Raw genomic sequence first — 115,343 nt, 5'->3', positions numbered from 1 at the left:
CGTGGGCGTCGCCACCACCGTGCCGAGCACCATGCCGGCCGCGAACACCGTCATCCCGGCCGCCATCACCCGCAGCCGGCCGAAGCGCTCGGCGAGCCTCGCCACCGGGTAGGCGGCCACGATGAAGGCCACTCCGCTCGGCAGGGTCAGCCCGCCCGCTTCGCCGCGGGACATCTCGAGCACTTCCATGCCGTACGACGTGATGAGCGCCCGCGAGGCGGCCCACGCGCCGCCGAAGAGCAGGATGGACACGATGAGCAGCAACCGGCTGCGGTCGGTGTCCCGCACGATGTCGAGCACGGTGTCCCGCACCCGTCCGGCGGGCGCGGCCGTGCCCTGCTGCGCGCGGTCCTCGCCGAGTGCGGTCCGGTAGGCGGGCGAGCGGCTGTCGCGCACCTTCCACGCCAGCACGGCCAAGGACGCCACCATCAGGACCGCCGGGATCGCGAACGACAGCTCCGGGTGCTCGTCGATCAGGAAGATGCTGATCACGGCCGCGACCATCACCGTCAGACTCGAGGCGATCTTGACGACCGCGTTGGCGCGGCTTCGCCGCTCGGGCGGGACGAAGTCCGGCAGCAGGGATTCGGCGATCGGCTTGAAGGAGTTCGCGACCAGTGCGTAGCCGAACATCACCAGGACCAGCAGCGGCAACGAGGCCGCGACGTGCGGGATGACGAGGAACAGCAGCGCCGCCACGGGCATGCCGACGAGGAGGAACGGCATCCGCCGGCCCCACGAGGTGCGCGTGCGGTCCGACCGGTTGCCCATCCACGGCTGGATGAAGATGCCGAGCACGTTGTCCATGCCCATCAGCAGACCGACCAGCGCGGCACTGGTGATGTGCTCGCGGAGCAACGGCGGAACCTGCGAGTCGTAGAGGTTCCACGTCGACTCCTGCGCGAAGACCGCCAGGGCCACGAAGAACGTGATCCGGCCCGTTCGGGCGCGCTGTGTGCTCGACGTCGTCGTCATGACCGCCAACGTACTTTTGCTATAGCAAGAACGTCAAGTGTTGCTTGTTGGCGTTGCCATGGCAGATAGAGTGACGGCGTGGCAAGTGAGACGTTGAAGGGCCTGACGGCCGACACGCTGGCCGACCGCGCGTACCGGGCCATCCGCGACGCGGTCACGACCGGCGAGCTGCGGCCGGGCCAGAAGGTCACCGAACGCGGGCTCGCCGAGCGGCTGTCGGTGAGCCCGACCCCGGTGCGGGAGGCCATCCGGCGCCTCGAACAAGACGGTCTCCTCGAACGGACCGGACCGCGGACGGTCCAGGTGGCGGCCGTCGGCGACGCCGCGATCCAGGACCTCGCCGAGGTGGAGGTGGCACTTCGCGGGATGGTCGCCCGCTTCGCCGCGCGCCACGCGTCCCCGGCCCAGCTGGACCACCTCGACGCCGTCCTCGACGAAGCCGACGACCTGCTGATCGTCATCAAGCAACGGCAGCAGGCCGGGCAGGACGTGGCCCGGCACCTGGACCGGCTGCTCGACGCCATGCAGCGCTTCAACGAGGTCGTCGAGGCGTGCGCCCGCAACCCGGTTCTCGTGCGCCTGCTCGGCCAGACGCGGGTGTTCTCCTGGCCGGAACGGCGGGCCCGGCTGATCGAACGCATCGCCGAGAACGACAAGTTCGGCCTGGACCGGTACGGGAGCCACCGTGCGCTCGTCCGCGCGTTGCGGGTGGGTGACTCGGCAGCGGCCGAGGCCCTCGTCATCGAGGACGCTCGTGGCGGGCTGGGAGATCTGCTCGCCGCGCCCATGACGCCCGCTGCCGTCGCCTCGTCCTGAGTTACCGCCCGATGTCGACGATCAGGGTCAGATCCCGGTCGACCCGGATCCGGCACTCCGGTCCGAACCCGCACGAGGACTCGCGTTCCTCGAACACCGCCGGACCGGCGATCTCCGTTCCCGGTCGCAGCCGGTACCGGTCCCAAACCGTGGCCTCGAGCCGGCCGTGACCGGCGAACCAGACGTCGCGGACCCCGCGCCGGGGATCGCCCGCGACGGGCTCGCACCCCAGCGGGATGTCGTGGCCGGGCAGCTGCGCCGACAGCCGCCAATCGACGACCTCCGCGGGTCCGTCGAGGGACCGCCCGAACGTCGCGCGGTAAGTCTCCGCGAAGGCGTCCTGGAGGCGGCCGATGTCCGCCGGCCCGAGGTCCCCCTCGGGGAGCTCGACTTCGATCTCGAACCCCTGGCCCAGGTACCGCAGGTCGGCCGAGCGCCGCATTCGCACCTCGTCCGTGGCGCCCGGAGCCAGTACCTCGGTGGCGCGGGCCGCCATCTCGGCGTAGAGGGCGGCGACGCGCTCCCAGTCGACCTCGGTCAGCGCCGAAGGCAGGCTGCGCGCCAGGTCCACCGTGGCGGGGGCGACCAGGAATCCGTAGGCGGACATGACGCCGGCGCGCATCGGCACGACGATCCGCCGGATCTTCAGCTGCTTCGCCAGGCCGTAGGCGTGCACGGGACCCGCGCCGCCGAACGCCACGAGCGCGAAGCCGGCGGGATCCCGGCCCTGCTCCGACAGGTGCATCCGGGCCGCGGCCGCCATGCCCGCCGTGGCCACCTCGACGACGCCCGCGGCGGCGCCGACCGTGTCCAGGCCGAGCGGCTCGGCCACCTCCCGGTCCAGCGCCTTGTGGACCTCCGCCGTCCGCAGCCGCATTTCCCCGCCGAGGAAGGCGGCCGGGTCGAGGTGGCCGAGCACGAGATCCGCGTCCGTGACGGTCGGCCGCTCCCCGCCCCGGCCGTAGGCCACCGGCCCCGGGACCGACCCGGCGCTGCGCGGGCCGACCTTGAGCAACCCCAGCGGGTCCGGGGCGGCGATCGACCCGCCGCCGGAGCCGATCTCGATCATGTCGACGACCGTCAACCGCACCGGCAGCCCCGAGCCCGGCTTGAACTTGTCGACGCGGCCCGCCTCGAAGTCGTGCCGGCGCCGGGCGCCGCCCCCGCTCACGATCGCGATCTTGGCCGTGGTGCCGCCCATGTCGGACGAAAGGACGTCCGCCTCGCCCAGCCGTCGGGCCACGGCGGCCGCGGCGATCGTGCCCGCGGCCGGGCCGGATTCGAGCAGCCGGAAGGGAAACTCCTTCGCGTCGGCCAAGGTCGTGACCCCGCCGCCGGAGAGCATGACGCGCAGGGGCGCGTCGACGCCCATGGCGACCAGGTCGTTGCTCAGGCGGTCGAGGTAGCGCGTCATCAGCGGCTGCACGTAGGCGTTGAGGCAGGCCGTGCTCGCCCGCTCGTACTCGCCGATGACCGGAGCGACCGCGTTGGAGAGGGTGACCGGCAGCCGGGGGTGGGCCCGCGCGAGCAGCTGCCGCACCCGCCGTTCGTGCCGGTCGTCGCGGTGGGCGTGCAGCAGGGCCACCGCCACCGCTTCGACGCCTTGCTCCACGAGGTGTCCCGCCTGCGCCAGCACATCGTCTTCGTCCAGCGGCGCCAGCTCGGTGCCGTCGGCGGCGAGGCGGCCCCGCACGCCACGGCACAGGTGCCGGGGAACCAGCGGGCGGGCCGGCCGGGCGAGCAGGTCGGTGGTGTCGAACCGGATCTCGCGGGCCATCTCCAGGACGTCGCGGAAACCGTGGGTGGCGAGCAGCCCCACGACGGCGCCGGTGCGCTCGAGCAGCGTGTTGGTCACCAGGGTCGTGCCGTGGACGACGCCGGCGACGTCCCCGGCCGGCGTGCCGGTCTCCGCCAGCAGCCGGGCGATGCCCGCGGTGATGGCCTCGTTCGGGGCGTGCGGGGTGGTGGGCAGCTTGCCGGGCCAGGTCAGGCCGCGGGCCGGGTCGTGGAGCAGCAGGTCGGTGAACGTGCCGCCGACGTCCACGCCGATCCGGACGGTGCGGCTCATCGGACGTACCCGCCGAGTTCGTCGGCCCGGACCAGCTCCGGCTCACGGTCCTCCGGCGCGCCGAACCCGCCCCCGCCGGGGAACGAGATGACGACGGACGCGCCGGGAGCCAGCTCGGAAACCGACTTCAGCGGCACGGTCTCCCCGGTGTCCAGCACCGCCCGCGCCGTGGCCCCCGGCTCCCCGCCGGCGAGGCCCGCGGCCGGATGCCGTTCGCGGTCGCCGAGGACCACCAGCTGGACCGGGCGGCGGGTCGGATTGTGCACCTCGACGTCCTGGCCCAGACCGCCGCGGCGCCGCCCGCGACCGCCGGAGCCCGGCCGGAGTTCCTTGCGCACGAACCGCAGCGGGGACGCGACCTCGAAGGCCTCGATGCTGCCGCTGCCGGAATTGGTGGGGAAAGCGGTCGTGGACAAGCCGTCCTTCTCCTGGGAAGCGCCCATTCCGGCGTTGGCGAAGAGCATCTGCGCGAAGGGGCGGCCCGAGTCGTCGACGCCGGCGAACCGGACGCGCAGCGCGGGTGCTCCCCCGCTGTCGGCGATGACCCGGCCGGGCAGCACCGGCGCGAGCGCCCGGTAGATCGCGCACGACAGCAGGTGCCCGGTCAGGTGCCGCGCGACGACGGGCGCGGGGAACACGGGGTGGACGATCGTGCCCTCCGGCGCCGTCACGCCGATCGCCCGGTAGGAACCCCAGTTCGTCCGCGTGGCCGGATCGAGCAGGATCTTCACCGGGTACACCGAGTAGGCGCGCGTGTAGTTCAGGGTGGAGTTGGTCGGGAACGGCACCTGGGCCGAGCTGCCGCCGTAGTCGATCCCGATCCGGTCACCGCGCACGGTGACCGCGCACTCGATGTGGGTCGGGTGTCCCTCGACGCCGTCGGCGTCGAGGCCCGCCCGGTACACGCCGTCCGGCAGTTCCCGGACGGCGGCCCGCATGGCGGCGTCGGTCACCGCGTGCACCTCGGCGGCGAACTCCTCGAAGTCCGGCTCGCCGAAGTCGTCGAGGAACTCCTGCGCGCGCCGCCGGCACACCGCGTGCGCGGCGGCCTGCGCCTCCAGGTCACCCCACAACGGGCCGGGCAGGCGGACGTTGGCCAGCAGGAGATCCTTGACCCCCGGCTCGACCCGGCCGGCCCGGTACAGCCGCAGCGGCGGGATCAGGACGCCTTCCGAGATCAGGTCGGTGGCGCCGAGCGCCGGGGTGCCGCCGATGTCGGGCGAGTGCGCGGCCGTCCCGGCGTAGGCGACGAGCGCGCCCCGGTGGAAGACCGGGGTGATCATGGCGATGTCGGGCAGGTGCCCGGTGGCGATCCACGGGTCGTTGGTGATCACGCAGTCGCCGTCCTGCCAGTCCCCGGCCGGGAACCGCTCGAGGACCAGCGCCGTCAGCGAGCTCATCAGGGCCGCGAACCCGGGGATGCCGGCCCGCGACTCCGCCATGGTGCGCCCCCGCCGGTCCATCAGGACGACGGTGTAGTCGTTGGACTCGCGGATGATGGCCGAGAACGCCGTGCGCAGCATGGTCGACGCGGCCTCGTCGGTCGCGGCCGCGAGCCGGTCCCACCGGACCTCCAGGCCGACCGGGTCGAACGCGGGCGTCATGACGCCACCGCCTTCCGGTGCGCGATCTCGTCGGCGATCGCCTTGCCCAGGCCTTCGGTCGTGCCGGAGCCGCCGAGGTCGGGGGTGAGCACGTCCGGTGGCCCGCCGAGCACGCTTTCGATCGCGGCCAGCATCGCCGCGGCCGCGGCGGTCTCCCCCAGGTGGTCGAGCATCATCGCGCCGCTCCAAATCTGCCCGACAGGGTTGGCGATCCCGCGCCCGGCGATGTCGGGGGCCGAGCCGTGGACCGGCTCGAACAGGCTCGGCCAGGTCCGGTCCGGGTTGATGTTGGCGCTCGGGGCGATCCCGATCGTGCCGGCGCAGGCCGGGCCGAGGTCGGAGAGGATGTCCCCGAACAGGTTGCTGGCGACCACGACGTCGTACTGCCCGGGCCGCAGGACGAACTTGGCCGTGAGGATGTCGATGTGGTCCTTGTCCGCGACGACGTCCGGGTACTGCGCCGCCATCACCGCCGCGCGTTCGTCCCAGTACGGCATGGAGATGGCGATGCCGTTGCTCTTGGTCGCCCACGTCAGGTGCTTGCGGGGGCGGGCGGCGGCGAGCTCGAAGGCGTAGCGCAGCACCCGGTCGACTCCGGTCCGGGTCATCACGGTCTCCTGCAGCACCGTTTCGCGGTCGGTGCCTTCGAAGATCCGGCCGCCGATGCTCGAGTACTCGCCCTCGGTGTTCTCGCGGACGACGTAGAAGTCGATGTCCCCGGGCTCGTGGTCGCGCAGCGGGCTGCGGACCCCGCGCAGCAGCCGCACCGGCCGCAGGTTGACGTACTGGTCGAAGCCGCGGCGGAACTGCAGGAGGCTGCCCCACAGCGAAACGTGGTCGGGGACCACCTCGGGCCGGCCGACCGCGCCGAAGAAGAGCGCGTCGAAGCCACCGAGCACGTCCTTCCAGTCCGGCGGCAGCATCTCGCCGTGCCGCAACCAGTAGTCGGCGCAGGCGAATCCGTAGTGGACGGTCTCGAGCTCGAACCCGTGGGCGTCGGCGGCGGCCTGCAGGCATCTCAGCCCTTCCGGGACGACCTCGCGGCCGATGCCGTCGCCGGGGATGACGGCGATGCGGTGACGCTGGGACACGGGACACTCCTGTCGATCCGGTGGGCACGCGCCTCCACCCTGATCGGCCGTGCACGCCACGACAAGAGCGGCCCGGGCAACCTATCCTTTCGCTCATGGAAAGAGACGATCCGCGATGACCACCTCGATCGACGATCTCCGCTTCTTCCACGTGGTCGCTTCCAGCGAGACGCTGACGGCCGCCGCGCGCGAGCTGCAGTGCTCGCTCCCGGTCGTCAGCAAGCGCCTCAGTGCGCTCGAACGCCGGCTCGACGCACGCCTCGTGCACCGCGGCACACGCCGGCTCGTGCTGACCTCCGAGGGGGAACTGTTCGCCGCGCGCCTGGAGAAGATCCTCGACCAGGTGCGCGAACTCGAGGACCTCGTCACGCACCGCTCCGGCGATCTGCGGGGGTCCATCGTCGTCCAGGCCACCCTCGGGCTCGGCCGCGCGCACGTCGCCCCGCTGCTCGGCGAGTTCGGCGCCCGGCATCCCGAGCTGACCGTCCGGCTCCGCACGTCCGCGCTCCCCCTGCGTCCGCACCGACACGAGTTCGACCTGGCCGTCCACGTGGGAACGCCACCGGACTCCTCGCTGCGGATGCGCCGGCTGGCGAAGAACCGCCGGGTGCCGTGCGCCGCGCCGTCCTATGTGGAGCAACGCGGGATGCCCGAGCGGATCGAGGACCTGGCCGGCCACGACTGCATCGTGCTCCGCGAGAACGAGGGCGACTTCGCCTTGTGGCGCTTCGGAGACGCCCGCAACCCGCGTCAGGTGCGGGTGCGCGGCCGCCTGTCGAGCAACGACGGGGACGTCGTGACCGGCTGGGCGCTGCAGGGCCACGGAGTGATCATGCGCTCGGAGTGGCAGATCCGGTCCCACCTGGAAAGCGGTGCCCTGGTGCGCGTTCTGCCCGACGTGCCGACCCCGCCCGCCGACATCTACGCCCTCCGGTCCGACGACGTCCACGTGCCCCGCCGGATCGGCGAGCTGATCAAGTACCTGGCCGCGCGGTTGCCGGACCGCATCGCCGGCTCCGCGTACGGGAGCCCGGCCACGAGTGCCTCCCGTTCGATGCCCATCGACTTCGCCGGCACCGCGCCGTAGCCGGCCGGGTCCTCCCACAGCGAAGTGCGCACCGGGCCGGGTGAGACGGTGTTGACCCGCACCCCGCGGGGGCCGAACTCCTCGGCGACGGCCTTGCCGAACCGCCGCGGCGCAGCAAGCTGGGCAGCGTGGACCGGGTGGCGCGGACCGCGGCGCGGCGACCACCCGCATTCCTTCCCCGGCCAGTGCGGATCCCCGGCCGCTGGCAAAGCCGCTGACCGCCGGCTCTCACTCCTCTTCGCCGGCCGCCGACAGGAACGCCGCGAGGTCGTCGGTGAACCGCAGGAGCAGGTCGTAGAAGGTCTGGCGGTCCTTCGGCGCCCATCCGGACAACGCCTCGCCGAACCAGCCGAGCAGCGTGGTGACGTACCGGTCGGCTATTTCGGCGCCGTCGGGTGTCAGCTCGACCAGCCGGGCGCGCCGGTCGTCGGGATCGGCCAGGCCGCGCACGAGCCGCCGCCGTTCGAGCACGTGCAGGTGCCGCGTGACGTGCGGCCCGGCGACCTGCATCCGGTCCGCGATCTCCCCGACGCGCATCGCCTTCCCGGTCATGTGCAGGGCGAGGATGATCGACAGCCCGGGCCGGTCGAGGTCGGCCCCGATTCGCTTCATCGCCCGCTCCCCCAGGCCACTGCGGTTCATCAGGTTGCCCAGCTGCAGGATCCGGGGCAGCACGGAACGCAGCTCGGTCACGTCGCCGGGTTCTGTGTCGGCCATCACACCTCTTAGATAGCTAACTTAGGTATATAGTCGGTCAGGCCGGGGGTTCGGCACGGACATTGTCGCACCTCAAAGATGGATACCTAACTTAGCTATAGGAGAGACTCATGGCTCCCACGTCCCCGCGTTCGGTTCTCATTTCGGGAGCGAGCATCGCCGGTCCCGCCCTGGCTTTTTGGCTCCACCAGGCCGGCTTCGCGGTCACCGTCGTGGAGAAGGCGCCCGGACTCCGGGCCGGCGGCTACCCCATCGACGTCCGCGGCACGGCCCTGGACGCCGTCCGGCGGATGGGCCTCCTCCCCCGCTTGCAGGACCAGCACATCTCCACGCAGCGGTTGACCTTCCTCGACGCCGACGGCCGCGAAGTGGCGTCGCTGCACCCGAACGCGGTCATCGGCGGCGTCGACGGCGACGACCTCGAAGTCCGCCGGGGCGACTTGATCCACACGCTCTACGACCGGGTGCGCGACGACGTCGACTTCCGGTTCGGCGACACCGTGGACACCCTCACCCACCACGCCGACGGAGTCGACGTCACCTTCCGGAGCGGCCGCCAGGACGCCTACGACCTGGTGATCGGGGCCGACGGCCTGCACTCCCACACCCGCGGGCTGGTCTTCGGCGACGAGGCGCGGTTCCACCACTACCTCGGCTACAGCTTCGCCGGGTTCACCATGCCCAACGACTTCGGGCTCTCCCGCGAAGGGATCGCGTGGAGCACCCCCGGCAAGGGCGCGGCGCTGTATGCGGTCCTCGACAGCAAGGAGGTCCACGGCTTCCTGGTCTTCGCCCGGCCGGAGGCCCCGATCGAGGCGTTCCGGGACCCCGAGGCCCAACGCGACCTGATCGCCCGCACTTTCGACGGCGACGGCTGGGAAATCCCGCGCATGGTCGCGGCGATGCGCGAAGCCGACGACCTGTTCTTCGACGTGATCAGCCAGATCCACCTGCCCCGCTGGTCGGCCGGCCGCGTGGCGCTGGTCGGCGACGCCGCCCACGCACCGTCCTTCCTGACCGGCCAAGGCACCAGCCTCGCCCTCGTGGGCGCGTACGTGCTCGGCCACGCCCTGGCCACCATCCCGGACCACACGGCGGCCTTCGCCGCCTACGAGAACCGGTTGCGGACCTTCGTCGAACGCAACCAGGCCCTGGTGACCGAAGGCCAGGCGACGCTCTTCCCCACGACGGCGGAAGCGCTCGAACAACGCAACGCCGCCCTCCGGCAGCTCACCGCGGCTCCGCCGCGCGCGCCACGGCCCGAGCACTCGGCGCTCACGCTGCCGGACTTCCCCGTGCGGGTGAGGTGAGAAGGGGCGGCCGAGGTGAGCCGTCCGTCACGGTGTCCGTCCACAACGGACGGTTCCGGCGGCGGGCGCACGGGGTTCGGCGCTACCGCAGCTGGTCGCGGCGGCGGGTCAGGTAAGCGGTCTCGGCGGTGTTGCCGGCCAGTTCGATGGCTTTGCCGTACGCCGCGCGCGACTCCTCGCTGCGGCCCAGCCGGCGCAGCAGGTCGGCTCGGACGGCGTGGTAGGCGTGGTAACCGGCCAACCTGTGCTCGAGGCGGTCGACGGCGGCCAGTGCCACCTCCGGGCCGTCGAGCTCGGCGACCGCGATGGCCCGGTTGAGGGCGACGACCGGCGACGGGTCGAGGCGGACGAGCTGGTCGTAGAGGGCGAGGATCTGCGACCAGTCGGTGTCGCGCACGTCGCGGGCGGAGGTGTGCACGGCGTTGATCGCCGCGAGGATCTGGTAGCGGCCCGGCGCCACCCCGGCGGCGGCCGCGGCGAGGCGCTCACGCACCAGCCGGTGCCCCTCGGCGATCAGCGCCACGTCCCAGGCCCCGCGATCCTGCTCGTCGAGCGCGACCAGTTCGCCGGCCGAGACGCGGGCGGGGCGGCGGGCCTCGATGAGGAGCATCAGCGCCAGCAACCCGGCCACCTCGCCGTCGTCCGGCAGGAGAGCGTGGATCAGGCGGGTCAGCCGGATCGCCTCGGCGGTCAGGTCGTGCCGCACGGGATCGGTGCCGGGCCCGGTCGCCAGGTAGCCCTCGTTGAACACGAGGAACAGCACGGCCAGTACGCCGGAGACGCGGGCCGGGAGGTCCTCGGCGGACGGCAGCCGGTACGGGATGCGCGCCGCCTTGATCTTGGCCTTCGCGCGGGTGATCCGCTGCCCCATGGCGCTCTCGGCCACCAGGAAGGCGCGGGCGATCTCCGGCATCGTCAGCCCGCCGACCATGCGCAACGTCAGCGCCACGCGGGTCTCCATCGCCAGCGCCGGGTGACAGCAGGTGAAGACCAGCCGGAGCCGGTCGTCGTCGATGGCGCCGAGCGGCTCGGGCGGGTCGTCGTGGAACACCATCCGAGCCTCCTTGTGCTTGTCGTCGCGCTTGTTTTCCCGGCGGATCCGGTCGATGGCCTTGCGCTGGGCGGTGGTGGTCAGCCAGGCGCCGGGATTGGGCGGCACACCGTCGGCCGGCCACCGCTCGACGGCGGTCGCGAACGCCTCGGCGGCCGCCTCCTCGGCGACGTCGAGGTCACCGAACCGCCTGGTCAGTGCGGCCACCACCCGGGCCCACTCGTCGTGGTGGGCGCGGGTGACCGCCTCGTCGACGTCACTCACCGGAACGGCCGCACCTCGATCTTCCGATCGCAGGCTTTCGAAGCCTCGGTGGCGAGCTTGAGCGCCACATCCAGATCGGGGGCCTCCCACACCCAGAAGCCGGCGAGGTATTCCTTCGACTCCACGAACGGCCCGTCGCTGAACACCACCTGCTCGCCCCGGTTGTCGACGACCGTGGCCGCGTCGGTGTCCGCGAGCCCGCCCGCGAAGACCCAGTAGCCCTCGGCGATCAACCGTTCGTTGAACGCGCTGATGGCCGGCTGCCGATCCGTGCGGCCGGGATTGCTCTTGTCGTCGATGACGGAAACCAGGTACTGCATGGGAAGATCATCTCCTCTGGGGTTCAAGGGTCGGCGCGAGCGCCGGACCGACCGGGATCACGGGTGATGGTCGTCAGCCTCATGATCACGGTGCCCTTTCCTCGACGCCACCCCCGCACGGGGCGCCTTCACCCCTGCTACGAACACCGCCACCCCGATCCGACATGCCTCCCGGATTTTTCGAGAACTTTTCCGGCGTCGGGCACCATGGGTGCATGGCTGATGACCAGTCCGAAGTGACGTCTCCGGCAGCCCCGGGCAAGGTGCTCACGAACCGCATGATCGCGTGGTGCGCGGCGGCCCTGGTGCTGGTGGCCGCCGGGCTCGGGTGGCCGTTGCTCGCGGTGTACGGCCTCGGCCTGGAGGCGATCCGCACCGTCGGCACGATCGTGCTCGGCGCGGGTGGGGCGGTCGGGCTGCTGCTGGCCGCGCGCCGGCAGCAGACCGCCGAACAGGACCTGGTCGAGAAGCGCCGCGACCTCGCGCACAAGGAGCACGTCCAGCGGCACACCGAGGCCGTTGCCGCCGACAACCTGGCCCACCAGCAGCGCATCGCGGCCACGACCGAAGCCGACGCCGCGGAGCGGAGGATCACCGAGCTCTACGCGAAGTCCGTCGAACAGCTCGGTTCGGACAAGGCGCCGGTCCGATTGGGCGGGCTGTACGCGCTCGAGCGGCTCGCGCAGAACACGCGATCGCAGCGACCCACCGTCGTCAACGTGCTGTGCGCCTACCTGCGGATGCCGTTCGAACCGGCCACCGAAGGCGACCCGCCGAAGCCGTCCCCCGATCAGGTGCAGGAACAGCACGTCCGGATCACCGCACAGCGCATCCTCGCCCAGCACCTGGCTCCGGGCACGGACTCGCGCTCCGACGCCGACACGTTCTGGCCGGACATCGACCTGGACCTCGTGGGTGCCACGCTCATCGACTTCCGGTTCGCGCGCTGCCGGGTCCGGTCCGCCCGCTTCACCGGCGCGACCTTCGACGGCGACGCCGACCTCGGCGCAACGGTGTTCCTCGACCGCGCCGAGTTCGACCGCGCGACGTTCACCGGCAGCGCCCGGTTCAGCGACGCGATCTTCGCCGAGGGCGCCCGGTTTCGCACCGCACAGTTCCTGTCCGCGGCGCGGTTCCGAGGCACGACCTTCGGCGGAGACGCCCGGTTCACGCGAACACGCTTCCACGACCACGTCTGGTTCGGCAACGCCGTCTTCCGCGCCGACGCCGGGTTCACGGACACGCATTTCGAGCAGGAAGTCCGGTTCGACGACGCCGTCTTCGCCGGAACCACCACCTTCCACGCCGCCGCGTTCGCCCGGCCGGCCCACCGGCTGCGCAAGACGTTCAGAGGCGTCCGCGTCCGGGCGGCGAGCCTTTCCCATTGGCCACTGGGCTGGACGGCGTCGGCCACCACGGACGAGCCGTGGCCGGATTCCGGAGGCAGCTGGCACAAGCTGGAACCGGCAGACACGGCCCAGGCGCCGGTCACCTGATACGTCCACGCCCTGCAGAGCCGCTGACGACCGGCCTACCCGCCGTCGCTGACCGCGGCCAGCCGTTCCTGGACGCGGGCGTGGCGGAACTGGTAGACGCCGCCGGCCTGGCGCAGGACGCCGCGGCGGTGGGCGTCGTCGAGGAAGTGCATCAGGCGCCAGGGCAGGCGGCCCGTTGCGGCCAGCCACACGTGGTGGACGAAGTAGTTGCCCCACGCCCGCGTCACCAGGACCGTCACGCCGATGCCCACGCCGAAACACGCGCCGGCCACGAACGGCAGCACCGGGCTCGTGGCCGCCGGGAACACCTGGCCGCCCGCGATCGCGCCCGCCAGGCCGTAGCACGCCGCCGCGGTGCCGCGGGCCATGAAGAACCCGAACGATGCGCCCGCCAGCCCGGCGGCGATGGCCAGCGCCACGTCGAACCGGCCGCCCAGCACCGGCAGGAACCGCGTCTGCGCGGTGAACGCGAACGCCATCCCGTCGAACAGCCCCAGCGACACCATGAACGAGACGGACAGCGCGATCGCCCCGGTCCGCTCGTTGCGCAGGATCGTCTGCGGGCTCGACACGCGGCTGGCGTCGACCGGTTTCGCCAGCCACACGTGCACCGCGAACACCAGGCCGAACACCAGCGCCAGGAAGACGACCAGGCCGGTGGCCAGCGACCAGCCCAGGCCGAGCAGGACGCCCACGCCCGCGCCGATCGCGAAGCGGCCGGCGAACTTCCGGGTGGCGCCGGCGAAGCGCAGCTCGGTGCGCAGCGGCTCCGGCGCCCGCCCGAAGCGGTGGGTCAGGTAGCCGGCGCCACCGAACGACAGGCCGTAGACCGCCGCCAGCGCCGGACCGTCGTCGACCCAGCCGGTGACGACGAAGCACAGCGCGATCAGCACGCCGATCAGGGCCGCGCGGGTCCCGGCGGGCACCGCCCGGTACAGCTGCCACCAGGCCAGGTCCCGGCTGCGGGCCCGTTCGAGGTGCCGGGCCAGGAAGCCCAGCCAGCGCGTCGCCTGGGCCGCGGTGTACCGCCCGGACGGGCTGGTCTTCGGGTTCCGCCCCGGCGGCTGCGGCACCTGCGCGTAGGCGTGGGGGACGAACGAGTCGAGCAGCTGCCCCTCGATGGCCCCGGCGTCTTCGGCGTCGAGCAGCTCCGCGGGATCGGCGTGGGGACGGCCGTAGACGATCCGCGCCAGGTCGACCATCAACGGCGTCCGCAGCACCCGGCCCAGCGGTGCGTCCGGATCCCGGCGCAGCCGGTCGGCCACGGGGAGCCAGCGGTCCTGGCCGGCGCCCTCCCGCGCGGACAGGTACGTGACCGCCTCCTGCCGGGCGACGGGCTCCAGCCGCACCACGGTCGCGGCTCTCAACACCGGGCCGGATTCGCGGGTGACCTGCTCGTACTCGACGGAACGGCAGGTCAGCACGAGTGAGCGGCCCACGGCCATGGTCTGGTCCAGTGCGTCCAGCGCCGCGGCGCGCAGGTCGGCCGGCATCTCGTCGAGGCCGTCGAGGACCGGGACGACGTGGCCGCCGAGGACGAGCCGGGTGGGCGCGTCGGTCCCGTACTCCCGGGCGTTGAGCAGGGCCGGGTGGTTGTCGGCGAGCCGGCTCGCCAGCCACCGGTCGAGGTGCTCCCGCCGCGGATCCCACGACGCCAGGGACAGCAGGACCGGGACCGGGGTGTCCGGCGCCCGGGTGCGCAGCAGCTCCAGCGTCAGCATCAGGGCGAGCACCGACTTGCCGGAGCCGGGATCGCCGAGCACCACCAGCTGCGGCACGGGCAGCGCGGCGAACGTCTCCGCGATGTCGTCGAGGTCGCCGCGCAGCGCGGGCTTTCCCGGGCCCGCGACCGCCGACCAGCGCAGCATGATCGGCTGCGGCCGGTGCAGCGAACGCAGCTCGGCTTCGGCGCGCCACTGCCACGTGACGGCTTCGGCCAGCTCGGTGACCGCACGGTCGAACCGGTGGCGTGGCGGCGCTTCCGGCGTCGGCTCGGGGGCGATGGCGGCCGGGGCACCGGGCGTGGCGTCGGTGAGGATCTGCTCGTGGAGCCGCCGCAGGTCGGGGTTCGGATCGACGCCGAGCTCGTCGGCCAGCCGCCGGCGCAGGCCGTGGAACAACGTCGAGGCCTCGGCGTAGCGGCCTTCCTTCGCCAGAGCACGCATCAGGAGCAGGTGGGACAGCTCGCGCATCGGGTGCTCGCCGCAGAACTCGGTCAGCTCGCGGACGACCTCAGCCGTTTCGCCGAGCCGCAGCCGCCATTCGGCGCAGAGTTCCACGGCGTCGGCGCGCTGTTCGTCGAGCAGCGCGGCGCGACCGGCCAGCGTCGTCGTCCGCAGCCCGTCGAGCGCCGGGCCACGCCACAGCGCGAGCGCCTTGCGGATCTCTTCGACGGCGTCGACGAGCTTCGCCCGGCCGGCGAGTCCTCGTGCGGCCGCGACGTGGCGGCGGAACCGGAGGGAGTCGAGGTCGTCGGCGTCGGTCTGCAGGCGGTACCCGGGCCCGTCGGTGACGATCGCCCCGCCGGCTTCGCCGAGCCGGCCCCGCAGGGCGGAAACACAGTTCCGCACCTGCTTCACCGCCGTGGCCGGCGGCTCGTCCTCCCAGAGCGCGTCGATCATGCGCTCCACCGGGACGACCGAGTTGGGATTGAGCAGCAGGGCGGCGAGCGCGCGCTGCTGACGCGGGCTCGCCAGGGTGACCCGGCTTCCGTACGCCTGCACTTCCAGCGTCCCGAGAATCCGGAACCTCATCGCATCCCCCTCGTTTTCCGGCCGACGCCCGCGTCCGGGTCCGAAACGCGCAGGTGAAGCGGCAGATGCCGGCGCGAGGACGAAACGAGGACGGCGTCCGGAACCCTAGGGGCACGGCGAAAGAGGGGGAATGCCGGGGCGACCCGGTGGCGGGCGCGTCGTTGGGGGTCGCGCCCTCCACCGGGGGCGCGAACGTCCGCGTCACGGTGGCGGGAACGCCGTGGGTGCCGGCTCGTAGCCGAGCCGGTCGATCGCCGCGGTGATGTCCAGGGAGCGTTCCATCGCGAACTGGCTGATGACGTACCGGTTCAGCCGTCCCCCGGGAAACACTCTCGCGAGCGGGGACAGCAGGCCGGCCGGCAGGTACGCCGGTCGTGCGGGCACTCCCGCCGAGGCCAGCAGGCCGCGCACGGCCCAGTCGATCGTCACCGGAGCGCTGTCGGCGATGTTGAACACGCCCGAGGGCACGGTTTCGGCGGCCGCGGCGAGCAGGCAGGCGCGCGCCAGGCTGCCCACCTCGGTCATGCTGACCAGTACCGTGCCGTTGCCGGGGACCAGCAACCGGTTCCCGCGCACGTTCTCCAGCAACCGCGGCAGCAGAGTCGTGTCGCCGGTGCCGTAGACGGCGTGGGGCCGCAGGACGATCGCCTCGCGGGCGACGGCCCGCACGAGCTGTTCGGCCGCGGCCTTGGCCGCGGCGTAGACGTTGAGGTAGCGGCTCACCGGAGCTTCGTGCTCCTTCGCCCGCACAGTCGGCCGGTACGGGTCGTACACGCTGGCGCTGCTGACGTGGACGATGCGGCAGCCGGGGAACGACGCCAGCACGTGGTGGGTACCGAGGAGGTTGGTCCGCCACACTTCGCGGGCCACCCCGGTGTCGGTCGCGGACGCCGCGCAGTGCACCACCGCGTCGACGTCGGGGGGTTCGGCGAGCTTGCCCGCCGCGATGTCCCACGACCGGTACCGCGCACCGCCGATGTGCTCCGGGTCCGCCGCCGCACGCCTGCCGAAAGCCGTCACCGGCCAGCCCGCCGCCGCGGCGGCCCGGCAGACCGCGCCGCCGACGAAACCGGTCGCGCCGGTCACCGCCAGTCTCATGGCCGGCCCGCGGCGATCAGCTCACGCAGCCGCCGCCGGTCGAGCTTGCGGGACCGGCCCGAGCGCGGCAGTTCCGGCAGGACGACGATGTGGTCGGGCACGGCCTCGGCGTCGATGAGCTCGGGCAGCTGCCGGCGCAGCCGCCGGACGAGGCGGGCCGGGTCCACGTCGTCGCTGTCGGCCACGACCGCGAGCACCACGGTCTCGTCCTCGGTCACCGGGTCGGGCGTGCCGACCATCGCCGCTTCCCGGACTCCCTCCAGCAACGCGATCGACGGCTCGTACAGGCCGGGATAGATGTTGTACGTGCCCCTGATGAACATGTCCTTCTTACGGCCCGTCATGACGATCCGGCCGTCGTCGTCCAGCGTGGCCAGGTCGCCGGTGGCCAGCTCGGTCAGCCGTGGCGCACCGAGGTAGCCGAGGCAGGCGTTGGGCGCGGACACCAGCAGTTCGCCGTCCTCGGCGATCCGGGCGGTCACCCCGGACGACGGTGTCCCGAGCAGATCACCCGGGAGCCCCCGCTCGATGTGCGCCAGCTTGTCCTCCGCGCGGGCGACGGCGAGCGGGATCGCCTCGGTCATCGCGTAGATCGAGAGCACTTCCCCGCCCGGTACCGCGGCCAGCGCCTGCCGCAGCACGGCGGGTGCCGCGGGCGCGGACCCCATCACCAGGTGGCGGACGTGCCCGGGCCACTTCGGGAGGACGCGGAACACCTCGGCCAGGTGCACCGGCACCCCGTAGGCGTGGGTCACCCGCCGGGCCGCGAGGTCGTGGGCGAAGCGCTCGGGCGGCGCGGACGGTTTCGGCAGGGACAGCCGGGCGCCGCCCAGCAACGCGGGCAGCCCGGCCATGATGCCGTCGGCGTGCATCACGTCACCGGGCGCGAACGGCAGGTGCTCGCCGAGCATCGTCACCGCCGAGGTCAGCGACCGCAGCGTGTGCACGACACCCTTCGGCTGTTCCGTGGTGCCCGAGGTGAACACGATGAGCGCGGGCGCGTCCCAGTCCGGTTCGGGCGCCGGACCCGGCGCCCGGGCCGGCAATTTCCGCAGCGGCCGGGCCGAGCGCGGCACCCCCGGCAGCCGGCGTCCGATGTGGACGTGCCGGATGCCGCGATCGGCGATCGCCTGCCGCAGGTCCGGCACCGGCCAGCCCCGGCGCCGGCAGAAGCCGCGGACCGGCCCCACCACGCTCGCCGTGTAGAACAGCGACTCCGCGATCAGCCAGCGCGGCCGGTAGGCCCGCAGCCGCGCCGACACCAGTGCCGGCCCGACGGCCGTGTCCGCCGAGATGAGCACCGCACCGGCCTGCAGCGCACCCAGGAACAGGCCGATCGCCTCGGCCGAATTGCGGACGGCGAACAGGACGCCGTCACCGGGCTCCAGTCCCTCGGCGCGCAGCCCGGTGCTCACCGCGAGCGCGAGGCGGCGCAGGTCGCCGAAGGTCGTCGTGGTGCCGTCCGGATCGATGACGGCCACTTCGCCGGGCCGCTTGCCGGCTTCGCTCAGGAATCGGGTCACGAAATCGTTCATGCGCTGCTGACCTCCAGTCGCCGGTAAGCGGGGAAGAGCACTCCGGGTGCGGCGCGGCGAGCGGTGATCCGCAGCGGAGCGCCGTCGAACAGGGTGCCGAGGATGGCGTGGATCTCGGCCATGGCGAGCGGATAACCGAGGCAGAAGTGCGGCCCCGCCCCGAACCACAGCCGCCGCAGCTCCGGCGGGTGCGCGCGGCCGAGATCGAACCGGCCGTGCGCCTTGGCGCAGTTGAGAGTCGACAAGACGACCCGGTCCCCGGCGCGTACCTCGACCCCGCCGATCCGCCCGGGCCGGACCGCGTTGCGCAGGATGATCGGCGCGGGGGTGATCAGCCGGGCCGTCTCGTTGATCGCGGCCTCCACCGGCTGCGGGTCACCGCTCCGGTGGGCCGCGGCGACACCGGCGAGCTCGCCGTGGTCGTGGAGCACCGCGACCATCCGGGGCAGCAGGCTGGTGATCGTCTCGGTGCCGGCGATCAGGAACGCCGACGCGAGCCCCCGCGCCTCGGCTTCGGCCAGCCCGAACGCCCGCATCCGGCCGACGGCGGTGTTCTCGTCCCCCTTCTCCCAGGCGAGCGAAGTCGTGGTGCCGATTTCCGCGACGATGGCGCGTGCCCTGGCGATCTGCTGGGCGTTCAGGCTGAGCTTGCCCAGTTTCACCAGGCCGATGATCGCCGTGGCCTGCCCGGTCATCCGCAGGTAGGCCGCCTCCCGCTCCGCCGTGGACCCCGTGACGGTGAAGCCGACCAGCGCGCTGGTCACCGCCCCGGCCACGATCTTGGTCGTGTGCACGACATCCACCGGCCGGCCCCGGCTCAACGTCTCGGCCACCCGGGCCAGTGGCTCGGTGCACACCGCGTCGATCAGCTGGCGGACGTAGGCGGGCGTGAAGAATTCGGCGAGCTTGCGCCGCATCGCCCGGTGGTCGGGGCCGTCCATGTTGACCAGCATCGAAGGGCCGAAGACCGGCGTCCACAGGTCCGCCTCGGTGCCGCCACCGCTGCGGAAGGTCTCGGTGTCGGTCAGCACTTCCCGGGCCACCGCCGCCTCGTTCACGATGACGCCCAGTCCGGGCACCCGCACCACGGGACCCAGCCGGCCGAGGACGCGGATGACCGGGTACGCCAGCGGGTGCGCCGCCAGTTGCAGCCGCAGCTCGTGCGCGCTCGCCCTCATCGCACGTCCACCGTCTCGCCCTGGTAGCCGTGGCTGGTGTACCAGGCGAAGGTGTTGCGGATACCCCAGGCCTTGGTCCGCCGCTGCGACCAGTACACGACCATGTCCCGGCGCCGCCCGTAGGCCCGGGTCACGCACCGGACGCGGTTCACCAGCGTGCGGTCTTCGTGGTCCTCCTCGATGGACGAGCGGGGATAACCACCGCACCGCTCGTACAGGCGCGCGGTGATGGCGGTGTTCCCGCCCGCGCACAACAGGTACGGCCCGAGGTACTCCGGTCCCCGGTTGGCGCGGCGGAACCGCGCGAAGAACCCGCCGAACGCCACCAGGAACGCCAGCACGGCCCGCTCCGGCCGGGACACGGCGAAGTCGTCGGTGCGCGCCTTGAACCGGCCCCCGACCAGTTCCAGCCCGGACGCGAACCCCCGCATGACGGCTTCCGTCCACTGTGGTGCGACGAGGCAGTCCGCGTCGGTCCGGGCCACGTGGGTGGCGCCGCACTCGATGGCCCGGCGCACGCCGGTGTCGCAGGCGGCTCCGGTGCCCTTCTGCGGTTCGCTGATCACCCGGACGTCCATCCCGGGATGCGCCGCGGCGAACGCGCGGACCACGTCGGCCGTCGCGTCCGTGCTCGCGTTGTCCACCACCAGCACGGTGAAGTCGGGGTAGCGCTGGCCGGCGAGCGAGCGCAGCGGCCCCTCGATCCACTTTTCCTCGTTGTACGCGGGGATGACGACCCACAGCTGTGACAACCGGGGCTTCGCCCCGGGCCGGGGGCTTCGCCACCCGGACCCCCGAAAAGCGCGCTGTGACAACCGGGACTTCGCCCCGGGCCGGGGGCTTCGCCACCCGGACCCCCGAAAAGCGCGCTGTGACAACCGGGACTTCCCCCCGGACCGGGTGCTCATGACGGCAGCTCCGCGAACAGCACGCCGATGCTGATCCCGCCGGCCAGCCCGATGAACGCGACCTTGTCGCCCGGGCCGCACCGGCCCGACTCCAGCGCCAGGCTCAGCTGCAGCGGCAGGCTGCACGAGGCGACGTTGCCGTGGTCGGCGATCGTCACGACGAGTTTGTCTTCCGGGACACCGCTGCCCTCGAGGAAGACCCGCAGGTGCGGCAGGCCGACCTGGTGCACGCAGAAGACCGCGAAATCGTCCCGGCTCAGCCCGGTGCGCGCCAGTGCGGCGTCCAGCTGCGGCCGGACCCCGCGCATCACGGACTCCATCAAGGTGCGGCCCTCGCCGCGCATGAAGCCGTCGGCGACCGGATCACGGGAGTTCGCGCCGCCGTGTCCCGGGATCGAGCTGACGTTCCAGCGGGACGAATCCGCGGAGAAGTCCCGGTGGAAGATACCCGGGCCCGCCGACGCTTCCAGCAGCATCGCGGCCCCGGCGTCGGACAGGGTGTAGCCGGCGAGGGAGTCCACGAACTGCGCGCGGTCCGCGACCGACCACCGGACCACCCGGGAGCCGGTTTCGCCCGTGCAGACCAGGATGCGGCGGTACTGCCCGCCGCGGATGAGCGCCTCCGCGACCTGCATCCCGTTGAGGAAGCTGTTGCAGGCGTTCTTGACGTCGAACACCGGGCAGGACGCGCCGAGCTTGGCGGCCACGACGTGCGCCGTGGCCGGCTCGATCAGGTCCTGCGAGGCGGACGCGAACACGATCAGGTCCACCTCCTCCACGCCCCATCCCTTTTCGGACAGCAGTTTCGCGGCCGCGGCCACGGCGAGGTCGGAGGCCAGCTCGCCGGCGGCGGCGCGGTGCCGCGTCCTGATCCCGCTGAGCTTGCCGATGGCGCCCGGCCGGGGCGTGAAGCCGGGGCTCCGGCGGGCGATGCGTTCCTCGATCTCCCGGTCGGCGACCAGGGTCGGAGGCAGATGGGCGGATACCCCGCCGATCGCCACGTTCATGACAGCGTCCTTTCGCTTGTCTCAGCCATTCGTGAACGCCAAGGTGACGTTGTGCCCGCCGAAACCGAACGAGTTGCTGATCGCCGCGGTGAGCGTGACCCGGCGCGGTTCGCCGGCCACGACGTCGAGGCCGATCCGGTCGTCGAGCGTGTCGAGGTTGGCCGTGGGCGGCACCAGACCGTCCCGGACCGACAGCACGGTCGCGATCGCCTCGACCGCGCCGGATCCCCCGAGCAGGTGGCCCAGCGCCCCCTTCGGCGCGGTGACCACCGGGCCGTCGCCGAGGACGCGCCGGATCGTGACGCTCTCGGTCAGGTCGCCCAGCGGCGTGGACGTCGCGTGCGCGTTCACGTGGCCGATGTCCTCGGCACCGAGCCCCGCGCGGCGCAGGGCGGTGGTGATGGCGGTGCTCTGCCCGACACCGTCCGGGTCCGGCGCGGTGATGTGGTGGGCGTCGTTGCTCATGCCCACGCCGGCGAGCGTGCCGTACGCCTTCACACCCCGCGCCGCGGCGAAGCCCGCCCGCTCCAGCACGAGGATGCCGGCCCCCTCCCCCAGCACGAAGCCGTCCCGGCCCGCGTCGAACGGGCGGGACGCCGTCTCGGGGCTGGCGTTGCGGGTGCTCATCGACCGCGCCCGCGTGAACCCCGCCATGATGGCGGGCGTGATGCAGGCGTCCGTACCGCCGGCGACCACGACGTCGGCCTCCCCCGCCATGATCATCCGCCAGGCCCACGCGATCGCCTCGGCCCCGGACGCGCAGGCCGACATCGGGGCGTGCACCCCGGCCCGCGCCCGCAGCGCGAGGCCGACCAGCGCGGCCGGCCCGTTGGGCATGACCATCGGGATCAATTGCGGCGACACCGCGCGCAAACCCCCCTCCCGCAGGGCGTCGTGCTGGGCGACCAGCGTCGTCGCGCCCCCGATCCCGGTGCCGATCACCACGCCGCACCGGAGGGGGTCCACCGTGTCGCCGGTCAGGCTCGCGTCCCGGCAGGCCTGCCGGGACGCGACCACGGCCAGCTGTTCGGCCCGGTCCATGCGCTTGAGCTCGACGTGGTCCAGGTCCCGGTCGGGCTCGACGGCCAGCCGCGCGGCGATGCGCACCGGGAACTGGTACTCCCGCGTCCATTCGGTGTCCAGCGCCGACGCTCCGCCGCGGCCGGCGAGCAACCCCTCCCAGGTGGCCGGCACGTCACCGCCCAGCGGCGTGGTCGCGCCGACGCCGGTGACCACGACCTCGATGTCGTTGCGCGGCAGGCCGTTCACGCCACGGCGCGCAGGTAGTCGGCGACGTCGCCGAAGGTGTGCAGCCGGTGGAGGCCGTCCTCGGGGATCGTCAGGCCGTAGCTGTTTTCGATCTCGTCGGTCAGCTCGACCATGGCCAGCGAGTCGATGTCCAGTTCGTCGCGCAGCGACAGGCCGGTCAACGGGCGTCCGGCGGACCGGGCCAGCGGATCGGTCCCGGACACCTTCTCGATCAGCTGGGCCAGGGTGCGCTCGACGTCGTCTGAGGTGGTCACAGTTGCCTCTCGGGTGGATTGAGTGGAGCTACCGGGCCGGAGGGCCACACCGAGGAGGTTGGCGACGGGCGCTGACCGACAGCTGACGGGTGGCCGTGCGCGCGGCCCGTTCCCGGGCCGGCTGTGCGCCGCGCACAACCGGTTCGCGGCAACTGCCCAGCCGGCCGAAGCGCTATCGTCGGCGGATGCCGGGGCCACCGCACGCCAGGACGGTCATCCGCGAGGTGGCCGCCGCCGTCCTCGCCGAGCTGCCGGCCTTCGCCGACCGGCTGGTCGAGCGGGCTGCCGTCGAGGAGAAGACGTTCTACGCGCGCGATGACTGGATGGCGCCCGCGGACATGCGGCAGTCGTTCATGGACAACGCCCGCAGCGCGCTGCTCCTGATGAGCGGCGAGCACGAAGCGCGGGACTGGATGGCGGCCCCGCTGGCCACCGGCCGCCGCCGCGCCGAACAGGGCGTCCCCCTGGAGGCGGTGCTGCACCTGTTCCGGTTGGGCACCGAGCTGCTGTGGGACATGCTGCTGACCGCGGCCCGCCGCCGGTCACCGGACGAGCTGGACGAGTTCGTCGACGGCGTGATGGTGCTGTGGCAGGCGACCGATCGCGTCTCGATGGCGATGGTCGAGGGGTACCGGTCCCGGGAGATCCAGCTGCAGACGCGGGCGAACCGGCGCCGGGAACGGCTGCTCGGGGTGCTCGTCGAGGGCCGTGGCGTCGACCCCGCCGTGGCGGCGGACGCCGAGGCCGGCCTGGGGTTGCCCCTGCACGGCCGGTACGTCGTGGTCCTGGTCGTCTGCGACCTGGCGGCCGAGGACATGGCCCCGGTACCCGAACTGGCGGCGGTGGGGGTGCGCGTGGCCGTGGCGCCGTACCGGGACCGCGTCGTCTGGCTGCTGGAGCTGGGCGGCGTCACCCCGGGCCGGCTGGCCGCCCTGCTCACGCCCCACCTGCACCACCGCGCGGGTATGTCCGGCGAGGTCGCCGGGCTGGCCGAGATCGGGATCGCCTACCGGCTGGCCGAACTCGCGCTGCAGACCCAGCCGGCGGAGGTGCCGGGGCTGGCCGTGCTCGACGACCGGTTGCCCGAGGCACTGGTGGCCGCCAGCCCGCGGCTGGCCCAGCGGCTGGCGGCCAAGGCTTTGGGCCGCGTCCTGGAATTGGAAGACGAAGAACGTCAAGTGCTCCTGGAGACGCTGCGGGCGTGGTTCCGCGCGGGCCGCTCCGCCGCCCGCGCGGGCGAACTGCTGTACTGCCACCGGAACACGGTCCTCAACCGGCTGCGCAAGCTGGAGCAGCTCACCGGCGCCTCCCTGGAAGACGACCGGCACCAGCTGTGCTGCCGCCTGGCCCTGATGGCGCCCCGGGAAAATCCGTGAATGCCACCTTGAGGGACGCTGAATCCCTCCAGGTGGCATGCACGGATTTCGGCTAGCTGCAACTGACGCTGGGCCAGTTCCAGTTCCCGTTGGCCATGATGGTGACACCGAAGTTGTTGCCACTGCCGTTGGGTGTCCCGACCATCACCTGGCTGCTGGGCCAGGTGGCGTTGACGTTCCAGGTCGAACTGATCTTCGCCGGGCTGGGCACGTTCATCGTGACCGTCCACGAGGAGGAGCCGCTGACCGAAACGTTGAGGTTGTACCGGTCACCCCAGGACTGCCCGGCCGAAAGCGTTGCGCTGCAACTGCCCCCGCCCGGCGTCGTGGGCGTGGTGGTGGGGGTCGTCGGGGTCGTCGGGGTCGTGGGCCCCGTCGGGGTGGTCGTCGGGGTCGTGGTCGTGCCCCCGGCGTTGAGGGCGTTCAGCACCGAGGTGTAGGCGGCCTTCTTGTTGCCGTTGCCGTCGAACAGGAGCGGACTCTCGCCGGACCGCCACGAGTCGCTGTCCCGCACGCCCCACACGGTGATGCCGACGCAGCGCGCGACGTTCATGCACGCCTGGGTCAGCGCCGAGTACTGCGCAGTGTTCGAGTTCGTGACGTCGACCTCGGTGAGCGCCACGTCGACGCCGAGCGCCGCGAAGCTGGAGAGCGTGGTCTGGAAGTTGCCGGGGACCGAGCTGCCGCCGGTGAAGTGGGCCTGCAGGCCCACGCAGTCGATCGGCACACCGCGGGACTTGAAGTCCTGGATCATGCGGTACACGCCTTGGGTCTTGCCGTAGCTCCAGTTGTCGATGTTGTAGTCGTTGTAGCAGAGTTTCACCGACGGGTCGGCCGCGCGGGCGGTCCGGAACGCGACCTCGATCCAGTCGTTGCCCGTGCTCTGCAGGTTCGACGAACGACGGCTGCCGTCTTCGTTGAAGGCCTCGTTGACCACGTCCCAGTAGGCGAGTTTTCCTTGGTAGTGGGCCATCACCTTCTGGATGTGGTTGATCATCGCGTTGCGGAGGTTGCTGCCGCTCATGTTCTGCATCCAGCCCGGTTGCTGGGCGTGCCAGGCGAGCGTGTGACCCCGGACCCGCGAGCCGTGACTGACCGCCCAGTTGTAGATCTGGTCGCCCGCCGAGAAGTTGAACTGGTTCTGGTTGGGCTCGGTGGCGTCGGGCTTCATCTCGTTTTCGGCGGTCACCATGTTGAACTCGCGCGCCGCGATGGTGGTGTACGCCGAATTGCCGAGTCTGCTCCCCGCGATCGCCGTGCCGAAGTACCGGCCGGACTGCGCGGCCGCGGCGCCCAGCGTGCCGGCCGCGGCATCGGCGCCGGGCGCCGTCACGAGGACGGCCGCCGCCGCGGCCACGGTGGTCACTCCGGCCAGTACGCGACTGGCCGGTGACCGCCACCAGCGTCTGCGGCGCGGGTCCGACGAAGTTCCTGCCATCCGTGCTCTCCTTCGGGCTGCACGCCCAGAAAACGCCGAGTCGTCGGCACCTGGACGAATCGATGAGATTTCCGCTACTGCCAGCAGGAGAGCACGCCGCCGGATCGCCACGCAAAAAGTTTCGATCGACTTTCGGAGAATCCGGCCACGGAGCACCGGATTCCGCGCGGTGTCCGCCGGTGGAGCGCGCAGGCCGCAGCCGGGCCGGCCGAGGACGTCACTCGGCCGGCCCGGCCCGGCGTGCCGGTCAGCCGTTGCGCACGATCCGCCACCGGGTGGCGGCGGCGCCGTTGTCGGGGCCCTGCACGGCGAACGCACCGGTGGCGGTCGAGCCGTTCTCGATGGTCAGCAGCTTGCCGCTGTTGACGTTGCGGATCTTCGCCGTCCCGTCCCCCTGGTCGACGACGGTCCACCGGTGGTCGGCCGTGCCGTTGTCCGCCCACTGGAGGACCTGGGCGTTGTCCGCGGTCGCCATGTCACGGACGCCGAGCACCTTGCCGCTGTTGGCGTTGCGGAACCGGACGGCGGTCCCGTCGGTGACGATTTCCCAGTTGTGGTCCGCGGTACCGCTGTCCGACCACTGCAGCGCGCGGCCGCCGTCGGCGGTGGACATGTTCTCGACGCCCAGCACCAGCCCGCTGCCCACGTTGACCAGCCGGGACGTCGTCCCGCCGGAGCCGCCGCCGGTGTTCCAGTAGACCGTGTAGTTGAAGCCCTGCGCGTCGTAGAAGGGCACCAGGTTGACCGTGGAACCGTTGGCCTTGGCGCTGAAGGCGAGCGCGCTGCTGCTGGTCCGCGTGATCGAACTCTGGTCGAGGGCCGGGAGCGCGCTCAGGGAGCTGGTGCCGTAGTTGCCGGCCAGGACGACCGGGCCGTAGGTGATCGCCGCGACGTTCGCGTTGTCGTTGGCCGGCCGCAGGACCGGTTTCATGGGCAGCCGGACGGTGACCGCGTCGCCCGCGGCCCAGGACCGGGTCAGGGTGGCGTAACCGCCGGGGGTGGCGGTCACGTTCTGCGCGACGCCGTTGACGCTGATGGTCGCCCCGGCCGCCCAGCTCGGAATGCGGATGCGCATGGCCCAGGTCCCGCTCGCGTTCCCGGTGACCGTCAGCGTGGTCGTGTCACTCGCCGGGTACGACGTGGTCTGGGTGACGGTGATGCCGCGCTGGGTCCAGGTGAGCACCGAGGGCAGGAAGAGGTTCACGATCAGCGTGGTGCCGGCGGAGAAGTAGATCGAGTCCGCCAGTTTCGTCTGGGTTTCCAGCCCGCTGCCCTGGCAGCACCAGAACGAGTCGTAGTCGGTGCTCCACGTGCCGCCGCCCCAGGCGGGGCCGACGCCGCGGCGGCCGCCCGGGTTGAGCGAATTGAAGTACGTGATGTGCCCGTGGGCGTCGGCCGGGTTCTGCTGGCCGATCATCTGGTTGAGCAGCGCCCGCTCGTAGTACTCGGCCAGGTCGGCACGGTCCGGGTACAGCGCGAACAGTTCCCTGGTCAGCTTGAGCATGTTGTAGGTGTTGCAGCTCTCGCACGTGTCCTGGTTGAGGTACGCGGCGATGGCGTTGGGCGCGCGGAAGTGCTCGGCCTGGCTGTTGCCGCCGATGGCGTAGGTGTGCGCGCCGACGGTGATGTTCCACGCGTTGGTGGCGATGTCCCGGTAGCGGGTGGTGCCCGTGGCCTTGTACTCGCGCGCGGCGCCGATCCACTTGGGCACCTGGGTGTTGGCGTGCAAGCCGTTGAGCTGGTCCCGGTTCGCCGCCAGCGGGTCGAACACGGCGGCGTGGTCGAACCGCTGCGCGACGGTCAGCCACCGCGCGTCGCCGGTGTACTGGTAGAGGTCGGTCAGCACCGCGTTCATGCCGCCGAACTCGGTGCCCAGCACCGACTGCATCTGGCTGTAGCTCAGTCTTCCGGTGCGCCGATCGACCCACGCCGCCAGGTTCAGCAGCACGTCACGGGCCTGTGTGCTGTCGGCGTAACGCCACACGTCGAGCAGGCCGGCCATCGTCTTGTGGACGCAGTAGTACGGCACGTTGCCGTTCGTCAGGCGCCCGGCCTCGAGGGCGTCGAAGTCCGACTCGGGGAAGCCGGACAGGTACCCGGCCGTGAACCCGGCGGCGCCGTTGTTGGCCTGGCACTTGGCCAGTTCGGCGACCATGGCGGTGGCCTTGTCCCGGCAGGTGGTGTCGCCGGCGACGGCCCACAGCTGCGCCCAGGCCGTCAGGAAGTGCCCCTGCACGTGGCTGCGGAACGGGAAGCTGGGCGCGTCCCAGCCGCCGTTGGTGGCCGCGCCGTTGGTGGAGAGCCGGTGGTTGGCCCGGAAGTTGTACAGCAGCCGGTTGACGTCGACGAACCGGAGGTAGTTCTGCGTCCGGTTCTGGTTGTCCAGCCACCGGCTCGCGGTCAGCCGCACCTGGCCGAGCTCGAACGGGAACGCGGACACCCCGGCGTCCGAGCGGACCGGGGCGGTGGCCGCCTGGGCGGGCGCCGCGCCGAGGGCGGGTCCGGCGGCCGAGGCGAGGGCGGTGGCTCCGACGGCTTGCAGCAGTCGCCGCCGGGTGAAAGACGAGTTCACCGGGTTCTCCGTTCGTCGCTGAGAGGAGGACGCGGTGGCACGTTAGCGCTAACATTGCCGGCTGTCACGGCCCCGACGTCGGTCCGTCGGTCGCTCAGGTGCGTGAACAGCGCGGAATGCGGGCAACCGCGGCCTCGAACCGGGTGAAAATTACCCGGTGCGGTCCGATCCCAGCCCGAACCAGCGTCCCGGCCGGACGTCTACCGACGTGACCACTTCACCCGGACGGACCAGCGGGTTGTCCGGCCTGACCAGCCGGCCGCCGAGCACGGGCGAGGCGCCCCCGGAGGACCGGCGCGGGCCGTGGCGGCGGTGGCTGTACGCCCTCGCCGTGGTCGCCTTGCTCGCCGAGATGGCGGTCGCGATGCTCACGACGGCCGTGCAGCAGACCCCGACCATCGACGAGCCCGTCTACGTGGGCACGGCGGTCTTCTCCCTGGAGCAGCACAGCCTGCGGTACAACGCCGAGCACCCCCCGCTCGGCAAGCTGATCATCGCGGCCGGGCCGGCCTTCGCCGACGTGCGCCTCGACCCCGGTTTCGCCGGCGACCAGACGCAACTCGGCAGGCACGTGCTCTACGAGTCGGGCCACGACCCGGGCCTCCTGCTGCTGCTCGCCCGGCTGCCGGTGATCGTGCTGACGCTCCTGTTCGGGCTGGTCGTCTTCGCGTTCGCCCGCGAACTGGCCGGCCCGGCCGGCGGAGTGGTGGCACTGGCCCTGTACGCGTTCTCCCCCGACGTCATCGCGCACGGGTCGCTGGCGACCCTCGACGTGCCGGTGGCCGGGTTCCTGGTGACGTCGGCCTGGCTGCTGTGGCGGGCCCGGCGCCGCCCCGCCCGCCACCTCCCCCTCGCGGGACTCGCCCTGGGCGCGGCCGTGGCCACGAAGATGAGCGCCCTGGCCGCGGTCCCCGTGCTGCTGCTCCTGGTCGTGCTGTCCGTGCAGCGGGCCCGCCGCACTCCCGGCGATGGCCCGCGACGGACGGCCCGGCACCTCGGGCTCGGCGTGGCGGCGGCCCTCGGCGTGGCGCTGATCGCGGTCGCCGTGGTGTGGGCCTGCTACCTCGCCGTGGATCCCCGGCTGCGCTGGACGACGCCGCCGGGGCTGCCGGCCGGCCACGGCTTGCGCGCGCTCGCCGGCCGGCTGCCGCTGCCCCGGCCGTACCGCGACGGGCTGCGCCTCCAGTTCGGCCTGGAGGACCAGGTGTGGACCACGTTCCTGTTCGGCAGGCTCCACGTCGGGTCGCTGTGGTACTACCTCCCGGCCGCGCTGCTGGTGAAGACGCCGCTGGGCCTGCTGGCGCTGGGGGTGGCCGGCGCCGTCGTGCTGGTGGCGGTGCCCCGCCTGCGCCCGGCGGCACCGTACGTGCTCGTCCCCCCGGCCGTGCTGCTGGCCGCGGCGATGACCGGCAGCCGCGACCTCGGCGTCCGGTACGCGGTCTTCGTGCCGATGTTCCTGGCGATCGCGGCGGCCGGGGCGGTCGCCGTACGCCGGCGGTGGGCGCACGGCGCCGTGGCGGCCCTGGTCGTCTTCGCCGCGATCAGCTCCCTGCGGACGTTCCCGTACTACCTGCCGTACTCCAACGAGGCGTTCGGCGGCCCGGCGCAGACCCACCTGCGCCTGCACGACTCGAACGTCGACTGGGGCCAGGACCTGGGCCGGCTGGCCGACCGCCTGAGGGAGCGCTACCCGGGTGAGCGGATCTGGCTGGTCTACAAGGGCAGCGGAGTGCCGTCCCGCTACGGCATCGACGCCGCCGACCCGCTCGCCGTACCCCCGGCCGACGTGCACGGGCTGCTCGTCGTATCGGATTCCGCCCTCGCCAAGGCGGACGACCACCTGGCGGCGCTCGTCCGCGGCAGCACCCCGATCGACGAGGTCGGCCACTCCGTCACGATCTTCCGCCGTCCGTGATCCGGCGGGCGCTGCACCGGCCCGGTCGCTGAAAGTTTCACCGGCTGCCGGGCTCCGAACAGCGGCGACGCCGGACCCGCCGCCGGCGGCTTGCCAGAACCGGATCGGCTGCGAACGATTGGTGCCGGACCGGGCTGCGGACCGGCGGTCCACGGCCGCCGGCGCGCCGGCGGCCGGCAACGGCCGGAGCAACCAGCCCCTCGCCCCTCTCTGTGACGGAGATCCGATGTCCTTGCGCTCCCCCGGCCGGCGACGGGCACGGCTCACCGCCGCTTCCCTGGTCGCCGCGTCGATGACCGCGGCCACGCTCGTGCCGTCCGCGTGGGCGGCCGCCCCGGCTCAGCCGGGCGCGGTGCCCGTCTACCGCGACACCCACTACAGCTTCGCCGAGCGGGCCGCCGATCTCGTGGCCCGCATGACGCTGCCCGAGAAAGTGCTGCAACTGCGCACCAACAGCGCGCCGGCCATTCCGCGGCTCGGCGTGCAGCAGTACACGTACTGGAGCGAGGGGCAGCACGGGCTCAACACGCTGGGCGCGAACACCGACGACGGCACGGCCACCGGCGGCGTGCACGCCACGAGCTTCCCGACCAACCTGGCCGCCACGATGTCGTGGGACCCGGACCTGATCCACCAGGAGACCACGGCGATCTCCGACGAGGCCCGCGGCATGCTGGACAAGTCGCTGTGGGGCGTCACGCAGAACAACATCGGCCCGGACAAGAACAACTACGGCTCCCTGACCTACTGGGCGCCGACGGTGAACCTGGACCGCGATCCGCGGTGGGGCCGCACCGACGAGGGGTTCGGCGAGGACCCGTACCTGGTCGCGAAGATGGCCGGGGCGTTCGTGAACGGCTACCAGGGGCAGACCCCGGCCGGCCGGCCGATGACGCCCTACCTCAAGGTCGCGGCCACGGCCAAGCACTACGCGCTCAACGACGTGGAGAACGACCGGCACGCGGACTCCTCGGACACCACCGAGGCCAACCTCCGTGACTACTACACCAAGCAGTTCCGGCACCTGATCCAGGACGCGCACGTGTCCGGCCTGATGACGTCGTACAACGCGATCAACGGCACGCCGGCGCCCGCCGACACCTACACGGCGAACGCACTGGCCCAGCGCACCTACGGCTTCGACGGCTACACCACGTCCGACTGCGGCGCGGTCGGCGACGTCTACGCGCCGGGCAGCCACAACTGGGCGCCGCCGGGCTGGACCACGGCCACCGCCGGCGCGGCGACGCAGTGGACGAACACCGCGACCGGCCAACGGGTTTCCGGGGCCGCCGGCGGCCAGGCGTACGCGCTGCGCGCGGGCACCCAGCTCAACTGCACCGGCTCGGAAGCCACCGTGGCCAACATCCAGGAGGCCATCAAGGCCGGGGTGCTGTCCGAGGGCGTGCTCGACAACGCACTGGTGCACGTGTTCACCACGCGCATGCAGACCGGCGAGTTCGACCCGCCGGACCGGGTGGCCTACACGAAGATCACCAAGGACGCGATCCAGAGCGCCGCGCACCAGGCGCTGGCCGAGAAGGTCGCCGCGAATTCGCTGGTGCTGCTGAAGAACGACCCGGTGTCCGGCACCGGTGCGCCGCTGCTGCCCGCCGATCCGGCGAAGCTCGGCACCGTGGTCGTCGTCGGCGACCTCGCGGGCAAGGTCACCCTCGGCGGCTACTCCGGCGAACCCGCGCTCCAGGTGAACGCGGTGCAGGGCATCACGTCCGCGGTCAAGGCGGCCAATCCGGGCGCCACGGTCACGTTCGACGCGTGCGGCACCTCCACCGGGACGACCACGGCGGCGAGCTGCTCGGCCGAAACCCTGAGCGCCCTCAAGACGGCCGATCTGGTCGTGGTGTTCGCCGGGACCGACACCAACGTGGCCACCGAGGGCCGGGACCGCACGAGCATCGCCATGCCGGGCAACTACGACTCGCTGATCGACCAGGTCAAGGCGGTCGGCAACCCCCGCACCGCGCTGGCCGTCCAGGCGGCGGGCGCCGTTTCCCTCGGCCACGCCAAGGAGGGTTTCCCGGGCATCGTGTACAGCGCGTACAACGGGGAGAGCCAGGGCACCGCGCTGGCCGACGTGCTGTTCGGCAAGCAGAACCCCAGCGGGCACCTGAACTTCACCTGGTACGCCGACGACACGCAGTTGCCCGACATGAAGAACTACGGCCTGACGCCGTCCCAGACCGGGGGCATCGGCCGCACCTACCAGTACTTCACCGGCACGCCGGCTTATCCGTTCGGCTACGGCCTTTCCTACACCCGGTTCGCCTACTCGCACGTCCACGCCGACACCCGGGCCGTCGACGCCAACGGGCAGGTGACCGTGCACGTGGACGTGACCAACACCGGCAGCACGCCCGGCGCCACCGTCGCCCAGCTGTACGCCGCCACGGCGTTCGGCGTGCCCGGCGTCGAACTGCCGCGCCGGCGCTTGGCCGGCTTCAAGAAAACGGACGTGCTGGCCCCCGGCCGGACCCAGCACGTGGCCATCCCGGTCCGGATCAGCGAGCTGGCGCTCTGGGACCAGGGCAAGCGCCGCGAAGTGGTGTACAACGGCGCTTACCGGTTCGGCGTGGGCGCCGACGCCGGCCACCTCGCCGGCACCGCCACGGTGGCCGTCACGGGAACCCTCAAGCCGAAGACGCGGTACGTGACCGTGCAGCCCGATCAGGTGGTGTTCGCGCCGGGCCAGAGCCTCGACCTGACCGGCAAGAACCCGTGGATCGCCGATGACACCGCCCAGGCCGCCGAGCACGTGCCCGCCGACCACATCGTCGAGGCGGTGCACGACGACCAGTCGTTCGTCGACCTCGCGCGGGCCCGGATCGGTTACCGCAGCAGCGATCCGCGCGTGGCCCAGGTGAGCAGGACCGGCAAGGTGACCATGGTGGCGCCCGGCGTCGCGACGATCAGCGTCACGGTCGACGGGGTCACCGGCACCACGCCGGTGGTGGTCGAGCAGCCGTTCACCCTGAGCGCACCGGCGCAGGTGAAGGCGGGCACGACCTACACCGTCACCACCACGCTGCCGAACCCGGCCGGCGCCCGGCCGTTGCGCGACGTGGCCCTGACGCTCAGCGTGCCCACGGGCTGGACCGCGAAGGCCACTTCGCCGTCCACCTTCCCCGTCGTGGCCGCCGGGCAGACCGTCAGCACCACCTGGGAGGTCGGCGTGCCGGCCTCGGCTCAACCCGGCAAGTTCGACGTATCGGCGCAGGCCACGTTCACCTCCGTCAACGGGCGGGGCACCTCGGTGGACGCGACCACCGTGCTGCTGCCGCACCCGCCGTACCCGTCGTTGCCCGCGGCGTACAACAACGTGGGCATCAGCGACGACGCCACCCCCGGCGCCGGCAACTTCGACGGCGGCAACGCCAGCTTCTCCGCACAGGCACTGGCCGCCGCGACGCCCAGCCTCACGCCGGGAGCGACCTTCACCCACGACGGGTTGACGTTCACCTGGCCGGACGCCCAGCCCGGGAGCCCGGACAACGTGGTCGCCGGGGGCGTGGCCGGCGGGCAGACCATCGCGCTCTCCGGCTCCGGTCACACCCTCGGCCTGATCGGCGCCGGCGACTACGGCAGCCCGAGCGGAACCGCGACGGTGACCTACACCGACGGCACCACCGAGTCCCACTCCGTCAGCTTCGCGGACTGGTGGGCCAATGCGGCGACCGGCGGCGACATCCTCACCACGCTCCCGTACCTCAACAACAGCAGCGGACGGCTGAACCAGCCGGTGAGCCTGTACTACGCCCCGATCCCGCTCCAGCCGGGCAAAACCGTGCAGTACCTGACGCTGCCGGACGTCAGCGACGGGGCGAACATGGGCACGGCGGCGATGCACATCTTCACCGTCGCCATCGGCTGAGGCGCGGGGTCAGCGGCCGCAGCCGAAACTCGCGGCGCTGTCCGGATCACCGGCGTGGTACCGGGGCCACGCCGGATATTCGCAGAGCGGCCGGGTGCGGTGGTGGGTCAGGTCGGTCACGACCTGGCCCACCGGCGGCCGTCCCGTGTCCACCCAGCGCTCCAGCGCCGAAAGGGAGTCCCAGCCGGCCGCGAACGCCGGGGTGCCGAAGTTGGCGTGGTTCGCCCCGGGCACGACGTAGTACCGCAGGAACGCCTCGGTGGCCCGGGGGCCTGCCACGGCACGCACCCGCTCGTAGTAGTCGCTCGTCGAGTACGGGGAAACCAGTTCGTCCGCGGCGCCGTGGAGCAGGATCAGCTTCCCGCCGGCCCGGGCGAACGGGCGCAGGTCCGCGTCGTTGCGGTCCTGGACCGTGGACAGGGCACTGATCCGGCCGAGCCACGGGCCGGGGTGGCGCGGGTCGACGTCCAGGGCGTCGTGCCGCGGATCCCGGGTCAGGAAGTACTTGACCCACTGGTCCCAGTACTGCATGCCGTAGCCGCTCGTCACCGGCATCGGGTCGGCCGGCGCGGTGGTGCCGAACCCGAGGAACGGGGTCCGCAGGTCCGCCCCCGAAAGGAACGGGAAACCCGGGTAGCCGGTTTCGCCGCCGGCGATCCGGTACGGCCACTCGAACGGGGAAGACATCGCGATCACGGCGCCGATCTGCGCATCCGACAGGCAGGCCGGACCGGTATCGGCCCCTCCCGGGCAGCGGAGCACCCGCGGATCGAAGCGGCAGCCGCCCGGGTTCGAGACGACCTTGTCCTCGACCCCGTCCCGACCGTCACACGCGCTGACGACGCTGTCGTAAAGGAGCGTCTGCTTCGCGGGCCCGGGAAAAGCGCCCGGGCGCGACAGGACTTGCGCCAGGTAGCCCAAATCGAGGATCTCGGCGAGGTTGTTCCAAGCCGGGTAGGCGGAAATCACGCCGTCGAACGCGGCCGGCCACCGCTGGGCGACGACGAGTGCCTCGCGGCCGCCGGTCGAGCCGCCCGCGAAGAACACTTCGGCGGGCTGCATCCCGTAGGCGTGCCGGATGACGAACAGGCTCGCGTCCCGGGTCTTCTTGAGCGCGTCACCGGCGGCGAAGTTCGTCAGAGCCTCGTCGTTCACGCCGAACGACCCGTCCAGCGACGGCGGGGACGCCGGGTTCTGCCGGTGGCCGGAGTCGCTCGCGAACGTCGCGTACCCCCGGGCCAGCGGCACCGGCCGGTCGGCGGGGCCGAACGGCACGTTCGCCGTCAGGTCGGGGATGGTGCCGTCGTACCCGCCGCCGCCGAACATCATCGCCCGGTGGTTCCAGGCGCGGGGCAGCGCGACGCGCAGCTTGATGGCGGGCGCGGCCGGGTCGACGGGGAAGAGGTCGGCGTCGGCCTGGCAGTACTCGCCACCGCCGGGACCGGACACGACCGAAGCCGACGTCACGCGGCCCCCGGTGGTCGGCAGGCTCATCACCGACGCGGGGATCCGCAGGCCGGCCAGCCCGGCGCAACCCGGGGTCGCCGCGGCGGCGGGTCCGGGCACGCTCGCCGCCAGCACCAAGGCCGCCGACACGGCGAGCCGACGTGTTCTCCTCATACCGGCCTCTTCTCCTGATTTCGCGGGACGCTCAGGCGGTGGAGGTGCGCACCCGGGACGGCGTCCGGATCGGCCCGGACTCCGGCGGGGTTCGTCTCGGGCAGGAACCACGCGCTGACGAAGGTGATCAGCCCCATCACCGCGATGTAGGCGGCCACCGGCAGGGTGCTCCCGGTCTTCGCGATCAACGCGGTCATCAGGAACGGCGTGCCCCCGCTGACGATGATCGCGGACAGCTGGTAGGCCAGCGACGCGCCCGAGTAGCGGACGGCGGGGGCGAAGAGCTCGCCGAGGAAGCTCGCGATCGGGCCGTAGGTGAGGCACTGGAACGCGAAACCCACCGTCACCGCAACGAAGATCAGCGGCAGCGAAGCGGTGTCGACGAGCCCGAAGTACGGGAACGCCCAGAGGGCGACCCCCAGGCCGCCGATCAGGATCAGCGGACGGCGGCCCACCTTGTCCGAGAGGTACCCGGACCAGGGGATGGCCACGAGCATCGCCACGGAACTGATCAGCACGACCGCGAGCAGCCCGTCGCGCTGGAGCTTGAGCGTGCCCGTGCCGTAGCTCAGCAGCCCGGAAATGCTGACGTAGAACAGGCTGTTGGTGGCGGACAGCAGCCCGCAGCCGAGCAGGATGGTTCCCCACTTGCTGCGCAGGACCTGCGCGAGCGGCGCCCGGACGACCGGGCCGTCGTGGTGCGCCACCTCTTCTTGCAGGCGCCGGAACTCCGGGGTGTCCTCCACCTTGGCCTGGATGTAGAGCACCACCCCGAACATCACGACGCTGAGCAGGAACGGGATGCGCCAGCCCCAGCTCAGGAACGCGGCGTCCGGCATCAGGCCGCTGGCCGCCACGAAGATCAGGTTGGACAGGACCACGGCCACGGGCACGCTGGTCTGCCCGAAGGTCCCGGCGAACCCGCGTCGCTTGGGACTGGCCGACTCGGTCAGCAGCAGGACGATGCCGCCCCACTGCCCGCCGGCCGCGAGGCCCTGGACGAAGCGCAGGATGACCAGCAGCGTCGGGGCCAGTGCCCCGACGGACGCCGCGCCGGGCAGGCAGCCGATCAGGAAGGTCGCGGCGCCCATCAGCGCCAGGCAGGCGACGACCACCGGTTTGCGCCCGTACTTGTCCCCGAGGTGCCCGGCGAGCACCCCGCCGATCGGCCGCGCCACGAAACCGGCCCAGAACGTGCTGAAGGCCAGGAGCGTCCCGGTCAGCGCCGAGGCGTGCGGGAAGAACACCTTGGGGAACACCAGCGCGGCCGCGGTGCCGTAGAGGAAGAAGTCGTACCACTCGATCGAGCTGCCGACGAGCCCCGCCGCGAGCAGCTTGCGGAAGGCCCGGCGCCGGGTCGTGGACAACCCGGCGCCGGACTGCCCTTCGGGTGGGGTGAGCGGGATGGCCATGGATGCCGCCTTCGTCGAGGAGCTCAGGCACGTGATGGCGGTGATGTTAAGGCGCCGTTACGCTGCTTTCTGAGGTGTGGACCACCCACTCCTCCCGCCGGGACAGTGGGTCTTTCGCCCACCCGATGCCGAGGAGGACGGCGCTGTGACCAGTGAGGCGGAGCCGCGCCGGCGGCGTGAACTCGCGTCGTTGTACGCGACCGTCAAGTCGCTCACCGCCCTGGGCGAGCTCGATCAGGTCCTGCAGTCGATCGTCCACCACGCCCACGACCTGATCGGCACGGACTTCACCTACCTCTCGCTGGTCGGCGCGGACGGCAGGCTGTCGGCCCGCGCGTCGGAGGGCACGATCTCCGCCGAGTTCCTCGCGGCCGCCATCCCGGCCACGGTGGGGCTCGGGGGCAAGGTGCTGGCCTCCAAGAGCCCGCACTGGGTGCGCGACTACGCCACCTCGACGCTCATCCAGCACGATCCGAACTTCGACCGGCTGGTCGTCACCGAGGAACTGGTCGCGCTGCTCGGTGTCCCGCTGGTCATCCGCGGCGAAGCGGTGGGCGCCCTGTTCGCCGCAGACCGCGCCGAACGGTCCTTCCAGGCCGAGGAGATCGCGCTGCTGAACGCGTTCGCCGACCACGCCGCGGTCGCCCTCGACAACGCCCGTCTCTACGAGGCGAGCCGGACCGCCTTGCGGGAGCTGCGGGTCGCGTACCGGAAGATCGAGCGGGCGCAGGCGATCCACGAAGCTCTGACCGGCGTCGTGCTGGGCGGCGGAACCCCGGGCGACGTCGCGCAGCACCTCGCCGATCAGCTGGGCGGCAGCGTCACGCTCCTCGACCGGACCGGCGCCGGTCCGGTGCACCGGGATTCGGCGGCGAACCCGTGCCGCGGTCCACTCGGGACGGACCTGGCCGAGGCGGTCGAGGACGCCCGCCGCACGGGCCGCTGCACGACCTCCTCCGGCGCCGTCGGAACGGACCACAGCGTGGCGGCCGTCCAGGCGGGCGACAGCTACCTCGGCGCGCTGGTGTGGAGCCGGCCGGCGGGCGCCGGCGACGACACGGACCTGCGGACCCTCGAGCGCGCCACCCACATCCTCGGGTTGCTCATCCTCAAGGAACGGGCCGTGGCCGAGGCCGGCGAGCGGCTGAGCGGAGAGCTGCTGACCGAGCTCATGGTCGGCAGTCCCGGGATCGGCCCGGCCCAGCGCGCCCGCACCCGCGCGCGCAACATCGACGCCGACCGCCTGGAGCTGGTCGTGGTCGCGGACTCCCCCGCCGTGGCGCCGGCCGATCTGGCGCGTCACCTGCACGACATCGCCCGGGAGCGCGCCGGGCTGGCCGGCGAACACCTGGGCCGGGCCACGATGATCCTGCCCAGCACCGACGACGAGCGGACCGTCGCGAAGGTCCACACCGGACTGCGGCGCACGCTGGGCGGTCCCGTCATCGTCGTCGGGGAACGGGCGAGCGGCCACGACTGGGCACGGGCCCACGCCCTGGCCGGTCGCTGCGGCGCCGTCATGCGGGCGCTCGGGCACACCGACGCGGGCGCCACCACGCGCCGGTATGCCCTGTACGCCATGGTCTTCGACCCCGAGCGGGCCGGCGAGCTCGACCGGTTCCTCGCCGGCTCGATCGGCTCGCTCCTCGAGTACGACCGGCGGCGGGGCACCGATCTCGTCGGCACCCTGAGCGCCTACTACGTCCACCGCGCCAACGTCGCGGCGACCGCCCGCGCGTTGCACCTGCACGTCAACACGCTGCTCAAGCGGCTGGACCGGGTCGGCACCGTCCTCGGGTTCGACTGGCGCCACGAGAACGACCTGGAACTGCAGCTCGGGCTCCGGCTGCACCAGCTCCGGGCGGTCGCCACCGGCCCGTCCTGAGCCGGCGCTTCCCGAGACGGTTCAGGCGATCCGCACCGAGTCGCGCAAGGCGCTCTTCGAGATCTTGCCGGTGCCCGTCTTGGGCAGGGTGGGCACGAAGACGATTTCGTCGGGCAGCCACCACTTCGCGACCATCGGCGTGATGTGCGCCAAGAGCTCGCCGGCCGTGGTGACGCTGCCCTCGCGCAGCACGACGTACGCCACGGGGCGTTCCATCCACCGCGGGTCCGGGCGGGCGATCACCGCGGCTTCCGCGACGCCGGGGTGCGAAGCGATGGCACCCTCGAGCTCGACCGAAGAGATCCACTCGCCGCCGGATTTGATCAGGTCCTTCATCCGGTCCACCAGCCGCAGGTAGCCGTCGGCGTCGATGGTGGCCAGGTCGCCGGTGCGCAGCCAGCCGTCGCCGGTGAAGCTGCTGTCGGCGCCCACCCGGAAGTAGCCACCCGCCACCCAGGGGCCGGCGACCTGCAGCTCGCCGACGGCGTCGCCGTCGCGGGGCAGCTCCCGGCCGGTCTCGACGTCGACGATCCGCACGTTCACCAGCGGCAGGGGCTGGCCCTGCGCGGCCCGCACGGCCACCTGTTCGGCCGCGGCGGCGTCCCGGTGCTGGGTGCGCGTGCCGCCGATGGCCCCGACGGGGCTGACCTCGGTCATGCCCCAGGAATGCGTGATGGGCACGCCGATCGCGGCGCGGTAGGTCTCCGACAGCGCCGGGGGGACGGCCGATCCGCCGCCGAGCAGGAACCGCGTGGCGCTCAGGTCGTGCGCCCGCAGCCCGGGCGCCATGCTCGTCCAGACCGTGGGCACGGCGCCGGCGACGGTGACCCGTTCGGCCGCCATCAGCCGCAGCAGGTGGTCCGGGTCCGCGGACGGGCCGGGCAGGACCAAGGAGGCGCCCGCCATCATCGCGCCGTAGGGAAGGCCCCAGGCGTTGGCGTGGAACATGGGCACGATCGGCAGCACCACATCGCTTTCGCAGAGGCCGACCAGCCCCGCGGCCAGGGTTCCCAGGCAGTGCAGGACCGTCGACCGGTGGCTGTAGAGCACGCCTTTGGGCGGTCCGGTCGTCCCCGAGGTGTAGCACAGCCCGGAGGCGAGGTGCTCGTCCGCGAGGGCGAAGGTGTCCTCGAACGAGCCCGTGAAGGGCGCGGCCCCCGCCACCAGCTCGTCGTAGTCCAGGACGCGGGGGTCCGCCGGGATCGCCGCGTCGCTGCCGTCGGGCAGCACCACCCAGTGCCGGACCCGCGGGAGGCGGGCGGCGCTCGGCCAGATCCGCGGCAGCAGCCCGCGATCGACGAACACCACGTCGTCCTCGGCGTGGCCGACGATGTACTCGAGGTGCTCCGCCGGCAGCCGGATGTTGATCGGGTGCAGCACCCGTTTGGTGGCCGGCAACCCCAGGTAGAGCTCGAGGTGGCGCCGGTGGTTGCTCGCGAAGGTCGCCACCCGGGCCCCGGCCGGGACGCCGAGGTCGTCCAGTGCGGTGGCGAGGCGCCGGGTCCCGCGGGCCACCTCGGCGTAGGTCAGCCGTTCGGCGCCCGCCGTGACGACGTCCTTGTGCGCGTAGAGCCGCTCGGCCCGCTCCAGGATGTGCGCGATGGTGAGCGGCCGTGGCTGCATCAGCCCGTCCATGGCGTCTCTTTCGGTCGGCAGCGGTCTTCTCGCCGCGAACTTTAAGAGCGGTCATGGCCGGAAGAGAGGTCAGAACCGCCCACTCCTCCACCCGCGCCGGTGGCGATCATCTCCACGTCGCAGGGCCGTCAGCTCGTCCGGAGCCCGCCGTCGGCGGTGTAGCGGACGACGACCGGATCGGCCAGCTCGCCGGCGAACCCGCCGTCTCGCCCGGAGACGAAGCCGATGAGGTTCCACCGGTCTGCGGCGTCGCGGACCAGGCGGGGCGCGTACCGCGGGAAGCCGGGGACGGGCCGGGCGAGGGACACGTCCCACGGGCCGGTCACCGCCGGGCCGGGCACCACCCACACCGACTCCCGCGGCGCCCGGACGCCGAGGTTGCTGCTGAACAGCAGCAGCGGCTGCCCGTCGACGACGGCGACCTGCGGAACTTCGAGGTGCCCGAAACCGCCGGGCCGGGTGAGCGGTGGTCCGACCGCCCAGCTCAGCAGGTCGGCCGAGCGGGCGTGGCCGAGGACTCCCCGGTTCAGCGGGTCGCCGTCCTTCGCGTGGGCGGTGACGAGCATGTGCCAGCCGTCGGGGGCCTGGAACACCCACGGGTCACGCCAGGCTTCGCCGGCCCAATCGGTGCGATCGCCGTGCGCGTACCAGGTGGGATCGGGCTCGACCAGCGGCTTCGCCCCGAAGCGGTGCCACGTGTACAGGTCGTCCGAGATCGCGAGGCCGATCCGCTGCACCGCGTGGCCGCCGTCGCCGCGAACGCCCGTGTAGAACAGGTACCAGCGCCCGTCCGCGCCCCGGACGACGGAACCGGTCCAGGTCGCGAGGTCGTCCCACGCCGGCGCGTCGGCGGGCACGAGAGCGTCGGCGACGAGCTGCCAGTTGCGCAGATCGGCCGAGACGGCGTGGCCGATCGACGCGCGCCGGTGACGCCGCTCGGGGTCGAGCAACGCCCGCGAGGCGCGCAGGAAGAAGACGTGGTGCCGGCCGTCGTCGTCCGTCGTGTACCAGCTGTCCCACACCCAGTGATCGGGCAGGCGCAACATCGTGGGCCTCCGGGGGTGGGTTCAGCACCGCGGCCGGGCGACCGAGGACCGGGTGCGCAGCGGCATCGGGATGCGGTGGACCGGTTTGCCGCCGGGGGTTCCGCTGTGCTCGCCGTTGATTTCGGCGAAGAGCGCGTCGACCGCCCGGCGCCCGAGCTCGTAGTGCGGCAGGGCCACCGTGGTGAGCTTGGGCCGGATCCACGAAGCGAGTGGGTGATCGTCGAAGGAGACCACCGAGACGTCGTCCGGAACGCTCAGCGAGGCGTCGTCCAAGGCCTGGTAGGCACCGAACGCGAGCCGGTCGTTGAGGCAGATGAGCGCGCGCGGGCGGGCCCGGGCGAGCAGGTTCCGCGTCGCGGCGAACCCCTCTTCGGGCTGCCAGTCGGCGCACAGGGTGCCACCCGCGAGTTCGACTCCGGCAGCGGTGCAGACCTCGCGGATGCCGACGAGCCGTTCCACCGCGGCGACGCTGTCCCGCGGCACGTTCCGCACACCCGGGCCGGCGCCGATCACGTGGATGCCCTCGCGGTGCCCCGCTTCCAGCAGCACCCGTGCGGCCGCACGACCGGCCTCGGTCTCGTCCGGCACCACCACCGGCAGCGGCGAAGGCGTCTTCGGCACGGCGTTGAGGAGCACCGCGGACGTCGCCAGCAGGGTCTCCGGGACCGAGATCCGCCGCGTGTACATCGACGCGAAGATGATCCCGTCGACCTGGCGGTCGTGCATGCCTTGCAGCAACGCGTGTTCGAGCTTGCTGTCCCCTTCGGACTCACCGATGAACAGGAGCACACCACGGTCGCGGGCCGCTTCGATCGCCCCTTTGATCATGTCGCCGGCCAGCCGGGTGGTGGCGACCGTGTCGGAGACGAAGCCGATGGTGAGCGTGCGCCCGGTCCGCAGCCCGGCGGAGACGATGTTCGGCCGGTACCCCATCTCCTGCGCGGCCGCCTTGATGCGTTCCTGGACCGCACCGGAAATCCGCAGCTCCGAGCCCCGTCCCGACAACACCAGGGACGCGGTACTGCGCGAGACCCCCGCCGCCGCGGCGACATCGGCCAGCGTGACCCGTCGTGGGCTCACCGTCGCACCCCCCGCCTTCCCGCGGCGCCCACCTTGACACCGGCTTGTCCGATGCCGAGACTATCCAATGCTAACGCGGTTTAGCAAGGATGGTTCAGCAAGGACAGAGCCCTGCTCGACCGGCGAATCCACCCGCGACGGAGGAGACGACGTTGTCCCGTCGAACACGCACCAGCCGTCCCATCGGCCCGCTCCTGACCCTCACGCTGGCCGGCGCACTGGCCGTGGCCTGCTCGGGGCCGGGCGGCGACGCCGGGCCCGGGAGCACCACGGCCGCGGCCGTCACCTCGGCGCCGACCTGCGGAAGTGCGCCGGTGACCCTCCGCGGCTACTTCGAAACCGGCTTTCCGATGGCCAAGGCCCTCACCGACGAGTTCACGAAGCAGCACCCGAACGTCAAGTGGGACGTCCGCGAGGACCAGTTCGCGGTGATCACCCAGAACGCTCCCCGGGTCCTCGCCGACGACCCGCCGGACCTGATGCGCCTCCCGCAGCTGTCCGAACTGGTCAAGGACGGGCTCCTGAAGAACCTCGACGGGTACGCGCGGTGGTTCGGCTGGGACAAGTGGCCACCCGGTCAGCTCGCGCAGCTGCGCATGGGCCCCGGCGGACGGCCGCGCGGCGAAGGCTCCCTCTACGCGATGGGCCTGAACTTCAGCATGACGGGCGTCTTCTACAACAAGCAGCTCGCCGCCCGGATCGGGATGACGACGCCGCCGGCCACGCTCGCGCAGCTCGACGAGGCGATGGCGAAGGCGAAGAGCGCCGGCATCCAGCCGATCCAGCAGTTCAACGGCGGCGCCACCGGCGGGCTGGCGTTCCCGTTGCAGGACCTCATGGCCTCGGTCGGCAGTCCCGCCCCGATCAACGACTGGATCTACCAGAAGCCCGGCGCCACGATCGACACACCGGCCAACCGCGAGGCCGCGCAGCACCTGGACCGGTGGATCGAGGCCGGCTACTTCGCGCCGGACGTCAACGCCGTCGACTACGCGCAGATGGTGAGCCGGTTCGTCGCCGGCCAAGGACTGTTCAGCTTCAACGGCGACTGGGAATCGGCCAACCTCGACAAGCAGATGGCGGGCAACGCCGGCTTCTTCCCGATGCCGCCGGCGCAGGCGGGCGCCAAGCCCGCGGCCATGTCGGCGCCCCTCACGGTCGGCATCAGCGCCAAGGCGGCGCACGCCGACTGCGCGGCGGTCTTCCTCGACTGGGTGGCCACCGACCCGAAGGCGCGGGAAGTCGCCGTCCGGACCGGCGGCTCCCACCCGATGGGGCCCGCGGCCGCGCCGCTGCCGCCGGTGGCAGCGGGCACGGTGACCGCGGGCACGCTGGAGGCGGCCACCCAGGTCGACAAGGGCGGGACCGCGATGGACTTCATCGCCAACGCCACCGGGGCGATCTACGCCAAGAGCTGGACCCCGCAGCTGCAGAAGCTGGTCTCGGGCGAGCAGACACCGGCCGGGCTGCTCGAGTCGGTGCAACGCGACTACACCGACCAGGTCGGGAGCTAGCGCCGATGACCAGGCCGAGCGACCTCCTCGCGAGACCGTCCACTGTGCCCGGTGCGCCGGCCGCGCGCCGTCGCCGGACCCGCCGCGCCGGCTGGACCCTCTGGCTCTTCGTGACCCCGGCGCTGCTCTTCTACGCCGTGTTCGTGCTGCGCCCGATCGTGCTCACCGTCCAGTACTCGTTCTACGACTGGAACGGCATCGGCGCGTCCCGGTGGGTCGGCTTCGGCAACTACGCCGAGGTGTTCACCGATCCGGAGCTGTCCCGGTCGATCCTCAACGCGTTCGAGCTGGTCCTGTTCTTCAGCGGGATACCGGTGCTGCTCGGGCTGGTGATCGCCGCGACGATCCGCCGCATCGCGACGAGCCGTCTCGCGCTCGTCGCCCGGACCGTGCTGTTCCTGCCGCAGGTCATCCCCCTCGTCGCGGCCGGCATCGCGTGGACGTGGCTGCTGTCCGCCACCGGGGTGGTCAACCAGCTGCTCTCGGCGGCCGGCTTCGGCCCCGCGTCGAAGGCCTGGCTCGGCGACTCGGCAACCGCCCTGCCCGCGGTGGGCGTGATCGGCGCCTGGGTCCTGCTCGGCCTGTGCATCCTGTTGTTCCTGTCCGGGATGAGCAAGATCGACCCGGCCCTGTACGAGGCCGCCCGCATCGACGGGGCCGGGGCGGTGCGCGAGTTCTTCTCGATCACGGTCCCGAGCCTGCGCCAGGAAACCGGGGTTTGCGTGACCGTGACGATGATCGCCGCCCTCGCGAGCTTCGACATCGTGTACGTCTCGACGCAGGGTGGCCCGGGCAACGCCACGATGGTGCCGGGACTGCAGATTTACTACCTCGCGTTCTCGCAGCGCGAGGTGGGCCTGGCTTCGGCGCTCGCGGTCGTGCTCATGGCCCTGGTCCTCCTCCTCGTCCTGCCGATCCAACGCGTTTCGCGAGAGGAAGAATCGTGACCGGTACCGGCCGGGCGAGCTCGACCGGACGGGTCCTGCTCGTGCTCCTGATGGCGGCCACCCTGCTGCCGTTCGTCAGCCTCTTCGTCACCGCACTGCACCCGGCAGGCACCTATCCGTCCGGTGTGGACTGGCCGGCCGATCCGCAGTGGGGCAACTTCGCCCGGGCGTTCGAAGTGGCGCGGCTGGGCGAGTTCCTGAAGTCGAGCGTGCTCATCGTGCTCGGCGTCGTCCCCGTCTCGCTGCTGATCGCCACGATGGCCGGGTTCGCCACGGGGCACCTGCGCATGCCCGGCGGGCGGGCGGTGTTCCTGCTCTTCGTCCTCGGCCTGACCTTGCCGTTCGAAGGGATCATCACGCCGCTGTACTTCCAGGTGCGGGACCTGGGCCTGCTCAACACCAGGTGGGCGCTCATCCTGCCGTTGATCGGCCTGTACATGCCGTTTTCGGTGTACTGGATGCGCGCCCACTTCGCGACCATGCCGCACGAGCTGTCCGAAAGCGCGCGGGTGGACGGGGTCACCACCTGGCAGCTGTTCTGGCGCATCCACGTCCCGTTGGCGAAGCCCGCCCTCTCGTCGCTGGCGATCCTGCTCTTCCTGTGGACCTGGAACCAGTTCCTGCTCGCGATCGTGCTGGTGGACGACCCCCTGCAGCGCACGATGGCCGGCGCGCTGGGCGCGTTCCAGGGGCAGTGGGGTACCGACATCCCGCTGTTGTGCGCGGGGTCGCTGCTGATCCTGACCCCGACCCTGGTCGTCTTCCTCGTCTTCCAGCGCCGGTTCGTGACCGCGTTGCTGCAGGGCTCCCTGAAAGGCTGAGAGCGAACCTGGGGCCGCGCGGGCCGCGCGCAACGGCGGTTCCGGCGACGATTTCGGCAATCCCGGACAACCGCGGCGCACGATTCCGCTTTGAGCGGATTCCGCCCCGTTGTCAACGTTGACGGCCCATCTTGTCCGGACAATTCTTTGTCATAGCGGGGTATTGCGCGGGGCAGTAGTATCTGGCGCGGGCACCGCGGGAACGGCCGGCACCACCCGGCGAAGACTCCCGATTCGAGCGTGCCACAAGGGAGAACCACCGAACTCGTTGCGAACACGAGCACGTCCGGAACACGAGGGAAAGGGACGGAATGCGTAAGACCACCAAGTCGCTCGCCGTGCTGGCCGCCGCTGTCGCGCTTCCTCTGACGAGCGGCACCGCCTGGGCCGACATTCCTTTCGACCAGCCGATCAATGGGCGCGCCACCTACTACAACGACGCCGGTTACGGCGCCTGCGGCACGCAGATCAACGCCGCCACCCAGCTGCTCGCCGCGGCCCCGGCCGCGTACTGGACCACGGCCAACCCGAACAACGACCCGCTGTGCCGGGGCGTGTCCGTCCGGGTTTCGTACAACGGCCGGACCATCACCGTGCCCGTCGTCGACAAGTGCCCGAGCTGCGACAGCGGGCACATCGACCTGTCCGCACCGGCGTTCGCCCAGCTGGCGGATCCCGGCCTGGGCAACATCCCGGTGACCTGGACGTTCGTGCGCTCGTGACCCTCGTGCCGGCCCTCCGGCGGCCCGGCCGGAGGGCCGGCACCCACCTCGGCGAACACCGGAGCAAGTGGTATGAACCAGTTCAGGAAGATGGTCATCCTCGTGGCCGTCGCCGTGGCCGCCCTCGGCGGCCTGGCCGCCCCGGCGGCCGCGGCCGGCCCCAAGAAAGGCGTCAGTGCGGCCGCCTTTTCCGGCGTGACGACCGCGCTGAGCGATGTCGGCGCCCGGTGGTTCTACACCTGGGCGGCGGACCCCCAGGGCATCACCGCACCGGCCGGGACGGAGTTCGTCCCGATGATCTGGGGCCGTGACTCCGTCACCGCGGATCGGTTGCAGCAGGCGAAGGCGGCCGGCCGCACCCTGCTCGCGTTCAACGAACCGGACCTGGCCGGCCAGGCGAACATGTCCGTCGAGACGGCGCTGGACCTGTGGCCGCAGCTGCAAGCGACGGGCCTGCGGCTGGGCGCACCGGCGGTGGCGTACGGCGGCGACACCGCGGGCGGCTGGCTCGACCGGTTCATGAGCGGCGCGGCGGCACGCGGCTACCGCGTCGACTTCATCCCGCTGCACTGGTACGGCGGAGACTTCTCGACCGCCGCGACCGGGCAGCTGCAGTCCTACCTGCAGGCGGTGTACAACCGTTACCACCTGCCGATCTGGGTCACCGAATACGCGCTGACCGACTTCTCCGGCCCCACTCCGCGGTACCCGTCCGCGGCCGAGCAGGCCGACTTCGTCAGCCGGTCCACGGCGATGCTGAACGGCCTGTCGTTCGTCGAGCGTTACGCCTGGTTCTCGCTGTCGACGTCGACCACCCCGACCGGGCTCTACACGGGGACCACCCCGAACGCGAGCGGCTCCGCCTACCGGGCCGCCGGCTGACCCATCCCCCACCGACGAACGGAGGTCGAACCCATGCTTTCCCGGATTTTCCCACGGCTTTTCGCCGTCGCCGCAACCCTGGTGGTGGCGTTGAGCGTGAGCTCACCGGCGGCTCCGGCCGCCGCGGCGGGCAACCACACCGTCACGTTCGTGAACCACTCCGGCCAGACCCTCTGGCTGGGCAGCACCGTGAACGCCGACGGGTCGGTCAACTTCGCGAGCCTGCCGACGCTGGCGGACGGGCAGTCGGCGACCGTGACGGTCCCGGAGACGTCGGCGCCGGGCCACTGGCGGGGCAAGTTCTTCGCGCGCCAGGGGTGCACGGGCACGTCCGGCCAGGACTTCCACTGCGTGGTCGGCGACTGCGGCGTCCACGCCGACCACTGCACGACCGGGGAACAGCCCGCCAGCCTGGCCGAGTTCAACTTCGACACCGCCGACGGCCTCGCCCCGTGGTACGACGTCAGCTACGTCAACGCGTTTTCGCTGCCGATCACGATCGAGCCGGTCAACGCGGCCGTGCCGCCGGGCTCGGCTTCGTGCGGCACGGCGGGCTGCCCGGAGAACCTGCTGTCCTACTGCCCGGGCGAAGACCGCCGGTACTCCCCGAGCGGCGCGCTGATCAACTGCGTCAACCCGAACCGCGACGCCCCCACGAGCTACAGCGACGCGATCAAGTCCCACTGCCCGAAGGCGTACGCCTGGTCCAAGCAGGACACCGAGCCGGGCAACCAGACGATGTACCAGTGCGCCTCGTGCAGCGGCTTCACGATCACCTTCCACGGCCGTTCCTGACGGCCCCGCGGGGGCTGCGCCGACGCGGCGCAGCCCCCGCAGCGCGCCGTACGCTGCCGCCCCGGACAGCGGATCGTGGCTTTTCGGGCAGCCGGGGCCAAGCGCCCTGAAACCGGTGGTCGCCGGACTCGGCCGGCGTCCACCGAGAGGCGGCCCGGAACCGGCGCCGCCCACCGGACCTCGGTCACGGCCGTGGTCGCCGGGCCCGTCCGCCGTTCTCCGAGGGCGGCTGCTCAGTCCCCCACCGTCGCAGCACCGGGGGCGATGGCGCTTCGCACGCACTCCCGCAGCAGCTCCCGGCGCCGGTCGTGCACTTCGGCGGGTTCCGCCGCCGTGGCGGCGTAGACGTTGCTGACCGGCGACCACGCCATGGACATCGCGATCACCATCGCCATCAGGTCGAAGGGGTCACCCGCGCGGACCAGCCCGGCGGCCTGCGCTTCGGCGATGGTGCGCAGCTTGGGGTGGTCCATCCGGTCGGCGTCGTCCACCAGGTGCCCGGCCGGCCGGCGCTCGAGGCGGGTCCACGTGGCTAGCCGGATGAGGTCCGGCCGGCGCAGGTACTCGTCGTAGAGGCGGACCGCCCAGCCGGCGAGGTCGGTGCCGTCGATCGGCACCACGTTCATGATCCGCTCGAGCGAGGCGAGGAAGATCGCGTCGAACAGCCCGTCCTTGCTGCCGAAGTACCCGTACAGCTGAGCCCGGTTGGTCCGGGCCGCCTCGACGATGCGCTCCACGCGAGCGCCGGCGATGCCGTGCCGGGCGAACTCTTCGGTCGCCGCGTCCACGATGCGTTGTTTCGTGGCGGCTCCGCGGGAGGTCAGCAGCTTGTCGGCCATGCGCGTCAGCCTACAACAGAACAGTCGGTTTGCTTCCGGCGGCCGAACGCGCTAGCGTCGGCAAACAAACCGACTGTTCTGTTTCTTGGGAGCTCCGATGCGGACCACCTCCGGCTGGCTGGCCGGCGAGAACGACCCGACCCTCCGGCGCGCCACCCTGACCCGGCGCGACCTGCGCGAGGACGACATCGCCGTCCGCGTGGACTTCTGCGGGGTCTGCCACACCGACCTGCACTCCCTGCGCGGTCACCGGGACACCTCGCTGGTGCCGGGCCACGAATTCACCGGCGTGGTCACCGAAACGGGCCCCGCGGTGACCCGGTTCGCCGTCGGCGAGCCGGTCGCGGTCGGCAACATCGTCGACTCCTGCGGGAAGTGCGCGATGTGCCGCCGCGGCCAGGAGAACTTCTGCGCCGAGTTCCCGACGCTCACCTACGGCGGCACGGACCGCCACGACGGCTCCCCCACACTGGGCGCGTTCTCCCGCGAGTACGTCGTCCGGGAGGAGTTCGCCTACCGGCTCCCGGCGGGCCTCGACCCCGCCGCCGCGGCACCGTTGCTGTGCGCGGGCATCACGGTCTGGGAGCCGTTGCGCGCGCTCGGCGCCGGGCCGGGCACCCGGGTGGCGGTGATCGGGCTCGGCGGCCTCGGCCACCTGGCGGTCAAGCTTTCGGTCGCCCTCGGCGCCGAGACGACGGTCATCAGCCGTTCGGCCGAGAAGGCCGGCGACGCGGCCCGCCTCGGGGCGCGCGAGCTGCTGCTATCGACGGATCCGCAGCAAATGGCCGCCGCCCGGGATCGGTTCGACGTCGTCATCGACACCGTCGCCGTGCCCCACGACCTCGGCCCGTACCTGCGGGTGGTCGCCCTGGACGGCACCCTCAGCCAGGTGGGTCACCTCGGCTCGATCACGCTGGAAGCGATGGACCTGCTGGTGGGCCGCAAGAAACTGACCTCGGCGGGCAGCGGCGGCCGGACCGGGACCGCCGCCATGCTCGACTTCTGCGCCCGCACCGGCGTCACCGCCGACGTCGAAGTCGTCCCGTCGGCCCGGGTGAACGAGGTCCTGGACCGCCTGTCCCGCAACGATGTCCGCTACCGCTTCGTCCTCGACCTGGCCGACCTGGACTGACTGCCGACCGCTGCCGAACGGACCTGGCCTGCCTCACCGCGTTCGGGCGGCGAGGCAGGCCAGGCCAGGCCCTCTCCCTCAGTGTGCCCGCCGGACCCTCGGCGGACGCGGCCGGACGGTGGTCAACACGCGGAGCCGGTCTGCGTGAGCAGGCCGAGCCGCCACGGCAGGCTGTTGTAGTCACCGCCCGAATCGGGGTCACGGCCCTGGTAGAGGTACCGGATGTGGCACGGGTCGATGGTCAGCGTCTGGTCGGTTCCGGCGCGGACCATCTCGCCGTGGCTGATGTCCTTCGTCCACTGGCCGCCCGGGAACGTGACGTTGGCCGCGCCGGCGAACGGGGCGCTTTCGGTGTCGGCGAGCGGCGTCCAGGGCCCGGCGACGCTGCTCGACGTCCAGGACCGGAAGTACCGTCCCTGGGCGCCGATCGCCTCCACCATCAGCAGGTACTGGTCCGCACCGGCCACCTTGTACACATTGGACGCTTCGAACAACGCGTACTTGTCCGCGTCCTGGGCGGCGATGACCGGGTCGCTCATGCCGTTCGGGAAGTTCGCGACCGGCGTCTGCGACCGGTACAGGTGCCCGTTGTCGTCCGAGGAGAACAGGTGGCAGTTCGCGGCGTCGCAGATCACCCACATGTCGACCCAGTAGCCGCTGCCGATGTTCTGCTGGATGATCGCCGGCATCGACGGGTAGAAGTGCTTCGGGGCGCTCCAGCCGCTGGGGTTGCCGATGTCCGGGTTGGTGGAATAGGCGGCGTTCCCGTCCTGGTACACCAGGTACCACAGGTTCTGCGGCGCGAAGTAGAACACCTCCGGTGCCGCGCGGTAGCCGGTGCCGATCCCCGACTGGTCCAGGTAGTAGTGGGTGGCCGAGCCGGCCTGGGCCCAGTCCGGGAAACTCAGGTACACCATGTTGTACCCGGCCGCGTTCGCCACGCTGGCGAACACGTGGTACTTGCCGCCGGCGTAGACCACCGACGGGTCCTTGATGCCGGCGATGTCGTGCGTCGCGTCCGGCTTCGGGGCGATCAGCGCGCCGCTCGAACTCCACGAGTAGCGGGCCGGCAGGGTGCCGCCGCCCGGAGCGGACGGTCCGGTCCACCGCTGGTTGGCTCCACCGTTGCAGGTCCAGATGATCACCTTGGTGCCGTTGGCCGTCGCGGCGCCGTTCACGTCGAGACACAGTCCCGACTGGCCGTTGGTGACCGTGCCGCTGCCGGTGAACGTCCACTTCTGCCCGGCCCCGCCGGTGCAGTCCGCGATGACCGCCGCCGTGCCCGCGGCGGTCCCGCCGCCCGCGGTGCCCAGGCACCGCTTCCCCGCACCGGAGTAGACGCTCAGCTCCCCCGCGCTGCCGCGGGTCCACTGCTGGTTCGCCCCGCTGTGGCAGTCCCAGATCTGCACTTGGGTGCCGGCCGTGCCCGCCGAACCGGGGACGTCGAGGCACCGGTTCGACGCCGTGGCGCGCACCGGGCCGGTGCTCCCGCCGGGATCCGGGTCACCGCCGTTGAGCACGTCGAGGACGGCGGTGTAGGCCTGCTTCTTGCCGTAGTTGCCGTCGAACAGCAGCGGGGTGTCGCCCGAACGCCACGAGTACTTGTCCGTGACACCCCACACGGTGATGCCCGTGCAGCGGGACACCGCCATGCACGCCTGCGTGACCTGCCGGTACACGTTCGCCTGACCGGACCCCGAGCCGCCGATGTCCAGCTCGGTGATCTGCACGTCGACGCCGAGGTCGGCGAAGCGCTGCAGGTTCGCCTGGTAACTGCCGAGGTTGGAGTTCGAGCTGAGGTGGCTCTGGAAGCCCACGCAGTCGATCGGCACGCCCCGGCTCTTGAAGTCCCGGACCATGTTGTAGATCCCGGTGCTCTTCGCGTTGATGCCGTCGGTGTTGTAGTCGTTGTAGCAGAGCTTGGCGTTCGGGTCGGCCGCGCGGGCCGCGCGGAAGGCGTCCTCGAGGTAGCCGTCACCGAGCTTCTGCTGGAAGGTCGCCTGCCGCCGGGTGCCGTTCTCCTCGAACGCCTCGTTGACCACGTCCCACGCGATGACCTGACCCTTCCAGTGGCCGGCCACCTGGCTGATGTGGTTCAGCATCGCCGAGCGCAGGTTGTTCGCGTCCAGCCCGCCGACCCACGGGGCCAGCTGCTGGTACCACACCAGCGTGTGCCCGCGGATCTTCATCCCCTTGCTTCTGGCCTGGCTGACGATCTGGTCCGCGGGCCCGAAGTTGAACTGGTTGCGGTTCGGCTCGACCGTGGCCCACTTCATCTCGTTTTCCGGCGTGACGCCGTTGAACTCCGAAGTCCACGTGTTGACGTAGGCCGCCTCGCCGAGGTGGCTCGTCGAGATCGCGGCGCCGAAGTACCGCCCGGTCTGCGCCGCCGCGGCGCCGAGCGTGCTCGCCGCCCCGGCGACGCCGGGCGACAGCACCAGAGCGGCCGCCGACAGGCCCGCGGTGGCCAGGACGGTGACGGCTTTCCGGAGGCGACGGCGTGGGGGTGAGCCGGTGATCATGGGAGTCCTCGTTTCGTCGGGGGAAGGGGTCAGCCCAGCGTCCACTGCTGGTTGCCGCCGCCGTTGCAGGTCCACAGCTCGACCGGGGCGCCGTCGGCCGTGGAGGCGCCGGTCACGTCCAGGCAGAGTCCGGATTGGACACCGGTGACCGTGCCGTCGGAGTTGACGGTCCACTGCTGGTTGCCCTGGCCGTTGCAGGGCCAGGTCACCACCTTCGTGCCCGCGCTGGTGCCCTGGCCGGACGCGTCCAGGCACATCGTCGCCCCGCCGAGCGTGGCCGTCAGCCGGCCGTCCGACGTGCGCGTCCAGGTCTGGTTCGCCTGGCCGCTGCAGCCGGCTATCTGCAGCTGCGTCCCCTGCGTGGAATTCGGTGCGGCCAGGCACTTGCCCGCGCCGACCGCGTGCAGCGGGCCGGTGCCGGTGTTGCTGCCGCCGGTGCCGTACCCGGCCGCGACGACGTTGGCCTGGACGGCGTTCTCGGTGGCGTCCGAGGGATAGCCCGACGTCATGACCCCTTCGTAGAAGGTGCCGGCGGATCCGATGCTGTTGTCCCCGCCGGTGCCGAGGATGATGGCGCCTTCCTTGCGCATCGGGTTGTAGCCCGCGACGTTCGGGCGCACGCCGTCGTAGAAGGTGGACACGCCGCCGGACTGGGCGTTGCCGCCGCGGATGGCCCACCGGTTCGGGCCGCCCTTGATGATCGCCGTCAGGTACCGGTGGCTGATGCTCGGGTCGTTGGCGTTGTAGCGCTGGTTGACCCCGGAGAACAGGCCGTTTTCGAGGTCGGCCATGATCCACGGGCCGTTTCCGGTGCCGTAGCCCCAGACCTTGATGTTGCCGAAGTAGATGGCTTCCATCGTGCCGTTGCCGTTGTCGCGGCTGTTGCGCTCGGCGTTGCCGTAGTCGAAGCAGCAGCCACCGTTGTAGTGCGTCCCGTCGAAGATCGCGTACATGCCCTCCGGCTGGTCACCGTTCGCGACGCCGTTGGTGTTGTTGTTGCGGTAACCGGTGCCCGGCGCCACGAACACGCCGTACGCCTTCTGGCCGCCGACGGTGGTCGGGGCCGCCGTCGCGCTGGCCAGGTTGTCGTACCCGCCGGGTGCCGGGCCGGGGAAGCCGCCCGGCGGCGCCTGGGTCAGGTGGTTGCCGCGGCCGGACTGGTCGTAGATGACGGTGATGAGGCACGTGGTGCCGGCGCAGAACGAATCCTGGGCCGCGGCGTTCGCGACGCCGCCGGCGCTCAGGACCCCGATGTCCCGCGTCGTGTTGTCCGACGCGCGCCGCACTTGGTAGAGCGAGCCGTTGTACGCGCCGGACAACGCCCGGGTGGTCGAGTGCGCGGCGACGCACGGCGTGCCGCCCGCCGCGTAGATGTCACACGGCCCCTCGGTGGCCGCCTGCGACGTCGTCGCCGTGCCGGTCAGCGCGCCCGCGGCGATCACCACGGCCGGCCACACCCTTTTCCAGCGTGCCTTCATCGACGAACTCCTTCGTCCGCTCCGGACGCGGCTAGCTCCGTGTCCACTTCTGGGCGTTGCCGCCGGTACAGGTCTGCAGGGTGACCGGCGTGCTGTTCGCGGTGCCGTTCCCGCTCGGAGTGAGACACAGTCCCGATTGGACAGCGGTGATCGTGCCGTCGGCGGCGGCGTTCCACTGCTGGTTGGTGCCGCCCGTGCAGTCCCAGATGATCGCCCGGGTCCCCGACGTCGTCCCGGCGCCCTCGGCGTCGAGGCACTTGCTGCCGTACACCTGGATCTGCTTGCCGGAGGTGAGGGTCCACTGCTGGTTCGTGCCGCCGTTGCAGTCCCACAACGTCACCTGGGTGCCGTTGGTCTGCGACACGTTCGGGACGTCGAGGCAGCGGCCGGCTCCTGTGTTGCGCAGCACGGAGGTCGACCCGCCACCCGAACCGGCGACGGAGAGGTTGTCGAACTGCGCGGTCTCCCCCACGCTCGTGCCGATTCCGACCTGGCCGGCCGGGAAGGTGCCGTCGGTGACCGTGCCGAGCACCGTGCCGTCGACGGCGGCGGTGATGGTGTTGCCGGAGAAGCCCAGTGACAGCTTGTGCCAGCTGCCGGTGCCGAGCGCGGTCGTCGTGCCGGTGCGCAGGGTCGTGTTCTGCTGGCTGGTGTTGTTGCGCCGGATCGACCAGGCGCCGTTGTCGCTCACCCGCAGGTAATACGCGTTCAGCGCGCCCTGGTTGCCCGTGTCCTGCGAGCCGGCCCGGCCGAGCAGCTCGACGTACCCGGGCTTCTCCAGCAGCACGTCCGTGCTGAGCGTGTAGTTGCTCCAGGCCACGTTGCCCAGCAGCGCGTAGGGGTCGACGAACTTCTTCCAGGGGATCGTCTTCTGCGTCGCGGATTGGCGGACGCAGGTGCCCGCGCGGCCGGCACCACAGGCGGCGGTCTCGAAGGCGCCCTCCATGTCCATCAGGTACTTGGCTTCCTTGCCCTTCGCGTACCCGTCGAAGTCGTCGCTGTAGGGCAGGTTCAGCGAGCCCTGCGGCGGGCTGGCCGCCGTGCCCTTGCCCTGCCCGGTGGTGGTCGTGATGGTGTAGAGGTAGCCGGGCTGGGCGGTCAGGGAGAAGGCCCCGCCGGACGGGGTGATGTCGGTGCTGTGGACGAAGTGGTCGGCCGCGTTGTTCGAGTTGAGGTTGGTCGCCCACACGTGCACCTGGCCGGTGGACAGCCCGCCGGCGACGTTCAGGTTGAGCGTCTGGGCCGACGTGGCGTCCATCGTCTCGATGACCGTGCTGTAGTCGGTGTTGTTCGGCGACTTGAGCGAGACGTAGCTGCCGTTGGTGCGGTTCCCGCCCAGGTAGCCGCTGGAGGCGTCGAGGTACTTCCAGCCGGGTGCGGTGAACTGCGTCGTGTGCGCCAGCGCCCACGCGTCCTTGCCGACCGAGTAGTAGCCGGACCAGGGCTGGTTGGCGAGGATCAGCCCCACGGTCGGCCACGGGATGTTCGGCGTGACGGCGGCGATCAGGTCCCAGTTGAGGTAGGCGGTCATCTTGCCGTCGAGGTAGACGCGGTTGATCCCGCGGGCCAGCGGCTTGGCGCCGTCGTTGTAGTCCTGGGAGCCGTTTTCGCTGGACCACAACGTCTTCCCGGTGTTGGTGACGTTGGCCGGCACGCTGCAGGAGGTCTGCGCGCTGAGGTAGCCGCAGGTGTAGTGGGCACTCAGCACGTCGGTCGCGTTGCGGTAGGCCGTGTTGGTCGAGATCGCGCTCGCGGGGCCCCAGTCGCCCGGCCACGAGTCACCGGAGATGACTTTGACGGCGTTGTACCCGTTGGCGTTGAGCGCGTTGCGAAGGGTGACGGTCCAGTCGGCGCTCCACTGCTTCTCGTTCTGGACGCTCGTGAGGTAGTCGATGGTCAGCCCGTGCTGCTTGGCGCACCCCAGCCAGGACAGGTAGTAGTCCGTCAGGTCGTTGGAGAAGAAGGTGCCGTTGCCGATCCAGCCCGGTGCTCCCCAGGGCAGGCCCACGAGCTTGATGCCGGGGTTGCGCGCCTTCGCCTGTTCCATGAGCCACCACTCGTACCCGCGGTTGCAGTCCAGATCGCCGCGGAAGTGGGCGTGGCTGGGCTCCGCGCCGCTGGTGGAGTTGGTGTCCCCGCCCATTTCCACCTTGAGGATCTGCAGGGCGGCCCCGTACCCGGGCTTGAACAGGTAGTCGAGGATCTGGCCGCGCTGCGGCTCCGGGTAGTCGATCAGCAGGCGGCTGTTGCCACCGCCGCCGCTGACCGCGCCGACGCCGTCGAACGTGCGGCCGCCCGAACTCCCGTTGATCGTGATCGAGGTGGCGGCCTGGGCCGGCGCCGCGGCGACGGCGCTGCCGGCCACGGCCAAGACGACCGTGGTGACCACCGCTGCCGCGGTTCTCACCTTCCGGAGCAGGATCGCGGGCATGGTTTGTCCTCACTTCCGACGAACTGCGGCGCCCACCGAAACTTTCGGGACTGGGCCGGGGAAGAATTCGATCAATCAGCGAACGGGAAATGCACCGGCCCACCCGGGGAGGCACGCAGAACACCGCACATGAGGACCCCATCTTCGTCGATGGCGAACACGCTGGAGCGTTAACGCTAACAGGCACATCGGCCGCCGAACAACCGCCGAACCCCAGCGCCGTCCCCACCTTCCGGAACCTCACGTCCACCGGCCCGAGAGCCCGAAATAACCGCAGGTCACGCGCTTGACGCCCACCTCGGCCACCCACCGGCTCCCCGCTTCGCGCCCATGTAATTTTCTTGTGGAGGGACGAGAACAACGCACGAGCCCCTTTCCCGACCCCGCCTTCCCCGGCTACAGTCCCGCATTACTGGGAGCGCTCCCAGGCCGACGTACCTGCGCCACCCAGCCGTTCGAAGGAGAAGCTGCATGCGAAGCAGGACAGTGGCAGCCGGAGCGCTCGCCGCGTTGACCGTGACCGGCGTCGTCGCCGCGACCACATGGGCCGGCGCGCAGGCCGCCGGCTCGGCGTACTACACCGACCCGGGCACCAACGCGGCCAAGTGGGTTTCGGCGAACCCGGGCGATTCGCGCACCGCGGTCATCCGCGACCGCATCGCCGCGGTACCGCAGGCGAGGTGGTTCACCACCACGAACACGTCCACGGTGCGCGGCGAGGTGGACGCCTACGTCGGGGCGGCGGCCGCCGCGGGGAAGATCCCGATCATGGTCGTCTACGACATCCCCAACCGCGACTGCGGCGGCGCGAGCGGCGGCGGTGCGCCGTCACACGACGCTTACCGGGCCTGGGTCGACCAGGTGGCGGCCGGCCTGGCGGGCCGGCCCGCGGCCATCGTGCTCGAGCCCGACGTGCTCGCGCTCATGACGAACTGCCAGAGCAGCGACCAGCAGCGCCAGACCTCGGCGTCGATCGCGTACGCGGGCAAACGGCTCAAGGCCGGCTCGGCCCAGGCCAAGGTGTACTTCGACATCGGGCATTCCGCCTGGCTTTCCCCCGGCGAGGCCGCGGCGCGGCTGCGGGCCGCCGACGTCTCGAACAGCGCCGACGGCATCTCCACCAACGTGTCCAACTACCGCGCGACCTCCGACGAAGTCGCCTACGACAAGGCGATCCTCGGCCAGCTCGGTGACTCGCGGCTGAAAGCGGTGATCGACACGAGCCGCAACGGCAACGGGCCGCTGGGCAGCGAGTGGTGCGACCCCGCCGGGCGCGCGATCGGCACGCCGAGCACCAACCAGACCGGCGACGGCCAGATCGACGCGTTCCTGTGGATCAAGCCGCCGGGCGAGGCGGACGGCTGCATCGCCACGGCCGGCCAGTTCGTCCCCCAGCGGGCCTACGACCTCGCCGTCGCGGCCGGTCCGGTCCAGACCACGACGCCCACCACGCCGACCACCCCGACGACGCCCACCACGCCCACCACGCCCACTTCCCCGACCACCACGACCCCGCAGCCCTCCGGCGGCTGCAAGGTCACCCACCGGGTGGTCAGCACCTGGCCGACCGGGTACACCGCCGAGATCGTCATCGAAAACCGCGGTGCGGCCATCGACCGCTGGTCGCTCTCGTTCTCGGCGCCCGGCGTGACCGTCACCCAGGGCTGGAGCGGAACCTGGACCGACACCGGCGACCTCGTCAAGGTCGACAGCATGTCGTGGAACGGCAGCCTGGCCACGGGCGCAACCGCCGCGATCGGCTACAGCGCGAACTACACCGGCAGCACGCCGCCTTTCCTGCAACCGGCCCTGAACGGAACCTACTGCTCCTGAGACCGGCGTCGGGCGAAGGCCTCTTCGGAAGGAATTCTTCCGGAGAGGCCGGTGTCCGGGATCACCCGCGGCAGGCGACGACAGCCCCTGGCCAAATCGGCCGCGGTGGGCCAGGATCGCCCGCGTGTCCGATATCAGAGGATTTACCGTCACCGTCCGGATCGGGCTGACCTGCTACGCGGTGGTGCACCTGCTCCTGGCCTGGCTGGCCGCGCAGGTGGCGCTCGGTGACTACGAGCGGACCGACAAGGCGGGTGCGCTGCAGCTCGTCGCCGACGGCGGTGGGGTGTGGGTCCTGTGGCTGATCGTCGCGGGTACCGGGGTGCTGGCGTTGTGGCAGCTCGCCGAAGCGATCGCCGGCCACCGGCACGCTCCGGCGCGGCGGCGGTGGGTGCGCCGGACCGTCAGTGGGATCGAGGTCGTCCTGTACGGCCTGGTCGCCTACAGCGCGGCCAAGACCGCGGCGGGCGGCTCCGGCAAAGCGGGTTCGATCGTCGCCGCCGCGCTGGGCGAGCCCTGGGGCGCCGGGGCCGTGGTGTTCGCGGGCGGCGTCGTGATCGCCGTCTCGGCGTTCCTCGCCTACCGGGGCGTCGGGCGGAAGTTCGTCCACGACCTCGACTTCGGCGGCGCTTCCCCGGGCGTCCGGTCGCTGACCGAACGGCTGGGGCAGGTCGGCTGGTGCGCGGTGGCGCTGGCCTACGGCACCGTGGGCACGATGTTCGTGCTGGCCGCGCTCCGGTACGACCCGGGCAAAGCCGCCGGCCTGGACCCCGCGCTGAAGACGCTGGCCGTGCAGCCCTACGGACCGTTCCTCCTGCTGGCGCTCGCGGCCGGCCTCGCGGTCTTCGGGGTGTTCGCACTCCTCGAGGCCCGGTTCCGCCGCGTCTGAGCCGGGTGCGGGGGTCCACCCACTCGGGGGGACGCACGTTTCGCGTGCCCGGCGGCGGATACCCGGGCGACCCGGTGCCGACCGCACCGGACACCCGCGCGAAAGGTGCCGGCCATGGACGAAACCACGCAGCCGCTGAGTCCCGATCAGCCGATCTCGCCCGGCACCCCGGAGGTCCCGGACCTCGACGTCGACCCCGGGCAGTTCCTCGACGAGGACGCCCGGCGCCCCGGCGCCGCACCGGACGAAGAGCCCCCGGACTGACGCACCCGCGCCCGGCCGGCGGGGTTTGTCCCCGCCGGTACCGGGTAGGCCGCGACCGACGAATAGCACGCCGTTGCAGCACGGCGTCGCCGGGCAGACGCCCCGCCGCGGCCGGCCCTGACCGGGTCGCCGCGGCCGAGGGGAAGCGCTTTCCGGTGACCACGGTGACCGGTCCCGGCACCCGGCCACCACCGGCTCACGGCAGAATCCGGCCCGGGTCGGTCCACCGCGCGAGCAACACGGTCGCGTCGTCCTGAAAGCGCCCGTCCTGGTGCTCGGACACTGCCTGGATGAGCCGGCGGACGGTTTCCGGGGGCGGGTACCCGGCCGCGGCTTCCCGCTCGAGGAAATCCGCGAGCCTGCCTTCACCGAAGAACTCCCCCTCGGCGTCCCGGGCTTCGGTGATGCCGTCGGAGTACAGCACCAGCCAGTCTTCGGGCTGCAGCCGTTCCTCGCCGACGGCGAACTCGCGGCCGGGGCCGAGCCCGAGCGGCATCCGCCGGCCGCCGGGCAGGGGCTTGGCCACGTGCCCGGCGCGCATGATCCGCGGTGGCGGGTGCCCGGCGTTGATGTAGCGGAGGCGCCCGGTCGGCAGATCGACTTCGGCCAGGACGGCGGTGACGTAGGCGTGGTCGCCGAATGCGCTGCCGAGCGTCTCGTCGATGAGCCGGGCTTGTTCGTACAGGCCGCCCCCGGCGTGGCGGGCGGCCCGGTAGGCCGCGACGGCGGTCGCGGCGAGCAGGCCGCTGCGCAGGTCATGCCCGACCGCGTCGAGGATCAGCAGGCGAGCGGTGTCTTCGGACAGCGAGTAGTCGAAGGCGTCCCCGGCCACCGCGTGCCGCGGTTCGACGACGCCGCTGACGACGAAGCCGTCCACGCCGGCGGTCAGCGGCGGCAGGATCGACCAGATCAGCTCCCCGGCGACCGTCCGCGTCCGCCGGTGGCGCACGAGATCGATGCCGTCGCCGTAGTGCGTCATCAGCACCACCAGGTGCCCGATCAGCAACGCCGCCCAGCGGCACTGGGTACGCAGGCCGGGGTCGTACAGGTCGGCCGCCGACGCCACCTCGACCTCCAGCACCCCGAGCCGTTCCGCGCCGTCGAGCAGGGGCACCCACAACCGCGGCGGGGCGGTCTCCGCGGGCAGGATTTCGAGCCGCCGGAACGCCCGGCCGGCCAACGTCGTGTCCACGTCGAGCGGGCCGGCCCCGGGCTCGGCCCCCGGCGACGGCACCGGCCACAGGGAGCGTTGCTCGTAGTCGGCGAGGTGGATGGTCAGCCGGATGCCCAGTGCGTCACCCGCGGCCGCGACCAGTGCGGGCAGCCGCTCGGGCGGCGCCAGTTCCGCGCCCTCCAGCAGCGTCGTCAACGCGGTCAGCGGCGCACCGCGTGGCGCCACGTCCCGGATCTCCCGGCTGTAGGACGCGCGCCGGTGCCGGCTCAGCTCGTCCAGGCGTTCGTTCACCACGTGCGCCACGACGTCCCGGTCGAATCCGGGCAGCTGCAGCACGCCGTGCAGGTAGGCCTCCACCTCGAACACCCCGAGGCTGCCGCCCAGCGCGAAGTACCGCAGCCACAGCTCCTCCACGGTCAGTTCGGTACGGGCGAACGCCGAGGCGACCGCCTGCTGCTGATGCCGGGCGTCCTGGTCGCTCATGTCACCGCCGGGGCCGCAGGATCGTCCGCGCCAGGTCCTCGGCGGTCTCCAGCATGGGCTGCCGGCGCTGTTCCGCGGTCTTGGCCAGCTGCAGGAAGGCCGTCCGCTCGTCGACGTGCCCCTGCGCCATGAGGATGCCCTTGGCGACGTTGACCGCGTCCCGCCCCCGCATCGACGACTGGAGCCGGGTACTCACCCGGCGCGCGTCGGTGTAGGACTTCGTGTTCGCCACCAGCACCGCGGCCTGCGTGGCGAACATGCTCAGCAGGGACTCTTCCCGTGGGCCGTAGACGCCCGGCCGGGCCCCGTAGACCTTCATGGCGCCGAAAGCCGAGTCGCCGGCCACCAGCGGCGCGCTCAGCACCGCCCGCAGGCCCAGCTCGTGCGCGCGCCGGGACCAGTGTGGCCACCGGGTGTCGCGGGCGAGGTCGTCCACCCGCACGACCGTCCGGTCCGCCCACGCCACCAGGCAGGGCCCGGAGCCCGTCTCGTACTGGATCCGGTCCGCCCGTTCGACCAGCTCGTCCGTCGCGGCGGTGGTGACCCGCGCCCCGTCCGGATCGAAGACGCTGAGGCCGGCTCCGGCGGTTTCCGGGAACGTCTCCTGGGCCAGCTTGGTCACCAGCCGAAGCACCGAACCCACGGTCTCCTCCGACAGCAGGAGGCCGCACATCCGGGCGAACACGCCCGCCAGTTCGTCGGACAGCGGAAGTTCGGGGTTCACGCGGCTCACCTCCCACCGGATCGTGTGCGGCGAGTACCCGCCGCCACGGTGGCTAACCGGTGCGGTCGGCGGCGGTGAGCAGGCCGTGCCGGCGGACCGCGGACGCCGACAGCGTCTTGTAGCCGTGGTCCTCGAACACCACGGTCAGCTTGTCGTCGTCCGCCGACATCACCGTTCCGCGGCCCCACTCCGCGTGCTCGACCGCGCTGTTGACGGGGAAGGCGCCGTTGCCCGCCGGCTGGGCTTCGGCGGTGCCGGCGGTGCAGGTGTCGCAGTTGCCGCACGGCTGCGGGAGCTGCTCCCCGAAGTAGCCGAGCAGGAACCGGCGACGGCACCCGGTGGTCTCGGCGTAGCCCCGCATCATCTCGATCCGGGAGCGGATCAGCCGCTGGTGGGCTTCGGCGGCCTCGACACCCTGCTCGACGGCCTGTCCCGGGTCGAGGCCGGGCTCCCGGTATTCGAGCCGGCCGTCGGTGGTGACACCGACCGCTCCGGTCTCTTCGAGCAGGTTGACCGCCCGGGTGCGCTGGGCGGCGGAGACGTTCACCTCCTGGCCCAGCTCGGCCGGCTTCAGGGGCTCGTCGTGCTCGCCGAGGGTGGTGGCCACCTCCGCCAGCGCCTGCTCGGGTGCTTTGGCCGCGGTGAGGAACTTCTGCAGGCCCAGGTCTTGCGGCCGGTAGTACAGGATGATCTCCGCCGGCTCGCCGTCGCGGCCGGCCCGGCCGATCTGCTGGTAGTAGGTGTCGAGCGACTCCGGCGCCGACGCGTGCAGCACGAACCGGAGATCGGCCTTGTCGATCCCCATGCCGAACGCCGAAGTGGCCACCACCACGTCGAGGTCGCCGCGCAGGAACTCCTCGTGCACCCGTTCGCGGTCGGCCGCCTTCATCCCGGCGTGGTAGGGCGCTGCGCGGACGCCGATCGCCGCGAGTTCGCCCGCGTAGGCCTCGGCGTCCTTGCGGCTGGTGACGTACACGAGCCCGGGCCGGGTGGCGGGATCCGCGGTCAGCGCCCGCGTCCGCGTGACGACCGCCTGCCGCTTGTCGGCATCGGTGGTCAGCGGATCGACCCCGAGCCGCAGGTTGGGCCGGTCGAAGCTCGCGAGCACCTCCCGGTGGTCGCGCAGGCCCAGCCGGGCCACGATGTCGGCGCGCACGGGCAGCGCGGCGGTCGCCGTCAGGGCGATCACCCGCGGGTGCCCGAGCCGCTCGATCACCGGCGCGAGCCGCAGGTAGTCCGGGCGGAAGTCGTGCCCCCACGCCGAGACGCAGTGCGCCTCGTCCACGACGAACAGCGAAACGCCGAGCTCGGCGACGGCGTCGAGCAGTTCGTCGCCGGCCAGCTGCTCCGGCGAAAGGAACAGGTACTCCGCGCTCCCCCGCCGCAACGCGTCCCACGTGTGGTCACGCTCGGCGGCGCGCTGCGTGGAGTTGAGCGCGACGGCCTCCGGGGCCCGGCTGTCGCCGATGCGCTCGATCTGGTCGTTCTGCAGGGCGATCAGCGGCGACACCACCAGCGTCGGGCCGTCCAGCAGCAACGCGGGGACCTGGTAGATGGCCGACTTGCCGGCCCCGGTGGGCAGCACGGCGAGCACGTCGTGCCCGGCCATCACCTGCTCCATCGCCTCGAGCTGCTCGGCGGACAGCTCCGCCCAGCCGAACTTCTCCGTCGCGATCCGCTGCAGCTCGTCGCGGCTTCCTGTGGCTGCCATCCGCCCGAAGTACCCACGTCCGGCCGACAGAAACAACGCCGGAAATCCGTGAGCGACGCAGCTCACGTCCGCCGGCCCCGGCGACGGGGAACACCGCACCGCGCCGTGCGTTGTAAGGGGTGTCGGTACGGCGGAGTCCCCCGGGCCTCACCCCTTCGGCCTTCCCGGAACACCGGTTCACCCCGGAGCCGGGTCGCGCCACTCGCCGAGAGGCGGCCCCCGTACCGGCCTCAAGCCACCGCTTCCGCTCGCAGGTCTCCCCCAGCCTTCGCCGAGCGGAAGCGGTTCTCAGCTACGACGCCGCGGCCGGGACCGGACCGCGCACTGTCCATTGTGGAAGCAGCGATCAGGCAACCGGCGAGGCGGTCATGCGGGCAGTGGTACGCCGGCCGGCGTGGTGGGGATGGTTTTCGGGCCCGACGGCATGTCGGCGCTCCCGTCCCGGCTGCCGGGAAAACGGCCGGACTGGGGCCGAGGGACACACGACGGCCCGCGCCGGAGACGGCCTGTCTCAGGCGAACGGGACGTGCCCCAGCCGGTAGCCAACGCTGTGCACGGTCGTGACCACTTCGCGTCCCAGCTTCTGGCGCAGGTGGTACACGTAGGTGTCCACAATGGACTTCGCCTGGCGGTCCGGGAAGATCAGCGCGTGCAGGCGGGCCCGGGAGACCACCCGGCCCGGTTCGGCGCCCAGCACGGCGATCACGGCGCACTCCCGCCCGGTCAGGCTGACCCGGGTGCCGTCCTCGTGGATCACCACGCGCCGGGCCACGTCGACCCGGGCCGCGCCCAGGTGGACCGTTCCGGTGCGGTACGGGCTCCTGCGGTGCAACGCCCGCAAGCGGGCGAGCAGCTCTTCGGCGTCGGTCGAGCTGTCCACGCAGTCGTCCGCGCCGGCCTGCAGGCACCCCACCCGATCGCGCACCTGCCCGCCCGCGATCAGCATGATCACCGGCGTGAGCACGCGCGCCCTGCGCATCCTCCGCATCAGGTCCAGACCACGGCCGGACTGCAGCTGCCCGTCGAGGACGATGACGTCGAACTCCCTCGACAGGGCGCGATCCAGGCCGCTCCGGGCGTCGGCGGACCGGCCGACCACGCAGTCGCCGCCGCTGAGCGTGGCGTCGAGCCGGGCCGCGACCTGCGGATCGCCGGTGATCAGGAGGACCCGGATCACCGTGCCCGGTAGCCGCTGTTCGAGCACGGGTGCGGGGCCGGCACGTCCACCCATGGGATCTCCTCCTCCGCTGTGCCGCACCTGCCGCGAGCGGGTGCCCATTGGAGCGCCGCCGAAAGCGGGCGGCTGCCCCGTGCTCCTCGTCGGCGGCGGTGCACCACAGGACGTCGTTGTACTTTCAACTACTAGCACAGTCCGGAAAATTTCCATACCACCTCATGGCCGGACCATTCCGGACACAACGCCGCTCACCCGGCGGCCGCGGCCGGTTCCACCGCCGTTCGCAGCAACGCCGGCAGCCGGGCGGCCACCGAAGCGAGCGGCGAGTCCGGCAGCCAGAGCAGGCGCGTCCGGCGCCACAGCCCGGCATCCCCCAGCCGCACCAGGGCCACCCCGGCACCGACCGGCTCCTGGGGCGCGAGGACCGCCACCGCGCGCCCCAGCCGGATCAGCGCCTCGGTGCTCGCCCGGTCGACCCCGCGGTGGCGCAGGCGCGGGCTGAACCCGGCCCGGGAACTGGCTTCCTGCAAGCTCCGCCACTCGTCCTCGGACTGCTCGGCCGGCACCGCCCAGACCTCCCCCGCCAGGTCGGCGAGGGCGACCGAGCGCCGGCGCGCCAACCGGTGCTCTTCGGACACCGCGACGAACAGCGGCTCGCGTCCCAGATCGTGGTCGAGGAAGCCGCCCAGCCGGGGCCGCGGCCGGTGCGCGTGCTCGGTCAGCACGACGACGTCGAGCCGGCCTTCTTCGGCCGCCGTCAGCAGTTCCTCGGCGTCACCGCCCACCGAAACCTCGTGGTCGCACCCCGGCAGCAGCTCGGCCAGCGCCACGGTGATCCGCGGCAGGTGCCGGTTGTCGGTGGCGCCCACCCGCACCGTCGTGCCCGGGGCGACCCCGCGGCCGAGCACCCGGGCGCTGGAGACGAGTTCGTCGAAGCGCGCCAGCAGATCCCGGGCCTCGGCGACGAACTGGGTGCCGAGCGGGGTCGGCACGACACCTTCCGCGCGGCGCTCGAACAGCTCGGCCCCCAGGTCCTGCTCGATGCGTTTCAGCTGCGCGGTCACCCCCGGCTGGGCGACCCCGATGGCCATCGCGGCCCGCCGGATGCCACCCGCGTCGGCGACCGCGACCACGAGTGCGAGGTGGCGCAGGGTCAGCTCCATCGCCGTCCGATCCGGTGCAGGCCCGCCGCGACGGCAGCGCACCCGCCGAGGGAGACCACGGTCGCCCACCCGGCCGTGACGTGCATGGCGTGCACGTACGCGGCGTCGGCCGCCGCGATCAGCTCCGGGCGGTCCAGCGCCGCCGCGGCCGCCCGGGCGCCTTCGGCCGAGCCACGCGCCTGCGCGGCGGCCGGTCCCGGCAGCCCGGCCAGCGCGGGCGCGACCGACGTCCGGTAAGCCAGGGTCAGCACGGTACCGAGCACGGCGACGCCGATCGTGCTGCCCAGCGGCCGGGTGACGGTGGCCAGCGCCGCACCGGCGCCGGCCCGCTCGTCCGGCAGCCCGCCGACCAGTCCCGAGGTCAGCGGGGCGAAGGCCAGTCCCGTACCGAAACCCTGGACGAACAACACGGTGACGACCGCTGCGATCGGCGTGTGCTCGTCGAAGAACAGGTAGGCGGCGTACGTCAGCGACGCGGCCACCAAGCCGGCCAGAACGGTGCTGCGCGTGCCGAACCGGTCCACCGCGGGCGAACACACGCGGTTGCCGGTCACGATGCCCACGGCCGCCGCGAACATGACGAACCCGGCTTCACCGGGGGTCAGGCCGTGCACGCCTTGGAGGAAGAACGCGCAGTAGAACAGCTGCCCGGCGAGCCCGGCGAAACTCAGCAGCAGGCCGAGGATGCCGCCGCCGAAACCGTGCTTGCGCAGCAGGCGCACGTCGAACGCGGGATGCCGGGCCCGGAGCTGGTGCACGACGAACGCGGTGAGCAGGACCGCCCCCGCGGCCAGCGCGAGCAGCGCGGCCGGCGTGACTTCGCGGGCACATTGGACGATTCCGCCCACCAGGGCCGCGAGCCCCAGCCCGGACAGCGCCGCGCCGGGGAGGTCGAGCGGCCGGAGCCGGCCGGGCACCGGCAGCCGGGGCAGGAACAGGCCGAGGAGCACGAGACCGGCGACGAGCGGGGTGTTCACCAGGAAGACGGCCGGCCAGGCGAAGCGGACCAGCAGCAGCCCGCCGAGCACCGGCCCCACCGCGACGGCCACCCCGGCCGCGGACGACCACAGCGCCACGGCCCGCGCGCGCCGTCCCGGCGGGAGCCCGGCGGTGACGAGGGTCAGCGTCGCGGGGGCGATCAGCCCGCCACCCGCGCCCATCACCGCGCGGGCCGCGATCAGCGCGGCTCCACTCGGGGAAAGGGCGGCCGCCACCGACGCGGTGCCGAGCAGGCAAAGGCCCGGCAGCAGCACCCGGGAGGCACCGAACCGGTCGGCCAGCGCGCCCCCGGTGAGCGTCACCGCGGCGAAGACCAGCGGGTACGCGCTGACCGCCCAGGCCAGCTCCCCGGTGCCGGCCCCGATCCCGCGGACCGGGTCGGCCAGCACGTCGATCGCGACGTTCATGATCGTGTTGTCGAGCAGGACCAGCGTGTGGGCGACCAGGGCGACGGCCAGCATCAGCCGTCCCCGCGCGACCCGGGTCGCCTCGCCGGGAAGGGCGGCGGAGCCGGTCACGGCATGCGCTCCCGGCCGAGGGCGAACTGCAGGGCGTACCGGGCCACCCGGCCGCCGAGGTGCTCGGCCGTCGCGAGGTCCGATTCGTGCATGGCGGCCGGCTTTTCGTCCAGGTTGGACTGCGCGGCCGCGCCGAGGTGGAACCCCAGCCGGTTGAGGTCGCCGGGCCCGCCCTTGGTGGAGTTCCAGCCCGGGCGCAGGCCGAGGCCGACCCACAGCATCCCGTGCTGCGCGGCCAGCGTGGCGAAATAGGACAAAGTGCTCGATTTGTCGCCGGCCTTGGCCCCCGAGTTCGTGAATCCGGCGGCCAGTTTGCCGGTCCACCGCGCGGTGAACCAGCGCCGGCTGCTGGCTTCGGCGAAAACGTGGAACGCCGCCGACGCCGTGCCCATGTAGGTCGGGGCGCCGAAGACGATCGCGTCGGCGTCGTCGAGGCGGAACCAGTCCTCGGCGGCGATCCGGCCGACGTCGATCGGGTCCGCCAGCACCCCTTCGACCGCCTTGACCCCGGCTTCCACCGCCTCGGCCAGCCGCGCGGTGTGCCCGCGGCCGCCGTGGTAGGCGACCGCCACACGGACCTCGGAAGTCACCGTTGCTCCTCTCGCCGGTCCGCCGAACATCGCACTGAAACCTGAGAAACCGATCAAGAACCGGGCGAACACACCTGGCGATATTCTCAAAAAGCGATAACTGCCGAGTTATCACCGGTTGGTATTTGATTTCCGAAGATCGCCCCGCGCAGACTTCCGTTGTGTACGAGCAGATCCCGGCCGCACCGCGGAAGGTGGCCCGATGACCGTCGACGGCAAGGCCCTGCGGATGCGCAGGCTTTCCCGCACCGGGGACGGGAAGCACTTGTTCGTCCCCCTCGACCACAGCGTCTCCGACGGCCCGGTGAGCGACCGGTCCGGCTGGGACGGCCTGGTTCGCGCGATCGCCGGCTGCGGCGCGGACGCCTTGGTGCTGCACAAGGGCCGGGCCCGCACCCTCGAGCCCGCCACGCTGGGCGACTGCGGGCTCGTCGTGCACCTGTCCGCCAGCACCGCACACGCCGCGGACACCGACGCGAAGGTCCTCGTCGGCGACGTGGACGACGCGCTGCGGCTCGGCGCGGACGCGGTGAGCGTGCACGTCAACGTCGGCTCCGCCACCGAAAGCCGGCAGCTGGCCGACCTCGGCCTGGTCGCCGGGGCCTGCCAGCGGTGGGGCATCCCGCTGCTGGCGATGATCTACCCCCGGGGGCCGCGCATTTCCGACCCGCGGGACGTCACGCTGCTGTCCCACGCGGTGAACATCGCCGCGGACCTCGGGGCCGACCTGGTGAAGACGGCGGTGCCCGCCGACCCGGCGCGGATGGCCGAGGTCGTCGAAAGCTGCCCGATCCCGGTGCTGTGCGCCGGCGGCCCACCCGACGCCCGCGACCCGGTGCCGGCCGCGGCGGCCCTGATGGCCGCCGGGTGCGCCGGGCTCGCGGTCGGCCGCCGGATCTTCACCGCGGAGAACCCCGCCGTCACCGTCGCCCGGCTCGCCGCGGTGGTCCACGCGGCCGATCCCGGTCCGCTGTCCGAGTCCCTCGCCCCCCTCACGACAGGTGTCGCATGAAACACGCATGGATCGACGTCCGGGCCGTGCCGGCCGCCCAGCTCGAAGCCGTGGTCGACGCGGCCGTCCACGCCAAGGCCCAGGCGGTCGTCTCCGCCGACGCGGAGCTGCTCGCCAAGCTGCCGCCGACGGTCACCGGGGTGCTCGTCGGCGAGGGCGACGCGCCGGTTCGCGTGACCGCGGTCGACGACGAAGACGCCCTCGCCGACCTGGTCCGCACCGACGGCGACCGGGCCGGCTGGGTGCACGTGCGCGACGACCGCACCCTGCAGCTGGCCTGTGCCGCCGCGATCGAGCTGCCGTACGCCATCGTCGAGTTCGCCGACCCCACCAAGATTCCGCTGGAGATCGTGCTGGCCGCGGCGGACAAGGCACCCGGGCAGCTGATCACGGTGTGCGCCGACCTCGAAGAGGCGGCCATCGTGGTCGACGTCCTGGAACGCGGGTCCGAGGGCGTGCTGCTCGCCCCGCACACCGCCGACGACGTGTTCGCGCTGACCCGCCTGCTGTCGGGGACGAGCCCGCGGCTGGAGCTGAGCACGCTCACCGTGGACCGCATCGAGCACCACGGCCTCGGCGACCGCGTCTGCGTCGACACCTGCACGCACTTCCGGGAGGACGAAGGCATCCTGGTCGGCTCGTACTCGACCGGGTTCATCTTGTGCTGCAGCGAAACCCACCCGCTGCCGTACATGCCGACGCGGCCGTTCCGGGTCAACGCCGGCGCGCTGCACTCCTACGTGCTCGGCCCCGGCAACCGCACCAGCTACCTGTCCGAGCTCGGCTCCGGCAGCACCGTGCTCGCCGTCGACTCCGACGGGCGCACCCGCCGCGTGGTCGTCGGCCGGGCGAAGCTGGAGTCCCGCCCGCTGCTGACCATCACCGCGCATTCGGGCGACGGCGTCGTCGTCAGCCTCACCGTGCAGGACGACTGGCACGTCCGGGTGCTCGGTCCGGGCGCGAAGGTCCGCAACGTCACCGAGCTGCAGAACGGGGACGAGCTGCTCGGCTACCTCGCCACCGATCAGCGGCACGTCGGCATCCCGATCGGCGAATTCTGCCGGGAGTCCTGATGGCGGGCGCCATGGCGGAGCTCGTCACGCGGCTGTTCGACGCCCACCCCGGCACGGGTCCCTACCTCGCCCACGGCGACGACGTCCGGACCCGCGGCGACGTCCGCGCGCAGGTCGTGGCCGAGGCGGCGGTGTTCGCCGGCGCCGGGGTCACCGAAGGCAGCACGGTACTGCTGCAGGTGCCGCCGAGCTACACGCAGGTGCAGGCGATGCTGGCCCTGTGGTCGCTCGGTGCCCAGGTGATGCTGGTGGACCACCGGTTCAAGCCCGCCGAGGTCGAGGCGGTCAAGCAGGTCGGCCGGCCGCAGTTCACCGTGCGCGGCGGGCCGTCCGGCGCCACGCCGGCCTTCGCGCGGGAGTACGAACTGCTCACCGCCCGGATCGCCGGCGGTGTCCCCGCCTCGACCGGGCACCGGCTGGTGCAGTTCAGCTCCGGTTCCACCGGCGTGCCCAAGATGATCGGCCGGACGCCGGCGTCGCTCGCCGCCGAAATCGACCGGTTCGCCCGCGTCGAGGGCATGCCCGGACCCGGCGACCGGGTGCTGCTGCTCAGCTCGACGGCGCACAGCTTCGGCCTGATCGCCGGGCTGTTCCACAGCCTGGCGCGGAACGTGACCGCGGTGTTCGCGAGCAGGCTGACCGCCGCCGAGCTCCTCGCGACCGCCGCGCGGTACGACGTGCACGCCGTCTTCGGCACCCCGTTCCACTACGCGCTGCTGGCCACGGCGAAGGAGATCCCGCCGCTGCCGTCGCTGAAGGCGGCGGTCAGCGGCGGCGAGATCATGGATCCGGCGGTGGCGGCGGAGTTCACCCGCCGGTTCGGGATCGGCGTCGGCGAGTCCTACGGCACCACCGAAACCGGCGTGCTCGCCATGGACGTCAGCGGGCGGCTGCGGCCGTCGGTCGGCCGCGCCGCCCCCGGGGTGGTGCTGCGGATCGAAGCCGGCGAGGTCGAGGTCCGGCTCGACGAAGGTTCGCCGTACCTCGCCGGGGGTGGCGACCGGTACGCCGACGGCTGGCTGCGCGTGCGCGACCGGGCCGAGCTCGACGCCGACGGTCGCCTGCACCTGCGCGGGCGCGGCGATTCACTGGTGGTGATCGGCGGGCTGAAGGTCGACCTCGGCGAGGTCGAGACCGCGCTGCGCGCCCACGCCGGCGTCACCGAGGCGGTGGCCGTGCACAGCGGGACCATCGCGGCCTACGTCGTCGGCGACACCACCCCCGCCGACCTGCTGGCGTGGTGCCGCGAGCGGCTCGCCGACTACAAGATCCCGCGGGAGATCCGCGTGCTTCCCCGGCTTCCCCGCACCCCCAACGGAAAGCTCGTCCGCCGGCACGACGTGCTGCGCGCGGCGGCCGTGCCCGCCTGACCCCGCGAGCCGAAACGAAAGGCGCACACCCATGCAGACCACGCTGGAATCCGAGATCCGCGAGTTCGTGCTCAAGACCATCGTCGAGGATCTCGGGCAGCCGCTGGATACCGGCTCCGTCGAGGACAGCGCGACCCTCGGCGCGGCGGGGCTGGACCTCGACTCGCTCAGCCTCATCGAGCTGACGATGCGCATCGAGCGCCGGTTCTCCGTCCAGTACCCCGAGGACAGCATCGAGCCGGTCGGCGCGATGAGCCTCGGCGAACTGGTGGCCGACACGGTGGCCCGGGGCGCGAAGGCATGACCACCGCCCCCGGCGGGCCGGTCTCGGCGGCCCAGGTGCGGGACCTGCTGGCGGATCCGCAGATCTTCCCGTACCTCGCCGACGACGACACCGAGTTCGTGTTCGACTCCCTCGGCCTGGTCTGGTTCCTGCACCTGCTCGAACTCCGCCGCGGGGTGCTCGCCCAGGCGGACGACGAGTGCTTCGCCGGGCCCACGTCCGCGCGGCGCATCGCGGCGTACCTGACGGAAGTGGCGGTGCGATGACCGACGTGGTGGTGACCGGGTACGGCGTGCGGACCGCGTTCGGCGACGGAGCCGACGCGCTGCGCTCGGGGGTGTTCGCCGGGCGGGCGGCGTTCGGCCCGATCGAGCGGTTCGGCACCGCGGGCCTGCGGACGTCGGTCGCCGCGTGCGCTCCCGGCCCGGACACCCCGCCGCTGCGGGCCGCGCTGACCGCGGTGGCCGACGCGGCGGTGGCGATGGCCGGGCTGCCCCCGGGGCGCGACACCGCGGTGCTGGCCGGCGCGGCCGGTGACTTCACCGCCGTGACCGCGTTCTGGGCTTCCGGGGACACCTCGCGGATCGAGGACACGGTGGCGAGCGGGTTCGCCGACGCCCTGGCCGCGCGGCTGGGCGCCCGCGGGCCCCGGACGACGTTCACGACCGCTTGCGTGGCCTCGGCGAGCGCGCTCGTCCACGGCTGCCGCCTGATCGCCGCCGGCGTCGCCGACAGCGCCGTCTGCGTCGGCGGCTACCTCGTCGAGCCCGAGAACCAGGCCAAGTTCGACTCGGGACGCGCGCTCGCCCGCGACGGCGTGCTCCGGCCCTTCAGCGCGGGGCGGTCCGGGCTGCTGCTCGGGGACGGCGTGGCGGCGGTGGTGCTCGAATCGGGAACGGCCGCCGCGCGGCGAGGCGCCCAGGTGCTGGCGCGGGTGCCGGGCTGGGGCACGGCATCGGACGCCCACCACATCGCCCGCCCGCACCCGCGAGCGCGCGGCCTCGTGCGCGCGGCGCGGGCGGCGCTGCGGCGCAGCGGCTCCGTGGACTACGTCAACGCGCACGGCACCGGCACCCTGTTCAACGACAGCGCGGAAACCGCGGGCCTGCACGAGCTGTTCGGCGCGGCCGCACCCGACGTCCCGGTCAGCTCGACCAAGAGCACCACCGGGCACCTGCTCGAAGGGGCCGGTGCGGTGGAGTTCGTCGTCACCTTGCTGGCGCTGCTCGACCGGACGGTGCCGCCGACCGCCGGCTTCACCGGCCGGGACCCGGACTGCGACCTGGACTACGTGCCGAACGAGCCGCGGTCCGCGCCCCTGCGCCGGGCGCTGACCGTGAACGCGGCGTTCGGCGGGACCAACACCGCACTCGTGCTGGAGCGCCCGTGAACGTCCTCGCCGCGGCGATCGGCGACCCCGCGACGGCTCCCCCGGTCGCCGGGTTCATCGAGTCCCCGTTCAACCCGCTGGTGCACCAGGTCGCCACGGAACTGCTGAGCCGGTCCACAGTGGACGGATCGCGCACCGGCGTGGTGCTCGCCAGCGAACTCGGCGACAGTGTCACCACGGACCTCGCCAGCCGGCTGCTGACCGAGGGCGCGCCCGCCAACGCGCTGCTGTTCATGCAGGCCACGGCGAACGCGATCCTCGGGCGGATCGCCATCGAGCACGGCCTGACCGGGCCGCTGCTGTCGATCTCGCCGAGCGCCCACCCCGGCTCCGGCCCGCTCGACCTCGCCGCCCTGCTGCTCGACGACGACCTCGACCGGGTCCTCGTCCTGGGCGTCGAACTCACCGGCACGCCGCGGACCGACGCCGTGCACCGCGCACGGGGGACCGAGCCGCCGGCGGCCGCCCTCGCGGCCGGGCTGCTCGTCGGCCCCGGCTCCACGCTCCCCCAGCCCTATCCCGCCGGCGTCGCCGGGCTCCTGGCGCTGGCCCGCTCCGCCACCACGACCACGCCCGCCGGGCGCGACGAAGGAGAACGACGGTGATCACGAAGGCCGAACGCGCGCAGATCTTCGCCGACCCCACGCTCGGCGCGGGGAACGTCCTGCACCGGGTGCTGGCGTACGGCCACCCGCGTGACGACGAGGCGATCCGGACCGACGGCACGTGGCTCGCCCCGGACGGCACGCACCCGGCGGTCCTGTCCCTCGGCGAGCTGGACGACGTGGTCCGCACCTACGCGTCGTGGTACCACGCCCGCGGCGTCGGGCCACGCGACCCGGTGGCCATCCAGACCTTCTCCAGCACCGAGTTCGCCGTGAACTTCCTGGCGCTGACCTCGCTCGGCGCGATCCCGTCGTTCGTCAACGGCAACCTGCGGCCGGAGATCGCCCGCGAGTACGTGCGCCGCCAGGGCGCGGTCGGCGTGCTCACCGGCGAAGCGCACCGCGAAGTGTTCGCCGGCCACCTCGGCGAGCTCTCGCTCGGCTTCGGCGTCACCGCGGCGGACGTGCGCGCGACCGGCTCGCTGCCGGCGGTGTTCCCGTACGCCCACGACCGCACCGACCCGATCATCATTTCGCACTCCTCCGGCACGACGGGCATGCCGAAGGCCGTGCCGCACACGCACGAAACGCTGCTGTACGCCCAGCTGCACCGCCTGAAGCTGTCGACCGGGACGTCGATGGGCCGGTTGCTGGTCGCGCTGCCCGGCTCGCACAACGCCGCGATCTCGGTGCTGCTGTTCGGCCTGCTGCTGCGTTCGCCGGTCTACCTGCAGTCCAGCCAGCGCGGCGCGGACGTGCTCGACGCGGCCGAGGAGTTCAAGCCCACGACCATCTTCGGGTTCGCGGGCACCTACGGCGAGATGGCCGCGCACGACCTGTCGAAGCGCGACCTGTCCTCTGTGGAGGGGTGGTACAACACCGGCGACGCCGCCCACGAGGCGCACGTGCGCGCGCTGATCGCCCAGGGCAGTCACGAGTGGATCGGCCACGACTTCAAGCGCGTCCGCGTCCCGGGCTCGGTGTTCACCGACGGGCTCGGCTCGTCCGAGACCGGCTACTCGATCTTCCACAACGGACACCGGCCGGGCAGCACCTCCTACGGCCGCTGCATCGGCAAGCCGATGAGCTTCGCCGAAGCCGCCGTGCTGTCCGAGGACGGAAAGCCGTTGCCACCCGGGGAGATCGGCAGGCTCGGCGTGAAGTCACCGACGCTGACCCCGGGTTACTGGAACGACTCGCTGACGTTCCACCGGCTGCGGCTCGGCGGCTACTGGCTCACCGGCGACCTGTCCACGCAGGACGAGGACGGCAACTTCTACCACCTCGACCGCGCGCCGGACGCGATCCGCACCGCGGCGGGGCTCGTGCTCAGCACCCGGACCGAGGAGCTGCTGCTGCGGGAGCTGCCGGAGCTCACCGACTGCACGGTGGTGGCCGTCGCCCCCGACGGCGTCCGCGCCGACTGGGACGGCGACGGCGTCGCGGAGGCGTACGTGCTGCTGCAGACCACCGACCCGCGATCCGAGGACGAGTGGACCCGGGTCGTCAACGCGGCGCTCACGGCGGCCGGGTTCCCGGCGCTGACCCGGGCGCTGGTGATGGACGCGAGCGAGGTCACCAAGGGCGCCACGGGCAAGGTGCTCAAGCGTGAGCTGCGGGAGCGCTTCCGCGCGAAGCTCATCGCCGGGGAGCGCGCATGACGAGCGCTCCGGAAGCCCCGAACCTGCGGGCGATGGACGCCTACCGGGCGTGGTGGCTGCACGACGCCCGCTGGTACCAGGGTGTCGCGAGCCGGTTCGGCCAGGAGGTGGCGAACGAGATCAACGCCGAGGCGCTGCGGTTCGTCGCGGAGAACATCGGGCGGAAGGTGGCCAAACGCACCCGGGAGGCCGATCCCGGCATCAAGGGGTTGTGCGAGCGGTACGAGGCGTGCGCGGAGGCGATGTTCCCGTCGGAGCTGCGCGACGGCGGCGTCGATGTGGTCGAAGACGACCTGCTGGAACTGACCATGCGGCGGAACTTCGCGGTGACGATGGTGCGGATGGCGGGCTCCCTGGACGGCTACGAGTGCCCGTGCACCGACATCCACGCGGGCTGGTCGGCCGGGCTCGGCGTCGAGCTGACCGAAAACCGCGCGGTCGGCTGCCTGCGCCACGGCGACCCGGCGTGCCGGCTGCTGATGCGCGTCCGCGGGGTCCCGGAAGAGGCGGGCTGACGTGCGGATCCTGGTCGCCGGCGCCACCGGCGTGCTGGGCCGGGCCCTCCTGCCGCTACTGGCCGGGCGCGGCCACCACGTGACGGCGCTGGTCCGTTCCCCCGGCTCCGGCTCCGGCCTCGGGGACGTCGTGGTCGCGGACGCCTTGGACCGCGACGGCGTGGTGGCCGCGGTCCGCGCCGCGGCCCCGGACGTGGTGGTGCACCAGCTGTCGGCCCTGCGCTCGCCGTCGGCGTTCGAGGAGACGGCGCGGCTGCGCATGGAAGGCACGGAACACCTCCTGGCCGCGGCCCACGCGGCGGGCGTGCGCCGGTTCGTGGCGCAGAGCATCGCGTTCGCGACGGCGCCGGAGGGCCCGGCGGTGCTCGACGAGGACGCGCGGCTGTACTCGGACGCCCCGGACGAAGGGTGGGCGCGCACGGTCCGTGCGGTCGCGACGCTGGAGGAGCTGACCCTCGGCGCGGGCGGGATCGTGCTGCGCTGCGGCACGCTCTCCGGTCCGGGCACGCAGTACGCCCCGGACGGCGCGGTCGGCGGAGCGCTGGCGAAGGGCCGGTTCCGCCTGCCCGACGCGGCGACGGGCCGCACGTCGTTCGTCCACGCGGCCGACGCCGCGCACGCCACGGTCCTCGCGGTGGAGTCCGAGGTGACCGGCCGGTTCAACATCACCGGCGACGAACCGGTGACGGCCGCGGAGTGGGTCCCCCGCCTGGCCCGGCTGCTGGGCGGCCCGCCACCGCGCACGATCCCCCAGGACCTGGCGCGGCGCCTGCTCGGCTGGTTCCCGTCGTACCAGCTGACCGCCCTGCGCGGCGCGTCGAACGAACGCGCTCGCCAGGTCCTGGGCTGGAAACCGCACTACGCGCGGTGGGACACCGGAATGGCCCGCCCCTGACCCCGGTTCAGCGCTCGGTCGAGCGCACCGCTTCGCGGATCACGTCCGCGACGGCCTTCGGGTGCGACAGCATCACCAGGTGCGAGGAGTCCAGCTCGACCTGCTTCATGCCCGCCCGCTGGTAGCCGAACCGCTCGACCTCGGGGTTGATCGTGTGGTCCGATGTGGACACCACGCCCCAGGCGGGCTTCGTCTTCCACGCGGCGGCCGGGGCGGGCTCCGCGAACGCCGCCGCCGCCAGCGGCCGCTGGGAGACAGCGAGGACCTTCGCCAGGTCCGGGTCGACGTCGTGGGCGAAGATCGCCGGGAACTTCGCCACGTCGACCGACACGTCGGTGCCCGGCTCGCCACCCTCGACCGGGAACGAGGTCGTCACCAGGGCCGCGGCGAGGTCGGAGTCCGGGAACCGGCCTTGCAGCTCACCGAGGCTTTCGCCTTCTTCGAGGGCGTAGCCGGCGAGGTACACCAGTGCCCGCACGTTGTCTTCGGCACCGGCGACGGTGATCACCGCGCCGCCGTAGGAGTGGCCGACCAGGACGACCGGGCCGTCGATCTGCCGGACGACCGAGGCGATGTAGGCGGCGTCGCCGGAGAGCGACCGGTTCGGCACCGCCGGCGCGAGGACCGGGATGCCGTCGGCGAGCAGTTCGGGGACGACCCGCGCGAAGCTGGAGGCGTCGGCGAAGGCGCCGTGGACGAGTACGACCGTGGGCGTGGACATCAAGGTTCTCCTCGGTTGATCAGGGGTGCAGGGCGTCGTGCAGGAACTCGCCTGCCTGACGGGTGGCCGCCCGGGCCGCGTGGGTGTCGCGCAGGGCGTCGAGCATCACGAAGTCGTGGATGATGCCCTGGTAGCGCACGGCCGTGGTCGGGACGCCGGCGGCGCGCAGCTTGGCGGCGTAGGCCTCGCCTTCGTCGCGCAGCACGTCGGCCTCGCCGACGATGACCAGCGCCGGCGGCAGCCCGGCCAGCTGCTCGAGCGACGCGCGCAGCGGCGACGCGGTGATCTCGGCGCGCTGGGCCGGATCGGTCGTGTACTGGTCCCAGAACCAGTGCATGCCTTCGCGCGAAAGGAAGTAGCCCTCGGCGAACTGCTCGTAGGACGGCGTGTCGAAGCCGGCGTCGGTGACCGGGTAGAACAGCAGCTGCGCCGCCAGGGCCGGACCGCCCCGCTGCTTGGCCATGAGCGTGATGGCGGCGGTCATGTTGCCGCCCACCGAATCCCCCGCGACGGCGATGCGGCCCGGGTCGATGCCGTGCTCGGCACCGGCCGCGGCGATCCACTCCAGCGTGGCGTAGATCTCCTCGATCGCCGTCGGGTACCGGGCTTCCGGGGACAGGCTGTAGTTCGGGAACACCACGGCCGCGTCGGCGCGGACGGCGAGTTCGCGGATCAGCCGGTCGTGGGTGTGCGCGTTGCCGAAGACCCAGCCGGCGCCGTGGGTGTACAGCACCGCGGGCAGGGGCGCGGCCGCGCCCTTCGGGCGGACGATCCGCACGGAGACTTCTCCGCCCGGGCCGCCGGGGATCGTGAGGTCGGTGACGTCGGCGTCGGGACGGGCGACGCCGTCGCCGGCCTGGACGGCGTCGACGGTCTTGCGTCCTTCGGCGGGGCCGAGGTCGTAGAGGAACGGGGGCTTGCTCGTCGCGTCCGCGAACTCCTGGGCGGCGGTTTCGAGCACGGGGTTTTCCGGCATGGCGCCCACCCTGGTGCACCGGCCCGCCCGGGGGCATCGGTCGGTCGACGCAACCTTCGCCGGGGCGCCCGGACCAGTCGACCGACCGATGCCTGCGCGGCCGCGGCCGCGCGATGCTCGCCTCCGGTCACCGCGAAGGGAGTTTCATGATCACCTCCGCCGAGGCGTCGACCTGGGCACCGCTGCGCCGGGGCGCGTTCCGGGCGTTGTGGATCGCCTCCTTCGTGAGCAACGTCGGCTCGTGGATGCAGACCGTCGGCGCGCAGTGGCTGCTGGTGGACGAACACGGCAGCCCGCTGGTGATCTCGCTCGTGCAGAGCGCCTCGAGCCTGCCGGTCCTGCTGCTGACCCTCCCGGCCGGGGTGGTGGCCGAGTTCGCCGACCGCCGCCGGCTGCTCGTCGGCACCCAGGCGTTCCAGGTCGTCGTCGGCGCCACCCTCGCCGGGGTCACCGTCACCGGGAAGACCACGCCCGTGCTGCTGCTGGTGTTCACCTTCCTGCTCGGCTGCGGGTCGGCCGCCCAGCTGCCGGCGTACCAGGCGTTCGTCCCCGACCTCGTCCCGCGCGCCGAACTGGCCCAGGCCGCCGCGCTGAGCTCGGTGGGGGTCAACCTGGCCCGGGCCGTCGGCCCCGCGATCGCGGGCCTGCTGGTCACCCGGCTCGGGGTCGGCGGCCTGTTCGCCCTCAACGCCGCGACGTTCGTGGTGTTCGCCCTGGCGCTGCTGCGCTCGCCGTCCCCGCCGCGGGCGCCCGCCGCCCGGGAGGCGTTCCTGGCCGGGATCGAAGCGGGCGGGCGGTACGTCCGGCACGCGCCGGTGGTCCGGCGCATCCTCGTCCGGCTGGTGGTGTTCGCCGTGCCCGCCAACGTGCTGTGGGCCCTGCTGGCGCCACTGGCGCACGACCGGCTGGGCCTGGGGTCCACCGGCTACGGCCTGCTGCTCGGCGCGGCCGGGATCGGCTCGGTGGGCGGGGCGCTCGTGCTGCCGCGGCTGCGACGGCGGTTCAGCGCGTCGTGGCTGGTCGCCGGGGCGGGCCTGGTGTTCGGCGTGGCCATGCTCGTCCTCGGCACCGTCCGCTCCCCCGCGCTCGTCCTGGCCGTGCTCGTGGCGGCCGGGGTGGCGTGGATCGCGGTGATCGCCGGGATGAACGCCGCCACGCAGGCGTTCCTGCCCGGCTGGGTCCGCGCCCGGGCGCTGTCGATCTACCAGCTGGTGCTGTTCACCTCCTTCGCCGGGAGCGCGGCGCTGTGGGGCGTGGTGTCGAGCGCGATCGGGCTCGCCACCACGTTCGTCATCGCCGGTGTCCTGCTGCTCGCCGGGGCCGTGACCGTGCCCCGCCGGCCGGTGCTCGACGTCGCCACCAGCGGCCGGGAGACCGTGACCTACTGGCCCGATCCGGGCGTCACCCCGGCTCCCGACGTCGAGACCGCGCCCGTGCTGGTGTCCCTGCGCTACCGGGTGGGGCCCGGGCAGCAGGCCGGTTTCTCGGCCGCGATGGCGGACCTGCGCAACACGCGGCTGCGCACCGGCGGCACCGGCTGGGCGCTCTACCGCGACGCCCGCGACGAAGCCGTCCACGTCGAGCAGTACACCGTCGCGTCCTGGGACGAGCACCGGCGCCAGCACGAAGAACGGCTCACCGGGCTCGACCAGCGGGTCCAGGACCGCGTAGAGCAGTACACCGACGGCGCCGCCCAGGTGGCGCACTTGTTCCGCCTGCACCCCACCAAGAAGGCTCCAGGAGTGAACCCATGACCCGTACCGCCGCCGACGACCTCGTCGCCGTCCTGGTCCGAGCCGGCGTCCGCCGGATCTACGGCCTGGTCGGCGACAGCCTCAACGCCTTCAGCGACGCCGTCCGGCGCAGTGGCGGTGCCGCCGCCGGCGGCATCGACTGGGTGCACGTCCACAACGAAGAGGCCGCCGCGTTCGCCGCGTCCGCCGAGGCGCAGCTCACCGGGCAGCTCGCCGTCTGCGCGGGCAGCTGCGGACCCGGCAACACCCACCTGCTGCAGGGGGTGATGGACGCGCACCGCTCCGGCGCGCCGGTCCTCGTCCTCGCCTCGCACATTGCGTCCCGGCAGATCGGCAGCGGCTACTTCCAGGAAACCGACCCCAAGGCGCTGTTCACCCAGACCGCGCACTACTGCGAGGCCGTGCACCGGCCCGACCAGCTCGTGCGCGTGTCCCGGCTGGCGATCCAGAACGCGGTCGGCAAGCGCGGGGCCGCGGTCCTGGTGCTGCCGGGTGACGTCCTCGCCGACCACAGCGCCGGCGGCGTGGCGGGCGACCTGGTCCGCGGCCGTCCGCTCCCCGCGCCCGCCCCCGAGGACGTCCGCGAACTCGCCGGGCACATCGCGGCTGCGCGCAAGATCGCGATCTTCGCCGGGATCGGCTGTGCCGACGCCCGCGAGGAGGTGCTCGCCCTGGCCGAACGGCTGCGGGCGCCGATCGGGCACACGCTGCGCGGCAAGGACGTGCTCCAGCACGGCAACCCGTACGACGTCGGCATGACCGGCCTGCTCGGCTACGGCGCCTGCTACCGCGCGCTCCACGACGCGGACCTGGTGCTCATGCTCGGCACCGACTTCCCCTACGACGACTTCCTCCCGGGCGCCCGCACCGTGCAGATCGACATCGACCCGGCTCGCCTCGGCCGCCGGACGCCGCTGGTGCAGGGCATCGCCGCCGACGTCGGCGCCACCCTGCGCGCCCTGCTGCCCTTGCTGGATCGGCGCGGTGATCACGATTTCCTGCACGACATGCTGCGCCACCACGAACGGGCGCTCGCGCACTCGATCGAGACCTACACCCGCGACCACGGGCAGCGCAGCCCGATCCACCCCGAGTACCTCGCGCGCGTCCTCGACGAGGCCGCCGACGACGACGCGGTCTTCACCGTCGACACCGGCATGTGCTGCACCTGGGTGGCCCGCTACCTGACCCCGACCGGGCGGCGCCGAATCCTCGGCTCGTTCGTGCACGGCTCCATGGCCAACGCCCTGCCGATGGCGATCGGCGCGCAGATCGCCGCTCCCGGACGGCAGGTCGTCTCGCTGTCCGGCGACGGCGGCCTGGCGATGCTGCTGGGCGAGCTGCTCACCGTGAAGACCCACCGGCTGCCGGTCAAGGTCGTGGTGTTCAACAACTCCAGCCTCGGCATGGTCCGGCTGGAGATGATGGTCGCCGGCGATCCGCCCTTCGAAACCGACCACGACGAGGTCGACTACGCCGCCCTCGCCGCCGCGGCCGGGTTCCGCACCCGCCGCGTCACCGAGCCGGCCGGCCTGCGCGCCGCGGTGGCGGACCTGCTCGCCCACGACGGCCCGGCGCTGCTCGACGTCGTCACCACGCCCGACGCCCTGGAGGTGCCGTCCCACGTCACCGTCGAAGAGGCCCGTGGCTTCGCCCTCTCACTGGGGAAAGCCGTGCTGAGCGGCGGGATCGGCCAGGTCTACGAGCTCGCCCGGCAGAACCTGCGCAACATCCCGCGCTGAACCCCGGGCACTGTGCGCGGTCAGCCGTCGAGGAGGTCGCGGAGCTGGTGCCGGCCGCTGATGCCGAGCTTGGGGTAGGCGTTGTGCAGGTGCGAGCCGACCGTGCGGGGCGAGAGGAACAGCTGCTCGGCGATCTCGCGGTTGCGCAGCCCGCGCGCCGCGAGCCGGACGATCTCCCGCTGCTGCGAAGTCAGGGCCTCCAGCGGATCCGCTTCGACCGGGCCGGCGATCGCCGCTCCGCTGGCCCGCAATTCGCCCCGGGCGAAGTCGGCGAGTCCGGTGGCTCCGAGCCGGGTGAAGGTTTCCAGCGCCGCGGTGAACAGCGGCCGCGCGTCGAGCGGACGGCGTCTCCGGCGCAGCCAGCGGGCGTAGTCGAGCCGGGCCTGGGCCCGCTCGAGCGGCCACTGCTCACCGGCCGGGTCGATGACCGCCAGCCGGTAGCCGCGCTCGACGTCGGCGGCCCGGCCCGCCGTCGCCTCGGCGACCAGGGCGTCGGCGTGGTGCAGCAGCAACCGCATCCGGACGCTCGGGTGCTCGCCCTGGCCGGCCCGCACCGCGGCGACCACCTCGGCGGCGTCCGCGCCCTGACCGGTGAGCTTCGCGGCGAACGCGAGGTCGGCGACCGAACGGCTGGAAAGGAAGGCGTCGTGCGGGGTGCCGTCCACGGCGAAGAGCTCGCGCAGGTGCCGGTAGGCGGCCTGCGCGTCGCCGGCGTTGAGCGCCGCCAGCCCGGCCGCGCGGCGCAGGCGGGTGTGCGTGCAGAGGTTTTCGGTGAGGTCGATCGACGTCCAGGCCGCGTCCAGGGCCGGGCGGTCCGCCGCCGGCTGTCCCCGCAGGGCGGTCAGTTCCGCGCCCAGCGCTTCCGCGTCGACGGCCACGTACCGCAGGTGGTGCACGGCCGCGCTCGCCCGCAGTTCCTCGATCAGGACGCCGGCCTCCGCCCAGCGTCCGGTGGCGATCAGGGCCGAGGCGAACGCCGGGCCGCACATCACGACCATGCCGTGCGCTCTCCGTGCCCCGAGCATGGTGAACACCTGGCGGAACGTCGTCACGCACCCGTCCGACTCGTCGGCGAACCACGACACGGAACCGAGGCACAGCAGGCGAACCAGCTCGGCCGGGCCATCCAGGGGCCGGTGCACGGCCGCGTCCGCCCGGCGGGACAACGCCACGGCCTGCCCGGCGGGGTCGCTCTGCACGAGGATGTTCTCGCGGATCGCGGGCCGCGCGGCGTCGGGCAGGAGCCCGTCCGGGCCGCGGTCGTCCCCGAGGCCCGGCCGCGCCAGCTGCTCGGAGACGGCCGCGCGGTGCCGCGGCAGGCCGGACTGCACGGCGACGGCGCCGAGCACCGACGTCAGGGCGAGCGCGGTGCCGGCGTCGCCGGGCCGGTGGTCCCGCAACGCGGCGTGCAGCAGGTCGAAGGCCTCGCGCTGGTGCCCCGACAGCGAAAGCGCGTGCCCGGCGCCGGCCGCGGCGATGCCGAGCAGGTCGGGATCGTCGGTCAGCCGGACGATCCGGTCGTGGAGTTCCCGGATCCAGACGGGATCACCGAAGTTGTCCGCCTCGTGGATGGCCCGCACGTAGCGGCGAGCCCGGTCTCGCGGATCGGGGGTGCATTCGGCGGCGCGCTCCCACGCACGGGCGGCGGCGTAGCCGGCACCGCGTTGCCGTGCGAGCTCCGCGGCCTTCTCCAGCTCCGTCGCGATCGACTCGTCCGGCATGACCGCGGCCTCGGCGAGGTGCCACGCCCGCCGCTCGGGATCACCGTGCAGCACGGCGGCCAGGTCGCGGTGGGCGCGGGCGCGCACCTCGGCCGGCGCGGACTCGTAGGCCGCGGCCCGCACCAGCGGGTGCCGGAACGCCACGCCCTCGGCCGTGACCGTGAGCAGCCCGGCCCGCTCCGCCGGCGTCCACGCCGACAGGTCGTCGCTCCCGGCGGCCGCCATCGTCGTGGCCAGGTCGGTGCCGTCGGCCGCCGCCGCGTAGACCACCAGCCGCCGGGTGGCTTCGGGCAGTTCGCCGAGCCGCCCGGCGTACATGGCCGCCAGGCGCCGATCACCGCGCAACGGACGGCCGGGCAGGACCGAGGTACCGCCGCGCGCGGCGGCCCGGCCCAGTTCGAGCAACGCCAGCGGGCTGCCGCCCGCCTGCTGCAGCACCTCGAGCCGGGCCCGCCCGGTCGGCGCCGTGGGCAGGCTGTCGACGAGCCGGGCCGCGGCGGCGTCGGACAGCGGCTCCAGCGCCAGCACCGGCACGGCCGCGTCCACCCGGGCCGGCCGGATCGGCCCCAGCCCCGCCAGCACCACGGCCAGCCGTTCCGTGGTGAGCCGGCGCAGGACAAACGTCAGCACGTCGCAGGAGTCACCGTCGATCAGGTGCACGTCGTCGACGAGCAGCACGACCGGCCGGTCCGCCGCGAGCGCGCCGAACAACGTCAGCACCGCGATCCGTAACGCGGCGGGATCCGGGAGGGCCGAGGCCGGCGCGATCCCCAGCGCGACGTCCACCGCCTCCCGCCAGCGCGGCGCCAGCTGCGCCACGTCCGGCAGGACCGGGCGGAGCAGCTGGTGCAGGCCGGAGAAGGACTGGTCGGCTTCGGCGACGCACCCCTGTGCCGTCAGCAGCCGGAAACCGGCCGCCGCCGCGCGGCTCGCGGCCGCGTCCAGCAGGGCGGTCTTCCCCGCGCCGGTGTCGCCGAGCAACAGCAGCGCCCGCGGGCCGGTGGGCGCGTGATCGACGACGCCGAGGACCTCCGCGAGTTCGCGGCCCCGGCCGATCAGCTCCACGGGTGTCCTCCGAACTCGGCGCGGGTGCCTGTCACGCCGACTCTAGTCGAGCCGATTCGCGGCCCCGGCGAGGTGGACGGCGGCCGGCGCCGATGTCCTACGATCACGAAAGAGGTGAGGCGATGGGACCCGGCCCGCACGACGACGACGTCACGGCGGGGTACGCGCGCGCCGTCCTCGATCCCGTGGTGGAACGCTACGTCCGGGCGTCGGCGGCCCCGCCCCACCTGCAGCAGCTCGGCCCGGACGACGGCCGGCTCGCCCTGCTGGAGGCCCAGGACGACACGACCGGCGACGAGCGGGTCCACGCCGAGTTCGCGATCGCGCCGATCACGGCCCGCGGCCCGGTCGGCTTCTGGCTCTTCCGGCCCGCCGGCCTGACCGGACCGCTGCCGGTGGTCCTCTACCTGCACGGCGGGCGCTGGATGCTGGGCGAGGCCCGCACCCACGGCCGGCTCGTCCGGGAACTCGTCACCCTCGCGGGCGCGGCCTTCGTCGTGCCCGAGTACACCCGGACCCCGGAGGCGCGCTACCCCGTGGCGCTCGAGGAGAGCTACGCCCTGCTGAACTGGATCGACGGCCACGCCGGCGACCTGCACCTCGACCCGGCCCGGCTGGCCGTGGCCGGCGACTGCGCCGGGGCCACGCTCGCCACCACGCTGACCATGCTCGTCAAGCACCGCGGCGGACCCCGGATCCGGGCGCAGCTGCTGTACTACCCGCTGACCGACCCGAGCTGCACCAGCGAGTCCCACCGCCGGTTCGCCACCGGCTACCTGCTCAGCAGCGGGCAGACCCGCTGGTACTGGCACGAATACGCCGACCGGCCCGGCGATCTCGACGAGCCCACCGCCGCGCCCCTGCGCGCCACCCCCGGCGACCTGGCCGGGCTCCCCCCGGCCCTGGTGATCACCGCCGAGGCGGACGTCGTCCGCGACGAAGCCGAAGAGTACGCCCGCCTCCTCAGGAAGGCCGGGGTGCCGGTCACCGCCACCCGCTACCTGGGCACGACGCACGACTTCGTCTCGCTCCGGGCCCTCCGCGACATCCCGGCGGCCCGGACGGCCGTCCGGCAGGGCGGCACCTTCCTCCGCGACGCGCTCCGGGGACTCCCTGCCCGCTGAGCCCCGCCGGCCGGCACGACGACGTGAGCGCGCCGCGGCGGTGAGGCCTCCTCGCGGGCGCCGAACTGATCGAACCGGCCACTCCGGGGCCGCGGTGCTCGCCTCCGTGCAGCGATCACCGCGGTCCCGGCCGAATCCGCGGGACCCCGCGAGCTCAAAGCGACCGCAGCGCCTACCGGAACCGGCGCGGGTTGAACGGGGCCAGCATCGGGTGCGGGGTGCCCGTGGTGATCTCGTGCGCCAGCAGTTCGCCCGCGATCAGGGCGAGGGTGGCGCCGCTGTGGGTGAAGCCGAGGAAAAGGCCGCCGACCTCGTCGGCCCGGCCGAGCACGGGGTCGCCGTCGCCGGGGATCGGCTTCGGGCCGATCGCGTACCGGTCCGCCACCAGACGGGGGTGGCCCGCCAGCAGCTTCGACGCCTCCTCCAGCAGCTCCGTCACGATCTCGGCGGGGACGTCGAAGCCGCCGCCGGCGGGCCGGATGCTCGCGGTCGTCCAGTCCGAGTCGACGGCGAGGCCGCCGTGCGGCGTGGGCCGGAGGGAGGCCCGCGGCGTGTTGAGGACCGCGCGCAGCGGCGTGTCGACCGGTGCGGTCGTCACCAGCAGGGAGATCGGGGTGGCGTCCGGGATCGCGACACCCAGCCGGGACGCCATCGCCGGCACGGCCGGCCCGGTCGCCAGGACCACCGCCTCGGCGGGGTGCCGTTCGCCGGCGGCGGTGCGGACCCCGGCCACCGCGTCGCCCGCGGTCACGACCTCGGCGGGGCCGGCGTGGGTCACCAGCCGCCCGCCGTGCTCGACGAGGTCCTTGAGCAGGAACTGGGCGAGGCTGGGCAGGTCCACCCAGCCCTCGCCCGGGTTCCAGACGGCCCCGGTGGGCGGGACCGCGGCCGGATCGACACCGGGCACGGTGGCGGCCACCCGGCCGGGGTCGAGCAGGTGGCTGTCGTAGCCGAGGGCGAGTTCGTGCTCGTGCTGACGGCGCAAGCCGTCGGCGTCCCCGAGGGCCGACCAGGCGAGGCCGCCGTCGAAGCGCAGCCAGTCCACGCCCGCCTGCCGGGCCGCCAGCGTGCGGTAGCGATCGATCCCGGCGAGCCGCAGCCGGTGGTATTCCTCGCTCCGCAGGCCGGCGGAGTTGAGCCACGACAGCGACCGCCCGGAGGCGTTGCTCGTCGGCTCTCCCTCGGTGATCAAGGTGACTTCGGCGCCCGCCACGGCGAGGTGGCGGGCGGTGGAGATGCCGATGATGCCGCCGCCGACGACGACAACGGGCGCGGGGGTACTGCTCATCGGAGGATGGGTTCCTTTCGTGAGGCCGAGAAGGGTGCGAGTACTCAGAGGACTTCGGAGAGGAACCGCTGCAGCCGCGGGCTGCGCGGGTGCTCGAACAGCTCCTCGGGCCGGCCCCGCTCGACGAGCTCGCCTTCGTCCATGAAGACCACCTGGTCGGCGACCCGGCGGGCGAAGCCCATCTCGTGGGTGACCACGACCATGGTCATGCCCCGCTCCCCCAGCCCGGCCATCAGCGTGAGCACGCCCTTGACCAGTTCGGGGTCCAGGGCGCTGGTGGCCTCGTCGAACAGCATGACCTCCGGCTCCATGGCCAGCGCCCGGGCGATGGCGACCCGCTGCTGCTGGCCGCCGGAGAGGTCCCGGGGCCGGTGGCCGGCCCGGTCGGCGAGCCCGACTTCGGCCAGGCTGCGGGCCGCGCGTTCCCGCGCCGCCGCTCGGGACAGGCCCTTGACCTTCCACAGCGCCAGCGCCACGTTGTCCAGCGCGGTGTGGTCGGGGAAGAGGTTGAAGTGCTGGAACACCATGCCGATCCGCTGCCGCAGCTGCTCCGGCGCCATGCCGGACGTCGCCTCGCCCGCCAGCAGCACCCGGCCGCTCTTGGGCTCGTGCAGCCGGTTGATGCCGCGCAGCAGCGTCGACTTGCCCGATCCGGACGGGCCGATGACGCAGGTGGTGCTGCCCGGCGCGACCGCGAAACTGATGTCCCGCACCACGTCGAAGCTGCCGTAGGCCATCGACAGGCCGGCCAGTTCCAGGCTCGAGCCCCGGAACGTCGCCGCCGCACCGGCGGCCGGTTCGGACACGGTCCGGTTCATGCCTTGCTCCCGGGGATGAGGATGCTGTGGTCGAGCTCGTCGAGCTCCTTCAAGCCGCTGACGGGGCCGGCCGCGCGCCGGCCGGTGCGGAACCGGTGGTCGAAGTGGTTGACCACGTGCGTCAGCGGCACGGTGATCACCAGGTAGAACAGGCCCGCCAGGACGAGCGGGGACAGGTTGCCGGAGAGGATCGCGGAGTCCTGGCCGACGCGGAACAGCTCCCGCTCACTCGACAGGAGGCCGAGGAAGTAGACCAGGCTGGAGTCCTTGATGATCGCGATGAACTGGTTGACCAGTGCCGGCAGCACCCGCCGCACCCCCTGCGGGACGACGACCAGGCGCATGGCCCTGGCGTAGCTCATCCCGAGCGCCCGGCAGGCTTCGAGCTGCCCGCGGTCGACGCTCTGGATGCCGGCCCGGAAGATCTCGCCGATGTAGGCGCCGGCGATCAGGCTCAGCGCGATGATGCCCAGCGGGTAGGGCGACGGGCCGAACACCGACTGGCTCAGCCGGGCGAATCCCTGCCCGATCAGCAGGATCGTCAGGATCGCCGGCAGACCGCGGAACAGGTCGGTGTAGACCCGGGCCGGGATCCGCAGCCACGGCGAGGCGGAAATGCCCATGACGGCGACGAACATGCCGAGCACGAGGCCGATCGCGGTCGCGGCGACCGAAATGATCAGGGTGTTGGTCAGGCCGACCGTCAGCATCTGCGGCAGGACTTCGGCCATGGCCGAGAAGTCGAAGAAGGTGCGGCCCAAGTCGTTCAGCCAGTCCATGGAAGCTCCTTTCGGCGTCCGGCCGGGATCAGTTGGCGGCCGGGACGCCGGTGTGGTCGCCGCCCGGCAGGTACTGCTTCGGCATCGGGGAGCCGGGGAACCACTTCTCGTACAGCTTCTTCCAGGTGCCGTCCTCCATCGCGGCGATCAGCGCCTTGTCCAGCGCGCTCTTCAGGGCGGTGTTGCCCTTCTTCAGCGCGAACCCGGCCGGGGCGTCGAAGGAGGGGATGTCGGCCGCGCTGACCAGCCCGAACTGCGTGACGTAGGACTTGGCGGCCTCGTAGTCGAGGAAGTGGGCGTCGACGGATCCGCGGGTGAGGGCGGAGACGGCGGCGTTGTTGTCGGGGAAGCGGACGAGGTCGGTCTTCGGGAAGTTCTTCACCGCGTACGCCTCCTGCAGTGAGCCTTGGACGACGCCCAGCCTGCGGCCGGCCAGCGCGTCGGCGGAGGTGACGCCGGAGTTCTTGGTCGTGATCACGGTGAGGTAGCCGGCCAGGTACCCGGTGCTGAAGTCGACCGTCTTCTTGCGCGCTTCGGTGATGCCGATCGCGGCGACGCCGGCGTCGAACCGGCCGTTGGCCACGCCCGGCAGGATGGCGGAGAAGTCCTGGCCGGTGAACACGACGTCGGTGACGTTCACCCGCTTCGCGACGTCGCGGAAGAGTTCGACGTCGAACCCGGTGAACTGACCGTCGGAGGCGGTGAAGGTGTACGGCTTGGCGTCGCCGAGGCTGGCCACTCGCAACTGTCCCGGCGTGATCAGGCCGTAGGGGTTGCCGGCGGTGTTGCCCTGGGCGCCGCTGCCGCACGCGACCAGTCCCAGCACGGCGGTGAAGGCCGTCAACACGGCCAAGAGCGTTCTGCGAGGAGTAGGAGACACGGGCCCGTCCTTGGGTCGGATCGTATTGAGACCGGTCTCAATCACCGGTGTAGTCTCGTTGAGACCGGTCTCAATGGGATTTTCGGAGACTAGGTCGTCGTCGCCCGGTCGTCAAGCGTCGCCGGCCGAGGTCCCGATGCCGGTGCCGCCGGCGTCGAGGCAGAATGCAGCGAGGAGGGCACTTGACGAAGCCAGCGCAGCACCGGGACCACACGGTGGCCGACGTCGCCCGCGAGGCCGGGGTGTCCAAGGCGCAGGCCGCCCGCGCGCTCGGGGCGTACGGCGCCGTGAGCGACGCCGTCCGGTCGCGGGTCCTGGCCGCGGCCGCCCGGTTGAACTACCGGCCGAACCTGCCCGCCCGCGCCCTGAACACCGGCCGGTCCCAGAGCGTCGGCGTGGTCGTCGGCGACATCGAGAACCCCTACTTCTCGCTGGCCACCCGCGGCATCTCCGACGCCGTCGAGCGGTCCGGGCTCGGCCTGGTCCTGGCCAACACCGGCGAACGGGTCGCGGCCGAGCGGCGAGCGGTCGAAATGCTGATGGACCAACGGGTCGACGGCTTGATCGTCGCCCCCGCGTCGACGACCGACGCGGCCCACCTGCAGGCCGTGGTCGACGCCGGGCGCCCGCTCGTGCTGCTCGACCGCGCCGTGCCCGGGCTCGCCGTCGACGCCGCCTGCGCCGACATCGCCCCGGCCACCGGGAACGCGGCCGACCGGCTGCTGTCGATGGGACACCGCCGCATCGGCTACATCACCACCGGGCACGGCAGCGGCACCGACCCGGACGGCCCCGACCCGCTGCCGTCACCGGTGGCGGCCCGCGTGGCCGGGCTCGTCGACGGCTTCACCGCGCGCGGCCTGACCTGGGACCGCTCGCTGCTGCGCTCCGGACTGCACGGGGAGGGCGAGATCCGGAAGGCCGTCGCCGACCTCCTCGGCGACCCGGACCCGGCGACGGCCCTGATCGCCTCCGACAGCCTGATCGGCCTGGCCGTCGTCGGCGCGCTGCAGGAGCAGGGCCTGCGGATCCCGGAGGACGTCTCGATCCTGATGTACGACGACCAGCCGTGGGCCCGCCTGGTCACCCCGCCGATCACCGTGGTGGCCCAGCCGACCTACGACATCGGCCACGCGGCCGGTGCACGGCTGGCGGCCCTGGTCGACGGCGCGACGAAGACGACACCCCTCGTTCCCCTGCCCGCCACGCTCGTCGAACGCGGCTCGATCGGGCCGGTGCCCGCCCGCGCTGCCGGAGGCCGCAAGCGCGGCTGAAGCGGTTTCGCTCGTGGCCCCCGTTCGCCCCGGGCTGCCGCGCCGGGCACCGGCGCTTACCGGCAGAAGGCCAGCAAGTCGGCCACGCGCGCGTCGCGGGTGCCCAAGGGGGCCAGGTGGAAGCGGTGCTCGATGGTGGCCATGATCGACGTGGTGTCGTGGGAGGTGTGGTCCACGCCGAACGGACGACGGAGCTGCGGCGAGATCAGCAGGGCCGGGATGCGGGTGCCGGGTCCCCACCGGTCAGCGACGGCGTGCCGGCCGGCCGGCGGGGCCACGTGGTCCCACTGGCCGCCGAACTCGTCGTAGGTGACCACGATCAGCGTGTGCTCGGCGTCCGGGCCGCTCTGCACGGCCTTGATCAGCTCGACGAGGTGGCGGCTGCCGGCGTCCTCGCTGGCGTAGCCGGGGTGCTCGTTCTCCTCGCCGACCGGCTTGACGAAGCTCACCGGCTTGAGGTGGCCCGCCTTGGCGGCGCCGAGGAACTCGGTCTCGTCACGCAGGTGGGCCGCGCGGGCCGCGGTGCCGGGCGCCAGGCTGGCGTAGTAGTTGAACGGCTGGTGGTGGTACTGGAACGTGGCGTCGGGGCAGTTCGGGTAGACCGCGCCGGCCGCGGTGCGCGGGCTGGTGCAGGTGCCCGGGGTGGTGCCGTTGGTCCAGCCGGGGCCGCCGACGTTGCCCTCGGCGTTGTCCCAGCCGCCGGAGTACCAGGCCCAGTCCACCTTCGCGGCCGACAGGCGGTCACCGATGGTCGGCGTGGTCTGCGGCGGCAGCCGCCGGGACACCGGGGTGCCCGGCTGGTAGGGCTGGTACGGCGGCTGGACGGTGTTGATCGCGTAGTCACCGCACACCGTCCCGGCCGGCGGCGCCCCCACGGCCGCGGGGACGACACAGCTGCCGTCGGCGCTGGCGGCCTGGGTCAGCGCCCGATCGGCCGTGCCGGGGGTCGCGGGGTGCAGCGGGGTGCCCGCGGGGAAGCCGTCCGGCCCCACGATCGAGTGCAGGTCGTCGGCGCCGCCGTCGCGCACCGCCCCGGGCCAGGTCGGCGTGTTCGGGGTGACCAGCCACTGGTGGTTGAGGAACGAGCCGCCGAACGCGCCCTGGAAGAAGTGGTCGGCGACCACGTAGTCCGGCGCGTGCCGGCTGTGCAGGTATTCGTAGATCGGCAGGCCACGGGTGTCGTAGTGCCCCATGGCCAGCCCGGCCGCGTCGCTCCCGGCGACGTAGCGGTCCATCGCACCGCCGTGGATCTGGTACTGCTCGTTGTAGAAGCGGTGGACCAGGTCCCGGGTGCAGCCGCCGGGCAGCCCCTGTCCCTTGGGCACGCCGTTGGGCGCGACGACGCCGGGAGCCGGGCACGTGGTGTCGGCTGGCCGGATGTAGCGGTCGATCTCGAAGGGCCGGTTGGTGAACGCCGACGTGACCGGCGTCGTCCCGATCGTGCCGGTGCACGTGCCCGGCAGCGGCGGTGACGTGAGGTTGACGTCGGTCTGCGGCAGGCACGGCAACGCACTGCCGTCCGGCGCCACCTGGGTCTGCGGTCGCGACCGCTGGAGGCCGTCGACACCTTCCCAGCCGCCGAACAGGTTGTCGAAGCTGTGGTTCTCTTCGTAGATCACCACGATGTGGTCGATCCCCCGGCCGCCGTGGCCACCGCGGTCGGGTCGCGCACCGGCCGTGACCGAGCTCGCGAGCAGAGCCGGCAACGCCGCCGCGACGACGGCGCCTCGCAGAACCATCCTGGACCCCATACCGCACCTCCGAGGGTTGACCGCCCAGCAGCCTCGTCCGGAACGGCCCGACTTGCAAGGGCGGGCGCGCAGCCACCGGCCGCCGGCGACCGCACCGCGATCGCCGGGCCCTCCGCCCGGAGCAGGCCATCCGGGTGATTCGGCCGGTCGGCCCTCAACTGCCGCGTCGCCACGGACGTGGCACCCGTGGCGGATCCGGAACAGCCGGAACCGACGGCCGAGGGAGAGAATCATGAGAGTCGATCGACGTACGGGCCGGGCCGCAGCCGTGGCCGGCGTTGCCGCAGCCATGGCCGTGGGACTGGCAGTGCCGGCGGCAGCGAGCACGGCCGGGACCACCGTGCTCGAGTTCGCCTGCAACTCGGGGCACACGTTGTGCAATCTCACCTACGGCGCCGGCCGGACCGTCGACTACATCGTGGCGCAGCGCAGCGCGTCACTGGGATCGGTCGGGTTCTTCGAGGCCTTCGGCCCCAGCGGCGTCATCAAGACGGGCCCCACCAACACCGCGCGCGAGACCACCCTCGAAGTGCACCGCACCTACGCGAACGGGTCCCTGATCTGCCTGCGCTTCTGGCGGTACGACCGGCCGGGGGTCTTCACCCAGGTGGGCGGGAACGTCTGCACCTCGGTGCCCATCGGCTGACCCGGCACCCCGGCCGGCCCCGCCGTCTCCGGCGGGGCCGCGTCCGGGTGGCCGCCCGATCGTCCTCAATGGACAAACGAACGGCAGGCCGCCACCGGATCGGCGGGCGCTCCCGGCGTCGTGCCTTTGCGCAGCCGCCGGAGACCAGCCGCCGGAGACCGGCCGCCGGCCGCTTAGCCGGGCCGCGGCTTGGGTAATCCTCCCGGCATGGGTGCATGGGGCAAGCGGCTCGTCGCATTGGCGGTGGCGGTGGTGGTGCTGGTCGCCGCGGTACTCGTCGCATCGGCGGTACACGTGTTGCCCCAGTTGCGCAATCCGTTCGCCCAGCAGACCGAGGAACGCTCCGGTCCGGTGCTGCTGCAGTCGATCGTCGAGCTCTCGCGCTACGAGGCCGCCAGCGGTTCGTTCCAGGTGGTCGTCGACATCAAGACCAGTTCGGCGCTGCCCAGTTTCCTCGTGGGCAGCGACACCCTGTTCATCGGAGTCGGCACGGACAACGCGTTCGTGGACTTCTCGCGCCTGAAGGGCAACGCGATCCAGGTCTCCGACGACCGCCTGTCCGCCACGATCACGGTGGGACACGCACAATTGGAGCCGGCGACCCTGGACGTGCACGAGTCCCACGTGTACGCGCGGCAGCAGGGCCTGTTCACCCGGATCAACGAGTTCCTCAGCGGAAACCCGAATTCCCAGCAAGCGCTGTACGAGCTCGCCCAGAAGCAGATCCAGGCCGCGGCCGCGAAGAGTTCACTGGTGCTCGACGCGGAGCGGAACACCAGGACGATGCTGGTCGGCCTGCTGCAGTCACTCGGCTTCAAGAACGTCACGGTGAACTACGCCGACAACGCCGAGGGCTGACCGATCAGGCGGCCATCGTCGCCGTGAGGTCCCGAGGGCACCGCTGATCATCGACGGGTGACATTTCCCGGTCAAAACCGGGACGAAGGTGTGACACCGCGTCAGCGCGCCGATCCCCCGCTCCTTTCGTACCTGACGCAGCGCGTTCGGGTCGGGCATAATGCAGACTGCGTTGGTGATCGGGACACGGAGGCTGGTCGGCATGCAGACGTTCGAAACCGGGCTGCTCGACCTGACGGCGATTCCGCTCGGCGAGCTGCGGGTTCTTCGCGCACCCGACCTGGACTCCGCGATCGCCGGGGAACGCCATCGTGCGGAACAGCCGGACGAGGATGCGGTTCAGGTCCAGGCCAACGTGGGAAACGGCTTCGGAATTCCGGCTTAGCAGGAGAGCCGCCCTCGGGCGGACTACGAGGGGATCCGGAGGATGCACGAAGAGCTGGCCCGTCATCGAGTGCCGCGGTCGCTTCTCGAAGAATTCCACACCGGCCCCGTTTCGGAGCGGGCGATCGCGGTGCTCCGCGCCGGTCAGCTCAGCCGCCGCAAGCTGCAGTTGCGGACGCTGCTCGACCTCGTCGAGGGCGCCGCAGCCGAAGAGATCGCGCGTGCGTGGCAGGTGCTTTCCGCCGCGGAACGGCGGAATCCCGTAGTCACCGACGAACTGCTGCTGCACCCTTCCGTCGGCGTCTGGCTGACGAGGACGTTGCGGAAAGTCTCCGGAGGGCTGGCCGACAGCACGCCGTTCTGGGCCGAACTGGGGTATTTCTCGTCTGTCGCCGCCGCGGCCGCCATCCGCACGGGCACACCGTGCACCTTGACCGTCCCGGTGGTCCACGGCGTGACCACGCTGCCCACGGTCGGGCAGCTCCGGCTCCCGACCGCCTTCCCGATCGGCACGGCGGAGCTGCGGGCCGGTCCCCGTCGCGCGGTTCTGCGGTCCGGGAACCCCGCCGTCTCGGTGGATTTCACCGCCCGGTCGGCCACGTCCGGATTCACCCCGGCCCGGCGGATCGTGGCCGGCCCGCCGCCGTGGACCCTCACCGTCGAAGTGGACGACCACGGGCCCTACCGGGAGTTCTCCGCACCGGTTCCGCCGCGTCTGCTGGACTCCGTCGAGCAGGCCGAATGGGCGAAGCTGCTGGGTGAAGCGTTCGACATCCTGGCCACCCGCCACCCCGCCTACGCCGCGGAAATCAGCCTCGGCGTGACCACTTTGGTTCCGCTCGACGCGGGCGCCCCCGTCTCCGGTGCATCGGCATCTTCGGCGTTCGGCGCCGTCGCCGCTTGTCCCAAGGCCTCGGCCACCGAACTCGCCGAAGTGCTCGTCCACGAGTTGCAGCATTCGAAGCTGAACGCGCTCTTCGACCTGGTGAGCTTCCACGACCGCGACATCCCGCAACGCTGGTTCTACGCACCGTGGCGCGACGATCCCCGCCCCGTTCCCGGGATCCTGCACGGGATTTTCGCCTTTTGCTCCGCCGTCGAATTCTGGCGGTACCAGCGCCGCCACGGCTCGGCGGAGGAAGGCCGGTTGGCCGACTTCCACTACGCCCTTCGCCATCGCCAGGTGCGCCAAGCCATCGACGTGTTGTCGCCGGGGGCGGGGCTCAACGACCTCGGCCGCGAGTTCGTCGATTCGGTGGACCGCCGGCTCGCCGCGGCCGGGTCGGACGAGGTGCCCGGCGACATCGCCGAGGTGGTCACCAAGCTCACCGTCGAACACCGTGCGTCCTGGCTGCTCCACCACGTCCGGCCGGACACCGCAGCGGTCACCGCCCTCGCCGATGCCTGGCTCACCGGAACGGCACCCGGCGCGCCGACGGACGTCCCCGGTTCGATCGTCCCTTGCTGCCGCTCCGTGCGGCCCGCGGCGCGCGTCGGGCTCCTCCAGGCGGGGCTCTCCGGGCAGCCGGGCAGCCGGGCGAACCCCACCCGTCAACCGGCCGACGACCTCGCCTACGCCTGCGGTGACACCGAAACCGCTGTCGCCGGCTACCGGGCCAGGATCGTCACGAACCCGCAGGACGACCAAGCCTGGCTGGGCCTCGGGCTGGCCATGGCAACGCGGCCCGGGCACGAGGACAACGTGCTCGTGCGCGCGCCGCACGTCGCCCTCGCGGTGCGCGATCGGATCCTGGCACAGCGACGAACGGCGGTGCCGGCCACCGAATTCGCCGAATGGCTGGGGGCCGCCGTGCGGGTTCCCACGGGCATCTCGTGAGAGGCGCCCGCGGGGCCTCGGTCACAGCTGCATCGTGTCGGTGTCGCAGTTGGCCCGTTCGGACTTGACCGCCGAGGCGATCGCCGGGTGGTCGTCACCCAGAGCCTTGCGCAACCCCTCCACGGTCACCGCGTGCAGCCGGTTCGCCTCCTCCCCTTCGCCCAGCGCCTTCAGGTCCAGCGAAAGGTTCAGTGCAACAGCCAGGGTGGCGGGGTGGTCCTTGCCCAGCGTCCGGCCGGACCGCTCCAGCGTTTCCAGGTCCAGTTCGCGCGCTGCCTCGACCTCGCCCCGCGCGGCCAGGTCGCTCGCGAGGTTGGCGGCGCTGACCATGGTGAAGGGGTGGTCGCCGCCGAAGACGGACTTCAAAGCGTCAGTGGTGTTCCGGTCGAGTTCACAAGCGCGCTCGACGTCCCCGATCAGGCGCAGGGTGATGCCGAGGGTGATCGCCGAAACCAGCGTGAACGGGTGCTGCGGGCCGTAGCTTTCGACGAACACCCGGTAGCTCGATTCGCAGATCCTCCGGGATTCGGCCAGGTCGCCGAGGTGCCGCAGGTCGGCAGCCAGGCAGGTCTCCGAAGTGATCGTGTCGAGGTGCTGATCGCCGTGCCTGCGGCGGTACCGCTCGACGCACTCCACCGAGAGCTCGTACGCACCGTCGTGCAACCCGGCCTTTCTGCGCGCCACGGCGAGGTTCCGCATGGCACCGATCGTGCGCGGGTGGTCGGCGCCGACCACTTCGCGCTGCCGCTCCAGCGTCTCCTCCTGCAACCGGCAGGCCTCCACGTAGAGCCCGCATTCCCGCAGGTCCATCGCCAGGGCGTTCAAGGTGAGGAAGGTGTCGATGTGCTCCTCGCCGAGCACGATCTTCTTGCGCCGCCAAATGTCCTCGTCGAGGTCGCGCGCCCGGAAGAAGAGGCCGTTGAGCCGGAGGCTCCCGGCGAGGTTGTTGCCCGCCGCCAGCGTCGCCGGGTCGTCTTCGCCGAGCACGCGCCGCGACCGTTCGAAGATGTCCTCACCCATCTCCAGTTCGCGGTCGAACCGGCCCTCCAACCGCATGTCCTGCCGGACCGTGTTCGCGACGTTCAGGAAGAGCTCGTTCTCCTCGCCCATCGTTTCACGGACCTGCTCGAAGGTCCGGGCGTTGAGTTCGCGGGCCTCGGCGGCGAGCCCCAGCCGGGACAGGGAGACGCCCTGCAGCCGGGCCATCGACAGGGTGTCGGGATCCGTCTCCCCGAAGTTCGCCCGCCACTCCGCGAGCGCCTGCGACGAGGTTTCCCGCGCACCGCGGTAATCACCGCTGCTGATGAGGTACCGCACCAGGTTGATCACCAGGCCGCGGACCCAAGCGTCGGACCGGCACTCGATCACCCGCGACACCATCGCGTGCGGGAGGAGCTCCGCGTACCGCGACCAGTTCAGGGAGTTCTCCGGCTCGCCCGGATCACCGTGGGCGAGCAGGATGTGCACCGCGTGCCTCATCAGGTCGCGATCGGCCTCGGGCAGCTGGTTCTTCAGCACCGACTGCACGAGCCGGTGCAGCTGCAGGGTGTTGCTCCGGTGGTCGAGCCGGGCGAGGCTGTACCGGCTGATTTCCCGGATGGCCCGGTTGAGCCGGATCGGCTCGCTGAGCGCCTTGGCCAGTTCTTCCGGCACCGGCGCTGCCCGCACCCCCGTGAACAGGCCCCGGGCGATCGGTTCCGGCCCGAAGAACGCGCAGACCTGAAGCAGCTGCAACGCGGCCGGGTGCGCGGTCCGCAACCGGCTGAGCGGGACGTTCCACGCCGCCGCGACCGAACGCTGGTAGTCGGCGGAGACGTCGTCCTCCATCAGCTCCGCGAGGTTCTGGTCCAGCAGTTCGAGGTACTCGCTCACCGGCATGCCGGTTTGTGCCCGCCAGGCCGCTGCCTGCTCGATCGCCAGCGGCAGGTCACCCAAAGCCTCGGCGAGTTCGTCGGCTTCTTCCTCCGTCACACCGCCACCGGCACGGCGGAGCAGTTCTTTGCTTTCTTCGCGGGTGAACAGATCGACTTCGACGGTGCGCGCGACGCCGGACCACTGTGAATTGCGCGAGGTGACGACAATGTGCCCCGACTCAGTGGAAATGGCGGGGAAGAACCGGCTGACTATATCCGGGCGGTCCGCATTGTCGAAGATGAGCAGCCATCTGCTGAACGGCTCACCTTTGCGTAGCGCCTCGAGCACAGCGGGCACGGCCGCGTCCGCGGTACTCGGCACTTGCAGGCCGAGTCGTTTGGAGAGCTCGACCATACTGCTGGAGATCTGCGTGTCGTGTTCGGACGGTATCCACCAGATCACGTCGTATTCGGAAGCGTGCCGGTAAATATATTCCACCACGGTTTGTGACTTGCCGACACCGCCCATTCCGTGCAAAGCTTCCGGCAGCACCGCGGTCGCGCCGCCGGCCTGGACCAGTCTCGACCGCAACCGTTCGAGCAACTCGGTCCGGCCGACGAAGTCCGGGTTGCGCAACGGAACCGAACCCCAGATCTGCGGGCGGCCCGGCAGCCGCTCCGTGTGCACGACCGGAAGTCGGGAACCAGGCGAGGTCACGGCGTCATCTCCTCCGGGCGGAACGAGCGTGTCCGCGGGCTCTCCGGGCGAGACCGGGACGGAAGTGGCGTTCAAGTCGTTGTCCTTGACTTCCTGAATGGATTCAGATGTACTGTTGTTCACGACCTTATCGGATCGCCCGTTCGCGTCGGCAACGGGACCAGTCGACCGTGGGCGCAGAACGGCGTCGAGCTTTTTCGCCCGACGCAGATATCGGCCGGACAGCGCCTTGAAAACCACTTCTTGAACTCGGATATACGGCAGATTTTCCGCCGATGCGTCGAGCCGAACGGTCGTATCCGGATTGTCGACAGCTTCCTGGTAGTTGCGCAGGGCCGCGATCTTTTCCCCCGCATATCGTCCCAGAACGCGCGCGACGCGCACGGTGACGTCCCTTCTTTCACTCGAAAGAAGCTCTGCACGGACGCCTTCGCGGAATTCGAACGTCACCGCGGCCGGATCGGCGGGCGAGCCGACGGCGGGTACCCGGTGGAGCAGCCCGCCGAGAAGCACCTCGGCGAGCGCCGGCAACCCGGATCCCGGCAGGAGCACGCGTTGCACCAGCCGCATCGTCGGCAGGTTGAGCGGTGCGGCCGCCAGCAGACCCGCGAGCTGGAACGCTTGTGCCGACGCGTAAGTCCGGAACTTCAGCACGCGGCTGCGCGGGTTTCGGTCGTCGTCCGGCACGTCGACGGGGGCTTCTCCGGCCGACTGGTCACCGTGGTCCCGCCGGGCGAGGATGGCCGTGGTTTCGACCGGCCGGGCGTTCGCCACCAGGTCCGCCCAGCCTGTCATCCAATCGGGTGACAATTCGAGGACGGGCACCACGACCGCGCCTTCGGCGGGTTCTTCGGCCCAGCCACCGTGCGGGGTGCGGGAATGCGCCTTGAGCGCCCGGTTGGGTGCCCCGGGAACCGGGGCCGACAAGCGCAGCCGGACCGGGGAAAGACCGCCCCAGGTCCAGAGCCGCTGGGGCAGCATGTTCAGGACCGCGACCGGCATGTCCCGCCAGTCGGCCAGCATCTGCTGCGCGGCACCGTTGCGCCAGGCCACGGCGACCGCGTCGGTGAGCACCAGCACCAGACGCCGTCCCGCCGGGTCGACCAGGTCGCGCGGCCGGTATTCGTTCCCGCTGTGGCCTTCCGGACGGAGCCTGAGTTCTCCGGTCGGCTGCGAGCAGTCGACGAGGTGCGTCCGGACATCGCGGAAGGCACCCAGACGCCGCGTGAGTTCCCGGAACTCTTCGACCGTCGGTTGCCAGAGTTCCATCGACGTGGCCGTGTCCACGACCAGGGTGAGGTCGAAGCGACGCCACTGGTCTGGCTTCCACACAGGCAGCCACAAGCCGTCCTCGGCGGCCCGCACCGCGGTGGCCTCTTCGTCCAAGACTTCCTTCCACGGCGACGGCACGCTTCGCGCCAACGGACGCAGGGCCCGCGCTATTTCCCGGGCTTCGGCCAAAGCCGGCAGCGTCGGCCAGAGTAGCGGCGCGGCTTCCCGGCCCTCATCCAGGAAGGGGTCCACCGCGCGAACGGTGCGGCTCGTGACCGGCCCCCAGTCCTGCCGGGCCGCCGCGGTCTCGGCTTTCCGCTGCTGCCGGCCGTGCTCGTCGGCCTCACTGTCGTCCACCGTGGGAAAGCCACGGTCCGGTGGCGGCGTCGGTGTCGGCGGTGGCGGTGGCGGAGAAACCGCCGCGGGACGCGGCGACAGCGTCGCTGCGGCTTCGCCGGGTGGACTCAGGCGGAAGGCGAGGTACAGGACGTCACGGACCTCACGCCAGGTCAGGTCCACGGTCCGCAGGGGCGGCGGCCCGACCGGGGACAGGCGCTCCCCTTCTCGCCGGAGCCCGGTCATTCGGACTCCGTGGATTGCAGCGGCTGCCAGACGGCGGCGAGCAGATCCTTCCATTCGTCATCGGTCCGGTACGCTCCCGACGTGGCGAGCTCCGCGGCGAGGTGCACGGCGTTGAGCAGCTGGTCCGTGGCGAGGCCACCGGCCCGTTCGCTGCGCTCCACGAAGTTTTCGATCAGGAGCCGGATGTCCACGCCCTCGGTTTCCCCCAGCTGCGCGGCCACCATGAGCCCCAGCTGCTCGACCGTGGGACGCCGCATTTCCAGCCGCAGGCACCGGCGCAGGAAGGCAGGCGGGAATTCGCGTTCGCCATTGCTGGTGATGATGACAATGGGAAACGCCCGCGCTCGGACCCGGCCATCCCGCACCACCGCTGTTCCGCCACGATCGGCAGTCAGCACGGTGGCCTCGGGTTGCCGCTTCGCCAGCCGCACGAGTTCCGGAATTTCGTACTCTCCGTCTTCGAAGACGTTCAGCAGGTCGTTCGGCAGATCGATATCCGATTTGTCGAATTCGTCGATCAACAGCACCCGCGGCTTTTCGAAGGGCAGCAACGCCGTTCCGAGCGGCCCCAGCCGGATGTAGTCGCCGATGTCCGCCTGCTCGGGCAATTGTGCGCCGGCGGCCTGCACGCGTCCGATGGCGTCGTAGTGGTAGATCGCTTCTTTGAGCACCGAGCGACTGGTGACCGGCCACGTCAGCACCGGTCCCAGCCCCAGTTCGGCCGCGATCAGGTAGGCCAGGCTCGATTTCCCCGTTCCCGGCTGGCCGGTGACCAACAACGGGCGGCCGAGGTGCAGGGCCGCGTTGACCATGAGCACCTCGTTCGGGTGCGGCACGCGGGGCTGGCGCCGCAGGCGGCCGATTCGCCGGTCCCGCTCGGCGCTGTCATCGGCCGGACGTTCGACGACCCCCGCTCCGTCGAACTGCCGCCAGGGCGGCGGGGTGGGCAACACCTCGACCGGCGTTTCCGCGACCAGTCCGGTGCCGTGGTACACCCGCCAGTCCCCGGGCCCGCTCGCTTGCTCCACTCCGGTCATGCGGTCGGCACCGCCTCGGGCGCGCAGGGTTGCTCCGGTACCACGAGCCGCTCGGGGTCGTCCCAGATGACGGCGAGCTGGTTGCCGACGTGGCTCCCGCCGGGGTCTTCCGCGAATGCGGACAGGCGGACCAGGCGAAGCCGCTCCAGGAGGTGGCGGGGCTGGTCGTCAGCGTGCAGTAATTCCTTCACGGTGCGGGAAAACTCCTCGGATTCGCAGTTCTCTCGGTGCCAGACGATCACGGGGAAGCCGGCGCGCAGGCCGACCTCGATTTCGTCGCCGGTGGCGGCCTGCCGGCGCGGCGGAGCACTGAGCACGAAAGCCACGAGCGTCGGAGCCGCTTCGAACCTCGACGTGAGCTCGCGCAGGTTCCACCCGCCTTCGCGCGGCCCCCAGAACCCGGATTCCAGCACGATCGGACCACCGGCGCCGGCTTGCGCCTTGAGTTCCCGCCACCGCACGTACCAGGCCCGGTGCCACTTCCTGGCCTTCATCCGTTCGAGGCTGCGGACACCCAGTGGAAAATGACAACCGAGCGGCTCCGGCAACGCCGTGTCCGTTTCCCACTGCCACTGGTCGACGTCCAGGTGGAGCAATTCTCTCGACAGGATGAAGTCCAACCGGATGTCGGGATCGTAGCGGGCCCAATCACCTTCGACGCGCTCCGCGATGACGGCCACGTGGCGCTTCACCTCGTCGAGGAGCCCGATGTAGTCCTTGCCCCGTTCGGGGAACCAACCGCCCGAAAGGTCCAATTGCCGCCAGTGCGAGAGCCGGTAGCGGTCACCACTCGGTCCCTCCGGCTGCAGCAGGAAAACCAGGTAAGCCTCCGAACGCGGCTTGGGCGGCGACGGGAACCGGCGCGCCGGCAGTACCTGACTGCGGAACGCCCGCAGCTCGGCGGTGAGGTTCATCCGGTCTGTCTTGTTCTCGACCCACGCCCTCAATTCGGCGGCGAGGTCGAATCGGACCCTCGTCGCGAGGTGCTCGAGGAAGATGAGGCTTTTGGGCATGCCGTCCGCGCCGGCGTTCAGGGTCTCCAGCAGGAGGAACACGTCTTCGAGCGTGGCTTCGGGCCGCAACGGCGGCGCCGTGACCCCGGCGACCTGGCCGTAGATCTCGGGAATGTCGGGAACGACGACTCCGGAGAGGAGGATGAACAACTGGCGCCGCTCGGGTTCGGACCAGGTTTCCAGCGTCGTCATGTCCGTGATGATCTGGCGGACGGTCGCGATCGCCACCGTTCCCGGTTCGAATTTTTCCAGCACCTCCAGCAAGGTGATCAGGCCGTCCGGGCGCTGACGGCACGCTTCGACGATCGCGTACAGGTGCAGGGCGGTCTGCGGATACTCCGAAACAGGCAGCGGGTATCCGAGCTCATCGGCCACGATCTGCAGCACCAGCCGGCGGCCGTTGAGATCGACCAGGCAGGAAACCCGCTGAAGGGCTTGGACCAGCGGCCACAGCACACCCCCACCGGGTGCGTCCTCCGCCATCGCAAGCCCTCCACTCGCCCCGGGACCGGGCGTCCATGGTAGCCAGAGTCGTTGACAAATCGCTGTCATCGCGCAATCCGCTACCGGCATTAGACCCAATGGCGGAAGCGTGTCCCGCAGGCAAGACAGGCGCAACAACCGGCCCGGAGGGGTGATTCCCGCTGGTCGAACCGCAGCGCGCCGACTTTGCCGGCTCCTGTCGCGCCGGGAACGCCGGAACACGAACGCGTTCCCCGCCGGTCAGCTGAACAGCGACAGGTCGACGGAGCCGGCCAGCGCCCGGTACCCCGCGTCGCTGCCGTGCAGGTGGTCGCCGGAGTGGAAGCCGTCTCTGATTCGGCTCGGGTGGGCCGGATTGCGCCAGACGGCGTCGAAGTCCAGCACCGCGTCGAAGGCGCCGCCGGTGCGGATCCAGTCGTTGACCACCCGGCGTGCCTTCTCGCTCTCCGGGGTGTACAGCTGCGCGCCCTCGTAAGGCGCGATCGTCGTGGCGTAGACCCGCACGCCGCGGTCGCGCGCCCGGGCGGCCAGCCGGCGGTAGCCGTCGATCACGTCGTCCGTCGTCACCGGGGCGCCGGGGAACATCTTCAGGAAATCGGCGAGCGAACCGTCGTCGCGGGGGGCGGACGAAATGGCGATGTCGTTGCCGCCCATGGAAAGCACCACGCAGCCGAGGCCGGGCGTCGCCAGCACGTCACGGTCGAAGCGGGCCGACGCGGCCGGACCGATGCCGTCGTGGAGCAGCCGGTTGCCGCTGATGCCCTGGTTGACGACGTAGCCGGCGGCTCCGAGCCGCTCGGCCAGCAGCTCCGGCCAGCTGTGGTGGGTGTCCGGCGTCGAACCGGCGCCGTCGGTGCGGGAATCACCGAGCACGACGATCGTCTCGGCCGGGGCCTCGGGGAGCACCTCGACGGCGGAGAGCAGCGCCCGCACCGGCAAGACCCCGGCACCCTCCGGCAGAGCGGGGGCGGCCACGGCGTCGCCCGGGATCGTCCAGCCGGTGTCCAGGGCCGGGTCGTGGCACGTGCAGGTTTCCACGCGCTCCGGCAGGTAGAGGCTGATGGACAGCTCGGCGAGCGCGGCCAGGGACAGGTCGACCGGATCACTGAGCACCGGCGCGCCGGCCGGAACGGTGACGGCCGGCGCGCCGGAGAAGGTCAGCACGCGCTCGCTGCCCGCCTGCACCGCGCCGCCGGGCGCCGCGAGGCCCACCCGCGCCGGGCCGAGGGTGACGGGCGCGGTCCCGAACTCGTTGGTGAAGCGGATGCGCACCCGGTGCCCGCCGCCGCTGATGCGCACCACCTGGCGCAGCGTCACGTCGGCCAGCGGCGGGTGGTCGTCGAGCGAGCCGAGCCCGTCGTGGGCCGCCTGGGGCGAGGCACCCCAGGTGCGGACCCAGCCGCCGGCGTTGTTCGTGTCGGTCATCGTGGCCTCCGGTGTCGGTGGTGGACGAGCGAAGGCTGCGGCAGGCCGCTCACACGGGACGCACACGGCGCTGACACCGCCGCCCTGGTTCGAGGTCGCGCGGGCGAGCGCGCGAAGATCGGGGAATGGACGGGCGTGCACGGCTTCGCATCACGCTGCTCGGCCCGTTCCGGGTTTCGAGTGGTGACGCCGTCCTGCCCGTGCCGGGCGCGCGGTTGCAGGGCCTGCTCGTCCGGCTGGCGCTCGCCGGGGGCCGCGCGGTCGAGCCGGACGTGCTGGTGGACGCCGTGTGGGGCGAGGAGCCGCCGTCCGGACCCGCCTCCGCCCTGCAGACCCTCGTCTCCCGGCTGCGCCGCGCCCTGGTGCCGGCCGGTGACGTGGTCTCGCAGGGCACGGGCGGCTACCGGCTGGCGGTGGACGCCGCCGACGTCGACGCGCTGCGCTTCGAGCAGCTCACCGCGGCCGGCCGGGAAGAGCTGCGGGCCGGCGACCCGGAACCCGCGAGTGCCGCGCTCGCCGAGGCCGTGGCGCTGTGGGGAGGCCGGGCCGGCGCCGAGCCCGCGGTCATCGCCGCGGTCGCCCCCACGGTCGCGACCCGGTTGGCGCAGTTGTCGGTCGAGGCGGTCGCCGATCTTGCGGGCGCCGAGTCGGCGCTGGGGCACGCCGAGACGGCCGCGGCCCGGCTGACCGGGCTGCTGGCCGAGCACCCGGTCCACGAGCGGGCCGCCGCGCTGCTGATGGACGCGCTCGCCACGCAAGGGCGGCAGGCCGAGGCGCTGGGCGTCTACGAGCGGGTCCGCCGGACGCTGGCCGAGGTGCTCGGCGCCGACCCGGGCACCGCCCTGCGGGAACGCCACCTGCGCCTGCTCCGCCCCGCCCGGCCACCCGCGACGGATCCGCACGCGGCCGCCGGACCCGAGCGGATCCGGCCGTCCGCCCTGCCCGCGTCGCTGACCAGCTTCATCGGCCGCGACGACGACCTCGCCCGCATCGGCGCCCTGCTCACCACCGGCCGCCTGGTCACCGTCCTCGGCCCCGGCGGCGCCGGGAAAACCCGGCTCGCACTGGAGGCCGCGCGCCACCACCGCGGCGAATACCGCGACGGCGCCTGGCTCGTCGACCTCGCACCCGTCACCGAACCGGCGAAGATCGTCCCGGCCGTGCTCGCCGCCATCGGGCTGCGGGGCGGCGCGATGCTCGACGCCCGCAGGCGAGCCGAGGGTGACGAGCGGGACGTTCTCGTCGGCGAGCTCGGCGGCCGGGAGAGCTTGCTGCTGCTCGACAACTGCGAGCACCTGATCGAGGCCGTGGCCCACCTGGTCGCGATGCTGCTCCCCCGCTGCCCCGGGTTGCGGGTGCTCGCCACCAGCCGCGAACCCCTCGCGGTGGACGGCGAGGCACTCGTGCCGCTGGGCCCGCTCGCGCTGCCCGCGCCGGACGCCGGCGTCGAACAGGCCCGCGAGGTGGCCTCGGTGCGCCTGTTCACCGAGCGGGCCGCCGCCGTGCGCCCCGGTTTCGCCGTCGACGACACCACGCTGCCCGACATCGTGCGCGTGGTGCACGGTCTGGACGGCCTGCCGCTGGCCCTGGAACTGGCCGCCGCCCGGTTGCGGACGCTGGCCCTGCCCGACCTGGCCGGCGGGCTCGCCGACCGGTTCCGGCTCCTCACCACCGGCAGCCGCACCGCCCCGGCCCGGCACCGCACCCTGCGCGCGGTCATCGCCTGGAGCTGGGAGCTGCTCGACGAACACGAGCGGACCGTCGCGGAACGGATCGCCGTCCTGCCGGGCGGTGTCACCCCCGCCTCGGCCGCGGCCGTCTGCGCCGGCACGACCGTGCCCCCCGACGGGATTCCCGAACTGCTCGCCGCCCTCGTCGACCGGTCGCTGCTGCAGCTGGCGCCCGGAACCGGCCGCTACCGCATGCTCGAAACGATCCGCGAGTACGGCATCGACCGCCTGACCGGCACCGGCGACCTCGACGTGGCCCGCGACCTGGCCGCCGCCCACTTCACCGAGCTGATGACCCGCCAGGACCCCCGGCTGCGCGGCCCGCACCAGCTGAGCGCCATGCAGGTCATCACGGCCGAGTACGACAACACCCTCGCCGCCCTGCGCCACCGGTGCGCCACCCATGACTCGTCCGCCGCGATCACCTTGGCCTTGGCCCTGGCCTGGTACTGGCAGATGCTCGGCCGCCACTCCGACGCCGGTTACTGGCTGGGCGAGGCCCTGGCGGTGCCCGGCGGCCGGCCGACCCCCGAACGCGACTGCGCCCGGGCCGTCCGCCTGCTCAGCCGCGCGGACATCCTGTCCGGGCTCACCGCCGGGGAAGCGGCGGACGACCGGGCGGAGATGCGTGCGCTGGCCGATCGGCTGCTCGCGCATCCGCGGCTGCCGAACCACTACCGTGCCTTCGGCCCGGTCCTGCTCCTCCTGCTGGAGGAGGAATCCGCGTCGGCGTTGTTCCGGCGCCTGGCCGAGGGCGACGACGGGTGGCTGGCCGGGCTGGCCCACATGTTCCAGGCCGAGATCGCCGAGAACGCGGGGGTGCCGGCCCGGGTGCGCGTCCACGTGGAGGCGGCCTTGGCCTGCTTCCGGCGGGCCGGCGACCGGTGGGGCCAGGCGGCGACCCTGCCGATGCGCGCCCAGCTGCGTCGCTACGACGACCTCGACGGCGCGCTCGCCGACCTGCGCGAGGCCGGGACGCTGGCGGCCGAGTTCGGCTCGCTCAGCCTCGGCGACCGGCTCTACACCGACCTGCGCTGGATCGACCTGCACCTGCGGCGCGACGACACCGGCCGGGCCATGGCGATGATCGGCGCCGCCCGCGAGCGGGTGCTGCGCTCGTCCTCGGCGGAGCTGCTGGTCGTGATCGACGCGCAGGAGGCCGCCTTGCGGGTACGGCTCGGCGACCTGGACCGGGCCGGCGCCCTGCTCGACGACGCCGAACGCGGTCTGCTCGGCGACACCGCGTTCCCCGCCGACCACGCGCGGACGCTGGCCGGCAGCGCCCGGGCCGCGTTCTGCCTGGCCCGGGACGACCGGCCGGGCGCGGACAAGGCGTTGCGCGGGGCGTACGCGGCCGCGCTGGCCACCCGCGACCTGCCGATCCTGTCGCTGGTGACGGTGCAGACGTCCGCGCTCGCCGAAGCGCTCGGGCGGCCGCGCGAGTCGGCCGTGCTGCTCGGGGCCGCCGCCCGGCTGCGGGGTGCGCACGACCACACCGATCCCCTGATCCGCGAGCTCACCCGCCGGGGCCGGGCCGCGCTGGGCGCGGAAGAGTTCGCCGCGGCGTACGCGAACGGCTGGGAACCGGACGCGAAGACCGCCGTGACCGCAGCCGACCCGGCCCGGCTCGCGGAGCCCTTCGGCGAAAGCTGACGCGTCGGCGGCGTGCGCGCCGTGTGCGGCTCGTGTGAGCGGCGGCGGTCAGTCTCGGCGTACCTCAAGGACGTCCGTCGAGAAGGAGTTTCGCCGTGGACGACGTAGTGATCGTGGGAGCCGGCCCGGTCGGCCTGTTCCTCGCCTGCGAGCTCGGCCTCGCGGGCTGCTCGGTGCTGGTGCTGGAACGGGAGCCGCAGCTGCGTTCGCCGTGGCGGAGCTTCCCGCTCGGCATGCGGGGCCTGTCCGGCGGATCGGTCGAGGCGTTCTACCGCCGCGGGATGCTGCCACCGCTGCTGACCGCGTCGGGCGTGGACGAATTGCCCGGCGCCGACGAGCCGGCACCCCCGCGGTCGGTCGGCCACTTCGCCGGTACGCCCCTCGACCCGGCCGACGTCGACCTCTCCCGTTTCCCCTTCCGGCTTCCCGGCCCGGCGATGGACGGCATCATGACCAGCCTCGACGCGGTGCAGACGGTGCTGGCCGAGCGGGCCGGCGAGCTCGGCGCCGAGATCCGGCGCGGCGTCGCCGTCACGGCCATCGCCCAGGACGGCGAAACCGTCGTCGTCCGGGCCGGCGAGCACCGGTACCCGGCCCGCTGGGTCGTCGGCTGCGATGGCGGACGCAGTACGGTGCGCCGGCTCGCGGGCTTCGCCTTCGCCGGCACCGAGCCGCAGTTCACCGGCTACCTCGCGCTGGCCACGCTCGCCGATCCCGGGAAGCTGCGCCGGGGCTTCACCCTGACCCCGGCGGGCATGTACGTCACGATGTCCGAGCCGGGTCACCTCGGCGTGCTGGACTTCGACGGCGGCGCGTACGACCGGTCCCGGCCGGTGACCCGCGAACACCTCCAGGCGGTGCTGCGCCGCGTCTCCGGCACCGACGCGACGCTCGACGAGGTGCACTTCGCCTCCAGCTTCACCGACCGGGCGATGCAGACGACCACCTACCGCCGCGGCCGCGTCCTGCTCGCCGGCGACGCCGCGCACATCCATTCGCCGCTGGGCGGGCAGGGCCTCAACCTCGGCATCGGCGACGCCGTGAACCTCGGCTGGAAGCTCGCGGCGACGGTGTGCGGGCACGCGCCGGAAGGCCTGCTCGACACCTACACCGCCGAACGCCACCCGGTCGGTGCGCGGGTGCTCGGCTGGTCGCGCGCCCAAGTGGCGATCATGCGGCCGGATCCGCACTCGCGGGCGATCCAGGCCGTGGTGCGCGACCTGCTGACGACCCGCGACGGCACCACGTACGTCTTCGAGCGCACCTCGGGGACGTCGATCCGCTACGAACTCGGCGGCGAGCAGCCACTGACCGGCCACAACGCGCCGGACTTCGCCCTGGCCGACGGCACCCGCCTCGGCGACCTGATGCGGGACGGCCGCGGCGTCGCCCTCGACTTCAGCGCCGACGGACGCCTGCGCGACGTGGCCCTGCGCCACGCCGGCCGGATCCGGTACGCGGCCGGCCCGGCGCGCGACGACCTCGGCTTCGGCGCCGTCCTGGTCCGGCCGGACGGCATCGTCGCCTGGACCGGCGCTCGCTCCCCGGACCGCGGCTCGTTCGAACACGCCGTCACCCGGTGGTTCCGCGCCCCTGTCCCGGTGGAGGCCGACCACGGGACGGCCGCCGGTGGGCGGCGGCGGGGCTAGTGCACGTGCGACTGCCAGTCGGCGGGGACCCGGCCCTCCGGACCCGGCACCGGCTGCGTGACCGGCCGGTGCTCCGGGGGCGCCAGGGCCGGACCGTCGTAGGCCTCGCCCGTCTCGAAGCTGTAGAACCAGTCCTCGCCCGGTTCGAAGCTGCGGATCAGCGGGTGCCCGGTCGCCTGGTGGTGCGCGGTCGCGTGCTGGGCCGGTGAGGTGTCACAGCAGCCGATGTGGCCGCACTGGGCGCAGCGGCGCAGGTGCACCCACCAGCCGTCCACGGCCAGGCACTCCGCGCAGCCCGTGCCGCTCGGCGGTGCGGTGACGTCGATTCCTTCGAGTTCGGCCATGCCGACAGTCTGCCCCGAACGCGGACGACGCGCACCGAGGCCCCGGCTCGGTGCGCGGCCGCGCCGGGTTCGGCGATCGGCACACCCGCGGCGATCAGCCCGCTGCCGGCGCCCGCCGCAGCCCTCTTCGCCTGGCGTGGGGGCCGCCGCGCAGTCGACGGCCACCGGGCACCCCCAGGCGTCCCACTGTCTACAATGCACTCCGGCTGGGCCGGCAGGCCCCGGCCCGCGCCTGGGAGTTGAGCACGCCATGCCGTTCACCGCGTCGCGCGCCGTGATCCGCCGGACCGAACGCTGGTTCCTCCAGCGCGGGATGCCGACGATGATCGACGGCTACGGCTTCTTCTCGCACATCCTGCCGCGGATGCTCCCGGCGCTCGCGTTCGTGACCTTCGCCAGCCTCGCCTGGCTCGTCCCCCTCAAGACCGCCGGCTCCGGTCGCTGGATCCTCCTCGGCATCGTGTTCGTGGTGACCCTGACGGCGTGGTTCGCCGTGTCGGCGTTCACCCGGCGCATGCCGAGCTTCTCCCGGCCGGCCACCATCGCCATCCTCGCGGCCTACGCCACGATGCCCGTCGCGGTGCCCCTGCTGCAGCTCGCCTTCGACGGCACCATCACCCCGCCCGGCTCCCGCGCCCTCGGCCTCCTCGGGTTCGTCCTGTTCTTCGCCGCCGCGTTCGCCGCGACGCTGCTGGCCACGACCTACGGCTTCGGCACCCTGCTGCGCCAGGCTCTCCGGCACACGGTCTACGACCTCCGCAACAGCGTCCACGTCCTCGGCCGCGCCCTGCCCGTCCTGCTCTTCGCCACCCTGTTCCTGTTCTTCACCAGCGAACTCTGGCAGCTGATGAACCAGCTCCCCTGGTGGCGGCTGGCCCTCGTCGTCGCCCTCTTCGCCGCGGTCACCGTCCTCGCCGCCGCGGCCCGGCTCCGCGACGAAACCGGCCGGGTCGAGCAGGACCTCCGCCCGGCCATGCTGACCGCGGCGTGCCAGGGCACGCCCCTGGCGGAGGTCCCGATCACCGAGGGCGCGGTCCGCGCGGTCACCCTCAACGGGCGGCAGAAACGCAACCTGCTGGTCATGCTCGCCACCCGCCAGCTCATGCAGGCGGTGGTGATCGGCGCGGCCCTGTTCGCGTTCTTCCTCGTGCTGGGCTTGATCGTCGTGACGCCCGGAGTCGCCGAACAGTGGGTCACGGCCGCACCGGAGTATTCGAAGGTGTTTCCCGCCGTCCCGGTCGCCCTGCTGCGCAACGCCACCCTGCTCGCGGCCTTCGGCAGCATGTACTTCGCCGTCACGTCGATGAGCGACGCCGACCACCGGCGGCAGTTCTTCGCCCCGATCATCGACGAGATCGAACGCACCCTCGCCGTGCGCGCCGTCTACCTCGCCCGCCTCCGTTAGGGCGATCACCCGCCGGAGCCGAAGAGGATGTGCCGCAGCACGCGGGTCAAGTGCTCGGTGAGCACGGGGACGGGCATCTCGGCGAGCGGCCCGGTCCGGGCGATGTACCGGTTGACCGTCACGCCGATGAGCTGCGCACCGAGCATCGCGACGCGCGCGGCGACGTCCGGGCCCTGGATGACCTCGCGGTAGGCCCGGATGCTGCTCGCCTCCATCGCGCCGTAGAGCTTGGCGGCCGCCTGCTGGTCCGAGGCGATGCTGCGCAGCAGGACCACGAGGGGGTCGACGGCGGCGTTGGCCTCCATCCGTTCCACGTAGGCGCGCGCGACGCGGTCCGGCAGCGTTTCCGGGTCGCCGGCGATCACCTCGTCGAGCTCCCGGTGGCCCGGCACGGCGGCGAGGAACAGCTGCTCCTTCGACCCGAACTGCCGCAGGACGAGGCCGTGGGTGACCCCGGCGCGCGCGGCGATCTCCCGCACCGTCGCCCGGGCGAACCCGCGTTCGCCGAAGCACGTGCGGGCCGCGTCCAGGATGGCCTGGCGGTGGCCTTCCGGATCGCGCCGGTGGGGGCGTCGGTTCATGCCACCCAATTTACCCACTGGTCAGCAAGCGCCTATCCTCGTTAATGACCAAGTGGTCAATAGGATTGAGGGAGCTCATGAGCACGATGATGATCATCGGCGGCACCGACGGGCTGGGCCGCTTCATCGCCCGGCGGCACGCGGACCGGGGCGGCACCGTGGTGATCGCCGGACGCGACGCGGGCCGCGCCGAGACCGTCGCCAAGGAGATCGGGCCCGCGGTGACCGGCTTCGGCCTGGACCTCGCCCGGCCGGAGACGATCGCCGCCTCGGCCGCCGAGGTGCCGCCGCTCGACCACCTGGTGATCACGGCCAGCCACCAGCGCCCGAACACGCTGCAGAACTTCGACATCGCCGAGGCCATCACCGCGGTGACCACCAAGCTGGTCGGCTACACGGAAGCCGTCAGAGTGCTGCGGGAGCGCTTCACCCCGGACGCCTCGGTCGTCCTCTTCGGCGGCTTGGCCAAGGAGCGGCCCTACCCGGGCTCCACCGTCGTCACCACCTTCAACAGCGCCGTCACCGGACTGGTGAAGACACTCGCCGTCGAGCTCGCCCCGCACCGGGTCAACGCGCTGCACCCGGGCCTGGTGGGCGACAGTCCCCGATGGCGCGACGCCGACCTCGGTCACCAGGCCGAGCGCACGCCGATCGGGCGCCTGGTCACCATGGACGAGATCGCCGACGCCACCGAGTTCCTGCTCCGCAACGGCGGGATCAACGGCCACGACCTCTTCGTCGACGGCGGCTTCCTCACCCGCTGACGCCGGGTATCGCCGACGTCCGTCCAATGTGGACGTACGGCGGGCCGCGGTGGGCTTTCCCCGCCACCAGTGCGCGCTCCGGCGGACGGTGCTTCTGCGCGACGACGGCGACCGGGAGGCCAGGCGATGGACGTGCCGCAGGATCACCTTGCCGAACAGGACGCCGTCCGGCGGGTCGACGACGTCACCGGCGCGCTGGAACGGCTGAGCACCACCCTGGAGCAGGACGAGGAACTGCCGGTGGTGCTGCAGCGGGTGTGCCGGCAGGCGGTGCACGCGGTGCCGGAAGCCGACATGGCCAGCATCACTCTGGTGCGTGATGGCGGGCCCTACACGGCGACGTCGACCGGCGACGAGGCGCGCCGGATCGATCAGGCGCAGTACGACGCCGGTCAGGGCCCGTGCCTGGAGGCGGCCCGCGCCGGGACGGTCCAGCGCGTCAAGGTGAGCGAGGCGGCCGGCCGGTGGCCGGAGTTCACCGCCGCGGCCGGCGAGACCGCGGTGGCCGGTTACCTGTCCGCGCCGTTGTCCATCGACCGCGAGTACCAGGGCTCGCTCAACCTCTACAGCGCCGGCGACGAAGGGTTCGGCGCCCTGGACGCGGCCCTGCTGGAGCTGTACACCACCGCGGCGGAGGCCGCCCTGCGCGCGGCCCGCCGCTACGTGACCGCCCGGGAAACCGTGGGGCAGCTGCGTAGCGCGTTGACCTCGCGGGCCGTCATCGACCAGGCGAAGGGCATGTTGATGGCCGTGCACCGCATCTCCGAGGACGACGCGTTCGGCCTGCCGGCCAAGCAGTCTCAGGAGCAGAACGTGAAGCTGCGCGAGGTCGCCGAGCGGTTCGTCGCCGACGTCCTGAACTCCTGAGCCGGGCCGGCCGCGGGCGTGGCCGGGCTGCCCGGCCCGGCGGCGTCTCGTAGGCTGGCGGTTCGGGGTGCCGGCTCGGTGGCCCGCAGCGTGGAGAGGGCGCAACGGTGGATGGAGAACCTCGGGAGCGGTTGTGGCGGGCGATCGCCGCGGCCGCCGAGGTACCGGGCCGCCGCGAGAGCTGGGCGCAAGCGGTGTGCCTGGCGTGTGTGGACACGCTGGAGCAGGTCGACGCGGCCATCCTGGCCTTGCGGGGCAGCGCCCGTTCCGAGGAGGTGCTGGGGGCCAGCGACCAGTGGGCCGCGAAACTGGCGGAACTGCAGTACACCGTCGGCGAGGGCCCCGGGGTCGAGGCGTTCGAGGGCGGGAGCCCGGTGCTGGTGCCCGACCTGAGCGTCGAGCAGGTGCGCTGGCCGGGATTCGCCGACGCGGCGCTCGCCTTGGGTGTGGCGGCGGTGTTCGCGTTCCCGTTCCAGTTCGGGGCGATCAAGTTCGGCACCCTCGAGCTGGTCCGCCGCCGTCCCGGCGGACTGGCCAGCGCCGAACAGCGGGATGCCGCGCTGGCGGCGGACCTGGCCACGGCGGCCCTGCTGCGCCAGTCCCTCGAGGCGGAACGGGCGGGCCAAGACTTCGCGCCTCGTCCCGTTGCCTCCTACCAGGACGTCAACATCGCCACCGGCATGCTCGCCGCCCAGCTGCAAGTCACCCTCGACGACGCCTTCGCCCGCCTGCGCGCCCACGCCTTCAGCCAGGACCGGTCGGTCCTCGACGTCGCCCGAGACGTCCTGGAGCGGCTCATCGCCCTGGACGAGCTGGCCGAATGACCCCCTCACCAGGAGACAACATGAGCGACCATCCGGTTGACGGGGAACCCGGCACCGCCCCGGCCGAGCTGACCGGCGCGCTGGTCACGATCACCACGCGCCTGGTCGGCAGCCCGGACAACGCCACGGTGCTGCGCCTGATCACCGAGGTCGGCACCGGGCTGCTCGGCGCGACCGCCACCGGCGTGCTGCTGACCGGTGTCCGTGGTCTGGAAGTGGTGGCGACCTCCGACGAAACCGCCCGGTTCGTCGAGCTGCTGCAGACCCACATCGAGCAGGGGCCGTGCGTGGACTGCATCGCGGCGGCCGCCGTGGTGACCGCGCCGGATCTGGCGGCGGAGCGGGACCGGTGGCCCGAGTTCGTTCCCGCCGCCCTGGAGGCCGGGTACCGCTCGGTGGTCGCGGTCCCGCTGCGGCTGGACGGAGCCGCGGTCGGCGGGTTCA

90 protein-coding genes and 1 pseudogene (2 of these 91 cut by a window edge) are annotated in these 115,343 nt (G+C 72.4%); 43 read left to right on the top strand and 48 right to left on the bottom strand.

The genetic code is table 11. The annotated features are described in order from the left end of the window. Positions 1-975: the 5' portion of an MFS transporter gene (locus AB0M80_RS19680; RefSeq protein WP_364566468.1), read on the bottom strand. It extends 300 nt beyond the left edge of the window; 975 of the gene's 1,275 nt are visible here — the first part of the coding sequence; it begins with the start codon at positions 973-975; its stop codon lies off the left edge, out of view. 78 nt (positions 976-1,053) lie between these two features. Here AB0M80_RS19680 and AB0M80_RS19675 point away from each other — a divergent pair, with 78 nt between their 5' ends. Continuing rightward, positions 1,054-1,791, top strand: coding sequence for a GntR family transcriptional regulator (locus tag AB0M80_RS19675; RefSeq protein WP_364566465.1), 738 nt, complete (start codon positions 1,054-1,056; stop codon positions 1,789-1,791). A gap of 1 nt (position 1,792) precedes the next feature. Here the strand turns inward: AB0M80_RS19675 and AB0M80_RS19670 are convergent, their stop codons facing one another. From AB0M80_RS19670 to AB0M80_RS19660, 3 genes are read right to left on the bottom strand one after another with little or no spacing between them, the layout of a single operon-like run. Next, a complete protein-coding gene (locus AB0M80_RS19670; RefSeq protein WP_364566462.1) occupies positions 1,793-3,859 on the bottom strand; it encodes a hydantoinase/oxoprolinase family protein in 2,067 nt (688 codons plus the stop codon). Further along, positions 3,856-5,463 carry a hydantoinase B/oxoprolinase family protein gene (locus tag AB0M80_RS19665; RefSeq protein WP_364566459.1) on the bottom strand — a complete coding sequence of 536 codons (1,608 nt, stop codon included), beginning with the start codon at positions 5,461-5,463 and terminating at the stop codon, positions 3,856-3,858. The genes AB0M80_RS19670 and AB0M80_RS19665 overlap by 4 nt, the downstream gene beginning before the upstream one ends. Then, positions 5,460-6,554: a tartrate dehydrogenase gene (locus tag AB0M80_RS19660; protein WP_364566456.1), complete on the bottom strand. Its 1,095-nt coding sequence runs from the start codon at positions 6,552-6,554 to the stop codon at positions 5,460-5,462. The genes AB0M80_RS19665 and AB0M80_RS19660 overlap by 4 nt, the downstream gene beginning before the upstream one ends. 115 nt (positions 6,555-6,669) lie before the next feature. Here AB0M80_RS19660 and AB0M80_RS19655 point away from each other — a divergent pair, with 115 nt between their 5' ends. Then, positions 6,670-7,641, top strand: a complete 972-nt coding sequence (locus AB0M80_RS19655) for a LysR family transcriptional regulator (protein ID WP_364566453.1) — start codon at positions 6,670-6,672, stop codon at positions 7,639-7,641. A 56-nt stretch (positions 7,642-7,697) separates the two neighbouring features. Here the strand turns inward: AB0M80_RS19655 and AB0M80_RS19650 are convergent. After that, positions 7,698-7,850 (bottom strand): annotated as a pseudogene (locus AB0M80_RS19650) (hypothetical protein); the annotation flags it as partial. A 19-nt stretch (positions 7,851-7,869) separates the two neighbouring features. Continuing rightward, positions 7,870-8,358: a MarR family transcriptional regulator gene (locus AB0M80_RS19645; RefSeq protein ID WP_364566450.1), complete on the bottom strand. Its 489-nt coding sequence runs from the start codon at positions 8,356-8,358 to the stop codon at positions 7,870-7,872. A 110-nt stretch (positions 8,359-8,468) separates the two neighbouring features. On the opposite strand from AB0M80_RS19645, the gene AB0M80_RS19640 reads away from it, so the two are divergent. Then, complete coding sequence (locus tag AB0M80_RS19640) at positions 8,469-9,668, top strand: FAD-dependent monooxygenase (protein ID WP_364566448.1); 1,200 nt, start codon at positions 8,469-8,471, stop codon at positions 9,666-9,668. A gap of 82 nt (positions 9,669-9,750) precedes the next feature. Here the strand turns inward: AB0M80_RS19640 and AB0M80_RS19635 are convergent, their stop codons facing one another. Together AB0M80_RS19635 and AB0M80_RS19630 are read right to left on the bottom strand one after the other, a co-directional pair. Beyond that, entirely contained in the window at positions 9,751-10,983 is a 1,233-nt protein-coding gene (locus AB0M80_RS19635) for a DUF6596 domain-containing protein (protein ID WP_364566445.1), read from the bottom strand. After that, positions 10,980-11,303, bottom strand: a complete 324-nt coding sequence (locus tag AB0M80_RS19630; protein WP_364566442.1) for a YciI family protein — start codon at positions 11,301-11,303, stop codon at positions 10,980-10,982. Before AB0M80_RS19630 ends, AB0M80_RS19635 begins: the two co-directional genes overlap by 4 nt. 215 nt (positions 11,304-11,518) lie before the next feature. On the opposite strand from AB0M80_RS19630, the gene AB0M80_RS19625 reads away from it, so the two are divergent. Next, positions 11,519-12,799: a pentapeptide repeat-containing protein gene (locus AB0M80_RS19625; protein ID WP_364566440.1), complete on the top strand. Its 1,281-nt coding sequence runs from the start codon at positions 11,519-11,521 to the stop codon at positions 12,797-12,799. Positions 12,800-12,834: 35 nt separating this feature from the next. Here AB0M80_RS19625 and AB0M80_RS19620 read toward each other — a convergent pair whose 3' ends face one another. The 8 genes from AB0M80_RS19620 to AB0M80_RS19585 form a co-directional block, all read right to left on the bottom strand. After that, the gene (locus AB0M80_RS19620) at positions 12,835-15,552 is read right to left on the bottom strand and encodes a BTAD domain-containing putative transcriptional regulator (protein WP_364566437.1); all 2,718 of its coding nucleotides are present in this window, start codon (positions 15,550-15,552) and stop codon (positions 12,835-12,837) included. 201 nt (positions 15,553-15,753) lie between these two features. Next, entirely contained in the window at positions 15,754-16,650 is an 897-nt protein-coding gene (locus tag AB0M80_RS19615; protein ID WP_364566435.1) for an NAD(P)-dependent oxidoreductase, read from the bottom strand. Further along, entirely contained in the window at positions 16,647-18,185 is a 1,539-nt protein-coding gene (locus AB0M80_RS19610; RefSeq protein ID WP_364566433.1) for a class I adenylate-forming enzyme family protein, read from the bottom strand. Before AB0M80_RS19610 ends, AB0M80_RS19615 begins: the two co-directional genes overlap by 4 nt. Further along, positions 18,182-19,363, bottom strand: coding sequence for a cytochrome P450 (locus AB0M80_RS19605; protein ID WP_364566430.1), 1,182 nt, complete (start codon positions 19,361-19,363; stop codon positions 18,182-18,184). The genes AB0M80_RS19610 and AB0M80_RS19605 overlap by 4 nt, the downstream gene beginning before the upstream one ends. Further along, positions 19,360-20,115, bottom strand: coding sequence for a glycosyltransferase family 2 protein (locus tag AB0M80_RS19600; protein WP_364566427.1), 756 nt, complete (start codon positions 20,113-20,115; stop codon positions 19,360-19,362). The genes AB0M80_RS19605 and AB0M80_RS19600 overlap by 4 nt, the downstream gene beginning before the upstream one ends. A gap of 152 nt (positions 20,116-20,267) precedes the next feature. Continuing rightward, positions 20,268-21,278, bottom strand: coding sequence for a ketoacyl-ACP synthase III (locus AB0M80_RS19595; protein ID WP_364566424.1), 1,011 nt, complete (start codon positions 21,276-21,278; stop codon positions 20,268-20,270). 21 nt (positions 21,279-21,299) lie between these two features. Then, positions 21,300-22,547, bottom strand: coding sequence for a beta-ketoacyl-[acyl-carrier-protein] synthase family protein (locus tag AB0M80_RS19590; RefSeq protein WP_364566422.1), 1,248 nt, complete (start codon positions 22,545-22,547; stop codon positions 21,300-21,302). Further along, the gene (locus AB0M80_RS19585) at positions 22,544-22,801 is read right to left on the bottom strand and encodes a phosphopantetheine-binding protein (RefSeq protein WP_364566419.1); all 258 of its coding nucleotides are present in this window, start codon (positions 22,799-22,801) and stop codon (positions 22,544-22,546) included. Before AB0M80_RS19585 ends, AB0M80_RS19590 begins: the two co-directional genes overlap by 4 nt. A gap of 185 nt (positions 22,802-22,986) precedes the next feature. Between AB0M80_RS19585 and AB0M80_RS19580 the strand changes: the two genes are divergently transcribed. Further along, on the top strand, positions 22,987-24,177 hold the full coding sequence (locus AB0M80_RS19580; protein ID WP_364566416.1) for a helix-turn-helix domain-containing protein: 1,191 nt from the start codon (positions 22,987-22,989) through the stop codon (positions 24,175-24,177). A 52-nt stretch (positions 24,178-24,229) separates the two neighbouring features. On the opposite strand, the gene AB0M80_RS19575 is transcribed toward AB0M80_RS19580, so the two are convergent. Together AB0M80_RS19575 and AB0M80_RS19570 are read right to left on the bottom strand one after the other, a co-directional pair. Beyond that, on the bottom strand, positions 24,230-25,615 hold the full coding sequence (locus AB0M80_RS19575) for an endo-1,4-beta-xylanase (protein WP_364566413.1): 1,386 nt from the start codon (positions 25,613-25,615) through the stop codon (positions 24,230-24,232). A gap of 247 nt (positions 25,616-25,862) precedes the next feature. Next, positions 25,863-28,187 (bottom strand): beta-L-arabinofuranosidase domain-containing protein, encoded by a 2,325-nt coding sequence (locus AB0M80_RS19570; RefSeq protein WP_364566410.1) that lies wholly within the window; start codon positions 28,185-28,187, stop codon positions 25,863-25,865. A 208-nt stretch (positions 28,188-28,395) separates the two neighbouring features. Here AB0M80_RS19570 and AB0M80_RS19565 point away from each other — a divergent pair, with 208 nt between their 5' ends. Further along, the gene (locus AB0M80_RS19565) at positions 28,396-30,102 is read left to right on the top strand and encodes a phospholipid carrier-dependent glycosyltransferase (protein ID WP_364566407.1); all 1,707 of its coding nucleotides are present in this window, start codon (positions 28,396-28,398) and stop codon (positions 30,100-30,102) included. A 226-nt stretch (positions 30,103-30,328) separates the two neighbouring features. Further along, a complete protein-coding gene (locus AB0M80_RS19560) occupies positions 30,329-33,991 on the top strand; it encodes a glycoside hydrolase family 3 C-terminal domain-containing protein (RefSeq protein ID WP_364566404.1) in 3,663 nt (1,220 codons plus the stop codon). Between the two features lie 9 nt (positions 33,992-34,000). On the opposite strand, the gene AB0M80_RS19555 is transcribed toward AB0M80_RS19560, so the two are convergent. Next, positions 34,001-35,611 carry a tannase/feruloyl esterase family alpha/beta hydrolase gene (locus AB0M80_RS19555; protein ID WP_364566401.1) on the bottom strand — a complete coding sequence of 537 codons (1,611 nt, stop codon included), beginning with the start codon at positions 35,609-35,611 and terminating at the stop codon, positions 34,001-34,003. Further along, positions 35,608-37,023 carry an MFS transporter gene (locus AB0M80_RS19550; protein WP_364566399.1) on the bottom strand — a complete coding sequence of 472 codons (1,416 nt, stop codon included), beginning with the start codon at positions 37,021-37,023 and terminating at the stop codon, positions 35,608-35,610. The genes AB0M80_RS19555 and AB0M80_RS19550 overlap by 4 nt, the downstream gene beginning before the upstream one ends. Before the next feature lie 145 nt (positions 37,024-37,168). Here AB0M80_RS19550 and AB0M80_RS19545 point away from each other — a divergent pair, with 145 nt between their 5' ends. Beyond that, complete coding sequence (locus tag AB0M80_RS19545) at positions 37,169-38,908, top strand: GAF domain-containing protein (protein ID WP_364566396.1); 1,740 nt, start codon at positions 37,169-37,171, stop codon at positions 38,906-38,908. A gap of 21 nt (positions 38,909-38,929) precedes the next feature. Here AB0M80_RS19545 and AB0M80_RS19540 read toward each other — a convergent pair whose 3' ends face one another. The 3 genes from AB0M80_RS19540 to AB0M80_RS19530 form a co-directional block, all read right to left on the bottom strand. Further along, positions 38,930-40,543 carry a long-chain fatty acid--CoA ligase gene (locus tag AB0M80_RS19540; RefSeq protein ID WP_364566393.1) on the bottom strand — a complete coding sequence of 538 codons (1,614 nt, stop codon included), beginning with the start codon at positions 40,541-40,543 and terminating at the stop codon, positions 38,930-38,932. 128 nt (positions 40,544-40,671) lie between these two features. Further along, the gene (locus tag AB0M80_RS19535; protein ID WP_364566390.1) at positions 40,672-41,589 is read right to left on the bottom strand and encodes a glycosyl hydrolase family 32; all 918 of its coding nucleotides are present in this window, start codon (positions 41,587-41,589) and stop codon (positions 40,672-40,674) included. A 21-nt stretch (positions 41,590-41,610) separates the two neighbouring features. Continuing rightward, entirely contained in the window at positions 41,611-42,669 is a 1,059-nt protein-coding gene (locus AB0M80_RS19530; protein ID WP_364566388.1) for a LacI family DNA-binding transcriptional regulator, read from the bottom strand. 152 nt (positions 42,670-42,821) lie between these two features. Here AB0M80_RS19530 and AB0M80_RS19525 point away from each other — a divergent pair, with 152 nt between their 5' ends. The 6 genes from AB0M80_RS19525 to AB0M80_RS19500 all read left to right on the top strand — a co-directional run bounded on the left by AB0M80_RS19525 (position 42,822) and on the right by AB0M80_RS19500 (position 48,350). After that, positions 42,822-44,183: an extracellular solute-binding protein gene (locus AB0M80_RS19525; RefSeq protein ID WP_364566386.1), complete on the top strand. Its 1,362-nt coding sequence runs from the start codon at positions 42,822-42,824 to the stop codon at positions 44,181-44,183. Positions 44,184-44,188: 5 nt separating this feature from the next. Further along, positions 44,189-45,130, top strand: a complete 942-nt coding sequence (locus AB0M80_RS19520) for a sugar ABC transporter permease (RefSeq protein ID WP_364566383.1) — start codon at positions 44,189-44,191, stop codon at positions 45,128-45,130. Beyond that, positions 45,127-45,951, top strand: coding sequence for a carbohydrate ABC transporter permease (locus AB0M80_RS19515; RefSeq protein WP_364566380.1), 825 nt, complete (start codon positions 45,127-45,129; stop codon positions 45,949-45,951). The genes AB0M80_RS19520 and AB0M80_RS19515 overlap by 4 nt, the downstream gene beginning before the upstream one ends. Before the next feature lie 311 nt (positions 45,952-46,262). Beyond that, positions 46,263-46,673, top strand: coding sequence for a cysteine/serine endopeptidase inhibitor (locus AB0M80_RS19510; protein WP_364566377.1), 411 nt, complete (start codon positions 46,263-46,265; stop codon positions 46,671-46,673). A 72-nt stretch (positions 46,674-46,745) separates the two neighbouring features. Further along, positions 46,746-47,555 (top strand): glycoside hydrolase family protein, encoded by an 810-nt coding sequence (locus tag AB0M80_RS19505; RefSeq protein ID WP_364566374.1) that lies wholly within the window; start codon positions 46,746-46,748, stop codon positions 47,553-47,555. Positions 47,556-47,588: 33 nt separating this feature from the next. Next, complete coding sequence (locus AB0M80_RS19500; protein WP_364566372.1) at positions 47,589-48,350, top strand: thaumatin family protein; 762 nt, start codon at positions 47,589-47,591, stop codon at positions 48,348-48,350. 233 nt (positions 48,351-48,583) lie between these two features. Here the strand turns inward: AB0M80_RS19500 and AB0M80_RS19495 are convergent, their stop codons facing one another. Further along, positions 48,584-49,189 carry a TetR family transcriptional regulator gene (locus tag AB0M80_RS19495; RefSeq protein WP_364566369.1) on the bottom strand — a complete coding sequence of 202 codons (606 nt, stop codon included), beginning with the start codon at positions 49,187-49,189 and terminating at the stop codon, positions 48,584-48,586. Between the two features lie 97 nt (positions 49,190-49,286). Here AB0M80_RS19495 and AB0M80_RS19490 point away from each other — a divergent pair, with 97 nt between their 5' ends. After that, on the top strand, positions 49,287-50,321 hold the full coding sequence (locus tag AB0M80_RS19490; RefSeq protein WP_364566367.1) for an NAD(P)-dependent alcohol dehydrogenase: 1,035 nt from the start codon (positions 49,287-49,289) through the stop codon (positions 50,319-50,321). A 122-nt stretch (positions 50,322-50,443) separates the two neighbouring features. Here the strand turns inward: AB0M80_RS19490 and AB0M80_RS19485 are convergent, their stop codons facing one another. The 3 genes from AB0M80_RS19485 to AB0M80_RS19475 are packed head-to-tail and all read right to left on the bottom strand — an operon-like array spanning position 50,444 to position 56,752. Further along, entirely contained in the window at positions 50,444-52,843 is a 2,400-nt protein-coding gene (locus AB0M80_RS19485) for a non-reducing end alpha-L-arabinofuranosidase family hydrolase (RefSeq protein ID WP_364566365.1), read from the bottom strand. Positions 52,844-52,872: 29 nt separating this feature from the next. After that, complete coding sequence (locus AB0M80_RS19480) at positions 52,873-54,321, bottom strand: arabinofuranosidase catalytic domain-containing protein (RefSeq protein ID WP_364566362.1); 1,449 nt, start codon at positions 54,319-54,321, stop codon at positions 52,873-52,875. Positions 54,322-54,352: 31 nt separating this feature from the next. Beyond that, the gene (locus tag AB0M80_RS19475) at positions 54,353-56,752 is read right to left on the bottom strand and encodes a ricin-type beta-trefoil lectin domain protein (RefSeq protein ID WP_364566360.1); all 2,400 of its coding nucleotides are present in this window, start codon (positions 56,750-56,752) and stop codon (positions 54,353-54,355) included. Positions 56,753-57,238: 486 nt separating this feature from the next. Between AB0M80_RS19475 and AB0M80_RS19470 the strand changes: the two genes are divergently transcribed. The 3 genes from AB0M80_RS19470 (at position 57,239) to AB0M80_RS19460 (ending at position 59,738) form a co-directional block, all read left to right on the top strand. Further along, positions 57,239-58,585 carry a glycoside hydrolase family 6 protein gene (locus AB0M80_RS19470; protein ID WP_364566650.1) on the top strand — a complete coding sequence of 449 codons (1,347 nt, stop codon included), beginning with the start codon at positions 57,239-57,241 and terminating at the stop codon, positions 58,583-58,585. Between the two features lie 124 nt (positions 58,586-58,709). Next, positions 58,710-59,474: a DUF1206 domain-containing protein gene (locus tag AB0M80_RS19465; RefSeq protein ID WP_364566358.1), complete on the top strand. Its 765-nt coding sequence runs from the start codon at positions 58,710-58,712 to the stop codon at positions 59,472-59,474. Between the two features lie 114 nt (positions 59,475-59,588). Further along, complete coding sequence (locus AB0M80_RS19460; RefSeq protein ID WP_364566355.1) at positions 59,589-59,738, top strand: hypothetical protein; 150 nt, start codon at positions 59,589-59,591, stop codon at positions 59,736-59,738. A gap of 196 nt (positions 59,739-59,934) precedes the next feature. Here AB0M80_RS19460 and AB0M80_RS19455 read toward each other — a convergent pair whose 3' ends face one another. From AB0M80_RS19455 to AB0M80_RS19425, 7 genes are all read right to left on the bottom strand, one after another. Further along, on the bottom strand, positions 59,935-61,395 hold the full coding sequence (locus tag AB0M80_RS19455) for a PP2C family protein-serine/threonine phosphatase (protein WP_364566353.1): 1,461 nt from the start codon (positions 61,393-61,395) through the stop codon (positions 59,935-59,937). A gap of 1 nt (position 61,396) precedes the next feature. Continuing rightward, complete coding sequence (locus tag AB0M80_RS19450; RefSeq protein WP_364566350.1) at positions 61,397-62,119, bottom strand: GAF and ANTAR domain-containing protein; 723 nt, start codon at positions 62,117-62,119, stop codon at positions 61,397-61,399. 52 nt (positions 62,120-62,171) lie between these two features. Beyond that, positions 62,172-63,830, bottom strand: coding sequence for a RecQ family ATP-dependent DNA helicase (locus AB0M80_RS19445; RefSeq protein ID WP_364566347.1), 1,659 nt, complete (start codon positions 63,828-63,830; stop codon positions 62,172-62,174). A 511-nt stretch (positions 63,831-64,341) separates the two neighbouring features. Beyond that, a complete protein-coding gene (locus tag AB0M80_RS19440) occupies positions 64,342-65,061 on the bottom strand; it encodes a response regulator transcription factor (protein ID WP_364566344.1) in 720 nt (239 codons plus the stop codon). Between the two features lie 194 nt (positions 65,062-65,255). Next, positions 65,256-66,170, bottom strand: coding sequence for a LysR family transcriptional regulator (locus AB0M80_RS19435; RefSeq protein ID WP_364566341.1), 915 nt, complete (start codon positions 66,168-66,170; stop codon positions 65,256-65,258). Continuing rightward, the gene (locus AB0M80_RS19430; RefSeq protein WP_364566338.1) at positions 66,161-67,687 is read right to left on the bottom strand and encodes an MFS transporter; all 1,527 of its coding nucleotides are present in this window, start codon (positions 67,685-67,687) and stop codon (positions 66,161-66,163) included. The genes AB0M80_RS19435 and AB0M80_RS19430 overlap by 10 nt, the downstream gene beginning before the upstream one ends. Next, a complete protein-coding gene (locus AB0M80_RS19425; protein WP_364566335.1) occupies positions 67,684-68,277 on the bottom strand; it encodes a flavodoxin family protein in 594 nt (197 codons plus the stop codon). The genes AB0M80_RS19430 and AB0M80_RS19425 overlap by 4 nt, the downstream gene beginning before the upstream one ends. 202 nt (positions 68,278-68,479) lie before the next feature. On the opposite strand from AB0M80_RS19425, the gene AB0M80_RS19420 reads away from it, so the two are divergent. The 10 genes from AB0M80_RS19420 to AB0M80_RS19375 are packed head-to-tail and all read left to right on the top strand — an operon-like array spanning position 68,480 to position 77,081. Continuing rightward, the gene (locus AB0M80_RS19420) at positions 68,480-69,289 is read left to right on the top strand and encodes a 2-amino-3,7-dideoxy-D-threo-hept-6-ulosonate synthase (protein ID WP_364566332.1); all 810 of its coding nucleotides are present in this window, start codon (positions 68,480-68,482) and stop codon (positions 69,287-69,289) included. Next, on the top strand, positions 69,286-70,362 hold the full coding sequence (locus AB0M80_RS19415) for a 3-dehydroquinate synthase II (RefSeq protein ID WP_364566329.1): 1,077 nt from the start codon (positions 69,286-69,288) through the stop codon (positions 70,360-70,362). The genes AB0M80_RS19420 and AB0M80_RS19415 overlap by 4 nt, the downstream gene beginning before the upstream one ends. Next, a complete protein-coding gene (locus AB0M80_RS19410) occupies positions 70,362-71,732 on the top strand; it encodes a fatty acid--CoA ligase family protein (RefSeq protein ID WP_364566326.1) in 1,371 nt (456 codons plus the stop codon). The genes AB0M80_RS19415 and AB0M80_RS19410 overlap by 1 nt, the downstream gene beginning before the upstream one ends. Before the next feature lie 31 nt (positions 71,733-71,763). Next, positions 71,764-72,036: an acyl carrier protein gene (locus tag AB0M80_RS19405; RefSeq protein ID WP_364566324.1), complete on the top strand. Its 273-nt coding sequence runs from the start codon at positions 71,764-71,766 to the stop codon at positions 72,034-72,036. Further along, positions 72,033-72,281 carry a hypothetical protein gene (locus AB0M80_RS19400; protein WP_364566322.1) on the top strand — a complete coding sequence of 83 codons (249 nt, stop codon included), beginning with the start codon at positions 72,033-72,035 and terminating at the stop codon, positions 72,279-72,281. The genes AB0M80_RS19405 and AB0M80_RS19400 overlap by 4 nt, the downstream gene beginning before the upstream one ends. Beyond that, positions 72,278-73,405 carry a beta-ketoacyl-[acyl-carrier-protein] synthase family protein gene (locus AB0M80_RS19395; RefSeq protein WP_364566320.1) on the top strand — a complete coding sequence of 376 codons (1,128 nt, stop codon included), beginning with the start codon at positions 72,278-72,280 and terminating at the stop codon, positions 73,403-73,405. Before AB0M80_RS19400 ends, AB0M80_RS19395 begins: the two co-directional genes overlap by 4 nt. Then, positions 73,402-74,010 carry a beta-ketoacyl synthase N-terminal-like domain-containing protein gene (locus AB0M80_RS19390; RefSeq protein ID WP_364566317.1) on the top strand — a complete coding sequence of 203 codons (609 nt, stop codon included), beginning with the start codon at positions 73,402-73,404 and terminating at the stop codon, positions 74,008-74,010. Before AB0M80_RS19395 ends, AB0M80_RS19390 begins: the two co-directional genes overlap by 4 nt. Further along, a complete protein-coding gene (locus tag AB0M80_RS19385) occupies positions 74,007-75,671 on the top strand; it encodes a class I adenylate-forming enzyme family protein (RefSeq protein ID WP_364566316.1) in 1,665 nt (554 codons plus the stop codon). Before AB0M80_RS19390 ends, AB0M80_RS19385 begins: the two co-directional genes overlap by 4 nt. After that, entirely contained in the window at positions 75,668-76,186 is a 519-nt protein-coding gene (locus AB0M80_RS19380) for a hypothetical protein (protein ID WP_364566314.1), read from the top strand. The genes AB0M80_RS19385 and AB0M80_RS19380 overlap by 4 nt, the downstream gene beginning before the upstream one ends. 1 nt (position 76,187) lies before the next feature. Then, the gene (locus AB0M80_RS19375; protein ID WP_364566311.1) at positions 76,188-77,081 is read left to right on the top strand and encodes an NAD(P)-dependent oxidoreductase; all 894 of its coding nucleotides are present in this window, start codon (positions 76,188-76,190) and stop codon (positions 77,079-77,081) included. A gap of 7 nt (positions 77,082-77,088) precedes the next feature. Here AB0M80_RS19375 and AB0M80_RS19370 read toward each other — a convergent pair whose 3' ends face one another. Further along, entirely contained in the window at positions 77,089-77,802 is a 714-nt protein-coding gene (locus tag AB0M80_RS19370; RefSeq protein ID WP_364566308.1) for an alpha/beta hydrolase, read from the bottom strand. Between the two features lie 19 nt (positions 77,803-77,821). After that, on the bottom strand, positions 77,822-78,778 hold the full coding sequence (locus AB0M80_RS19365) for an alpha/beta hydrolase (RefSeq protein ID WP_364566305.1): 957 nt from the start codon (positions 78,776-78,778) through the stop codon (positions 77,822-77,824). Between the two features lie 146 nt (positions 78,779-78,924). Between AB0M80_RS19365 and AB0M80_RS19360 the strand changes: the two genes are divergently transcribed. Together AB0M80_RS19360 and AB0M80_RS19355 are read left to right on the top strand one after the other, a co-directional pair. Continuing rightward, entirely contained in the window at positions 78,925-80,532 is a 1,608-nt protein-coding gene (locus AB0M80_RS19360) for an MFS transporter (protein ID WP_364566303.1), read from the top strand. Then, on the top strand, positions 80,529-82,274 hold the full coding sequence (locus tag AB0M80_RS19355) for a thiamine pyrophosphate-dependent enzyme (protein WP_364566300.1): 1,746 nt from the start codon (positions 80,529-80,531) through the stop codon (positions 82,272-82,274). The genes AB0M80_RS19360 and AB0M80_RS19355 overlap by 4 nt, the downstream gene beginning before the upstream one ends. Positions 82,275-82,294: 20 nt before the next feature. Here AB0M80_RS19355 and AB0M80_RS19350 read toward each other — a convergent pair whose 3' ends face one another. Then, the gene (locus AB0M80_RS19350) at positions 82,295-85,060 is read right to left on the bottom strand and encodes an AAA family ATPase (RefSeq protein ID WP_364566297.1); all 2,766 of its coding nucleotides are present in this window, start codon (positions 85,058-85,060) and stop codon (positions 82,295-82,297) included. Positions 85,061-85,182: 122 nt separating this feature from the next. On the opposite strand from AB0M80_RS19350, the gene AB0M80_RS19345 reads away from it, so the two are divergent. Next, complete coding sequence (locus AB0M80_RS19345; protein ID WP_364566294.1) at positions 85,183-86,184, top strand: alpha/beta hydrolase; 1,002 nt, start codon at positions 85,183-85,185, stop codon at positions 86,182-86,184. A gap of 172 nt (positions 86,185-86,356) precedes the next feature. Here AB0M80_RS19345 and AB0M80_RS19340 read toward each other — a convergent pair whose 3' ends face one another. From AB0M80_RS19340 to AB0M80_RS19325, 4 genes are read right to left on the bottom strand one after another with little or no spacing between them, the layout of a single operon-like run. Then, positions 86,357-87,472, bottom strand: a complete 1,116-nt coding sequence (locus AB0M80_RS19340) for an FAD-binding oxidoreductase (RefSeq protein ID WP_364566291.1) — start codon at positions 87,470-87,472, stop codon at positions 86,357-86,359. Positions 87,473-87,516: 44 nt separating this feature from the next. Next, complete coding sequence (locus AB0M80_RS19335; RefSeq protein WP_364566288.1) at positions 87,517-88,290, bottom strand: amino acid ABC transporter ATP-binding protein; 774 nt, start codon at positions 88,288-88,290, stop codon at positions 87,517-87,519. Further along, positions 88,287-89,069 (bottom strand): amino acid ABC transporter permease, encoded by a 783-nt coding sequence (locus AB0M80_RS19330; RefSeq protein WP_364566285.1) that lies wholly within the window; start codon positions 89,067-89,069, stop codon positions 88,287-88,289. The genes AB0M80_RS19335 and AB0M80_RS19330 overlap by 4 nt, the downstream gene beginning before the upstream one ends. Positions 89,070-89,097: 28 nt before the next feature. Beyond that, positions 89,098-89,916, bottom strand: coding sequence for an ABC transporter substrate-binding protein (locus tag AB0M80_RS19325; RefSeq protein ID WP_364566283.1), 819 nt, complete (start codon positions 89,914-89,916; stop codon positions 89,098-89,100). A 215-nt stretch (positions 89,917-90,131) separates the two neighbouring features. Between AB0M80_RS19325 and AB0M80_RS19320 the strand changes: the two genes are divergently transcribed. Beyond that, the gene (locus AB0M80_RS19320) at positions 90,132-91,223 is read left to right on the top strand and encodes a LacI family DNA-binding transcriptional regulator (RefSeq protein ID WP_364566280.1); all 1,092 of its coding nucleotides are present in this window, start codon (positions 90,132-90,134) and stop codon (positions 91,221-91,223) included. 56 nt (positions 91,224-91,279) lie between these two features. Here AB0M80_RS19320 and acpA read toward each other — a convergent pair whose 3' ends face one another. After that, on the bottom strand, positions 91,280-92,962 hold the full coding sequence (acpA, locus tag AB0M80_RS19315; protein ID WP_364566278.1) for an acid phosphatase: 1,683 nt from the start codon (positions 92,960-92,962) through the stop codon (positions 91,280-91,282). Between the two features lie 244 nt (positions 92,963-93,206). Here acpA and AB0M80_RS19310 point away from each other — a divergent pair, with 244 nt between their 5' ends. The 4 genes from AB0M80_RS19310 (at position 93,207) to AB0M80_RS19295 (ending at position 96,699) form a co-directional block, all read left to right on the top strand. After that, positions 93,207-93,620 (top strand): hypothetical protein, encoded by a 414-nt coding sequence (locus tag AB0M80_RS19310; protein ID WP_364566275.1) that lies wholly within the window; start codon positions 93,207-93,209, stop codon positions 93,618-93,620. 207 nt (positions 93,621-93,827) lie between these two features. Continuing rightward, positions 93,828-94,478, top strand: coding sequence for a DUF4230 domain-containing protein (locus tag AB0M80_RS19305; RefSeq protein WP_364566274.1), 651 nt, complete (start codon positions 93,828-93,830; stop codon positions 94,476-94,478). Between the two features lie 202 nt (positions 94,479-94,680). Further along, positions 94,681-94,863, top strand: coding sequence for a hypothetical protein (locus AB0M80_RS19300; RefSeq protein WP_364566271.1), 183 nt, complete (start codon positions 94,681-94,683; stop codon positions 94,861-94,863). Positions 94,864-94,905: 42 nt separating this feature from the next. Continuing rightward, a complete protein-coding gene (locus AB0M80_RS19295) occupies positions 94,906-96,699 on the top strand; it encodes an HEXXH motif domain-containing protein (protein WP_364566268.1) in 1,794 nt (597 codons plus the stop codon). A 21-nt stretch (positions 96,700-96,720) separates the two neighbouring features. Here the strand turns inward: AB0M80_RS19295 and fxsT are convergent, their stop codons facing one another. From fxsT to AB0M80_RS19275, 4 genes are all read right to left on the bottom strand, one after another. Beyond that, positions 96,721-101,124, bottom strand: coding sequence for an FxSxx-COOH system tetratricopeptide repeat protein (gene fxsT, locus AB0M80_RS19290; protein WP_364566266.1), 4,404 nt, complete (start codon positions 101,122-101,124; stop codon positions 96,721-96,723). Beyond that, a complete protein-coding gene (locus AB0M80_RS19285; protein ID WP_364566263.1) occupies positions 101,121-102,161 on the bottom strand; it encodes a MoxR family ATPase in 1,041 nt (346 codons plus the stop codon). Before AB0M80_RS19285 ends, fxsT begins: the two co-directional genes overlap by 4 nt. Then, a complete protein-coding gene (locus tag AB0M80_RS19280; protein ID WP_364566261.1) occupies positions 102,158-103,747 on the bottom strand; it encodes a hypothetical protein in 1,590 nt (529 codons plus the stop codon). Before AB0M80_RS19280 ends, AB0M80_RS19285 begins: the two co-directional genes overlap by 4 nt. 150 nt (positions 103,748-103,897) lie before the next feature. Further along, entirely contained in the window at positions 103,898-105,082 is a 1,185-nt protein-coding gene (locus tag AB0M80_RS19275) for an SGNH/GDSL hydrolase family protein (protein ID WP_364566258.1), read from the bottom strand. A gap of 125 nt (positions 105,083-105,207) precedes the next feature. On the opposite strand from AB0M80_RS19275, the gene AB0M80_RS19270 reads away from it, so the two are divergent. Both AB0M80_RS19270 and AB0M80_RS19265 read left to right on the top strand, forming a co-directional pair. Beyond that, positions 105,208-108,465, top strand: coding sequence for a BTAD domain-containing putative transcriptional regulator (locus AB0M80_RS19270; protein ID WP_364566255.1), 3,258 nt, complete (start codon positions 105,208-105,210; stop codon positions 108,463-108,465). Between the two features lie 95 nt (positions 108,466-108,560). Further along, positions 108,561-110,114, top strand: coding sequence for an FAD-dependent monooxygenase (locus tag AB0M80_RS19265; protein ID WP_364566252.1), 1,554 nt, complete (start codon positions 108,561-108,563; stop codon positions 110,112-110,114). Here the strand turns inward: AB0M80_RS19265 and AB0M80_RS19260 are convergent. Next, the gene (locus AB0M80_RS19260) at positions 110,111-110,458 is read right to left on the bottom strand and encodes a UBP-type zinc finger domain-containing protein (RefSeq protein WP_364566250.1); all 348 of its coding nucleotides are present in this window, start codon (positions 110,456-110,458) and stop codon (positions 110,111-110,113) included. The two genes, AB0M80_RS19265 and AB0M80_RS19260, sit on opposite strands and share 4 nt — an antisense overlap. Before the next feature lie 250 nt (positions 110,459-110,708). On the opposite strand from AB0M80_RS19260, the gene AB0M80_RS19255 reads away from it, so the two are divergent. Beyond that, entirely contained in the window at positions 110,709-111,863 is a 1,155-nt protein-coding gene (locus AB0M80_RS19255) for a hypothetical protein (protein WP_364566248.1), read from the top strand. A gap of 5 nt (positions 111,864-111,868) precedes the next feature. On the opposite strand, the gene AB0M80_RS19250 is transcribed toward AB0M80_RS19255, so the two are convergent. Then, entirely contained in the window at positions 111,869-112,444 is a 576-nt protein-coding gene (locus tag AB0M80_RS19250; RefSeq protein ID WP_364566246.1) for a TetR family transcriptional regulator, read from the bottom strand. Positions 112,445-112,521: 77 nt separating this feature from the next. Between AB0M80_RS19250 and AB0M80_RS19245 the strand changes: the two genes are divergently transcribed. From AB0M80_RS19245 to AB0M80_RS19230, 4 genes are all read left to right on the top strand, one after another. Beyond that, on the top strand, positions 112,522-113,208 hold the full coding sequence (locus tag AB0M80_RS19245; protein ID WP_364566244.1) for an SDR family oxidoreductase: 687 nt from the start codon (positions 112,522-112,524) through the stop codon (positions 113,206-113,208). A 126-nt stretch (positions 113,209-113,334) separates the two neighbouring features. Beyond that, positions 113,335-114,075 carry a GAF and ANTAR domain-containing protein gene (locus tag AB0M80_RS19240; protein ID WP_364566242.1) on the top strand — a complete coding sequence of 247 codons (741 nt, stop codon included), beginning with the start codon at positions 113,335-113,337 and terminating at the stop codon, positions 114,073-114,075. Positions 114,076-114,182: 107 nt separating this feature from the next. Next, positions 114,183-114,899, top strand: a complete 717-nt coding sequence (locus AB0M80_RS19235; protein ID WP_364566239.1) for an ANTAR domain-containing protein — start codon at positions 114,183-114,185, stop codon at positions 114,897-114,899. Positions 114,900-114,919: 20 nt separating this feature from the next. Further along, positions 114,920-115,343: the 5' portion of a GAF and ANTAR domain-containing protein gene (locus tag AB0M80_RS19230; protein ID WP_364566236.1), read on the top strand. Its footprint extends 323 nt past the window's final position; only the first 424 of its 747 coding nucleotides appear in the window; the start codon lies at positions 114,920-114,922; its stop codon lies beyond the right edge, outside the window.

The sequence above is a fragment of the Amycolatopsis sp. NPDC051045 genome (genome assembly GCF_040682955.1).
GTDB lineage: Bacteria > Actinomycetota > Actinomycetes > Mycobacteriales > Pseudonocardiaceae > Amycolatopsis.
The sequence above is the reverse complement of the archived record's forward strand: the minus strand, read 5'-3'. Positions and strand labels throughout refer to the sequence as shown.

What these genes read in the sequence shown, in the direction of transcription:
- AB0M80_RS19670 (WP_364566462.1), bottom strand. Translation starts at nt 3,859, where the DNA reads ATGAGCCGCACCGTCCGGATCGGCGTGGACGTCGGCGGCACGTTCACC.
- AB0M80_RS19665 (WP_364566459.1), bottom strand. Translation starts at nt 5,463, where the DNA reads ATGACGCCCGCGTTCGACCCGGTCGGCCTGGAGGTCCGGTGGGACCGG.
- AB0M80_RS19655 (WP_364566453.1), top strand. Translation starts at nt 6,670, where the DNA reads ATGACCACCTCGATCGACGATCTCCGCTTCTTCCACGTGGTCGCTTCC.
- AB0M80_RS19645 (WP_364566450.1), bottom strand. Translation starts at nt 8,358, where the DNA reads ATGGCCGACACAGAACCCGGCGACGTGACCGAGCTGCGTTCCGTGCTG.
- AB0M80_RS19640 (WP_364566448.1), top strand. Translation starts at nt 8,469, where the DNA reads ATGGCTCCCACGTCCCCGCGTTCGGTTCTCATTTCGGGAGCGAGCATC.
- AB0M80_RS19630 (WP_364566442.1), bottom strand. Translation starts at nt 11,303, where the DNA reads ATGCAGTACCTGGTTTCCGTCATCGACGACAAGAGCAATCCCGGCCGC.
- AB0M80_RS19625 (WP_364566440.1), top strand. Translation starts at nt 11,519, where the DNA reads ATGGCTGATGACCAGTCCGAAGTGACGTCTCCGGCAGCCCCGGGCAAG.
- AB0M80_RS19620 (WP_364566437.1), bottom strand. Translation starts at nt 15,552, where the DNA reads ATGAGGTTCCGGATTCTCGGGACGCTGGAAGTGCAGGCGTACGGAAGC.
- AB0M80_RS19615 (WP_364566435.1), bottom strand. Translation starts at nt 16,650, where the DNA reads ATGAGACTGGCGGTGACCGGCGCGACCGGTTTCGTCGGCGGCGCGGTC.
- AB0M80_RS19610 (WP_364566433.1), bottom strand. Translation starts at nt 18,185, where the DNA reads ATGAACGATTTCGTGACCCGATTCCTGAGCGAAGCCGGCAAGCGGCCC.
- AB0M80_RS19605 (WP_364566430.1), bottom strand. Translation starts at nt 19,363, where the DNA reads ATGAGGGCGAGCGCGCACGAGCTGCGGCTGCAACTGGCGGCGCACCCG.
- AB0M80_RS19595 (WP_364566424.1), bottom strand. Translation starts at nt 21,278, where the DNA reads ATGAACGTGGCGATCGGCGGGGTATCCGCCCATCTGCCTCCGACCCTG.
- AB0M80_RS19580 (WP_364566416.1), top strand. Translation starts at nt 22,987, where the DNA reads ATGCCGGGGCCACCGCACGCCAGGACGGTCATCCGCGAGGTGGCCGCC.
- AB0M80_RS19575 (WP_364566413.1), bottom strand. Translation starts at nt 25,615, where the DNA reads ATGGCAGGAACTTCGTCGGACCCGCGCCGCAGACGCTGGTGGCGGTCA.
- AB0M80_RS19560 (WP_364566404.1), top strand. Translation starts at nt 30,329, where the DNA reads ATGTCCTTGCGCTCCCCCGGCCGGCGACGGGCACGGCTCACCGCCGCT.
- AB0M80_RS19555 (WP_364566401.1), bottom strand. Translation starts at nt 35,611, where the DNA reads ATGAGGAGAACACGTCGGCTCGCCGTGTCGGCGGCCTTGGTGCTGGCG.
- AB0M80_RS19550 (WP_364566399.1), bottom strand. Translation starts at nt 37,023, where the DNA reads ATGGCCATCCCGCTCACCCCACCCGAAGGGCAGTCCGGCGCCGGGTTG.
- AB0M80_RS19540 (WP_364566393.1), bottom strand. Translation starts at nt 40,543, where the DNA reads ATGGACGGGCTGATGCAGCCACGGCCGCTCACCATCGCGCACATCCTG.
- AB0M80_RS19535 (WP_364566390.1), bottom strand. Translation starts at nt 41,589, where the DNA reads ATGTTGCGCCTGCCCGATCACTGGGTGTGGGACAGCTGGTACACGACG.
- AB0M80_RS19520 (WP_364566383.1), top strand. Translation starts at nt 44,189, where the DNA reads ATGACCAGGCCGAGCGACCTCCTCGCGAGACCGTCCACTGTGCCCGGT.
- AB0M80_RS19510 (WP_364566377.1), top strand. Translation starts at nt 46,263, where the DNA reads ATGCGTAAGACCACCAAGTCGCTCGCCGTGCTGGCCGCCGCTGTCGCG.
- AB0M80_RS19505 (WP_364566374.1), top strand. Translation starts at nt 46,746, where the DNA reads ATGAACCAGTTCAGGAAGATGGTCATCCTCGTGGCCGTCGCCGTGGCC.
- AB0M80_RS19500 (WP_364566372.1), top strand. Translation starts at nt 47,589, where the DNA reads ATGCTTTCCCGGATTTTCCCACGGCTTTTCGCCGTCGCCGCAACCCTG.
- AB0M80_RS19495 (WP_364566369.1), bottom strand. Translation starts at nt 49,189, where the DNA reads ATGGCCGACAAGCTGCTGACCTCCCGCGGAGCCGCCACGAAACAACGC.
- AB0M80_RS19490 (WP_364566367.1), top strand. Translation starts at nt 49,287, where the DNA reads ATGCGGACCACCTCCGGCTGGCTGGCCGGCGAGAACGACCCGACCCTC.
- AB0M80_RS19485 (WP_364566365.1), bottom strand. Translation starts at nt 52,843, where the DNA reads ATGATCACCGGCTCACCCCCACGCCGTCGCCTCCGGAAAGCCGTCACC.
- AB0M80_RS19480 (WP_364566362.1), bottom strand. Translation starts at nt 54,321, where the DNA reads ATGAAGGCACGCTGGAAAAGGGTGTGGCCGGCCGTGGTGATCGCCGCG.
- AB0M80_RS19475 (WP_364566360.1), bottom strand. Translation starts at nt 56,752, where the DNA reads ATGCCCGCGATCCTGCTCCGGAAGGTGAGAACCGCGGCAGCGGTGGTC.
- AB0M80_RS19460 (WP_364566355.1), top strand. Translation starts at nt 59,589, where the DNA reads ATGGACGAAACCACGCAGCCGCTGAGTCCCGATCAGCCGATCTCGCCC.
- AB0M80_RS19455 (WP_364566353.1), bottom strand. Translation starts at nt 61,395, where the DNA reads ATGAGCGACCAGGACGCCCGGCATCAGCAGCAGGCGGTCGCCTCGGCG.
- AB0M80_RS19445 (WP_364566347.1), bottom strand. Translation starts at nt 63,830, where the DNA reads ATGGCAGCCACAGGAAGCCGCGACGAGCTGCAGCGGATCGCGACGGAG.
- AB0M80_RS19440 (WP_364566344.1), bottom strand. Translation starts at nt 65,061, where the DNA reads ATGGGTGGACGTGCCGGCCCCGCACCCGTGCTCGAACAGCGGCTACCG.
- AB0M80_RS19435 (WP_364566341.1), bottom strand. Translation starts at nt 66,170, where the DNA reads ATGGAGCTGACCCTGCGCCACCTCGCACTCGTGGTCGCGGTCGCCGAC.
- AB0M80_RS19420 (WP_364566332.1), top strand. Translation starts at nt 68,480, where the DNA reads ATGACCGTCGACGGCAAGGCCCTGCGGATGCGCAGGCTTTCCCGCACC.
- AB0M80_RS19415 (WP_364566329.1), top strand. Translation starts at nt 69,286, where the DNA reads ATGAAACACGCATGGATCGACGTCCGGGCCGTGCCGGCCGCCCAGCTC.
- AB0M80_RS19410 (WP_364566326.1), top strand. Translation starts at nt 70,362, where the DNA reads ATGGCGGGCGCCATGGCGGAGCTCGTCACGCGGCTGTTCGACGCCCAC.
- AB0M80_RS19405 (WP_364566324.1), top strand. Translation starts at nt 71,764, where the DNA reads ATGCAGACCACGCTGGAATCCGAGATCCGCGAGTTCGTGCTCAAGACC.
- AB0M80_RS19400 (WP_364566322.1), top strand. Translation starts at nt 72,033, where the DNA reads ATGACCACCGCCCCCGGCGGGCCGGTCTCGGCGGCCCAGGTGCGGGAC.
- AB0M80_RS19395 (WP_364566320.1), top strand. Translation starts at nt 72,278, where the DNA reads ATGACCGACGTGGTGGTGACCGGGTACGGCGTGCGGACCGCGTTCGGC.
- AB0M80_RS19380 (WP_364566314.1), top strand. Translation starts at nt 75,668, where the DNA reads ATGACGAGCGCTCCGGAAGCCCCGAACCTGCGGGCGATGGACGCCTAC.
- AB0M80_RS19370 (WP_364566308.1), bottom strand. Translation starts at nt 77,802, where the DNA reads ATGTCCACGCCCACGGTCGTACTCGTCCACGGCGCCTTCGCCGACGCC.
- AB0M80_RS19365 (WP_364566305.1), bottom strand. Translation starts at nt 78,778, where the DNA reads ATGCCGGAAAACCCCGTGCTCGAAACCGCCGCCCAGGAGTTCGCGGAC.
- AB0M80_RS19360 (WP_364566303.1), top strand. Translation starts at nt 78,925, where the DNA reads ATGATCACCTCCGCCGAGGCGTCGACCTGGGCACCGCTGCGCCGGGGC.
- AB0M80_RS19355 (WP_364566300.1), top strand. Translation starts at nt 80,529, where the DNA reads ATGACCCGTACCGCCGCCGACGACCTCGTCGCCGTCCTGGTCCGAGCC.
- AB0M80_RS19345 (WP_364566294.1), top strand. Translation starts at nt 85,183, where the DNA reads ATGGGACCCGGCCCGCACGACGACGACGTCACGGCGGGGTACGCGCGC.
- AB0M80_RS19340 (WP_364566291.1), bottom strand. Translation starts at nt 87,472, where the DNA reads ATGAGCAGTACCCCCGCGCCCGTTGTCGTCGTCGGCGGCGGCATCATC.
- AB0M80_RS19335 (WP_364566288.1), bottom strand. Translation starts at nt 88,290, where the DNA reads ATGAACCGGACCGTGTCCGAACCGGCCGCCGGTGCGGCGGCGACGTTC.
- AB0M80_RS19330 (WP_364566285.1), bottom strand. Translation starts at nt 89,069, where the DNA reads ATGGACTGGCTGAACGACTTGGGCCGCACCTTCTTCGACTTCTCGGCC.
- acpA (WP_364566278.1), bottom strand. Translation starts at nt 92,962, where the DNA reads ATGGTTCTGCGAGGCGCCGTCGTCGCGGCGGCGTTGCCGGCTCTGCTC.
- AB0M80_RS19310 (WP_364566275.1), top strand. Translation starts at nt 93,207, where the DNA reads ATGAGAGTCGATCGACGTACGGGCCGGGCCGCAGCCGTGGCCGGCGTT.
- AB0M80_RS19305 (WP_364566274.1), top strand. Translation starts at nt 93,828, where the DNA reads ATGGGTGCATGGGGCAAGCGGCTCGTCGCATTGGCGGTGGCGGTGGTG.
- AB0M80_RS19300 (WP_364566271.1), top strand. Translation starts at nt 94,681, where the DNA reads ATGCAGACGTTCGAAACCGGGCTGCTCGACCTGACGGCGATTCCGCTC.
- AB0M80_RS19295 (WP_364566268.1), top strand. Translation starts at nt 94,906, where the DNA reads ATGCACGAAGAGCTGGCCCGTCATCGAGTGCCGCGGTCGCTTCTCGAA.
- fxsT (WP_364566266.1), bottom strand. Translation starts at nt 101,124, where the DNA reads ATGACCGGGCTCCGGCGAGAAGGGGAGCGCCTGTCCCCGGTCGGGCCG.
- AB0M80_RS19285 (WP_364566263.1), bottom strand. Translation starts at nt 102,161, where the DNA reads ATGACCGGAGTGGAGCAAGCGAGCGGGCCCGGGGACTGGCGGGTGTAC.
- AB0M80_RS19280 (WP_364566261.1), bottom strand. Translation starts at nt 103,747, where the DNA reads ATGCCGGTAGCGGATTGCGCGATGACAGCGATTTGTCAACGACTCTGG.
- AB0M80_RS19275 (WP_364566258.1), bottom strand. Translation starts at nt 105,082, where the DNA reads ATGACCGACACGAACAACGCCGGCGGCTGGGTCCGCACCTGGGGTGCC.
- AB0M80_RS19270 (WP_364566255.1), top strand. Translation starts at nt 105,208, where the DNA reads ATGGACGGGCGTGCACGGCTTCGCATCACGCTGCTCGGCCCGTTCCGG.
- AB0M80_RS19260 (WP_364566250.1), bottom strand. Translation starts at nt 110,458, where the DNA reads ATGGCCGAACTCGAAGGAATCGACGTCACCGCACCGCCGAGCGGCACG.
- AB0M80_RS19255 (WP_364566248.1), top strand. Translation starts at nt 110,709, where the DNA reads ATGCCGTTCACCGCGTCGCGCGCCGTGATCCGCCGGACCGAACGCTGG.
- AB0M80_RS19250 (WP_364566246.1), bottom strand. Translation starts at nt 112,444, where the DNA reads ATGAACCGACGCCCCCACCGGCGCGATCCGGAAGGCCACCGCCAGGCC.
- AB0M80_RS19245 (WP_364566244.1), top strand. Translation starts at nt 112,522, where the DNA reads ATGAGCACGATGATGATCATCGGCGGCACCGACGGGCTGGGCCGCTTC.
- AB0M80_RS19240 (WP_364566242.1), top strand. Translation starts at nt 113,335, where the DNA reads ATGGACGTGCCGCAGGATCACCTTGCCGAACAGGACGCCGTCCGGCGG.